General features: G+C 43.8%; 93 protein-coding genes, 1 riboswitch and 1 other annotated feature (2 of these 95 cut by a window edge). Of the genes, 74 read left to right on the plus strand and 19 right to left on the minus strand.

What is annotated here, in order from left to right; translation table 11 throughout:
• The 3 genes in view from B9A22_RS00550 to B9A22_RS24875 are tightly spaced (at most 32 nt apart) and all read left to right on the plus strand, a layout consistent with a single transcriptional unit that may run on beyond the window.
• On the plus strand, positions 1-391 hold the 3' portion of the coding sequence (locus B9A22_RS00550; RefSeq protein WP_084573644.1) for a nitroreductase family protein. The gene continues 179 nt to the left of window position 1, outside the view; 391 of the gene's 570 nt are visible here — the last part of the coding sequence; its start codon lies off the left edge, out of view; the stop codon is at positions 389-391.
• A gap of 32 nt (positions 392-423) precedes the next feature.
• Complete coding sequence (locus B9A22_RS00555; protein ID WP_084573645.1) at positions 424-837, plus strand: iron-sulfur cluster assembly scaffold protein; 414 nt, start codon at positions 424-426, stop codon at positions 835-837.
• A complete protein-coding gene (locus B9A22_RS24875; protein WP_139796111.1) occupies positions 809-2,242 on the plus strand; it encodes a ThiF family adenylyltransferase in 1,434 nt (477 codons plus the stop codon). The genes B9A22_RS00555 and B9A22_RS24875 overlap by 29 nt, the downstream gene beginning before the upstream one ends.
• A 127-nt stretch (positions 2,243-2,369) precedes the next feature.
• Here B9A22_RS24875 and B9A22_RS00565 read toward each other — a convergent pair whose 3' ends face one another.
• The gene (locus tag B9A22_RS00565) at positions 2,370-3,659 is read right to left on the minus strand and encodes an aspartate aminotransferase type Ic (protein ID WP_084573646.1); all 1,290 of its coding nucleotides are present in this window, start codon (positions 3,657-3,659) and stop codon (positions 2,370-2,372) included.
• A 360-nt stretch (positions 3,660-4,019) separates the two neighbouring features.
• Between B9A22_RS00565 and B9A22_RS00570 the strand changes: the two genes are divergently transcribed.
• From B9A22_RS00570 to B9A22_RS00585, 4 genes are all read left to right on the plus strand, one after another.
• Complete coding sequence (locus B9A22_RS00570) at positions 4,020-5,459, plus strand: ATP-binding protein (RefSeq protein ID WP_084573647.1); 1,440 nt, start codon at positions 4,020-4,022, stop codon at positions 5,457-5,459.
• A 10-nt stretch (positions 5,460-5,469) separates the two neighbouring features.
• Positions 5,470-5,889, plus strand: a complete 420-nt coding sequence (locus B9A22_RS00575) for a tripartite tricarboxylate transporter TctB family protein (RefSeq protein WP_084573648.1) — start codon at positions 5,470-5,472, stop codon at positions 5,887-5,889.
• Between the two features lie 19 nt (positions 5,890-5,908).
• Entirely contained in the window at positions 5,909-7,417 is a 1,509-nt protein-coding gene (locus tag B9A22_RS00580) for a tripartite tricarboxylate transporter permease (protein ID WP_084573649.1), read from the plus strand.
• Positions 7,418-7,518: 101 nt separating this feature from the next.
• Positions 7,519-8,463, plus strand: a complete 945-nt coding sequence (locus tag B9A22_RS00585; protein WP_084573650.1) for a Bug family tripartite tricarboxylate transporter substrate binding protein — start codon at positions 7,519-7,521, stop codon at positions 8,461-8,463.
• Positions 8,464-8,597: 134 nt separating this feature from the next.
• Here B9A22_RS00585 and B9A22_RS00590 read toward each other — a convergent pair whose 3' ends face one another.
• Both B9A22_RS00590 and B9A22_RS00595 read right to left on the minus strand, forming a co-directional pair.
• The gene (locus B9A22_RS00590) at positions 8,598-9,167 is read right to left on the minus strand and encodes a bifunctional transcriptional activator/DNA repair enzyme AdaA (protein ID WP_084573651.1); all 570 of its coding nucleotides are present in this window, start codon (positions 9,165-9,167) and stop codon (positions 8,598-8,600) included.
• Positions 9,168-9,178: 11 nt separating this feature from the next.
• Positions 9,179-9,832, minus strand: coding sequence for a heterodisulfide reductase-related iron-sulfur binding cluster (locus B9A22_RS00595; RefSeq protein WP_084573652.1), 654 nt, complete (start codon positions 9,830-9,832; stop codon positions 9,179-9,181).
• A 290-nt stretch (positions 9,833-10,122) separates the two neighbouring features.
• On the opposite strand from B9A22_RS00595, the gene B9A22_RS00600 reads away from it, so the two are divergent.
• From B9A22_RS00600 to B9A22_RS00645, 10 genes are all read left to right on the plus strand, one after another.
• Positions 10,123-11,727, plus strand: a complete 1,605-nt coding sequence (locus B9A22_RS00600; protein WP_084573653.1) for a nitrite/sulfite reductase — start codon at positions 10,123-10,125, stop codon at positions 11,725-11,727.
• Positions 11,728-12,017: 290 nt separating this feature from the next.
• Entirely contained in the window at positions 12,018-13,184 is a 1,167-nt protein-coding gene (locus tag B9A22_RS00605; RefSeq protein ID WP_084573654.1) for an ABC transporter substrate-binding protein, read from the plus strand.
• A 292-nt stretch (positions 13,185-13,476) separates the two neighbouring features.
• On the plus strand, positions 13,477-14,412 hold the full coding sequence (gene cysK / locus B9A22_RS00610; RefSeq protein ID WP_084573655.1) for a cysteine synthase A: 936 nt from the start codon (positions 13,477-13,479) through the stop codon (positions 14,410-14,412).
• Between the two features lie 278 nt (positions 14,413-14,690).
• On the plus strand, positions 14,691-15,254 hold the full coding sequence (locus B9A22_RS00615) for a TetR/AcrR family transcriptional regulator (protein ID WP_084573656.1): 564 nt from the start codon (positions 14,691-14,693) through the stop codon (positions 15,252-15,254).
• 346 nt (positions 15,255-15,600) lie between these two features.
• Positions 15,601-16,725, plus strand: coding sequence for an efflux RND transporter periplasmic adaptor subunit (locus B9A22_RS00620; protein ID WP_084573657.1), 1,125 nt, complete (start codon positions 15,601-15,603; stop codon positions 16,723-16,725).
• A complete protein-coding gene (locus B9A22_RS00625) occupies positions 16,722-19,817 on the plus strand; it encodes an efflux RND transporter permease subunit (protein ID WP_084573658.1) in 3,096 nt (1,031 codons plus the stop codon). Before B9A22_RS00620 ends, B9A22_RS00625 begins: the two co-directional genes overlap by 4 nt.
• A gap of 27 nt (positions 19,818-19,844) precedes the next feature.
• Positions 19,845-21,173 carry a TolC family protein gene (locus B9A22_RS00630; RefSeq protein ID WP_084573659.1) on the plus strand — a complete coding sequence of 443 codons (1,329 nt, stop codon included), beginning with the start codon at positions 19,845-19,847 and terminating at the stop codon, positions 21,171-21,173.
• A gap of 216 nt (positions 21,174-21,389) precedes the next feature.
• Entirely contained in the window at positions 21,390-23,084 is a 1,695-nt protein-coding gene (locus tag B9A22_RS00635; protein WP_084573660.1) for a methyl-accepting chemotaxis protein, read from the plus strand.
• Positions 23,085-23,180: 96 nt separating this feature from the next.
• A complete protein-coding gene (locus B9A22_RS00640) occupies positions 23,181-23,756 on the plus strand; it encodes a TetR/AcrR family transcriptional regulator (RefSeq protein WP_084573661.1) in 576 nt (191 codons plus the stop codon).
• A 444-nt stretch (positions 23,757-24,200) separates the two neighbouring features.
• Positions 24,201-25,538: a lipase family protein gene (locus tag B9A22_RS00645; protein ID WP_176215332.1), complete on the plus strand. Its 1,338-nt coding sequence runs from the start codon at positions 24,201-24,203 to the stop codon at positions 25,536-25,538.
• A gap of 6 nt (positions 25,539-25,544) precedes the next feature.
• Here the strand turns inward: B9A22_RS00645 and B9A22_RS25935 are convergent, their stop codons facing one another.
• Positions 25,545-25,907 carry a hypothetical protein gene (locus B9A22_RS25935; protein WP_245823734.1) on the minus strand — a complete coding sequence of 121 codons (363 nt, stop codon included), beginning with the start codon at positions 25,905-25,907 and terminating at the stop codon, positions 25,545-25,547.
• Between the two features lie 565 nt (positions 25,908-26,472).
• Between B9A22_RS25935 and B9A22_RS00660 the strand changes: the two genes are divergently transcribed.
• Positions 26,473-28,275, plus strand: a complete 1,803-nt coding sequence (locus B9A22_RS00660) for a PocR ligand-binding domain-containing protein (RefSeq protein WP_084573664.1) — start codon at positions 26,473-26,475, stop codon at positions 28,273-28,275.
• A 27-nt stretch (positions 28,276-28,302) separates the two neighbouring features.
• On the opposite strand, the gene B9A22_RS00665 is transcribed toward B9A22_RS00660, so the two are convergent.
• Complete coding sequence (locus B9A22_RS00665) at positions 28,303-28,671, minus strand: TIGR03943 family putative permease subunit (protein WP_342747804.1); 369 nt, start codon at positions 28,669-28,671, stop codon at positions 28,303-28,305.
• A gap of 78 nt (positions 28,672-28,749) precedes the next feature.
• On the opposite strand from B9A22_RS00665, the gene B9A22_RS00670 reads away from it, so the two are divergent.
• From B9A22_RS00670 to B9A22_RS00680, 3 genes are all read left to right on the plus strand, one after another.
• On the plus strand, positions 28,750-29,172 hold the full coding sequence (locus B9A22_RS00670) for a Fur family transcriptional regulator (protein WP_084573666.1): 423 nt from the start codon (positions 28,750-28,752) through the stop codon (positions 29,170-29,172).
• 27 nt (positions 29,173-29,199) lie between these two features.
• Entirely contained in the window at positions 29,200-30,186 is a 987-nt protein-coding gene (locus tag B9A22_RS00675) for a metal ABC transporter substrate-binding protein (protein WP_084573667.1), read from the plus strand.
• 584 nt (positions 30,187-30,770) lie between these two features.
• Positions 30,771-35,330, plus strand: coding sequence for a hypothetical protein (locus tag B9A22_RS00680; RefSeq protein ID WP_084573668.1), 4,560 nt, complete (start codon positions 30,771-30,773; stop codon positions 35,328-35,330).
• A 278-nt stretch (positions 35,331-35,608) separates the two neighbouring features.
• On the opposite strand, the gene B9A22_RS00685 is transcribed toward B9A22_RS00680, so the two are convergent.
• Together B9A22_RS00685 and B9A22_RS00690 are read right to left on the minus strand one after the other, a co-directional pair.
• Positions 35,609-37,351: a TIGR03768 family metallophosphoesterase gene (locus B9A22_RS00685; RefSeq protein ID WP_084573669.1), complete on the minus strand. Its 1,743-nt coding sequence runs from the start codon at positions 37,349-37,351 to the stop codon at positions 35,609-35,611.
• Between the two features lie 212 nt (positions 37,352-37,563).
• Positions 37,564-38,286 carry a LytR/AlgR family response regulator transcription factor gene (locus tag B9A22_RS00690; RefSeq protein WP_084573670.1) on the minus strand — a complete coding sequence of 241 codons (723 nt, stop codon included), beginning with the start codon at positions 38,284-38,286 and terminating at the stop codon, positions 37,564-37,566.
• Between the two features lie 115 nt (positions 38,287-38,401).
• Between B9A22_RS00690 and B9A22_RS00695 the strand changes: the two genes are divergently transcribed.
• On the plus strand, positions 38,402-39,691 hold the full coding sequence (locus B9A22_RS00695; protein ID WP_084573671.1) for an ATP-binding protein: 1,290 nt from the start codon (positions 38,402-38,404) through the stop codon (positions 39,689-39,691).
• Positions 39,692-40,127: 436 nt separating this feature from the next.
• A complete protein-coding gene (locus tag B9A22_RS00705) occupies positions 40,128-41,132 on the plus strand; it encodes a DUF3089 domain-containing protein (protein WP_084573673.1) in 1,005 nt (334 codons plus the stop codon).
• Between the two features lie 328 nt (positions 41,133-41,460).
• Here the strand turns inward: B9A22_RS00705 and B9A22_RS00710 are convergent, their stop codons facing one another.
• Together B9A22_RS00710 and B9A22_RS00715 are read right to left on the minus strand one after the other, a co-directional pair.
• Complete coding sequence (locus B9A22_RS00710; RefSeq protein ID WP_084573674.1) at positions 41,461-43,446, minus strand: methyl-accepting chemotaxis protein; 1,986 nt, start codon at positions 43,444-43,446, stop codon at positions 41,461-41,463.
• A 373-nt stretch (positions 43,447-43,819) separates the two neighbouring features.
• Positions 43,820-44,740 carry a LysR family transcriptional regulator gene (locus B9A22_RS00715; protein ID WP_084573675.1) on the minus strand — a complete coding sequence of 307 codons (921 nt, stop codon included), beginning with the start codon at positions 44,738-44,740 and terminating at the stop codon, positions 43,820-43,822.
• A gap of 213 nt (positions 44,741-44,953) precedes the next feature.
• Between B9A22_RS00715 and B9A22_RS00720 the strand changes: the two genes are divergently transcribed.
• The 3 genes from B9A22_RS00720 (at position 44,954) to B9A22_RS00730 (ending at position 48,736) form a co-directional block, all read left to right on the plus strand.
• Positions 44,954-46,066: a uroporphyrinogen decarboxylase family protein gene (locus B9A22_RS00720; protein WP_084573676.1), complete on the plus strand. Its 1,113-nt coding sequence runs from the start codon at positions 44,954-44,956 to the stop codon at positions 46,064-46,066.
• A 172-nt stretch (positions 46,067-46,238) separates the two neighbouring features.
• Entirely contained in the window at positions 46,239-47,393 is a 1,155-nt protein-coding gene (locus B9A22_RS00725; RefSeq protein WP_084573677.1) for a glycerophosphodiester phosphodiesterase, read from the plus strand.
• Positions 47,394-47,599: 206 nt separating this feature from the next.
• A complete protein-coding gene (locus B9A22_RS00730; protein WP_245823736.1) occupies positions 47,600-48,736 on the plus strand; it encodes an HD-GYP domain-containing protein in 1,137 nt (378 codons plus the stop codon).
• 126 nt (positions 48,737-48,862) lie between these two features.
• Here B9A22_RS00730 and B9A22_RS00735 read toward each other — a convergent pair whose 3' ends face one another.
• Positions 48,863-49,351, minus strand: coding sequence for a spore coat protein (locus B9A22_RS00735; RefSeq protein WP_084573678.1), 489 nt, complete (start codon positions 49,349-49,351; stop codon positions 48,863-48,865).
• Between the two features lie 238 nt (positions 49,352-49,589).
• Between B9A22_RS00735 and kdpF the strand changes: the two genes are divergently transcribed.
• The 6 genes from kdpF to B9A22_RS00765 all read left to right on the plus strand — a co-directional run bounded on the left by kdpF (position 49,590) and on the right by B9A22_RS00765 (position 57,516).
• Entirely contained in the window at positions 49,590-49,676 is an 87-nt protein-coding gene (gene kdpF / locus B9A22_RS26515) for a K(+)-transporting ATPase subunit F (RefSeq protein ID WP_084573679.1), read from the plus strand.
• 1 nt (position 49,677) lies between these two features.
• A complete protein-coding gene (gene kdpA, locus B9A22_RS00745) occupies positions 49,678-51,384 on the plus strand; it encodes a potassium-transporting ATPase subunit KdpA (protein ID WP_084573680.1) in 1,707 nt (568 codons plus the stop codon).
• Positions 51,385-51,398: 14 nt separating this feature from the next.
• Positions 51,399-53,429 (plus strand): potassium-transporting ATPase subunit KdpB, encoded by a 2,031-nt coding sequence (gene kdpB, locus B9A22_RS00750; protein ID WP_084573681.1) that lies wholly within the window; start codon positions 51,399-51,401, stop codon positions 53,427-53,429.
• A 39-nt stretch (positions 53,430-53,468) separates the two neighbouring features.
• Complete coding sequence (gene kdpC, locus B9A22_RS00755; protein WP_245823737.1) at positions 53,469-54,035, plus strand: potassium-transporting ATPase subunit KdpC; 567 nt, start codon at positions 53,469-53,471, stop codon at positions 54,033-54,035.
• A 65-nt stretch (positions 54,036-54,100) separates the two neighbouring features.
• Entirely contained in the window at positions 54,101-56,830 is a 2,730-nt protein-coding gene (locus B9A22_RS00760; protein WP_084573683.1) for a sensor histidine kinase, read from the plus strand.
• The gene (locus B9A22_RS00765; RefSeq protein WP_084573684.1) at positions 56,827-57,516 is read left to right on the plus strand and encodes a response regulator; all 690 of its coding nucleotides are present in this window, start codon (positions 56,827-56,829) and stop codon (positions 57,514-57,516) included. Before B9A22_RS00760 ends, B9A22_RS00765 begins: the two co-directional genes overlap by 4 nt.
• A 512-nt stretch (positions 57,517-58,028) precedes the next feature.
• Here B9A22_RS00765 and B9A22_RS00770 read toward each other — a convergent pair.
• Entirely contained in the window at positions 58,029-58,610 is a 582-nt protein-coding gene (locus tag B9A22_RS00770; RefSeq protein ID WP_084573685.1) for a DUF6143 family protein, read from the minus strand.
• Positions 58,611-58,781: 171 nt separating this feature from the next.
• Between B9A22_RS00770 and B9A22_RS00775 the strand changes: the two genes are divergently transcribed.
• The gene (locus B9A22_RS00775) at positions 58,782-59,720 is read left to right on the plus strand and encodes an NAD(P)-dependent oxidoreductase (protein WP_084573686.1); all 939 of its coding nucleotides are present in this window, start codon (positions 58,782-58,784) and stop codon (positions 59,718-59,720) included.
• Positions 59,721-60,275: 555 nt separating this feature from the next.
• Here B9A22_RS00775 and B9A22_RS25165 read toward each other — a convergent pair.
• A complete protein-coding gene (locus tag B9A22_RS25165; RefSeq protein WP_176215333.1) occupies positions 60,276-60,821 on the minus strand; it encodes a hypothetical protein in 546 nt (181 codons plus the stop codon).
• An 845-nt stretch (positions 60,822-61,666) separates the two neighbouring features.
• Between B9A22_RS25165 and B9A22_RS00785 the strand changes: the two genes are divergently transcribed.
• From B9A22_RS00785 to B9A22_RS00855, 15 genes are all read left to right on the plus strand, one after another.
• Complete coding sequence (locus B9A22_RS00785) at positions 61,667-63,577, plus strand: sigma 54-interacting transcriptional regulator (protein ID WP_084573687.1); 1,911 nt, start codon at positions 61,667-61,669, stop codon at positions 63,575-63,577.
• Between the two features lie 231 nt (positions 63,578-63,808).
• Entirely contained in the window at positions 63,809-65,155 is a 1,347-nt protein-coding gene (locus B9A22_RS00790; protein ID WP_084573688.1) for an MFS transporter, read from the plus strand.
• Positions 65,156-65,184: 29 nt separating this feature from the next.
• Positions 65,185-65,859 (plus strand): hypothetical protein, encoded by a 675-nt coding sequence (locus tag B9A22_RS00795; protein WP_084573689.1) that lies wholly within the window; start codon positions 65,185-65,187, stop codon positions 65,857-65,859.
• Positions 65,860-66,171: 312 nt separating this feature from the next.
• Positions 66,172-67,419, plus strand: a complete 1,248-nt coding sequence (locus B9A22_RS00800) for an SLC13 family permease (RefSeq protein ID WP_084573690.1) — start codon at positions 66,172-66,174, stop codon at positions 67,417-67,419.
• A 243-nt stretch (positions 67,420-67,662) separates the two neighbouring features.
• On the plus strand, positions 67,663-68,853 hold the full coding sequence (locus tag B9A22_RS00805; protein ID WP_084573915.1) for a CaiB/BaiF CoA transferase family protein: 1,191 nt from the start codon (positions 67,663-67,665) through the stop codon (positions 68,851-68,853).
• An 81-nt stretch (positions 68,854-68,934) separates the two neighbouring features.
• Positions 68,935-69,843 (plus strand): hydroxymethylglutaryl-CoA lyase, encoded by a 909-nt coding sequence (locus tag B9A22_RS00810; RefSeq protein ID WP_084573691.1) that lies wholly within the window; start codon positions 68,935-68,937, stop codon positions 69,841-69,843.
• A 90-nt stretch (positions 69,844-69,933) separates the two neighbouring features.
• The gene (locus B9A22_RS00815) at positions 69,934-70,599 is read left to right on the plus strand and encodes a nucleotide-binding protein (RefSeq protein ID WP_217805835.1); all 666 of its coding nucleotides are present in this window, start codon (positions 69,934-69,936) and stop codon (positions 70,597-70,599) included.
• 116 nt (positions 70,600-70,715) lie between these two features.
• Entirely contained in the window at positions 70,716-70,937 is a 222-nt protein-coding gene (locus tag B9A22_RS00820; protein ID WP_084573693.1) for a 4Fe-4S dicluster domain-containing protein, read from the plus strand.
• Complete coding sequence (gene vorB / locus B9A22_RS00825) at positions 70,930-72,000, plus strand: 3-methyl-2-oxobutanoate dehydrogenase subunit VorB (protein ID WP_084573694.1); 1,071 nt, start codon at positions 70,930-70,932, stop codon at positions 71,998-72,000. The genes B9A22_RS00820 and vorB overlap by 8 nt, the downstream gene beginning before the upstream one ends.
• A gap of 13 nt (positions 72,001-72,013) precedes the next feature.
• Positions 72,014-72,751, plus strand: a complete 738-nt coding sequence (locus B9A22_RS00830) for a thiamine pyrophosphate-dependent enzyme (RefSeq protein ID WP_084573695.1) — start codon at positions 72,014-72,016, stop codon at positions 72,749-72,751.
• A 13-nt stretch (positions 72,752-72,764) separates the two neighbouring features.
• Positions 72,765-73,325: a 2-oxoacid:ferredoxin oxidoreductase subunit gamma family protein gene (locus B9A22_RS00835; protein ID WP_084573696.1), complete on the plus strand. Its 561-nt coding sequence runs from the start codon at positions 72,765-72,767 to the stop codon at positions 73,323-73,325.
• Positions 73,326-73,541: 216 nt separating this feature from the next.
• Complete coding sequence (locus B9A22_RS00840; RefSeq protein ID WP_281252324.1) at positions 73,542-74,684, plus strand: MFS transporter; 1,143 nt, start codon at positions 73,542-73,544, stop codon at positions 74,682-74,684.
• Positions 74,685-74,777: 93 nt separating this feature from the next.
• A complete protein-coding gene (locus tag B9A22_RS00845) occupies positions 74,778-75,614 on the plus strand; it encodes a methyl-accepting chemotaxis protein (RefSeq protein ID WP_084573698.1) in 837 nt (278 codons plus the stop codon).
• Between the two features lie 308 nt (positions 75,615-75,922).
• Positions 75,923-76,624, plus strand: a complete 702-nt coding sequence (locus B9A22_RS00850) for a B3/B4 domain-containing protein (RefSeq protein ID WP_084573699.1) — start codon at positions 75,923-75,925, stop codon at positions 76,622-76,624.
• Between the two features lie 51 nt (positions 76,625-76,675).
• Entirely contained in the window at positions 76,676-76,933 is a 258-nt protein-coding gene (locus B9A22_RS00855; protein WP_084573700.1) for a methyl-accepting chemotaxis domain-containing protein, read from the plus strand.
• A 401-nt stretch (positions 76,934-77,334) separates the two neighbouring features.
• Here B9A22_RS00855 and B9A22_RS00865 read toward each other — a convergent pair whose 3' ends face one another.
• Positions 77,335-79,203: a sigma 54-interacting transcriptional regulator gene (locus tag B9A22_RS00865; protein ID WP_176215334.1), complete on the minus strand. Its 1,869-nt coding sequence runs from the start codon at positions 79,201-79,203 to the stop codon at positions 77,335-77,337.
• A 179-nt stretch (positions 79,204-79,382) separates the two neighbouring features.
• Between B9A22_RS00865 and B9A22_RS00870 the strand changes: the two genes are divergently transcribed.
• The 7 genes from B9A22_RS00870 (at position 79,383) to B9A22_RS00900 (ending at position 87,390) form a co-directional block, all read left to right on the plus strand.
• On the plus strand, positions 79,383-80,636 hold the full coding sequence (locus B9A22_RS00870; RefSeq protein ID WP_217805836.1) for a 3-isopropylmalate dehydratase large subunit: 1,254 nt from the start codon (positions 79,383-79,385) through the stop codon (positions 80,634-80,636).
• 16 nt (positions 80,637-80,652) lie between these two features.
• On the plus strand, positions 80,653-81,168 hold the full coding sequence (locus tag B9A22_RS00875) for a LeuD/DmdB family oxidoreductase small subunit (RefSeq protein ID WP_084573703.1): 516 nt from the start codon (positions 80,653-80,655) through the stop codon (positions 81,166-81,168).
• 25 nt (positions 81,169-81,193) lie between these two features.
• Complete coding sequence (gene leuB, locus B9A22_RS00880; protein ID WP_084573704.1) at positions 81,194-82,267, plus strand: 3-isopropylmalate dehydrogenase; 1,074 nt, start codon at positions 81,194-81,196, stop codon at positions 82,265-82,267.
• A 98-nt stretch (positions 82,268-82,365) separates the two neighbouring features.
• Positions 82,366-84,306, plus strand: coding sequence for an aconitate hydratase (locus tag B9A22_RS00885; RefSeq protein ID WP_084573705.1), 1,941 nt, complete (start codon positions 82,366-82,368; stop codon positions 84,304-84,306).
• Positions 84,307-85,236: 930 nt separating this feature from the next.
• A complete protein-coding gene (locus B9A22_RS00890; RefSeq protein WP_084573706.1) occupies positions 85,237-85,674 on the plus strand; it encodes a GNAT family N-acetyltransferase in 438 nt (145 codons plus the stop codon).
• A gap of 142 nt (positions 85,675-85,816) precedes the next feature.
• Positions 85,817-86,500 (plus strand): helix-turn-helix domain-containing protein, encoded by a 684-nt coding sequence (locus B9A22_RS00895; RefSeq protein WP_084573707.1) that lies wholly within the window; start codon positions 85,817-85,819, stop codon positions 86,498-86,500.
• On the plus strand, positions 86,488-87,390 hold the full coding sequence (locus tag B9A22_RS00900) for an IS3 family transposase (protein ID WP_084573708.1): 903 nt from the start codon (positions 86,488-86,490) through the stop codon (positions 87,388-87,390). The genes B9A22_RS00895 and B9A22_RS00900 overlap by 13 nt, the downstream gene beginning before the upstream one ends.
• 133 nt (positions 87,391-87,523) lie before the next feature.
• Here B9A22_RS00900 and B9A22_RS26520 read toward each other — a convergent pair whose 3' ends face one another.
• Together B9A22_RS26520 and pheA are read right to left on the minus strand one after the other, a co-directional pair.
• Complete coding sequence (locus tag B9A22_RS26520) at positions 87,524-87,673, minus strand: small acid-soluble spore protein P (protein ID WP_084573709.1); 150 nt, start codon at positions 87,671-87,673, stop codon at positions 87,524-87,526.
• 199 nt (positions 87,674-87,872) lie between these two features.
• Positions 87,873-88,745, minus strand: a complete 873-nt coding sequence (gene pheA / locus B9A22_RS00910; RefSeq protein ID WP_084573710.1) for a prephenate dehydratase — start codon at positions 88,743-88,745, stop codon at positions 87,873-87,875.
• A gap of 50 nt (positions 88,746-88,795) precedes the next feature.
• Positions 88,796-89,018: a binding site (T-box leader), on the minus strand.
• A 152-nt stretch (positions 89,019-89,170) separates the two neighbouring features.
• On the opposite strand from pheA, the gene B9A22_RS00915 reads away from it, so the two are divergent.
• Positions 89,171-90,532: a radical SAM/SPASM domain-containing protein gene (locus B9A22_RS00915; RefSeq protein ID WP_084573711.1), complete on the plus strand. Its 1,362-nt coding sequence runs from the start codon at positions 89,171-89,173 to the stop codon at positions 90,530-90,532.
• Between the two features lie 100 nt (positions 90,533-90,632).
• Here B9A22_RS00915 and B9A22_RS00920 read toward each other — a convergent pair whose 3' ends face one another.
• Positions 90,633-90,872 (minus strand): Nif11-like leader peptide family natural product precursor, encoded by a 240-nt coding sequence (locus tag B9A22_RS00920; RefSeq protein ID WP_084573712.1) that lies wholly within the window; start codon positions 90,870-90,872, stop codon positions 90,633-90,635.
• 82 nt (positions 90,873-90,954) lie between these two features.
• Entirely contained in the window at positions 90,955-91,197 is a 243-nt protein-coding gene (locus B9A22_RS00925) for a Nif11-like leader peptide family natural product precursor (protein WP_084573713.1), read from the minus strand.
• Positions 91,198-91,610: 413 nt separating this feature from the next.
• Here B9A22_RS00925 and B9A22_RS00930 point away from each other — a divergent pair, with 413 nt between their 5' ends.
• From B9A22_RS00930 to B9A22_RS00960, 7 genes are all read left to right on the plus strand, one after another.
• Positions 91,611-91,985: an OsmC family protein gene (locus B9A22_RS00930; protein WP_084573714.1), complete on the plus strand. Its 375-nt coding sequence runs from the start codon at positions 91,611-91,613 to the stop codon at positions 91,983-91,985.
• Between the two features lie 323 nt (positions 91,986-92,308).
• Positions 92,309-92,938 carry a TetR/AcrR family transcriptional regulator gene (locus B9A22_RS00935; protein WP_084573715.1) on the plus strand — a complete coding sequence of 210 codons (630 nt, stop codon included), beginning with the start codon at positions 92,309-92,311 and terminating at the stop codon, positions 92,936-92,938.
• 238 nt (positions 92,939-93,176) lie between these two features.
• Entirely contained in the window at positions 93,177-93,419 is a 243-nt protein-coding gene (locus B9A22_RS00940; RefSeq protein WP_084573716.1) for a hypothetical protein, read from the plus strand.
• A complete protein-coding gene (locus B9A22_RS00945; protein ID WP_084573717.1) occupies positions 93,407-94,537 on the plus strand; it encodes an efflux RND transporter periplasmic adaptor subunit in 1,131 nt (376 codons plus the stop codon). Before B9A22_RS00940 ends, B9A22_RS00945 begins: the two co-directional genes overlap by 13 nt.
• A complete protein-coding gene (locus B9A22_RS00950) occupies positions 94,534-97,626 on the plus strand; it encodes an efflux RND transporter permease subunit (RefSeq protein ID WP_084573718.1) in 3,093 nt (1,030 codons plus the stop codon). Before B9A22_RS00945 ends, B9A22_RS00950 begins: the two co-directional genes overlap by 4 nt.
• 297 nt (positions 97,627-97,923) lie before the next feature.
• Entirely contained in the window at positions 97,924-98,703 is a 780-nt protein-coding gene (locus B9A22_RS00955) for an acyl-CoA dehydratase activase (RefSeq protein WP_084573719.1), read from the plus strand.
• A gap of 33 nt (positions 98,704-98,736) precedes the next feature.
• Positions 98,737-99,846 (plus strand): double-cubane-cluster-containing anaerobic reductase, encoded by a 1,110-nt coding sequence (locus B9A22_RS00960; protein WP_217805837.1) that lies wholly within the window; start codon positions 98,737-98,739, stop codon positions 99,844-99,846.
• Here B9A22_RS00960 and B9A22_RS00965 read toward each other — a convergent pair whose 3' ends face one another.
• On the minus strand, positions 99,847-100,482 hold the full coding sequence (locus B9A22_RS00965; RefSeq protein WP_084573721.1) for an endonuclease III domain-containing protein: 636 nt from the start codon (positions 100,480-100,482) through the stop codon (positions 99,847-99,849).
• A gap of 191 nt (positions 100,483-100,673) precedes the next feature.
• Positions 100,674-100,783, plus strand: a riboswitch (SAM riboswitch).
• Between the two features lie 105 nt (positions 100,784-100,888).
• On the opposite strand from B9A22_RS00965, the gene metX reads away from it, so the two are divergent.
• From metX to B9A22_RS00985, 4 genes are all read left to right on the plus strand, one after another.
• Positions 100,889-102,103, plus strand: coding sequence for a homoserine O-acetyltransferase MetX (gene metX / locus B9A22_RS00970; protein WP_084573722.1), 1,215 nt, complete (start codon positions 100,889-100,891; stop codon positions 102,101-102,103).
• An 88-nt stretch (positions 102,104-102,191) separates the two neighbouring features.
• On the plus strand, positions 102,192-103,481 hold the full coding sequence (locus B9A22_RS00975) for a homocysteine synthase (protein ID WP_084573723.1): 1,290 nt from the start codon (positions 102,192-102,194) through the stop codon (positions 103,479-103,481).
• Between the two features lie 413 nt (positions 103,482-103,894).
• On the plus strand, positions 103,895-104,797 hold the full coding sequence (locus B9A22_RS00980; protein WP_084573724.1) for a LysR family transcriptional regulator: 903 nt from the start codon (positions 103,895-103,897) through the stop codon (positions 104,795-104,797).
• Positions 104,798-105,081: 284 nt separating this feature from the next.
• Complete coding sequence (locus B9A22_RS00985) at positions 105,082-105,825, plus strand: ABC transporter permease (protein ID WP_084573725.1); 744 nt, start codon at positions 105,082-105,084, stop codon at positions 105,823-105,825.
• 68 nt (positions 105,826-105,893) lie between these two features.
• Here B9A22_RS00985 and lepB read toward each other — a convergent pair whose 3' ends face one another.
• Complete coding sequence (lepB, locus tag B9A22_RS00990) at positions 105,894-106,457, minus strand: signal peptidase I (RefSeq protein ID WP_084573726.1); 564 nt, start codon at positions 106,455-106,457, stop codon at positions 105,894-105,896.
• A 149-nt stretch (positions 106,458-106,606) separates the two neighbouring features.
• On the opposite strand from lepB, the gene cooS reads away from it, so the two are divergent.
• The 7 genes from cooS to B9A22_RS01025 all read left to right on the plus strand — a co-directional run.
• Positions 106,607-108,733: an anaerobic carbon-monoxide dehydrogenase catalytic subunit gene (gene cooS / locus B9A22_RS00995; protein WP_084573727.1), complete on the plus strand. Its 2,127-nt coding sequence runs from the start codon at positions 106,607-106,609 to the stop codon at positions 108,731-108,733.
• A gap of 256 nt (positions 108,734-108,989) precedes the next feature.
• On the plus strand, positions 108,990-109,832 hold the full coding sequence (locus B9A22_RS26210; protein WP_084573728.1) for a methyl-accepting chemotaxis protein: 843 nt from the start codon (positions 108,990-108,992) through the stop codon (positions 109,830-109,832).
• Between the two features lie 82 nt (positions 109,833-109,914).
• Positions 109,915-110,766 carry a YitT family protein gene (locus B9A22_RS01005; protein ID WP_084573729.1) on the plus strand — a complete coding sequence of 284 codons (852 nt, stop codon included), beginning with the start codon at positions 109,915-109,917 and terminating at the stop codon, positions 110,764-110,766.
• Positions 110,767-111,287: 521 nt separating this feature from the next.
• On the plus strand, positions 111,288-112,802 hold the full coding sequence (pdxR, locus tag B9A22_RS01010) for a MocR-like pyridoxine biosynthesis transcription factor PdxR (RefSeq protein WP_084573730.1): 1,515 nt from the start codon (positions 111,288-111,290) through the stop codon (positions 112,800-112,802).
• 30 nt (positions 112,803-112,832) lie between these two features.
• On the plus strand, positions 112,833-113,723 hold the full coding sequence (locus tag B9A22_RS01015; protein WP_139796116.1) for a PhzF family phenazine biosynthesis protein: 891 nt from the start codon (positions 112,833-112,835) through the stop codon (positions 113,721-113,723).
• A gap of 5 nt (positions 113,724-113,728) precedes the next feature.
• Positions 113,729-114,412, plus strand: coding sequence for an aspartate/glutamate racemase family protein (locus B9A22_RS01020; RefSeq protein ID WP_342747805.1), 684 nt, complete (start codon positions 113,729-113,731; stop codon positions 114,410-114,412).
• 365 nt (positions 114,413-114,777) lie between these two features.
• Positions 114,778-115,343: the start of an MDR family MFS transporter gene (locus B9A22_RS01025; protein ID WP_217805838.1), read on the plus strand. The gene runs 1,087 nt beyond the window's last position; only the first 566 of its 1,653 coding nucleotides appear in the window; its start codon is at positions 114,778-114,780; the stop codon falls past the right edge of the window.

A 115,343-nucleotide genomic window follows, 5' to 3' on the forward strand; every position in this document is an offset into this window, starting at 1 on the left:
TGCTACTTTGGGCTGGGCAGGCTATTTAAAAGAATGGCAAGGACCTGTTGCCGGAGAACGGCCGGCAGCTTATATTGTCATTGTTCAGGAAAAAGGCTATAAGATGGGGACCAGTTTTGATGCAGGTATTGCTGCGCAGACCATCTTACTCGGGGCGACAGAAATCGGACTGGGAGGGTGTATGATTGGGAATATTCAGCATGCCAAATTGCAAGCCGTATTGAACCTAGCGGACTCCTTTGAGATATTGTTGGTGATTGCACTAGGCAAACCGAAAGAAAAGGTTACTATTGAGGAAATCGAGACAGATGGTGATATCAAATATTGGCGGGATGAAAACCAGGTTCATCATGTTCCTAAACGTCAATTGAAAGATATAGTAATAATCTAATAGGTAAGTCACTTTAATAGGAGGCGACATCTATGTACAATGACACCGTACTTGATCATTTCTCAGATCCGAGAAATATCGGTGAAATAGCCGATGCAGACGGGATTGGCACTATGGGAAACCCTTTAGACGGTGACCTGATAACTATCTACGTAAAAATCAAAGACAACGTTTTGACAGAAGTCAAAGTTAAAACTTTCGGTTGTGCGGCTGCGATAGCAGCAAGCAGTATGGTTACCGTTATGGCTAGTGGCGAGACGGTTAAAGCAGCGCTGCAGATAACAAACGAAGCAGTGGCCGAAGCCTTAGGTGGGCTGCCTCCGAAAAAAATAAAATGTTCAAATATCGCCGCCGATGCGCTTCATAATGCCATTGCAGATTATTACGCTAAAGTAGATACTCAGGGAGGCGATCACAGTGATTCTTGCCAGGGAACAGATAAATAGATATTTGCGACATATTATTATGCCGGAAATTAGCGGCCCAGGGCAGAAAAAACTTCTGGAAACAACTGTTTTTGTATGTGGGGAAAACATAAACGCTGCAGCTCCGGCAATATATTACCTGGCTGCATCTGGTATAGGCTGCATAAACTGTCATTTTGAAACCCCGGAAGGGTTTGACAGGCTTGCGGCAAGTATACGAGATTTAAATAGTGATGTGTCAATTGCGTTAGCTGGCAGCAAGGATAGTGAGATTCGGATTTTCTTAGGCCGACCGGAATTTATTATCAAGCAGAGCGATAATATAGCAGAAGGTTTTGTTCCGTCCATAATAGCCCTTCAGAATGGCTGGAAGGGGGGCATTGAGGTATTTAGAGATCTGGCGGCAGCAAGATCTTTTCTGGCAGTATTATCGGCTGGGCGGCAACCAGTTGATGTCTGCCCTAAAGATAATCTTATAAAAAATGGAGTATTTTCTAGCTGCTTTTCAGGTGCATTATGTGCTATGGAAGTCGTAAAACTAGTACTTGCTATCGGTGAAACGGCAGATGACTTGCTATACTTTAACCTGCTGTCCATGGATTTTATTAAGGCCAGCCAAGAAGATTCTGCCCGTAAAATAGTCGAATTGTGCACATTAAAACCCGAAGAGTGCCAGGAAACCAGACTGGAGCAAGGCAAGGTATTAATTGTAGGAACTGGAGGACTCGGCTCTCCGGCTGCCTACGCCCTTGCATCTGCAGGAATCGGAACAATTGGTTTGGTGGATTATGACACTGTTGAAATAAGCAACCTTAACCGCCAAATACTTCATACCGTTTCAAGAATTGGCATGCCTAAAGTAGAATCAGCTGCAATATTTCTAAAAAGCCTGAACCCAGAGCTTACTGTCAATGTCTACAATACCAGCCTGACTAAGGAAAATGTCTTTGATATCCTTGAAGGATATGATGTTGTCATCGTTGCGGTGGATAATTTTCCTGCACGTTTTCTGCTTAATGATGCCTGCTTCTTTGCAGGAAAACCGATGATTGATGCCGGTGTAATCAGATTTGACGGTACTTCCATGACCATCATTTCTAAGGAGATAGGCCCCTGCTATCGCTGCACACTGCCTGATATTCCCACATCAGGCAAGATTCCATCATGTGCTGAGACCGGCGTACTAGGGCCTTTGCCAGGAATTATGGGCTTCATTCAGTCAGCCGAAGCCGCAAAATTATTATCCAGCCAAGGGCAGCTTCTAAGTGACAGGGTTGTTTACTTTGACGGACTGTTTAGCAGCTTCCACACGCTAAGGTTAAATAAAGATGATAACTGCGCATTATGTGGCACAAATCCTACTATCCACGAACTTCAGAAATATGATTTTGTGTGCGCGGACGCTGGTGATCAAGAGACTCAATGACATTGGTATTCAAAGATAGTCATGATGAGGCAGTAGCATGAGTGAGCCCCCAGGAAGTTTAATCCAGGGGGCTCAGCATGGTCAATATGAATCAACACTCAACTGGTTATTGCGTTTTAGTTTATTGTCACAGTGCTCTTTTTTCTAATTCCTGCTCAACGCTAATCAACTGGATACAAAGCGTAAATAGTTCCATAGCTTGCTTTAACTCTGCTAGCGGCGGGAAGGTGGGAGCAAGGCGGATGTTGTTATCTTTGGGGTCTTTACCGTAAGGGAAGGTGGCTCCAGCCGGGGTAAGAACAACGCCGGCTGCCGCAGTCTTAGCCACTATTTTTTTCGCACATCCTGGCAGGGTGTTAACACTGATGAAATAGCCGCCTTGCGGCTTACTCCACGAGGCCAGATTTTGGCCACCCAATTCAGTTTCCATAATGGCTATTGCCAAATCAAATTTTGGTTTGATGATCGCTGCATGCTTGCGCATATGGGCTTCAATTCCTGCTAGATCATTAAAGAACCGGACATGCCGCAATTGATTCAATTTGTCAGGACCGATAGTTTGAATACTGAGATGCTTTTTAAACCAACTGATATTGGTTTCACTACTGGCCAGCACAGCAATACCGGAACCGGCAAAGCTGACCTTGGAAGTGGAGCCGAATACCAAAACCCTGTCAGGATTCCCGGCCTGCTTACACTCATCCAGAATGTTTAATAACCGGGGCGGGGTATCGGTCAGGTGATGCACGGTGTAAGCATTATCCCAGAAAATCCGGAAATCAGGGGCTTTGACAGGCATAGCTGCCAACCGCTTTACTACAGCATCAGAATAGGTGATGCCTGTGGGATTACTGTGTTTGGGCACACACCAAATACCTTTAATTGACGAATCAGCGGCTACCAATTGTTCCACCTGCGTCATATCTGGGCCATCATGCTGATAGTTAATAGGTATCATCTCAATACCAAGATGTTCACAAATGGCAAAATGCCGGTCATATCCGGGGCTGGGGCAGAGAAATTTTACTTGCGGCAGTTTTACCCAAGGGGTTTCACTGTCCGGCAAGCCGAGTAACATTGCCCGGGCAATTAAATCATACATCAGACTTAAACTGGAATTGCCCCCAATGATTATTTCATTAGGGCTTGCCTCTAAAACCTGAGAAAAAAGTTGCTTGGCCTCGGGGATTCCGTCTACTCCGCCATAATTTCGGCAGTCAGTTCCATCGGCGGCTTTGTAATCGGTTTGAGTGAGACAATCTAAAAGTCCGGAAGCAAGGTTTAGTTGATCCAGGCTTGGTATGCCACGCGACATATTTAGTTTTAGCTTCTGTGCCTGAAATTCTTCATAACGGTGGACTAATGCAGAATAGTGCTCTTGTAACATCTGATCATTCATTTTTTCTAGCTCAGTCATTTTGCATCGCTCCTTTGTACTCTCTATATTATACAGGATCTGTTAAATTATGGGCAATAAAATTATGAATTATTTCCCATTATCGCAATACCGTAGCCATATAACATATTTGCCATAATATAACTACTCCATCACTTAGCTTATTATTCTCTACTAATATCAATAGTTAAAAAATTTAAGTGTTCACATGTCTAACTTACAGAAAGTGTATATTTCCTGGAAATTTATAGAATATCTAGAAGGATATTGATATCTTTTGGCGAAACAATATATTAACTATTTAGGTAATTTTTGTATTATAAGAAAAAATATCATCGGATAAAGTGTGAGGTGCTACACAATTTTAAGGAGCCGGAAACGATGAAAAAAATCAATCTAACAACAAAACTGAACTTTAAAATAGTTTTTGTTGTTTTGTTGCTAATGATCACTGTTACTGCTTATAACCATTGGCTCTATGTACAAGAGGAGAACAATAAAAATGTCGCTTTGCTTATGTCTATTACCGAGTTTCTTGTTCAAAAAAAGCCTGCCGGTTCCTTTGTGGAGATTGCCGTCAGGCAGGGCAGTGCCAATCAGCCAGTTCAGGAACAGGTTTTGGCTATCAATAAAGAGCTTCAACCTATTTTGAATGATGTATTCGTACCAGGGAACATAATAAAATTTGGCTTTTACTCTCGACAGTATGAACGTATTGTTGGCATTGGGCCACACTTAGATACTTCGCTACTTATCGGCATTGACCCTGGTAAGATTAAAACAATCTATGCAACAAATTCCGATCAACTGATAAAAAATAATAACTCACTTGTCTGGCATGGTGCAAATACACTTGCCTACACCAAGCCAATTAGTGAAAATGGCGTTATCATTGGCCATGCGTTTGCTTCTATCAACCAGGATGCCGTTTACTCAGCAATTTGGAAAAGAACAATAAGTACCTTTTTAGGTGCCTTTCTCATGTTGTTAGTATGTGTCGCTATCTTTCGCGAGTTATTTGTTAAATTAAAAAAAGACCTTCAATTATTTGCTGAATCGATTCTTGATGGGCGCACTTACAATTATGAGAGTGAAATCGAGGAATTCACCCCTATTCTAAAATACATCAGTGAACAAACGGAAAAAATGACAAAACTGGACAGATTGAACATAATTGGTGAGATGGCTGCTGGTATCGCCCATGAAATACGAAATCCAATGACAACAGTGAGGGGATTTTTGCAGTTTTTAAATACTAAACAAGAATTCACAAAACAAAAAGAAAACTTCGACCTTATGATTGATGAGCTAGATCGTGCCAACAGTATTATTACAGAATTTTTATCACTTGCGAAAAATAGGACCATGGAATTTAGCGAAACTAATTTAAATACCGTCATACATGATATTTTTCCCTTACTGCAGGCAGACGCTTTACGTAATAATTGTGAGATAAAGGTTACTTTAGGCGATATTCCTAATGTATCTATAGACAAGAGCAGTATCCGTCAACTTATTTTAAATCTGGTACGAAACGGGCTGGATGCCATGCCTGGAAGCGGGATAATTAACATTCATACCGAAACAGTTGAATCCAAAGTGCTATTATCTATCAAAGATTGCGGAATAGGTATTCCACCGGAAATCCGGGACAAGCTTGGAACCCCTTTTTTTACCACCAAAGAACAAGGCACCGGCTTAGGTTTAGCCATTTGTTATCAGATTGTACAGCGTCATTCAGCAACACTGACTATTGACAGCGAGCAAGGAAAAGGGACTACCTTTACAATCGGGTTCGATGTAAAAGACGCAAATAGTTGAGGTGAGATATATGGCTGAAAGAATAATAACCATGTCCTTTTTACTTGGAAGTATTATCTATCTGTTTGGAGCACAACAACTTACATTTGGCACTGTAGCGTCACCTAAATCCGGGTTTCTTCCTCATCTGGCAGGAGTGGCTGGCATCGCATTGGCATTGGCGCTTCTTGTCATACAATTACGCACGAAAAAAACGATAGTGAAAGATACGGTCGACTGGACAAAGTTCCTTTTTGTCATTATTGGGCTGTTAGTTTATATTACCATTCTAAATACTATCGGTTATCTTGCTGCGGCATTCATATTCCTGCTCTATTTGTTTAAGGTAGCCGATACAGGGGGGTGGATAGCTCCGGTTGCAATGGCGGCCGGCAGTTCAGCAGTATTTTATCTTATATTTGGGCACTATTTGGCAGTTACGCTACCATAGGGCTACGGGGGTAAGAAAATTGGAAACATTGAGTCTGTTGCTGCAAGGATTTACTATTAGTATTATTCCGGCCAATTTATTAGCCTGTACCATTGGGGTTCTTATCGGCACGCTGGTAGGGGTACTGCCAGGAATTGGCACGGTTAGCACCATTGCCTTGTTACTACCTTTCAGCTATAGCATGGATAGTACCGCTGCCTTAATCATGTTTGCCGGAATCTATTATGGATCAAAGTTTGGCGGGTCGACAACCTCAATTCTGCTAAATGTTCCCGGGGAAGCCGCCTCGGTCGTTACTTGCCTGGATGGCTACCCTATGGCACAGTTGGGACGGGCAGGAGCAGCGCTGGCAGTATCAGCCATTGGTTCTTTTGTTGCCAGTACCATTGGCGTAATTGGGCTAACGCTTTTTGCTCCGCCCTTAGCGCAGGCGGCGCTGGCCTTTGGTCCACCAGAGTACTTTGCCCTGGCCCTGGTAGGACTAATCATTCTAACGAATCTGACTGGTACCTCTACCCTCAAGTCAGCGATGATGGTTGTCGTCGGCATTATGCTCGGCACCATTGGGCTGGATAGCTTATCTGGTATCAGCCGTTTTACTTTAGGATTTGATGAAATGGATAGAGGCTTTGAATTATCAATTTTGGCTATGGGCATGTTTGGCATTGGAGAAATTCTTACTGTAATGACAAAAACGACTACTCCCCCCAGCCTCCCCACCATACGTTTCCGGGATTTATATCCTACCAGAGAAGAGTGGCGGCGTTCAGTCCCGCCGATGTTTCGCGGGGGAATTGTCGGTTTCCTGGTCGGTTTACTGCCCGGTCCGGCGGCAACAATCGCTAGTTTTGTATCCTACTCACTGGAAAAACGCTGCAGCAAAAATCCAGCTGAATTTGGCCATGGTGCTATTGAGGGGGTAGCCGGCCCGGAGTCAGCCAACAATTCTGCCATTTCGGCCACCATGATTCCTTTATTGTCGCTGGGTCTGCCTTTCTGTGGCGCTACAGCTATCTTACTCAGTGGCTTTATGATTCATGGCATTACCCCTGGACCAGCACTAATAACACAGCAGCCTGACCTGTTTTGGGGTTTGATTACCAGTATGTATATTGGCAGTGTACTACTTCTGATTATAAATTTGCCGTTAATCGGTATTTTTGTCCAACTGCTCAAAACGCCACTTAATATTCTGATGCCGCTTATCGCCTTATTGACCCTAACCGGAGCGTATTCTATCAATAATAGTATGTCTGACTTGGTTTGGATTGTTATTTTTGGCGTAGTCGGTTTTTTTCTCCGCCGGACAGGATTTGAACCAGGACCGTTGCTAATTGGTGTAATCCTCGGGCCAGGTCTGGAACAAGGATTAGTACGCGGATTAATTATTTGCGATGGCAACATCTGGTCACTTTTTACCCGCCCTCTTGCTGGCAGCATTCTAGCAGTGGGAGTTTTAGTCATTCTCTATAACACTACGAACTGGTTTATTAAGGACAACAAGCGGCGAAAGGAGGAGCACTGCTAATAAATAAGTAGGGAGGTTAAACATCAGTGCGAAAAAAATCACTATCTTTAACGGCAATATGTATATTTCTCATCTCAATAATACTGGGAGGTTGTGCCACTATGTCCAGTACACCGGCAGCTACAACTACAAAATTCCCTGATAAACCGATTACCGTAATCGTACCTTTTAGTGTAGGTGGAGGCTTAGATCTAACAGCTAGATCATTGGAGAAATTGGCGCCTAAACACTTAGGTCAACCTTTGATTGTTATAAATAAGCCTGGCGGCGCAGGGGCAATCGGTTGGAATGAACTGGCTGGAGCCAGCCCGGATGGCTACACGATTGGCGTAACTGCTCCTGACATGTTGCTGCTATCGCTGTATGGCTCAGGCAAATATGATTATCCAACTGCATTAAGCCCTCTTGCACAGGTTGCATCAGTACCATTAGTACTGGCTGTTCAAGCTAGTCAACCATGGAAAACACTTAACGACTTAATTGAATATGCTAGAAAAAATCCAGGGAAGCTCAAGTTCGGGCATGGTGGCGTGGGATCATTTCCTCATTTAGTTGGTGTGATGGTTGGCCAAGCGGCCGGCATAACCATTGAACAGGTTCCATTTTCCGGAGCAGGTGAGGTTACTGCCGCTTTACTAGGCGGACATATTCAACTTAGCTTTGTTAACCCTATGGTAGTCAAAGAACATGTAAAGAATGGGACAGTTAGAGTCTTGGCAGCGACAAGCGAGCAACGGATAGTCGACCCAGTATTATCACAAGTACCTACTTTTAAAGAGCAAGGCCTTGATGTTGTTTTAACTAATTGGTATGGGGTTGCAGTTCCTAAAGAAACACCAATAGAAGTAAAAAACAAGTTAGCAAAAGGATTGAAAACCATTATTACAGACCCGGAATTCATAAAGAATATGAATAATGTTGGACTGCAAGTTGAATATTTGGACCCCCAAGAATCACAAGCCAAATGGTTGGCCAATAGTCAAAAACTTTCCCAAACACTCAACGAAAGCGGCATTTTAGAAAAAATCAAAGCCCAGCGGAAATAATAGCTGGCACCGCTTAAGTGGCCAAGGGTAACGTAAACAAAGGACTTGAGCCATAGTTACAATGGTTCAAGTCCCTGTTCAAGCATAAGCAATACCAATTTTACCGATGTCAGTCTGATCGAAGTATAAGGCTATTATAAATTACCTCGTTTTTCTCTAAATTTATTAGGTGTGTCCCCCATTTGTGCTTTAAAGCACTTATAAAAATTAGATAGGCTTATAAACCCTGCCGTATAAGAAACTTCAAGAATATTTAAATCTGTTTGCTCAAGTAACTTTGCTGCCGAGTCGACCCTTAGTTTTGTCAGATATTGCGCCGGGGTAAATCCCAGGTGCTGTTTAAATAATCGGGTTAAATGAGGTGCGCTCACGCCAAGTAGTTTTGAAACCTCACCTACCTCGATTGACAAGTTGTATTGTTGATCAAATATCGCTAACGCTTTTTGCACAAGCTCTACATCTGGTTCAAAAACAAGTATATCAGGGCGACATTTTTTACACGGACGATAGCCAGCTGCAATCGCCTGGTCTGAATTACTGAAGAAAACCACGTTTTCGCGCCTGGGGTTCTTTGCCCTGCAGGCTGGACGGCAAAAGATACCTGTTGTTTTTACCCCATAGAAAAATAGACCATCACAGCTCTTATCGCACTCGATTACAGCCTGCCATTTAATGCTATCGGGAATACCGCCTGTCTTTTCCATCAGCTTTCTCCCTATGAATGAACATCAATGAAACGTTGTAGCTCCTGGTGCCAGGCATCAGGCTCATATGTGCCACTGGTAGTATCCTCGCCCCATAACAAGTCAACTATATAATGTGGCTTCTTCCCCCCAATGTGCATTGCTTTAATACAGGAAACACAATAAACTACCACGTCTTCAACAGGCATTTCGTCTGCACGTTTTTTCATTTGCTCTTTGACCTGTGCCAAAGGTAAAGTACCGTAAAAACTATCGCCGCAGCAGGTCGCTTGGGTTTGTGTATTTTGGGGTTCAACGACCTTGATATTCATCTTTGTAAGAAGCTTTCTAATTGCCTTATGCACACGCTCCTCCGTGCGTGTGGGGCAAGCATCATGAACAGACATTGTCATGCCTTGATAGTCTGGGAACGGGAAAGTATTACTCTCTGCGACTATTTCCCAAAGCGATATAGTCGAGATACCCTCATAGAGTTCTCGATACCGCCTGTCGCAACCTGCGCAGGTATTGATTATTTTTGTGCCGGGTGGAAGCTTGGGATTGTGTCTGCAGCAAATCAGATGTTCAGATATATTGGTGCTCTGATTTAAAAAAATCAACATTTTTTTTGCAAGCTCCGGTTTGTATAGTATTAGGGCACAACCTGGAGCATAGACATGGTTCATGTAATCCCTCCTGCGAATTGCTCATATACGCTATTCTACATGAAATCAGGCGATAAATCTTCCTGTATTTTAACGACCAATTAAAGTGATTTTTCGAGACTGATTAGTAAACCAAAGGTCAGAATATGAAAGGTTCGGTCAGGGTGTCTTTACCGCAAGGCTGCTTTACAAATCTGCGAAATTCTGTTATGGTAAGTATATGCTGATCAGAAAACTGAAGGCCAAGGTTCATCATGTGAACTTTGGCCTTTTTTACATTTAAAGTATAACTACAATAGGGGGAATTGCCAATGGAACAAGTATGGGCAAAAGAACTAGACAAGTTGAACAAGGTTGAGTTAATCAAACTTGAGAAAGACGGCCTTGATATAGTCAATGATATTGAGCGCTTCGCCAGATTAGGGTTTGACTCTGTTACCGAAAAGGATTTTGATTTGCTTAAGTGGCTGGGGCTATACATATCCCGGCCTAAAGAAGCTGGATTTTTCTTGCTGCGGGTAAAAGTTCCAGGCGGAGTGCTTAATTCGGCACAGGCCAGGGGATTAGCTGGCATCGCCCGTGACTATGGGCGTAATCTGCTTGATGTTTCTACCAGGCATGCGATTCAGTTTCACTGGATTCGCGTAGAGTATTTGCCTGATATCTTTGCCAGACTTGAGAAAGTGGGGCTTAGCTGTCTTGAATCAGCCGGGGACTGCCCGCGTACCATTGTTGGTAATCCAGTATCAGGCTATGACCTGGATGAAGTTATAGATGCTGGTCCGGTTTTAAAGGAAGTATCTGACGTCTTCCATAATAATAGAGAATTTTCCAATCTACCCCGTAAATTTAAGATATCGATTTCAGGCAGTATCCATAATCCGGTACATGCTGAAATCAATGATTTATCTTTTACACCGGCAGAGAAAGAAATAGACGGTGTTATAGTAAAAGGCTTTAACGTATTGGTTGGCGGTGGTTTGTCAGTTAAACCTTATATGGCCCAGCCGATTGACGTATTTGTTCTTCCAGAACAAGTACTTACCGTAGCAAAAGCAACAGCCACTATCTTCCGCGATTATGGCTACAGGGAAAAGCGCAATCATGCCCGTCTCAAATTCTTGCTGCAAGACTGGGGTATCGAAAAGTTTCAACAAGAACTGGCTAAACTGACAGGGCCACTGGCTGCCCGTGGCAGTGACTTAACAACAGGCTGGAATGCCGGCTGTCAGCACGGTATTCATAAACAAAAGCAGCCAGGCTTGAATTATGTTGGACTAGCTATACCGGTGGGGCGTTTTACTGCTGAAGAGCTGGAAGAACTGGCAGCCATTGCCGATAATTATGGTGACGGCTCTATTCGTACCACCAATTCACAGAACCTGGTGCTGCCTAACGTACCTGATAGCAAGGTCGATGGTTTATTGTCAGAAAAGGTGTTAGTCCGTCTTTCGCCATTCCCTCAACCGTTCACGGCCTATGCTGTTTGCTGCACAGGTACGCAGTTCTGTCCGTTGGGCGTTGCTGAGACTAAACAGCGTGCAAGAGACATACTGGAATACCTTGATAATAACGTTGAAATCGATACACCTGTTGTGCTTCACATCAGTGGCTGCATAAATTCCTGTGCTCAGCAGCAAATTGCTGATATTGGTCTGCAGGGGGTTATGGCAAGAGTCGAGGAACAAGTTGTTGAAGCCTTCGAAGTTTCCATTGGTGGCAGGCTTGGACTGCAGGCAGCTTTTGGCGTTAAACTCAAAGGCGCTGTGCCTGCTGATAAAGCCGCAAAAGCAATTGAACATTTAGTTGCTTTTTTCAAAGGCAATAAAATGGCTGGTGAATCATTCGGTGATTATGTCCAGCGTGCCGGTATTAACGCATTCCAGGAACAGCTGGATGGCTTTAACCAAATTTAATCGCGGCTAATTGTTGCCTGTATACTAGGTCACCTTCCCTGTCCTGGGGAGGTGACCTTTAGTGTTTTGGAGACATACAAAACTTCCATTTTGTTCTCTGATAAAAAACAAATGCAATCCCGATAAAGATAACTAACAATGGGTTGACAATAAACATGTAAAGGTGTATAGTCTATTTTGAGTACAAAATACATAAAATCCTCGACACAGAAACATTCTGTACGAAAAGCCTCATTTTAATGATTGAGGTAGGAACAATTAGTACGAGGAGAACAGAAGGGGTAGGGAAAATGCGTAAAAAATTATTAGCAGCAGCTATGAGTACGTTGCTTATGGCTGGCGCACTGGCTGGTTGTGGTGGCGGTGCCAAAGAGGACGCCAATGTGATCAAAATCGGCGGAAACTTCGAGCTAACAGGCGGTGTGGCCAACTATGGCAAACAAGCGGTAAATGGTATTCAACTGGCCATTAAACAAGCCAATGATGCTGGCGGTGTAATGGGTAAGCAGATAAAGCTAGTTCTGGCTGATAATAAATCAGAGGCTGCTGAAGCAACGAATGCAATTACTAAGTTAATTACTCAGGACAAGGTTGTGGCCGTTTTCGGGCCGGCGACCAGTTCTAATACACTGGCAACAGTCCAAGTATCACAAGACAATAAAGTTCCGGTCATTACACCAACAGGCACTAATGAAAAGATTACAGTAGATAATGGTAAAACTCGTCCTTATGCTTTCCGGTCATGTTTTATTGATCCGCTGCAAGGCACAATTATGGCTAACTTTGCTAGCAATACGCTGAAGGCCAAAACCGCTGTTATCTATATTGACAGCAGTTCTGATTACTCCAAAGGTCTTTCACAATCCTTCGAAGCGCTGTTTACCCAAAATGGCGGCAAGGTGTTAGGGAAAGAAGCCTTCTTACAAAAAGACCAGGATTTTAAGTCTACGTTGACTAAGATTAAGGCTCTTAACCCTGATGTAATCTATCTACCCGCTTACTATGAAGAGGTAGGCAAGATTCTCAAGCAGGCTCGCGAAATGGGAATAACTGCCCCATTCCTTGGCGGCGACGGCTGGGATGATCCTAAGGTTGTCGAAATCGCTGGTGTTGCTCCGCTGAATAATACCTTCTTCAGCAACCACTATTCCTCTCAGGACACTGATCCTGTTGTTGTTAAGTTCATCGAAGCCTACAAGAAAGAGTACAATCAAGAGCCTAGCGCTCTGGCCGCTCTTGGCTATGATGCCGGCTTACTGTTGATTGACGCGCTTAAACGGGCCAATAGTACAGACCCTGCCAAAATTCGTGAAGCGTTAGAGCAAACCAAAAATCTTCAATTAAGTACAGGTACTGTGACTATTGATGCCAATCATAATCCGATCAAGAGTGCAGTTGTCATCGAGATGAAAGATGGCAAACAAATGTTTAAAGAAAAAGTAACGCCTAAACTATAAAGATGGATTAGAAATGGTTGACAGTTAAATAGGTGTGTGCTACCATATATTCAAGATATAAATATTTTTGCTGACCGGAAAACCGGAGGCAATCGACGGCTGAGTTAGCTTCGATTGCCTCCTTTTAGGTTTACGGTACCCTTAATACTTATTTATCCTGTTAGAAAGTATAACTTTCCGTCTGGATAAGGGCAACATCGACTTCCACCGTCGCCAAAGGCTCGGCGCAAGCCGTGTTTTCTTTACATGAAAAAGGTTAAAATATCATTAACGATATGAGAGGATGGATATTATGGCTAAAATTTACGGAAATTTGACTGAACTGGTTGGTAACACACCGCTTGTGGAGCTGAGAAACTATTCTGCGAAAAAAGATCTTGGTGGTAAGGTGATTGCCAAACTTGAATACTTCAACCCATTGGGCAGTGTAAAGGACCGCATTGGTTTAGCAATGATTCAAGATGCCGAAGAGAAGGGGCTTATCAATAAGGATACTGTAATCGTTGAACCAACTAGCGGTAATACCGGTGTTGGCTTGGCATTTGTCGCCGCCGCCCGTGGTTACAAGTTGATTTTGACTATGCCGGAAACCATGAGCATTGAACGGCGTAAACTGGTTAAGGCTTTAGGCGCACAAATTGAGCTGACTCCAGGCGCTAAGGGGATGAAAGGTGCTATTGAGCGGGCTGAAGAGCTTGTGGCTACTACCCCTAATGCCTGGATTCCGCAGCAGTTCAAGAATCCAGCTAACCCAGCAATGCACCGTAAGACGACTGCTGAGGAAATCTGGAAGGATACTGACGGCGAAGTTGACATAGTTGTAGGTGGTGTAGGTACAGGCGGCACTATTACCGGTATCGCCGAAGCCCTAAAACAGCGTAAGTCTGGTTTGAAAATTGTTGCTGTTGAACCGGCAGACTCTCCTGTACTCTCCGGCGGCAATCCTGGTCCGCACAAGATTCAAGGTATTGGTGCTGGTTTTGTACCTGCTGTATTTAATGGGAAGCTTATTGACGAGATTATTAAAGTTCAGACAGATGAAGCTTTTCAAGCAGCAAGAGACGCAGCCACTACCGAAGGCTTGCTTGTTGGCATATCCAGTGGCGCAGCCCTTCACGCAGCTAGTGAGTTGGCCAAACGTCCGGAAAACAAAGGGAAAACTATAGTAGTTATTCTGCCTGACACCGGTGAACGGTATCTCTCGACTCCTCTGTTTGGTGAAGAATAATGAACAAAGAGCGCTTTGCAGCCTGCAGAGCGCTTTATTTTTACAGGTATTTCACCTAGCTCATGCTCCGGAAAAGAGCTCATGGCGTTCTGGCAAAGATGGGTTACGGAAAGTATCTCATTGAAGATGAAAAGTTACTATGACGTATCAATTCAGTAAAAATCTTCTTTCCACAAAAAAGACTTATTGACACATGGAATAAAATAGTATAATCTAAATATAAATCTAATTGTACCGGTTTTGTCATTTCGGTACAATTAATCGAGGTGATTTATATTTTGCGAAATCGTATTCTCATGGCCGCGGCTGACGAGATGAAATCCCGCGGTGTAAAATTTACAATGAGCGATTTAGCCAGACGACTTAGTCTAAGTAAAACTTCTTTATATGAGCACTTTGCCTCCAAAAATGAACTTGTACATAATATCTTAGCTACCGCGATTCAGGATTTTCGGGAGCAGGAGCAGGAGATTTATGGTAATGACGAATTGTCTATCGCGGATAAAATTCAGGCATTGATTAAAATCGCGCCTAGAGTATTTGGCTCCATTTATAATCGTAGTCTTTATGATGACCTTCGCCATTATCATCCTAATGAATGGCAGTTGATATTGGACTTCCAACAGGAACAACTTAATCGCTTGACATTTTTCATCATTCAGAATATAGAGACCAATTCCCTTCGTTCCATCAATGTACCTGTACTCAGGCAAATAATTACCAGTACAATGAGTGATTTATTCCACTTCCGGTTTCTTGAGGAAAGCAACCTAACGCATGCCGATGCATTAGCCGCAATGGCCGATATTATCGTATACGGATTACTCCCTCAAAACAAATAAGTATTGTCCATTGTATTTTTAAATCGCACTTAGGTGCGATTTAAAAATGCCTTCTTGTACCAAGTGTACTAATTTTGTAATATTGGTACAAGAATACTTGTATGGTTTTCACCAAGTGCTCCGCAATCTTTTTAAATAAAATCAAAGGTCCTGCTGATCAGGAAGACATGGAGGAGTGATGGAAAAGAGTAAGATAAAATGAATTTTGTTGCTGCTTAGATCTGGACCTGAGTAAGTCGGCACTGGGAAAGCCGAGGCGATTCTAAAAGCACAATGGATTCATGTCTGTTTTTATAAAAAGTGTCAAACTAATTCCCGAAAAAATTACAAAAGTGAGGATGAAAATATGCAACCGTTGAATTGGCTACCTAAAACTCCAAAACAAAAACTATATTATGGTTTAACTGCGACAGTCATTGCCTTGTGCATTGCTGGCGGCGTGGTATGGAACGGACATCGTCAAACTAAAGTCGTCACAGAGGATATTACCGCTGTCCAAACCGCCGTAATTAGTACGGCAGCTGCTGCGAAAGAATACACATATTCCGGCGAAGTCCGCGGACGGTATGAAAGTCAGTTAGCGTTTCAAGTCAGCGGCAAAGTGATTAAACGCTACGTAGAACTTGGCAGTACCGTGCGGGCAGGCGACGTGCTGATGGAAATCGACTCCAAAGATTTGCAGCAGTTGGTTAACAGCAACTCCGCTCAGGTCTACTCCGCCGAAGCCAATCTTAGACTAGCGGAGACCAATTTAAAGCGTTTCCAACAGCTATATAACCAAGGGGCAGTCAGCCGCGCTGTACTTGATCAATACCAAACTGCATATGACGTAGGCGTTGCGGCTACCCGTCAATCCTCTGCCCAAATGTCACATGGAGTAAACCAGCTCAATTACAGTTCGTTATATGCAGATCATTCAGGTGTAATCGCCAATATTAACGTCGAAGCCGGGCAAGTAGTTGGCGCCGGGCAACCTGCTCTAGTACTTGTACGGGATGGGGAACGGGAAGTGGAGATTAGCGTTCCCGAAAATCGAATAGAAGAGCTGCGTAAATCCTCGCAAATCAAAGTAGCATTTTGGGCGCTGCCTAATGTTACAACTGAGGGCAAAGTGCGGGAAATCGCGCCCATGGCCGATCCGCTTACCCGTACCTATAAGGTGCGCATCAGTGTGCTCAATCCGTCCCCGGACATCAAATTAGGCATGACAGCTTCCGTTTCCTTGATGGGTAGTGAAACCCAGGTAGCGGCTACTATTCCGCTGGCGGCTATTTACCAAAATGGCGGTACTCCCTCCGTTTGGGTTGTAACCGGTGATACCGTTACTCTGCGCCCTGTAAAAACCGGTAACTTTGGCAATGGAACTATTCAAGTTGTCGCAGGGTTGCAGCAAGGCGACCGGATTGTAACGGCTGGAGTTCACAAACTCAGTGCAGGACAGAAAGTAAAACTGGGCGGTGACTCTTTATGAACCAGTTCAATATGACGGAGTGGGCACTGAAGCATAAACAGTTTGTTTACTTTTTTGTCGTCCTCTTTTTCATCGCCGGCATATTCTCCTATAAAAATATGGGACGTGCGGAAGATCCTGATTTCGTAATTAAGCAAATGGTCATTGCTGTTCCCTGGCCTGGCGCTACCGCCCGTCAAATGGAAGAGCAGATCACCGATAAAGTCGAAAAGAAATTACAGGATTTGCCGGGGCTTGACTACTTAAAAAGCTATTCCACACCAGGTCTTACTATTATTTATGTTAACTTAAGAGACAATGTGCCGAAAAAGGAGATAAGAAACCGCTGGGTGGAAGCCAGAAATATGGTTAATGATATAAAGGGCTCCTTTCCTACTGGCACCATGGACCCAATATTTAATGACCGTTTTGATGAAGTTTACGGCATCATGTACGCCCTTACTGGCGACGGCTATTCTTACGAACAAATGAGGGAAAAAGCCGAAAAAATTCGCCGTGTTTTTCTGGGTGTTCCCAACGTGAGAAAAGTTAGGCTAATCGGCGTACAGACCGAAAAAATTTACGTTGAGATTGAAAACAGTAAATTGGCGCAGCTGGGACTTCCGCCAGAGCTAATTCTTGCCACCCTCCAAGCGCAAAACGCCATGGCGCCTTCAGGCATGCTTCAGACCTCCAGCGACAATGTGTATATGCGGGTTACCGGCATGTTTGAAAATCTTACGGACATTGAAAACCTCCCCATCGGAATTAACGGCCGCAATTTCCGGTTAGGAGATATCGCTAAAGTGACCCGCGGCTATTCCGATCCCTCCGATCCCCAATTCTATTACAACGGCCAGCCGGCCATTGGCATTGCGATGGCCATGGAGGCAGGCGGTAATATTCTGAACCTGGGAAAAGATATGGAAACGGCCGTAGCGTACGTCCAAAAAGAACTTCCGGCCGGTTTGGAACTTCACCAAACGGTTAATCAGCCCAAAGTGGTTGAAACCTCCATCGATGAATTTATCAAAACGTTGACAGAAGCCGTTGTTATCGTGCTAATTGTAAGCTTTGTCAGCTTAGGCGCCCGTTCCGGAATGATTGTGGCTCTTAGTATCCCGCTGGTCATTGCGATAGTGTTCACGGTCATGAAAATTACCGGGATCGATCTGCATCGTACCTCACTGGGTGCTCTGATTATTGCCCTTGGTCTATTGGTTGACGATGCCATTATCACCATAGAAACCATGATCGTAAAGATGGAAGAAGGCTGGGATCGCATGAGCGCCGCCTGCTTCTCCTATAGCTCTACCGCTTACCCCAGGTTGACTGGTGAGTTGGTCACCTGCGCAGGCTTTATTCCCGTTGGTTTTTCAGACGGAAACGCCTCGGAATACTGCGTAACCATGTTCTACGTAATTGTCATGTCACTCCTTATATCTTGGCTAGTGGCTGGTACTGTCATTCCGGTAGTCTGCTATTCCTTTCTCAAAGTCAAACCTCATACCAGCGAAGGCGGCCATGATGGTTATAGCACTCCCTTTTATACTAAGTTTAAAGGGCTGCTTTCTTGGTGCCTGAGCCACCGCACCATAATGCTCAGCGGTACCATCATATCCTTTGTTTTAGGCGTGCTTTTACTGGGGACTATTACACAGCAGTTCTTTCCATCTTCAATTCGTCCGGAATTGATTGTGCAGCTAAGACTCCAGGAAGGCGCTTCCTTCAAGAATACGGAAGAAGTAGCCAAAGCATTTGCGCAAAGAATCAGTGATGATCCCGGCATTGATTACTATAGCTACCACGTTGGCGAGGGCGCTCCGCGCTTTGTGCTAACAATAGAACCAGAACTGTCAAAAAGCAATTTTGCTGAATTTATCATCGTTGCCAAAGATTATAAGGCGCGCGATCAACTGCGGGCTAAATACGCCAAAATGTTAAATGACGAATTCCCCGCTGTACGCTATCATACTAAAGTCATTAGCATTGGCCCGGCTGCTGATTATCCGGTGATGCTTCGCGTGAAGGGGTATGACGTAGACAAAGTTCGGGAAATTGCCGAACAAATGAAAACGGTTATGGCTACCAATCCACATGTGCAAAACGTGAATATGAAGTGGAATGAGAAAAGCAAGATTGCACATCTGACCATCGATCAGGATAAAGCCAGGAAACTGGGAGTTTCATCCGCACCGCTCGCCATGGCGTTGCAGACCCAACTTTCCGGTTTGCCTATATCGCAATTTAGAGAAGAGGACAAAACGGTGGATATGGTCTTTCGCTTTGATCCCCAAAACCGCAACAATCCTCAATTATTGAAAGATATCAACATTCACACGACGTCTGGCCGTTATGTACCGTTGGATCAAATTGCTAAAATTAACTATGAGGCTGAAGATGGCCTTATTTACCGCCGTGATTTAAAACCAATGATTTTAGTGCAAGCAGAACTCAAGTCCGAAACCGTAACGGGCGAAGACGTGACCAAACAAGTATACGAGGAGCTTAAACCGCTGCGCGACAGCCTGCCCTTCGGCTACAGCATAGAATATGACGGCTCGAATGCCGACAGTATTAAGGCCCTTGATTTCCTCCTGCAGCCGGTACCAGCCATGTGCGTTATCATTATGATCATCTTGATGTGTCAGCTCCAGAACATCCCGAAAATGGTTCTTACGCTCTTAACGGCGCCGCTGGGCATTATCGGCGTATCTGTAGGTCTGTTCGTTGCTGGCAAGCCGCTGGGCTTTGTCGTGCAGCTTGGCATTTTAGCCCTGTCTGGCATCATTATGCGTAACTCAGTCATTTTGATAGACCAAATTGACCAACAGATGGCCGCCGGTTCATCCCCTTGGAATGCCATAATTGACGCAACGGTCATCCGTCTGCGCCCCATTTTGCTGACAGCGGCGGCGGCAATCTTAGGGATGGTTCCGCTTCTATCCAGTGTTTTCTGGGGACCGCTCGCTGTGACCATCGCCGCCGGTTTATTAGGCGCTACCGTACTCACTCTGCTGGTTCTGCCGGTTATGTATGCCACCTGTTATAAGGTTGAACAGACAGAAGTATGCGACCGCAGTGTAAACTCCCAGACCAATTCCCCGGCTTAATAACCTGGATTTTTTAGGAGGTTCTCCATGAAACAATACCGTAAAGTCTGTATAAGTTTTTTGCTGTCGGCCTGCCTCCTCACCGGACAAAGCGCTCAGGCGGCCGCCCAGTTGACATTGCCGGAAAGTATTTCGCTGGCAATGAAAAATAATCCGGTAATGAAAATTGCAGAGGCAAATATAGAAAAATCCCGCTGGAACCTGAAAGAGGCAAAAGCCTATGATGGCGTTACCCTTACCTATAATTTATTATACGGAAGAACTAATCAGGCACCCTCTTGGTATAATAACACGAGCGCACCGTATCCCCTCCCAGGGGTCGATTACCCAGCCTGGGATAATACCTCTACCTTTTATCATCATAAGTTGACTTTGCAATTACCGCTTTATACTGGCAACAAATTGGAAAGTATAGCCGATATGGCCAAACGCGGCAAAACCGCCACGGACTTGGAACGTACCAACACTAAACAATCATTGACTCTGGATGTTACAAATACCTATTATAACGTTTTGCAAGCGCTGAACATGACCAATGTTGCTCAACAGGCTGTTGATGACTTCAGCGTCCATCTGACCAATGTAAAACACCAATATGACGTAGGTAATGTAGCTTTGTCCGATGTGCTGCAAACCGAGGTGCGCCTGGCTAATGCCCGCAACAACCTGATAAAAGCGCAGAGTGCGGCAAAGATGGCCCGTTACAAGTTGAACACGGTAATTGGGATCAAGCTGACAGATGATACCAAATTGGATGAAAATGTAAATCGAGATCCCTATAAAGCCATACTCGAGGACAGCCTGGCAGAAGCCTTTAAAAATCGTCCGGAAATGCAAAAAGCCAACCTAAAGATAGAAATGGCTAAAGATAAAATCAAAATCGCCCGCAGCGATTTCCGTCCTACCGTAAGTGCAGTGGCTGTGGAGAATATCCAAGATACTTCTCCTTCCACCAGCAAGGGCAAAGACGATTGGACAGTTGGCATAAACGTATCTTTTAATATTTTTGATAATCATATTACCAAGACAAAGACCGAAGCAGCGAAAGCGGAGCTTGACATTGCTACTGAGCAGAAACGGCAGCTTGAAGATTGGATTACCTTAGAGGTCAGCAATGCCTATTTGAACGTGAAAGAGGCAGCCGAACGCACCGAGAACAATCAGGTAGCCGTCGGTCAATCCACGCGTGATTATGTCATGGCTCAGGAGCGTTATTTCGCCGGCATTGGCACAAACTTAGATGTTATGGATGCCGAAGTGGCTATGACCCAGGCAAAAACCAATTATGTCATAGCACTCTATGATTACGTCAACAGCCGGGCTCAGCTCAGCAAGGCTATGGGTTTACTTTATTAGTCTACCAGAATTTATAATGCAATTCTGTTGACATAAGAACGACTAAGGCTTCTGTCGGCGTCCTGAGGGACTTGGCACAAGCCAAGTCTTTTCTTACAAAATTTACGAGGCAGCTTGATAATAATATAGGCTGCCTCTTTTTCCAATAGTAATAAGTTGGGTTATGAATTGTGTTTGACATGACGGAGAAGAAAAAATGTCTATGGGGGATTTAGTATGAAATTCGGGTTACGCGGTAAAATGATCTTTTATTTCATGGTAGTAGCACTCATCAGTGCCGTTGGGTTTGCAGCCATGTTTTACAATACGCATCAAATTATTGGCACAAGCAAAATCATTGCCCAAGAAGACTTGGTAAGACTTTCCAAGGTGAATGAAGTAAGTATGAATGTTTTAGGGCAAACCGCGAGCATGGGGGGATATTTAGCCTATGGCACGCAAAATCATTTGGAAAATCTAAAAAAACTAGCAGTGGCCAATGAGAAACTTGCAGAGGAATTAGTTGTGCTGGCAACATCAGAAGCAGGACGTAAAGAGCTTTCAGAGATTAAAGAAATAAACGCAAAGGTTATTGACATTGCGGACAAAAAAGTCATTCCACTTATCGTTTCCGGAAAAGAGCAAGAAGCCAAACTGATAGCCGTTCAGCAAATGGAGCCGCTGGGACAAGCCTTGATGAAGAAAACAAGAGATTACAGAGACATGTCCGAAGCATATACACAAGACGAACTTCAAAAAAATGTAGTGGCAGGGGAACGAGCGGAGAAAATAGCCGTTATTATCAGCATTGTGATTGTCATATTGGCTATAGGCATTGGGATCTTTGCTGCGCAACGCATAGTAATCCCGCTGAGGAAGGTTATCGCTTTCGTTGGAGAAGTAGCCGATGGCGACTTGAGAGAACGTAAACAGACCAAACTCATGAATGATGAACTTGGTCAGTTGGCGGAAGCCTCAGTTAAGATGGGGGGGCATTTAAGAGAACTCGTTCAGCATTTTAACCAAATGATTGAGAAATTAGTCACAGCTTCACAGCAACTTACAGAAGGTACTGAATATTCTGCTCAAGCTTCCGGTCAAATTGCAGCAAGCATATCTTCCATAGCAACAGGGGCAGAAAAACAAGCCAAAGCCATTGACGCAACTGCTGCTGTTGTGGAAGGGATGTCCGCCGGGCTAGAAGAGATTGCCGCAAGCGCGAATACGATGGCCGGAACAGCTGAAAAAACCGCAGAAGCTGCCAAGTTAGGAGGGACGGCGGTCAAAAAAGCGGTTGAACAAATGGAGAATATTGAGAAAGCAGTAACCCACTCTTCGTCAGTAGTTACTAAACTTGGAGTACGTTCCCAGGAAATCGGACAAATCGTTGATACCATTTCAAGCATAGCAGGTCAAACCAACCTCCTAGCTCTGAATGCCGCAATTGAGGCTGCCAGGGCGGGAGAACAAGGACGCGGGTTTGCCGTTGTGGCGGAGGAGGTACGCAAGTTAGCCGAGCAATCGCAAGAGGCATCAAAACAAATCGCCGAATTAATCAGCGAGATTCAACAAGACACTGATAACGCGGTATCCGCTATGCATGAAGGAACCATGGAAGTTAGCAAAGGTGCCCAAGTGGTGAAGGAAGCCGGAGAGGAATTTAAAGAAATCCATTCTTTGATCAACACGGTTTCTTCTGATATAAGGGAAATATCAGCCGCTATGCAGCAAATGGCGGGAGGAAGTCAGGAAATCGTTTATTCGATACGAGATATCGATGTTGTAAGTAAGGAGGCGGCGACCCATGCACAAACAGTATCTGTTGCGATTGAGGAGGGAGCGGCATCACTTGAGGAAATGGCGGCTTCTAGTGAAGCATTAACTAGTGTGGCCGAAGATTTAAAACGGGCTGTAAGCAAGTTTAAGTTATAACAGCCTTTGAACAAAGGTTAGAGTGGCCGCGGATTGCCGCTGCAATCAAATCCGGAATGAGAGCAGCATGCACTTTAAAAGGGTAGGTGCAAAAAAGTGGATGATATTAAAAATTTGATTCTTGATAAAGCCAAGGAGCGATTTGAACGTTTTGGTTATAAAAAAACGACCATGGACGAACTAAGCCGGGATTGCAGAATTTCTAAGAGAACTATTTATGTGCACTTTAATGACAAAGAGGAATTGTTTAATAATCTAATGTTAAGAGAATTTTATAAGGCACGCCAAATGTTATTTGATGGTATGCCCGAGGTTTCCGATCCTCTGGAAAAGCTTGTTCAATTAATCAAAACAGCGACTGTCTTCTTTAACGAAGATAATTTTTTAATAAAATTATTTAACGCGGATGAAACGCTTTGTTCTGCTTCTATGTGCAAAAAGTACTCTTCCATGCTTAGTACAGATATTATTGCAATGGCTTCTGATATTATTAGCGAAGGAAAAAAACAGGGGAAGTTTCGTGATGTAGATGAAAAGGTCATTGCCCATGCTGAGGTAAAATTATTTCAAGCATTTAGTTGTATGGATTTTCCCCAGGAAAAAGTAAGGCAGGACTATTATACTGATGTATTGGTTGATTTTATCGTAAATGCTATTGTAAAAAAAAAATAAAAAAGGAACCGCTGATGAATGTAAACAAGAACCCTGCTCATTCATGAAGCATTTGGAGGAGCAAGGAAAACTCATGCGAGGTGTATCGTCTTGACACACTGGCACTTTAAAGACCGCTATATTGATACGGTATCGCTACATATACTTGAGAATATCTGGAAAACAAATAATAAGTCCGTACCGTGAACCATGATAAGCTCACAGTGCGGAATAACAGGGTGGACCGGTCAGGTGTGATCTATAAGCTATAGTAGGATCTGATGTTTGATTTAACTGGAAGGTGTGTTGAGTCATGTCTGAGGAGCAAATTAACGAATAGACCATCCGTGAGACCTTACAATTTGTGTCTTTATATGCTGAAGACGGTGAAGTTAGGATAGGCGCCTATAAATAGTGCGCGGCAATAAAGATTTTCTAACTGGGAAATTGATTGGTGGGATGAACGTGAAATTACTAGTGGTTGCTTTATTTCTTTTGATCTTGCTTGTGCCGGGACTTGGCTCCGCAGAAGCTAGGGATGATTATAGCGAGGCTTACAAACTTTACATCGCAGCCGGGGTCAGCGCCGCGACCTATAATGACAGGATTGGCGAAATGGCTTCCCGTTATCTGGAACAGGACGGCTGGAAAATCGACCGCTATGTCCAAAATCAAGGCAAGGCGGGCGCCCGGTTCATATTGGCTCAAAAAGACCTTGGCGACGGCCGGCAAACCTTCTTTCTGGCGTTTGTCGGAACAGAGACCAAAGAGGACGTAAAATTTGACTTGAAGGTTGATAAAGCATATTTCGCCGGAAAAAGCATCAAGGAGTTAGAGGAGAATGCTGCCAAACAGAATGTACCAACGACTGAGCCCAAAGTTCACCGGGGCTTTCTGCAATATGTTAAATCCATGCTGGAGGCCAAGGCTGCAAATGCAGAAGGAAAGTATTTGCCTTTAAGGGATATACTGGTTGGCAATAAAGACGCCAAGTTGTACCTCGTCGGGCATAGCCTAGGCGGGGCTGCGGCGATAATCACCGGCGCCGGGCTCGTTAATACCGGCGTAAGTCCGGAACAAATCGAGGTAATTACCTTTGGCTCGCCTGCGGCAGGCAATGCCGCTTTTGCGGCTAGCTACGATAATGTTCTTAAGGTGACAAGGGTTGTAATTTCAGGGGATGTAGTGACCGGTGTCCTGCAGTCTTTGGTAGGGGGGTATAAGCAATTTGGCCGGAAGATTACCCTGGAGCTGCCGGAGCTTTCCGATCAGCCCCACCGAATTTCAGAATATGTGGATTTGGTGATGAAAAATTATTATACCCAGCGGCAGCACGAAGCAAGGAGTGATAAAGTAAACAAAGCGGATTCAAAGGGTGCAGAAATTTACATTGCCCCGTTAAAGAACAACCTTTCCCCGCGTTTGGATGCTGATTTTTGGTATATGCGCGAGGCTTGGCGGGATGAATACAAGCGGAAATTTTCAGGCTGCACGTTGGGAAATGACGGTGACGACTGGCGGCAAAAGGCAAAAGAGTACAGATGGGTCATCGTTCCTGAGGTAAGTTCTATCATTGTCAAGAAGGAACGTAATAAATATTATATTACGTTAAACCAAACCATCTATGAAAATGGCGTAATTGTCGAAATGGCCGACTTTTCTACCGGCAATTATAACTTAACGCCGCTGGAGGCCTTTATCCATGGCTTAAGGGATGTGAATGAAGACCGGATCATTAAGAGGGAAATCAAACGGGGACGGGGCAGTGTTTTGTATAAAATCAACACATTTCTATTGTTTTGAGGTAAACTAATTTTCATTTTTTTTATCGGATTCCTCATCAAGCGGTTTAACGGCTGGTTGAAATAGAACTGAAGTTTGCCAAACTTGTTGTTTTGCTTGATATTGTTCTTCAAATGATATGATGAGGGATATTACAGCTTTAGCCAAAAAACCAACAGAGGCAATAATCAAAAAGGTATTTACATAATTCCACTGAATTAGCTGAACAAGCCCCAGTGATACCATTAATGGTGAAAAAACAAATCCTAAAAATGCAGATGCCCCTATATTCCACACTGCATAACTTTTCCATGAGTAAGCCCGTTGATATATAAGCATATAATAAAGGGGCATTACGGTAATGTCTAAAAGAAAAATATTGGGAATCATAGGATAAATAGGTAAAGAATATGCCCATAGATTGGAGTTACAACCGACTATCTCAATTACAACGGAAAATACAGATATGAGGGACCCGAATAAAATAGTTTTGGTTAGTCTCGTCTTATCCAATAGCGAAAAACAAAGAATATAAGAGAAAATTACGAACCCTATTTCTCCCCACCATTTAATAGAGAATAAGTCTTGTGTGCTCCATTTCGTCACCATAAGATTATGAAGCGTGTAATTTGCTTGATTAATCATTTCAATAGTAATCAATATATGCACTTCCTTTTAAAAGTAGGTGGTCAGTAATTGCTAGGAAGTCCCGGAAAGTTATATTGTAGAATTTTGGCTTTATTGGGAACGTTTAAAAATCCATTTGACGAAGTTAGTATGCTCTTAGTAATAAAGGATTATAAGGTAACCCCTTATAATCCTTTTAGTGATTTTATATCACTCTGTGAAGCTGTCTTTTTTTTGCCTGCTGGTTACAGATAAGTCTTGTCATAATTTGCAAATATATGTTATTTTAAGTATATAGCGCTTGCTAGAAAGTGTAGGGGAGAATGTTATGGGCTTAAAATTTACTGAGCTTGTGGATATTGAAAGACTTCAGCGGCTGATGGATACTTTGTATAAGGCGACAGGAATACCTTCAGGAATATCGGATTTAGATGGCGGTATCATGACGGCTACTGGCTGGCAGCCAATCTGTACTGAGTTTCATCGCGTTAATCCTCAGACTCGGCAAATTTGTATTGAAAGCAATCAGCAGGTAAAGGAACACATTAATGACGGGCCGTTTATTGGCTACTATTGTAAAAATGGGATGATTGACTATGCTTGTCCGATTATCATAGAGGGGCAGCATCTTGCCAATCTTTTTTTGGGACAGTTCTTTTTTGAGCCGCCTGATGATAAAACTTTCCGACAGCAAGCAAAGAAGTATGGGTTTGATGAGAACGCGTATATTAAGGCTTTGCGTCAGGTGCCAATTCTCGAACGGCAGACAGTGGAAAACATTTTAATGTTTTTTTCACAGTTAGCTGATTTGCTTAGTGAGGCAGGTTTGCGCAGTAAGGAAAATAGAGAGATAGCCAACTTTTTGCAGGAAATACTGAATGCTATTCCCAGCCCTGTATTTTATAAAGACATCAAAGGGTTCTATATGGGGTGTAATAAAGCGTTTGAGGAATATGCCGGCAAACCCCGGGAAGAAATTATCGGACACACAGTACAGACAGTATTTCCAGCACAAACAGCAAATGCATATCATCAAATGGATGAAGAGCTATTTCGCCATCCTCAAACACAGGTCTATGAGCACTTTTATCAAGATAAGCAGGGGCGAGAACGGGCTGTTTTATTTAACAAAGCTCCTTTTCAAAGTATTGGGGGAGAAGTTGCTGGTTTAGTCGGTGTGATTACCGATATTACCAACCAGAAATCTATCGAAGCTGCGCTTACTCAAAGTGAGGCTAAATACCGGGCTCTGTTTGAGAACATGATGAATGCATTTGTCTATTTCGAAATTGTTAAAGACGATAGCGGCAACCCGATAGAGTATCGGTTTCTTGAAGTAAATGATGCGTTTGAAAGACACTCTGGCATTGTCAAAACTGCTGTTATTGGTAAGACTATTAACGAAACTGTATTCAAAGCAGACGATACTGGCGTTGACTGGGTTAAGCTGTTTAATGATACAGTAAGGAGTGGGAAAGCGCTTACGTTTGAGCATGAGTTAAAAGTGCTAAATCGATGGCTCTTGGTTTCTGCATATAGCCCATTGACAGGATTCTTTGCCATGGTGTTTTCCGATATAACACAGCATAAGAAAAATGAAGAAAAAAATCAGCATTACGCCTATCATGATCCGCTTACAGGTTTGCCTAACAGGCGTCTTTTAGAAGACCGATTGACGATGGCAATTGCGCAGGCAAAAAGGAATAAGGAGCAGGTGGCGGTGGTATTCTTTGACTTAGATAACTTTAAGCCGGTCAATGATACCTATGGACATGATGCCGGCGATGAGCTGTTACAAGAAATAGCTCATCGGACAGAGGCCTGCGTCCGCCAAGGTGATACAGTGGCCCGTATCGGGGGCGATGAGTTTGTTATTGTACTTCCCGCAATTAAAACCAAGGACGACGTGATAACTATTGCAACCCGTGTGTTGCAAGAATGCCGGCGCCCTATAATGCTGCGGGGTTCGACTGTAGCGGTATCTGCTAGTATTGGTATCAGCTTTTTCCCGCAAGACGGAACAGATATTACCGAGTTAACTAGGAAGGCAGATGTCGCGATGTACACGTCGAAACAGAAAGGCCGGGATCAAATCTGCCTAATTGATGAATGCATTCGATCATGTAGCTAAGAAGGGGATTTTTAATGAACGAAGCAACTACATGCTTGGATAAATATAAGGTCGTGCCGGTTTAGGCACTGATTCGGCGGTGGTGACATTCACTACCGTCGTATTTTTATTTTGCTGCATTTCCAGTTGAATTGTGCCTCGAATGGTAAGCCAGGTATCTGCAGGATAATCGGTAGTGTATTTACATACCAGGCCGTAAGGGGAAGCATCAGCAGAGCAGCAGACAATCACATATTGAGCAAGGGCAAAATGCGTGGGCGTCATAGTGGAGTCTTTTAAGACAAACCCAGTTATTTCAATTTCCTTGCCGACATAATCATTGGGGAAACTATTAACCTCAAACATAACTTCAGTAAAGTTAATATCTGTCACCTGAATGAGCTGGGTTTTGGCTATTTATACTAAACATTTACAATTATGATTAAAAGTAATATGATTGTAAATAGTAATATTACTATTTAAGAGGTAACGCATATGGAAAAGTGGATTGCTGCCCTTCGTTCACAAGGGTATAAGGTTACGCCGCAACGACGTGTCGTGATTGAGGCATTGAAACAAGGTGACAAGTTTGCTACAGCCCAGCAAGTGTTAGAAGCGGTGAGGCAAAGATTCCCGGAAATGAGTTTGGACACTGTTTATCGCAATTTGAGCCTCTTGGTTGAACTGGGATTAGTTCATGAGGTGCGTACGAAAGGGCGGGACGGCAATTTTTTTGAGATTGCTGTAACCGGTCATCACCATCACACTGTGTGTTTACAGTGCGGCAAAGCAGAATGCCTGGATTTTTGCCCCATCCATGAGCAGGATTTGGCAAGGGCAGAGGTTGGCGGTTTTAAAATTACTGCTCACTCACTGGAGTTCTATGGATATTGTGCAGATTGTCGCAAAGTCGGTTGATTTTTTAGACGTATAAGGAGGTTGTTTATGAATCGAATAGCAAAAATGGGGCTGGTTTTTCTGCTTTGCGCTGCTTTATTGGTAACACTGGCAGGCTGCGGCAACAAGACAAAATCCACCCAAGCGGCACCTGATAAGCTCAAGGTTTTCGCAACAGTATATCCTGTTTATGATTTTGCCCGGCAAGTGGGCGGCGACAAGATTGAGTTAGCTATGTTGATGCCGCCAGGCGCTGAACCACATGATTGGGAACCAACTGCCCAGGATATAGTGAAAATTAAGTCGGCCAAATTGGTACTCTATCATGGTGCAGGGCTTGAACCAGTAGATAAACTACTGAGTAAAGATGTGTTGGCAACAGTGAAAGCTGTGGAGGTTAGTAAAGGAATTCCGTTACTTGCCAACCATGAAAATGACGAGGATGAAGACGAAGATAGCCACCATCAGCATGACAAAGAAAAAAAACCAGATCAGCACAAGCATGAGTCTGAAACAGATACTCATGTCTGGCTAGATCCGGTAAATGCCCAGCAGGAAGTAAAAGCCATTGCCGAAGCATTGAGCGAGGTTGATCCGCCCAATAAAGACTATTATCAAAAGAATGCTGAACGCTTTATTCAGGAATTAGCCAAACTCGACAGTGACTATCAAACCACCTTGGCTAAAGCAGCACGGCATGATATCATCACAAGCCATATCGCCTTCGGTTACCTGGCTAAACGCTATAACCTTGAACAGATTGGCATTATGGGCCTAGCGCCAGATAGTGAACCTACTCCGGATAAGATGGCTAAGGTAGTTGATTTCTGTCGCACACATCAGGTTAAATACATATTTTTTGAGACATTGGTCAGCCCCAAACTGGCTGATACTATTGCTAAAGAAACCGGAGCAGGCCTCTTGGTGCTCAATCCGCTAGAGAATCTGACAGCAGAAGAAATCAAACAAGGAAAAAATTATGTATCAGTTATGCGTGAGAATTTGTCCAATTTGGATAAGGCGTTACAAAAATAATTACACGTCTCATCATTAGGGATCAAGGCATTTACGTCATTTTTGTCCAGAAGAAAGTACAACTTTCTTCTGGACAAGGGCAACATTGGCTTCCGCTGTCGCCAAAGCTCGGCATACGCCGTGTTTTCTTTATCAATGGGAAGCATAACTTGCCTGTAGGTAAGGCTATGGTTCTATTTTGATTGGGTAAGTTATGCGTTCTAGAGATGTGTTATGCTTTAGTCTCAAGCGAGCAGGACAGGGGTTTGGAATACTTCGCCTCCACCAATCAAATCCGGAATGACTTGGAACCCGCGAATTTCGCGGGTTTTTTTTGTATTTTTGAAAGGTTTGAAAGGTTTCGGATGCCTCCACCAAGTAAATTATTTTTACTTAAAGTAGCATAAGTGAGAGTTTTTTACAGGATTTTGTCAGATTTGGATAGAAATATTTAGTTTTGAAAACTCAAAAATGAGCCAGATAATCGTCCCTCGACTCAAAGAAACTGAACTTGAAAAAAATTCATCTGGATTGTAGATATAAACTTTAGAAGTAATGTTTTTTGTATTAAAAATAGCTGTAATGAAATTAGGGAGGTGCTTGGTATGCCCAATGAATTAGGTGGTAGAGCGGACAAACGTGGAAATAGGTTTGAATTTAGATGGGTAATATACCAAATACTGAAAGTCTTAGATGAAAAATTAGATTATATTGTTTTGGAACCCCTTGGCGACGATGAACAGGGTGTTGATATATGGATAGGTAAAAAAAATGGCAGCAGAGAAGGACAGCAATGTAAAGGGAGAAATGGAAGTAAAGAATATTGGGATTATGGAACTGCTAATGGTAAAGGAATTTTTACTAAATGGAAGTATCAATTGGATAGAGATAAGTCGAATACTGTTGCCTTAGTATCGCCTTTAGCTTTTACATTGCTAGAGGATTTAATTGAAAGAGCAAAAAATACCAGTAATAATCTTAAAGATTTTTATAATAACCAAATTCTAAGTGCGAGCAAAGAATTTATAGATTTCTTTAAACATTTTTGCAAAGTGATGGAGATAAATCCGGAACAAGATTTGGATTTAGCAAAATGCATTTCTTATTTAAATAGAATAGCTTATCGGCAATTTCCAGATGCGGAATTAAAAGAGCTGATTATATCCAAAATTAGTTATTTATTAGTAGGCAATGAGGAAGAAATCTATGAAGCATTTATTGCGTGGATAGTAGATGGAGATGTTTTAGGAAAAACAATTAGCCAGTCCGTTTTGTATGAGTTTTTAAAAGAAAAAAATATAAAGCTTAAAGAACTTGCCACTGATAAACGTATTATGCCTAGGCTAGAGGAATTGAATCAGGAATATAGAATAGCATTTATTCCGTTAAACAATGGACTGATTAATAGAAAAGAATTTTCTGTATGCAGAAAAGCAATCGATTTAGGAGATTCTTTAATAATACATGGGAAGGCTGGAAGAGGAAAAAGTGGATGTACAGAAGATATTATAAATTATTGTCAAGAACAAACCATACCGTATTTGGCAATTAAATTAGATAAACGGATTCCGACTGGGACTGCCGAGAAGTGGGGTAAAGATTTAGAATTACCTGCATCCATAGCTCATTGTATTCACAGTGTTTCTAAAAATGAAAGAGCAGTAATTATTTTGGATCAGTTGGATGCTCTACGTTGGACTCAGGCACATTCCAGAGATGCTTTATTGGTATGCGCTCAGATTATTGATCAACTAGAGAGATTGAATTTGGAAAGAAAATATAAGATATCTGTCGTTTTTGTATGTCGAACCTATGACTTGGAAAACGATAATAATATTAGGTCATTATTCAAAAAAAATGATAAGAAAGAGGAAGTTTTTCAATGGAATAAAGTTCAGGTTAATGAATTGGATGAGGGAATACTAAAAGAGATTGTTGGAAAGCGTTATGAACAATTATCAAGTAAATTAAAAGAGATACTAAGGATTCCAAGTAATTTATATATTTGGCAACAATTGGATCCAAGCAAAGAATATGCCGAATGTTCTACCGCAAGCCATTTGGTCTCAGAATGGTGGGGGCAGTTGTCCGGAAAATGTTTCGAATTTGGATTAAGTGAAGCCGATCTAAATGAGACTAAAGAAAAAATGGTAACATTGTTGGAGAAACTAGGTAGAATATTTATTCCGTTAAGAATATTAAATGTTAATAAATCAGGCTTAGACTTTTTATCTTCAAATGCTTTCTTAGTAATTCAAGATAATAAAGTGTCCTTTGCTCATCAGTCGATATTGGACTGTTTTTTGGCTGAAAAAATGCTTAAGAGATATTATGACGGTGAAGATGTTGTAGATATTATTGGAAGCAAAGAAAAACAAACCCCTGGAAAAAGATATCAAGTGCAAATGTTTATGCAAAATTTATCTGAGTTCGATAGCCAGGATTTTATTAATGCAGGCCAAAAGATGTTTGAGGCCAAGCAAATCAGATATTTTATTAAATTTGTTTTCCTTGAGGTATTAAATCAGATAGATATTCTAGATGAAAATGTAAAAAATTTCATTATTAGTAACTGTGAAAACGAAACCTATGGTAGTCATATTATAAATAACGTTATATTCTCCAGGCCTAAATATATTAGATTGTTTAGAAAATATGGTATCTTCGATAAATGGTTTATCGACTCACATAAAAAAGATATTGTTTTTAACTTACTTATAAGTATGAGTCCGGATTATGAAAGCGAAGATATTTCATTTATTGAAAAGTATGCATTTCATTCACAGGAAGATGATAATAAATTTTCAAGATGTTTTTTGCATGATATAAATCAAGATACAGATGAGTTGTTTGAATTGCGAATGAAATTTTATAGCAGTTATCCGCAAATGGCTAATGTGTATCTTGATTTCAAATCGATGCTCAAAAATTGTGAAATAAGAACAATACGGCTATTGGCATTTTTATTGGAAAATAAAATTAAATGCAAAGAAAAAAACATTTATAAGTATGAAGAGGAATTTATATTTGAAGACTCTGAAATATTAATTACAAATGGAATGGAGGTTGTTAATTTATTATTGCCATACATTCCTACGGAAAAAGATGAAAGGCTATCCTTCAGTGATTGGTCTGGAAGATATTTTCATAAAAGAGGTCTTGAAAGGGCTTGTATTCAAATTATTAAAAAAGCAAATGCAGCGATAATTGCTTTAAAACCAGAAACATTTTTCCAAGAATATAAAGAATTCATGGGGAAAGGCATTGATATATATAATGAAATTATATTAGATGGATTATATCGATTGCCAGAGATATATAGTGATGTCGTTATTAATTATTTGTGTAGTGACTTTGATAGCAACATATTCGATCAGACAAGTGGCAATGGTGATGAATTACTTCTTATAAAGCAGATATTAGAAAAGCATTCCCAATACTGTAGTGAACATATTTTTGCTATGTTAGAAAAAACAGTTTTAAATTATCTATCGCCAAAAGCTAAAGATATATACCTACGTAGGATCGATATTAATCGAGAAAAAAACGGCTATACAGTGTATTGGAGTTTTTGGGGTGATTTGCAGAAAGAAATTTTGGAGGTCCTTCCCAATAATCGATTGAGCGATTATGCAAAAGATTTGATGCGTGTTTTGAAACGTAAATTCCCTGAAGGGACAACTTTATATAAACATGCAGATGGACATTTCGGATGGGTCAGTTCATCCATTGCGGGGAAAAAACTAAATAACAAGAAGTGGTTGGAGATTTTAACTAACACAAAACTTAAGCATAAAGGTCACTCCCGTTGGCAAGAGGTTCCAGGAGGCTTTATCGAAAATTCTATTGAACAATTTTCGAGTAGTTTTAGAAATGCCGTTTCTGAAGAGCCTGAAAGAATGATAAAACTGGTTCTTATACATAAAGAAGAAATTTTAGATGTATATGTCGATTCCTTATTTGGTGGAGTCGCACATAGTAAGGTTTTAGATAATGTACCGATAGAATTGTTAGAAACAATGATTTTGAGCTATCCGTATGATTATACTTCATACCGGGCGAATTATATTTGCTCAATGATTGAGAGCAGGAAGAACGTGGAATGGTCAAAGAAGATATTGGATATTCTTAAGGATATTGCGATTAACCATAAAAATCCGGAAATAAGTAAACCAAATGTAACGAATAATGAAGATAAAGAAATGCGTAGCTTTGATATGATGCACAGCAATGCTTTAAATTGCGTAAGAGGTAAGGCGGCTCTAGCAATAGCTCGGCTATTATGGAACAATGATTCTTTGTTTAAGCAGTTTAAAGATACAATTGAAAAATTGACATTGGATGAAAACCCAGCAGTAAAATTGGCAAGTTTATTTACGTTATGGCCTTCGTATAACATTGAACGAGAATGGGCATCTGATAAAATTATAAATCTATATGAACAAGATTATAGGCTGGCAGGCTTTCATGACACGAAAAATATGCTCTTTTTTCTTTATCCGAAATATCGTGAACGTGTATTAAAAATTATCAAAAACTGCTATGAATCTGAAGATAAAGACCTAATTAAAATGGGTGCATATTGTCTATCGGAAATGTTTATTCTGAAAAACGAATTTGCCGATATAATAAATGATGTTGATACAATGAGTGAAACACAAGCAGAAGCAGTTCTCCACATGGCTATTATCTATTTCAATAAAGATGAATTTAATTCATTAGCAAAAAATATGATATGCAAATTTAAGAAAAGTATACTAGATTTAGAAATGCCGATTTCGAGATTGTTTTATGATAATCGTATTGATTTAGAGAGAGATAAGGATTTTTTAATCGAATTAATGAATTCAGGTTTAAGTCGCAGAACAGTGCATGCCTTTGTACATTATCTTGAAGAAGAATCAAAGTCTGTGGTTGATTACAAAGATATTATATTATCAATGAGTTATCATTTAGTTGAAAATGGATGCGGCAAAAACGAGGGTATTTGGGGAATAGAAGATGAAATTTCTAAGTTGATAATTGGATTGTATGACGAGACTTCTGAGTCATCACTACCTGAAATGAAAAGTATTGCTAATGAATGCCTTGATATATGGGATTTGATGTTTGAAAGGCAAATTGGGCCAATTAGATTCTTAAGTCAAAAACTGATGGAAAGGTGAAAGGTATTTTTCAGTAGAATGGCAATATATTGCTCTGGTGTTTTTATAGTAACGTTGTTCACACTATCTTCTGAGAAAACATACTGACTTATAAATAGAATAGATACAGTGGACAGTTCTTCTATATCATTAACTCTAAAAGGGGGGATTTGCAAGGTCCCGGATCGCCTCCACCATGCAAATCCGGAATGACTGAGAGCCCGCGAATCTCGCAGGCTCTTGTTGTTTGTGTAGACGGCTGGTGGAGGTAGCCTCCACCAGCTGTGATGCTTATACAATTATCCGTGAATCGGTGTTCCGTGATTCTTTATTTTGGCCTGCATTTCGGCGCTCAATTTGATAACAAGCTCGGCGTTGTATGCGCCGCTGGGAGTATAAGGCGGCATGCCATTGAATATTTCAGCAGTCGCGACAGCGTATGAGCGCGATATTGCGGCGGGCGAGCCGGGCGTCACAGCGGGATCGACATTAGCGGCCAAAATCGAAAGCGTGTCATCACTGTTGCGGACAATATCAAAAATACGAAACTGCTGGGGGAAATCTCTCAGCGAGGCTGTTTCCACTTCCCAGAAACCGAGTTCAGGACGGCCGGCATCCGGCGAAGGCAGGGCTGTCACCGTATTGTAGTGGCGATGGCCCGCCACCCACAGGATGAGATTCGGATAGGTGTGCAGCTTGGCAATCAAGTCAGCTTCGGAGGGGGATGAGGCAGTGTCCCACATCGGCCCTATCCCGATGGGAACATGGGCGGCAACGATCATTAGCTTGCCATCGGCCTGGCCTTTATCGAGTTCTTTTACCAGCCAAGCGTAACGCTCCTCATCAAGGGCACCGCTGGCGCCGTTGGCGCGAGTCCCGAAGGCGGTATCGTCGTTTTCGGTGTCGTCAAGGACGATTACCTTGATGGGAAGGTCTGCTTTCGGCTCAAAAGTATAGTTGGCCAAGCCTGTTAGGGCGTTGTCCCGCGAAAATCCATGGCCTACAGGATTTGAGGCAGTGTTGAAAAATTCAGCTATCCAGTCATTCTTGTCAATATGGCGTCGGTCAGGGTTGGCGTTTACTTTGGGGGGAGTGGCGAAATCAACCAGCGGCCCTGCCTTGATGACCTCTCCATAGGGGGTCGAACCGTCAATAACGCCCATATAGTACCCGCGGGTATCGAGGATTTTATCCGAAGTTATCTGTTCATCGATATTTAGGAGGGTTTCGCCGATCAGGGTCTGTTTCAGGTAATCATTAGGGGCGAAAACCCCCGACCAGAAATGATCGTGATTGCCGCGCACCTGGTACCAGGGAATCGACTTATCAAGCCCGGCTGCCTTGTACTGGCGCAGATAATCGGTAGTAGCGACAGATTCAGGGTCGGAATTGGGGTTGATGGTTTGGCCGTCCAAAATATCGATATACCAACGCAGCTCATTGAACTGAGAGTTATTAATGGCATCACCTAAGAAGAGACCGAAATCGATGGCCGCTTCCTTATGCAGCGCGTTGACCGTCTGAACGGCGGCATCCAGAACATGCGTTGTATAAAGAATGACCGGTGAATACGCCGACGACATGCCAGGCTGGCCTTTAAGGCCAAAGTAAATGGTCTGGGCCGGCGACTGCATATCGGTAATGTGAATATCGGTCATGGTAAAAAACCGCAGAAGGGTGGCTGCGGTTTTGGCAGATGCACCGGTATAGCCTGGCGGCATGAGATCAAGTCTTTTTTGGAAAGAAAGGCCGCTGCCTGTCTGCCAAGCGCCGTAGCCATACTTCGAATATTGGGAAACCGCGTTGGGAAGAAGTTTGGGCGAGGTCGCCGGCACCGAAACCGGAATAACGGTATGCTCCAGGGTGGTGAGAACCTTGGAAGCTATTGGATAGCTTGCTCTGGCTGATTGATTGTCTAACAAAGACTTATGCGCAAGCAACTGTTCAGCCCAGGCCGGCCGGACGGGAAGGGCGCTGAGCGCCGCCAGCGCAAGTCCGGTCTTCTGTAAAAATTTACGCCGTGAGAACTTAGAGGTTTTCATTAAATGTCCTCCTCAAAAATGTAATATTCCTGTATTTGAGACAGATTGATGTTGCAAGCTTCTGGACCTATTCTAATTAATAGACAGTAAATTTTCTTCATGATACTAGAAGCGACAGCTTTTTATCAACTGAGCAAGGACTAACCGCAGGTTTTTGAGGAGATTTGACGAAAATAAAAAACCATGCGTCTATTAACACATGGTATGTAGGGCTACTTATTATGCAAAAGATTGTAAAAAGATGCCCGGGTCGCATTTTTATAGGTTCGGCTGATGGGGATGACCGTGCCGTCACGAAGAACGAAACTATCGCTGGCGTATTCCTCGACATACAGGAAATTCACGACAAAACTTTTGTGTGGCCGTAGCCACATTTTTGACGGATGACGCTGCGTGAATTCATCCAGTCTGGTATAAACAACCAATCTTTCATTTGGCGCTGCTAAAACAACCTCCACCTGGTTTCTGCGACTCTCCAGATAAAGGATGTCATCAATCGGGATTCGCCGCTTTACGCCGCCGCTGGTGACAGCGATGGTTTCTTTGGACAGGCCCTGCACTTCATCAATCGTTTTTTGCAAACAGGCGGTCACTTTCTCTGCGCCCAGCGGTTTTACCAGATAGCCCGAGGCATTTACCTCGTACCCTTCGTAGACATACTCCGTGGAACTGGTTAAAAACACGATTTTGACCAGCTTGTCCCACTGGCGGATTAGGCGCGCGCACGTCATGCCGTCCATATCGCCCATGATGATGTCCATAAATACCATGTCAAACCGCAGTTTTTTGCTCTCGATGGCCGAGATAAATTTTTCCGCGCTGTCGTAGGCGAAAACTGTCCCGTCGATTCGCTGACTTCGTAAAAAAGTCTCTATTATAGTACATATTGCCTTTCTGTCGGTATTGCTGTCTTCACAAACCGCGATTATTAGCATAGTCCTCACCGTGCCCTTAATAATAATTCAAACTAGCCGCGACAAGCGGCAGAGCAAAAACAGCGAACGATATTAAGCGAATAACAACTGATACTTCTTAGTTTGGAGAGGTTTTATGCAAGAATTTACGACAATTTTACCGCCTGTATTCACCTTTATCTTCCTGGTGACGAATATTTTGCTTACTTATATTTTCTTAACACCAAGGGGCCGATGGGGGGGCCACGTTCTGGCCTTTGCTGTTGCCTGGGTCGCCGAACACTTGCTACGCAGTTTGCTGCAAACGGTAATTCTCGATCATTTTTTACTCAGCTATATAGTGGGCTTATTGTATATCATCCCGATTGCGCTGATTTTTAAAGAAACACTCCAGGCTAAGCTTTTTGTTTTCTTTTTGATTTTTTCCATGTCGCAGTTTTTTATCCTTATCTTCTTGTTCTTTGAACAATTGGTGTTTAACCAAATAGTATTCACTTTCATGTTGACGGGCGCTTTGCTTGAAATGGCATCGTTACCGTTAATAAGAAGATATGTCAAGCCGCTTGTCAGAGATATTATCGATATCATAAGCCAGCAAAATACCAGTTTCACTTTTTTCCCCGTTTTGGCGTTCATACTAATGTCGTTTTATGGTGTGCGCGCAAACTCATTGGTAGCTAATTTTGTACCCTTGATATTAAGCACCCTATTGCTTGTCTATGCCTATTACCTGATAGCCAGATCCATCGACCAGACCAAGCGGCACCAAGCGCTGGAAAGACATTTGGCACTGCAGCGCGATCACTATCAAAATCTATACAAAAGTATTGCCGATACCAAGGCAATTCGCCATGATTTGCGCCATCATCTGGCGACGCTCACAGAATTTCTGGGGAAAAACAATCCTTCGGCTGCCCAGGAATATATAAACCAATTAAGCCGCATCTACGACGACAGTTTCCTTCCCAGCGTGTGCAGCAACAAATCCGCCGATGCGCTCATTGCTCATTATCTAAAACTGGCTAAGCGGCTGAATATTGCCACCGCCACAGAGCTGAACCTGCCTGACGGCCTGGGTATCGATGAATTGGATCTATGCGTTATTCTTGGCAATTGTCTGGAAAACGCCATCGAAGCCTGTAGTAAAATAGGCGGCGAGGAGTCGGGCTGTATCGACATAAAGAGCGAAATAACCAAAGGGCATTTATTGATTACAATAACCAATTCTTTCAATGGCCTTGCTTTGCCCCGGAATGGGGATAGGTTGGTTTCTACAAAAAAAGGCGCGGACCATGGAATGGGCCTTTCCAGCGTGAAAGCATTAGCGGCCAAGTATGCCGGCCACTTTGACAGTTCTTTCGACCAACGGGTTTTCAAAGTGTCGGTGTCTCTGAAGTTGCCGAAAAATCTTGCGGCTTCCGGGTAACGCAGCTCATACAAAAGAAGAACCATGTATGATGATGCATAGTTCTTCTTTTTCGTCAATTATCCTCAAAAACCTGCGAGTTCTACGAGGGTTATTGATAAAAATATGTCGTAATAAGTATGCTGATATAAAGACGGGCATCAGCCAAAACATCCCGATGGAGGCGGACGAAGACGACGATTTCGATTCTGGGATCATCGGTTTTTTTCCATGAAGGGCGGTGTATAGAGCCTCTGTAGAGTGAGCTAATTTACCGAGGCCAACAGGCAATAACGAATTATGGAGGAATATCGAATGGATTTTTCCCGAACAGCAATTTTAAAGCTTTTCTTGTCACTGGTTCTGGTATTGAGCGCTTTTTAGGGGGCGATAGCGGAGGACGACGTGCCACCGGCAGGTAAAAGCAGGATTTAATAAATAGTAGAGGAGAATGTACATGCGTATTAAGAAAATTATCCTGGTAGTTATTGCTCTCGTTTTTAGTTTCACCTTTGCGGCACAGGCAAATGAAAAAGGGGCTACCGATTACTCAAAGCCTGAACGTTGGCTGGCTTTACCTGCTGCTGTTGAAAAAGAAGTGGATGTATTTTTTCTCTACCCGACCGCCTGGCAAAAGGTCGATAAAAATGAGCCGAACATCTGCGAGATTGACAACAAGTCAATGGTGCAAGGTGCAAAGGCAGCACTCGGCAGACAAGCCACCGTGTTTGAAACCGTCGGTAATATTTACGCACCTTATTACCGGCAGGCAGATGGCGCATATACCTTAGCTTTGACTGTCAAAGAGCAAGCTGCCCTCCTTGGCAGCCTGCCGAAATCAGATGTGTTTGCCGCGTTTGACTATTATATCGAACACTATAATCAGGGTCGTCCGTTTATCTTAGCTTCGCATTCCCAAGGCTCGGACCTGATGCTGATTATTTTGGCGGAATATATGAAAGAACATCCCGCTGTGTATCAAAGAATGATCGCGGCCTATGTGATCGGTTATTCGGTCACCGAGGACTACCTGGCAAACAATCCGCACCTGAAATTTGCGCAAGGCCCTGACGACACCGGAGTCATCATCTCCTATAACACTGAAGCGCCTGTGATTAAGGGGAAAAATCCGGTCACGTCGCCTGGCGGCATTGCGATAAACCCTATAACCTGGACCACAGAAGAGACCTTGGCAACAGCAGAGCAAAGTCTCGGTTCTAGGCTGTTAGATAAGGCCGGAAACTGGGTGCTGGTAAAAAATTATGCCGATGCCCGTGTCGACAAAGCCAGAGGGGTTATCATATGCAGCACCGCTGATGTCAAAACATTTTCGCCGGGAAATGCTGTATTCCCCCAAGGGGTTTACCATAGCCTGGATTATCCGTTTTATTACTATAATCTCAGGGAAAATGCCGCGAAACGGACGGCAAAATACCTGGCCCTGCAGGCGGCTATCCAATAGCTGCGAGGGTTGATACAGCGATTGATAGTACGGTTGTTAAAGTGGGATTTGCAAGGTCGCGGATCGCCTCCACCATGCAAATCCGGAAAACTTGAGAACCCGCGAAATTCGCGGGTTCTTTGCTGTGAATTTTTGGATGGTTATGGGTGGCTCCACCAAGTAAATAAATCAAGCACAGCCGACTTTATTAAGATAAAGGTAAATACCGATGTTAAAAACTTAAAGCTGGATAAAAATGGATATGTAGCATGGAAGATATAATATATAGTATTATTCGATGCGGCTTATGGATATTATCGGGAGCTGACCTTGCGGGAAATAACCCTCCTTAAAAATGGAACTTTGCTACTATACTTTGCAAATCTTGTGCCATTTGTGCAAGACTATTACTGGCTGCAGCGATTTCTTCCATAGATGCAGACTGTTCTTCCGTAACTGCCGAAACGTTCTGTGTTTGACTAGCCGTATCATTGCTGATACCTTCTATTTCTTGTATCGCATTAATAATTTCTTGACTGCCGGTGGTTATTTTTTGAATAGCTGCTGTAATACCAGCTACTTGATGAGTAACTCCATTTACCGACGCAATAATTTCCGCGAAGGCCTGCCCGGCAGTATTGACCACCTCTGCTCCTATCTTAACTTCATTAGTGCCTTCATTCATCGCCTTAACAGCTTCATCCGTATCGCCTTGAATTTCACTAATAAGCATCGCAATTTGTTTGGCTGCTGCTTCCGATTGTTCTGCTAATTTGCGGACTTCATCCGCTACTACTGCAAAACCGCGTCCTTGTTCACCCGCTCTAGCCGCTTCAATGGCTGCATTTAATGCTAAAAGATTGGTCTGTCCGGCAATTCCGGCAATAGTATCTACAATCTGCCCAATTTCTTTTGATCGTTCCCCCAATTTCACAACTACCTGCGCTGAACGAGTCACTTTTTGCTCAATATTATTCATTTGACTGACTGCGTTCTCGATCACTCTGCCGCCAGCATTAGCAGCATTGGCAGCAATATTCGCTGTCGATTCCACATTATTGACAGTAGTTGCCGTCTGCTTGATATCAACTGAAATTCGGTCAATGGCCAATACCGTTTTATTAACTGCAGCCGTCTGTTTTTCCGTGCCTGCTGCCACTTCGGTAATGGACTCGGCTACCTGACAAGCCCCCTGAGCCGACTGCTCTGCTCCGCTCTTAAGTTGTTCTGCCGAAGCCGCTACTTGCTCAGAAGAATAAGCGACCTTCCTCATTACGTCACTAAGTTTTTCTGCCATGATGTTAATGGCCCTACCCAGTTGTCCAATCTCATCAGAGGAATTATCCACTACTGTTGATTTTCTAAGATCGCCCTCAGCCAACTGTGTTATCTGCCGCAACATGACGATCAAACGATTGGCAATCTTGCGGGAAAAGTACCAGGTAAGTATTACTACAACCAAAATCACTATTCCAGTCATCCCTAGAACCTTATACCGCACGGCAATGATGGGTGCATACAATTCTTTTTCCGACACAGTAGCCGTTACTATCCAATTTGTCAGGCCAACAATGGCGCTAGCACCAAACATATCCATCCCTGCAGCATTTTTAAAGCTCATGACTTGCTTTTGTCCACCCATCGTTGCTTTTATTATGCCAACTTCGGAAACATCTTTTCGCTCGGAAACATACGTTTTGTCAGGATGCGCAACAACTGTCGCCTTGCCGCTTGAATTAGCAGTGACAGCAGCGTATCCAGTTTCGCCCAGTTTTACTTGTTCCCGCAACTTTTCCAAAGCATCCAGAGTAATTACCTGTGCTACCACACCGGACACACCTGCGCCATCTTTTATGGGCGTTGAAATAAAAACTACTGGTTTTCCTGAACTGCGTGAAACCAGTACATCACTTATAACTTGTTTTCCAGATTGCACAGCATCTTTAAAATATGGCCGATCACTTACCATAGCGCCAATCATATTGGTATTGGGGAAACTGCTGATTACCTTTCCGTACTTATCTGTGACGGAAATGGCCTCATACGAAGCGGTATCAGTTTCCAGCGCCGCCTTTACAACTGCCGATAATACTGTTGTGTCACCACGAACCGCATACTCATTTTTAGCAATGAGTTGGCCTGTCTTAGCTCTTTCCTGAAACATATATTCAATATCTTGTGCCAACCCTTGCGCCTTTTCTTGTACTTGCTGATTTACGTCTGCTTTCAGATTTGTTTCCATCGTGTTTAGTAAGATTAATCCTGTCATCCCCATTGTACCTAAAGTTAGTAATAAAATAATAATTACCAATTTCGCAAAAAAATTTAACTGCATACTATCGCCTCCCCAATAGTTTCCAAACTGAAACCAGATTACCTATTATATTACATACCAAATAAAAACCATTACTCACTTGTAAATTACAATAATAAATGAGTAAATAGTCTTTCTTGATATCAATTATATTGTTAATATTTGTCGTGCGAAGTTATTTCTCCTGCTAAAATTCTTAATATACTGACATTTTTATATTCACCCAAAGTACCGAAGGCAAGTAATATACGGAAAAATAAAATCAGATATAAAAAAGAGCCCCTTTAGGGGCTGACTGAAGAAGTTATGCGGTTGGTGGACTTTTTCAGCGAGTCTTGAGACTCGGCGAGTATCATGCCCTTGTAGGGCGTAATCAAGCACCTGTTGGTCCTGACTATGTGGGTTCGGTTTTGATGATACCTTGCCTATAATGTTCGGGGAAGGCTTCCAACTCATTTAAAAAAAGAGAGATGCTTGGGTTGGTATTAGTATGATTCCATGCGATTGATACATAAATGGATGCGTCCTCTTCGTCAACATCAAGAGTTTTTAATGAGGAACTGGCGTATCCCAACGGGATATGGCGAGGCAGTAGGGAGATGCCAAAACCGGCTTCTACCATCATTAATACGGTCAGAATACCGGAAACCGGATCCACACTGGGGCGAAACCCACGGTTTGAACAAACACGCATTAGGTTGTTATAAGCCCTGGGTGCATCTTTAGGATGAAATATAAAAGTTTCTTTGGATAGTTCAGCACGAGTTGTGTTGGTCCTACGGGCCCAGGGATGACTGGATGGAACTACAAGACAAAGCTTGTAATCGTATATCTTTTTCCATGAAATACCGGGAATCTTAGTTGTCTCCCATAATTGTATAAATCCAATGTCAATAGTGGCACGTTCTAATGCTTCATCAATGGCGCCGTTGCTAAGCTGTTGGCAGGATAACTCGATAGAGGGGTATTTTTGTCGAAATTGGTATATCAATTTTGGTAGAAAATTCTTTTCGGCAAAGCCTAAATAACCGATTTTCAGTCTTCCTGATATTCCGGAAGCTGCCTGACGGGTTATTTGGATCGCTTCCTCAGTCTTGGCAATAATGGCCTTGGCTTCACGTAATAAGGCTTCTCCTGCCGCAGTCAGAGATGTGGAATATCTATTGCGGTTAAACAGAATTACCCCTAAATCACTTTCTAACTCGGAAATCTGCTGGCTGAGCGCCTGCGGACTTATATAGACGTGTCTTGCTGCTGCGGTAAAATTAAGATGTTCCGCGGCAGCGACGAAATATCGAAGTTGCCGTATGTCCATAGGTACCTCCCCAGATCAGATTCTTATGATAGTATTATACATCCAGACTTTTCAGAAAACAATTAAACCTAATACAAGTATTACTTGGGTAGCCTAAACCAAAAACTGTTTCCCACTAACGCTATAACGGGCTACAATAAAAATAAATTGCAGGAAAATTACCGCAATTAAATCGGAGAAGGTATTTTAATAATCAATAATGGAGGTTTTTTTATGGACAGCAGTAATGAGTTATATTTAAAACATTTTAATCGCATCACAAATGCTATTGAATTGGGTACGCCCGACCGTGTACCAGTGATACTGGCTGCAGATTCTTTTCACGCCCGCCATATGGGGGTTTCGTTGGCTGATTATATTAATGATTTAGAAGCTGCCAGCCGTACCAACATAGCATCTATGGCCCAGCTCGGAGAGGTTGATGGGGTTGAATATCTAGCTCCCATTATCTGGGGTCTGGGTATGGCGTCCATGTCAAAATTGAAACTGCCCGGAAGAGAACTGCCTATTGATGCACAGTGGCAAATTGACGAAATTACACCGATGAAGATCGAAGACTATGATGTAATTATTGACAAGGGTTTTAACGCCTGGGCACAGCCGATTTTTCAAAGTGAGTTGAAACAGTCTTGGGATGATTTCCTCTGGTATCGGTCTGCCGACTGGCCAAAAATAAAAGAGAACTATAAAAATGCCGGTATTGTTCCGGTCAGTCCGGCAACTACCGCACCGCCGTTTGACCGTCTTTCCAATGCACGTGGTATGGCAAATTTAGTCAAGGATATGTACCGCATTCCCGATAAAGTAGAAGCTGTAATCAAGATAATGACCGAAGAGATGAAAGAAACAATCAAGACCACAATAGCTCAGACAAAACCGTTTGCCTATTTTATTGGTGCCACCCGCTCTGCACCGGAATATATGTCGAAGAAGATGTGGGAGCGCTTTTGCTTCCCAAACATTAAAGAAATCGTCGAAACAGTTGTAAATGCGGGTTCCTACCCTCTATTACACTGGGATAACAACTGGGATCGTTCGTTAGAGTATCTAAAAGAACTACCTAAGGGTAAATGTATTTTGGCTACTGATAGCAATACTGATTTGTTCGAAGCAAAGGAAGTTCTCGGCGACCATATGTGTCTTATGGGTGATTTACCTGCAGCCATACTCACATTAGGAACTCCCGAGGAAGTGTATGACTATAGCTGTAAGTTGGTCAATAACCTTGGTCCTAAAGGCTTTATTCTTGCTGTTGGTTGCTGTGTTCCCCTCAACGCGAAAGTCGAGAATATGAAGGCAATGATTTCAGCAGCTACAGGGCGTTAATATCAATTACTATGGCCGGAACTCCTGGGGACAAAACGAGTAGGAATTTTTCTTACTCGTTTTTTATGTTTTTTCTTATGGTAAAATCAGTAATTTACTGATGGCGGAATATTGTGTTAAATACGATAATTGAGACAGGTGATTTTATTGTTAGAGAGGAGATTATTATTAAATGAAAAAACAAAAGAATTATTGGAAAGGATTCTTGGTAGCAGGTGCAGTGACAGTAATGTTAACGTCAGGCATTACTTTTGCTGATATTCAGGTAGCGCAGGCCAAGGCTAATCCTCAGATTTTTGATTTTGAAGCCCATCGCGGTGGACGCGATGCTCGTCCGGAGAATACCCTGGCTTCATTTGCTTATGCTATGGAGTTGGGTGTAACAACCTTGGAAATGGATTTACAAATGACTAAAGACGGCCGTATTGTAGTGAGCCATAATCCGGTAATGAATCCGAGCCTTGCCAAAGGGCCGAACGGTACATATGTGCAAGGCGGCAAGTATGATATTCGAACCATGACGTTAGAGGAAGTTAAGAAATTTGATGTTGGAAGCATGAATCCGGCAGCTGGGGATTATTATGAAGGTCATGGCAAAACCCAGGTGTCTGTTCCTGGTACAACAATGCCTACACTAGAAGAGGTATTTGAGTTAGCAAATTCCTATGGCAATGACAAAATATTTTTTAACATCGAGACCAAATCATACGCTGATCCGGCCGATCCAAACTCCAAGGATAATCCCGATCCGGAAAAGTTTGTAAAGGCAGTCTATGAAATTGTGAAGAAGTATCATATGGAGAACAGGGTATTCTTGCAGTCCTTTGACTGGAGAACACTTAAAGTTATGCATAAACTTGATCCGGATATTACACTGGTGGCTTTGAGCTGCGAGCAGCCCTCTTGGGGATGGGTGGACGGCTGCTACCTTAAAATTGGTGACAAAAAGCCGTCCCCTTGGCTGGCAGGTCTAAATATTAATAATTATCATGGTAATTATGTTAAAGCCGCTAAAGATGTAGGCGCAGACATTGTGTCCCCTTACTGGGAGGAGCTATCTCCCCAACTGGTTAGCGAAGCTCACGACCTGAAGATGAAGGTTGTTCCCTGGACTGTTAATAATCCCAAAGCAATGAACATGCTCATTGACATGGGTGTTGACGGCCTTATTACGGATAAACCTTGGATTTTGCGCGATGTTCTTACAAAAAAAGGTATTTCAGTAGCTGATCCAACCGTGAATGTTAATAGTCCTTATCACACCGGTATCAATATAATGAATACCGAAGGTAAGCAGCTTTCAAAAGGTGGAGACGCAGCAGAATAGGAAATACACGAATACTTACTACCAGGAGCAGTCAGGGAGGGGCTGCTTCTGGTAGTATTTTGCTTAAGATAGTATGACCAATATGAAATGCTCCTTTCAGTATGATTCCATTTGTTACTTTAAGGATTTGTGCTCTATCTTCGATATATATAGTAGAGTATGCAATAGCTGGTAGGCAACATGGTTTCAAAGGGAGGCGAGTTCCAATGCACAGTATAACTTTAGATGAAATACAGCCAGGTATGTATCTATCAAAGCCACTCATTTCAGCCGATGGTGCAATTTTACTCCATGAAGGCACAGAAGTGAAAGAAAGATACATTCAGTATCTTCGTAATAAAGGTATTACAGCCTTGTTTGTTGGAGAAACAGAAACCGGAGATACAATTGCAATTGATGAAGATTTTTATGATCCAATACATAAGAAAGAAGCCATGGAGGCTGCACAGGAGGTAATTAATCATTTTCGTGTCGGTAAAGGCATACCGCTCGATAGAGTGAAAAGCATTGTCAGTGCTTTAATTGACCAGCTTGGCCAAAAACCGGAGAATATGATTCATCTTCTGGATTTACGCCGTAAAGAGGAGTATATGTTCTCTCATGCGGTTAATACGTGTATTTTGTCAGTTATGACTGGGCTTGCTATGGGATATGATGCCAAGCGGTTAGGCGAGCTGGGTTTAGCAGCCATGCTTCACGATATCGGCAAAATTAAATTTCCCAGGCAATTAGCGTTGCAGTTTCCCGACTATTTAACAAAGAGTGAAAGAGAAGAGTATAGACGCCATTCTTTTTATTCTTTGGAGGTCCTGCGGGAAAATCGTACCTTACCAGTTGAAGTTGTTAATGCCTGTTTTCAACATCACGAACGTTGGAACGGCAGCGGCTACCCCATGGGTCTTAAAGGGGATGCTATTTCTGAGTATGCTCAAATTATCAGCATCGCCGATGTGTATGACCGTTTGATCGTAGGGATGCCTCATCGCCGGCCTACACCTGTATATTATGCAGTTGCTATTTTGAACAAAGCCGCAGGAGAGTATTTTAATCCGGCTATCGTAGAACGGTTTAATCAGAATGTGGCCATCTACCCTACAGGTAAAACGGTACGGCTTAGTAACCAGCAAAGCGGATTAATCCTTGGCGTTGGTATAAAAAGCAAAACGACTCCCGTAGTTCGGATTACATCTGACCATGATGGCGAACACAATCGGATTGTGGAACTTGATCTGATAAAAAATCCTGAACTCTTCATCGTAGATGTTGAAGAATTATATTCTAGTTATGCACAGGCCTATGCTGATCGTGCGCAAATGTATCATGCGAAAACCCAGCAGATATGACAGGACCCAGTCAAGTGATTGGATTATTCTGAGTTATGTCAATGGCGATATGCTATTTTGAAGGATATTTCAATAAATAATAAAGACTGCCTTATGGCAGTCTTTATTATTTAACACTTATATTTTTTATTGTGCGTTGTACATACCTTTGCTGCTTAGATAGTTGAATATTCCTTCACCATGTTTTTGCTCTTCTTTTTGGATATGGTTTAAAGCCTGGCGCACATTGGTGTCTTTAAATTCAAAAATGGCTGTATCATATGCACTAGAGACATACTTCTCGGTCATCAGCATATCGCTGCAGAGCATAGCGTCCGCATTGCTAGCGGTAGCGGAAGACGGTGAAGCCTGTGAAGTTAGACTAGTTGCTTGGCTGGATTGAGATGATTGTTGTGCCTGTTGACCTTGATTCATACTGGGAACTTGTCCGTTCATGATGGAGGTGATCGTATTTAGGTGCTGCTGTTCCTGCTGCGCATAAGATTGAAATAACTGCTTGAGTTGTGGGTCACTAGCTTGAGCTGCATATTTTTGATACTTTTCGACACACACTTTCTCATGGGACTCTTGGTCTTTCAGTAGCTGTGTTTCTTTTTGTGTAAGTTGTGATGCCATAATTTAGCCTCCTTTGGTTTTTTTTAGTTTTCCCAAGATATTTATTGTCATTCGGCCTAAGCAAAGTTTCGGCAAAATCTTCGATGGGTGGGCTTTATTATTTATCCTGAATAGAGGTCTTTTTTATTATGATCTTTACACTTTCTTTACACCCCTGACGTGTTTCTTGACAGCGCCTTTACCTCAATCAGTATTACAATAAAGCTGCAGTAAGTTCATAGTCATAGGAGGAGTACAAATGGCCGATTTGTGGCTGGCCGGCCTATTGGCGGCATTGCTTTTGGGTTACCTAATTTATGCGCTTTTGAAACCGGAGGAGTTTTAAGATGACGACAGATATCGTTTTATTTATTGTGTTTTTGGCTGTACTGATTATCCTGGCATGGCCGCTGGGAAACTATATGGCCAACGTATTTTCATTGAAACAGACAATGTTTGACAGACTGTTTGCCCCTATTGAAAAAATCATCTACCGCATGGCCGGCCTGAATGATATGGCTGAGATGAATTGGAAAGAGTATGCAATTAACTTAGTTTTCTTCAATTTGTTTGGTATGACAGCAGTTTACTTAATCCAGCTTTTACAAGGCTACTTGCCCTTTAACCCGGAAAACATGGCTTCGGTGGCGCCCTGGCATGTGGCCTTTAATACGGCTGTCAGCTTTATGACCAACACCAACTGGCAGGCCTACGGCGGCGAGTCTACCATGAGTTATTTTACACAGATGGCTGCGCTGACTGTGCAGAATTTTGTGTCGGCAGCGACTGGCCTGGCGGTGGCCGTGGCGCTCATTCGGGGCTTGACGCGCAAAACTACTGATGAAATCGGTAATTTCTGGGTTGACCTGGTACGCGGTATAGTCAGGGTGCTGATGCCACTATCGATTATTGTCGCGCTTATGCTAGTGCAGCAGGGCGTACTGCAGAACTTGTCACCCTATATCACCGTGCAGACGCTGGAAGGAGCCGGGCAAAAACTGGCAATGGGACCAGTGGCTTCCCAAGAGGCCATCAAAATGCTGGGTACCAATGGCGGCGGCTTTTTTAACGCTAACTCGGCACATCCTTTTGAAAATCCTACACCGTTAACTAACTTTATGGAAATAGTAAGCATTTTCCTTATCCCGACGGCGTTGTTGTTTACCTATGGGCAGCTGGCCCGCGATAAGCGGCAGGGCTATGCTGTATTGGGAGCCATGATGCTCTTGTTTATCTGTATGTTAGGTGGTACTTATGCCAGTGAACTATATGGCAACCCCATTATGGGAGGTTTGGGCATAAGCAGTCCCGCGTCACTGGAAGGCAAAGAAGTGCGCTTCGGCATTGGTGGATCGGCGTTATTTGCTACTGTGACCACTGCCGCTTCCTGCGGCGCCGTTAACGCCATGCATGACAGTCTGACACCGCTCGGCGGCCTTATCCCTATGCTGCAGATCATGTTGGGTGAAGTAGTGGTAGGCGGGGTAGGCGCCGGTTTTTACGGAATGATGGTGTATGTTGTCATGACTGTGTTTATCGTCGGTTTGATGGTAGGCCGCACTCCTGAATATCTTGGGAAGAAGATTGAAGCCTGGGAAATGAAGATGGCTACGCTGGCTATCCTTATTCCGTCAGTAGTCATCCTTGTTGGCAGCGCCATTGCTGCGGCGACCGAGGTGGGTACGTCTTCAATCGCTAATCCCGGACCGCATGGCTTGAGTGAAATTCTGTATGCATTTGCCTCAGGCGCCGGTAACAACGGCAGTGCTTTTGGCGGCCTGACGGCTAACACGCTGTTTTATGACCTCATGCTTGCACTCGCCATGCTGTTAGGTCGGTTTGGGGTTATCCTTCCGGTCTTGGCCATTGCCGGCAGTATGGCTGGAAAAAAAGTCTCGCCTGCGGGCCCAGGGACTTTCTGCACCACCAGCTCGCTGTTTGTTATATTGCTGGCCGGAGTAGTGCTTGTTGTTGGTGCACTCACCTTTTTGCCGGCTTTGGCCTTAGGGCCAATTGTTGAGCACCTAATTATGCTGCAAGGCGCAACCTTTTAAAGGAGCATAGGATTATGAATAATAAAAGTAGTTTTGATAGACACATTATTGCGGGGGCGGTGCGCGATGCTTTTCGCAAGCTCAATCCGCGTGTGCAGATGAAAAATCCGGTGATGTTTATTGTCTTTGTTGGGGCGCTTTTAACGACCGGACTGATGTTGCGCGATATGGTGCAAGGCAGTGCCAACAACTTGTTTGCCTTGCAAATTAATCTGTGGCTGTGGTTCACTGTTTTGTTCGCTAACTTCGCAGAAGCCATTGCCGAAGGACGGGGGAAAGCCCAGGCGCAGGCACTCAAAAATACCCGCAGTCAGACCAAAGCAAAAAAAATCACCAGTAATAATGGTGTGAAGGTTGTCGAAGCTACCGAACTTAAGAAAGGCGACCTACTGTTAATTGAGGCAGGCGATGTGATTCCAAGCGACGGCGAAGTGGTGGAAGGTATGGCGACAGTGGATGAGAGCGCTGTCACCGGCGAATCGGCGCCTGTTATCCGGGAGTCGGGCGGTGATAAATCCTCGGTTACCGGTGGTACAAGGGTCTTATCAGATTGGCTTAAGGTACGGGTGACCGCCAATCCCGGCGAAACCTTCCTTGACCGGATGATTTCATTGGTGGAAGGCGCTAAACGTCAAAAGACACCCAATGAAATTGCGCTTACTATCTTGCTAGTGGGGCTTACCATAATTTTTCTTATTGCTGTTGCCACTCTCGAAGCCTTTGCTCTATACTCTGGCGCGACTTTATCGATAACCGTACTAAATGCGCTGTTAGTGTGTCTGATACCCACTACGATCGGCGGACTGCTATCCTCCATCGGTATAGCCGGAATGGATAGGTTACTAAAACGCAATGTGCTGGCTATGTCCGGCAGGGCGGTAGAAGCCGCTGGTGACGTCAATGTGCTCTTGCTGGACAAAACAGGAACAATTACCCTGGGTAACCGTATGGCTACCGAATTTATTCCTGCCCCTGGCGTGAGTGAGGCCGATATGGCTGACGCCGCCCAGTTATCGTCTTTGGCTGACGAAACGCCCGAAGGACGGAGCATTGTTGTCTTGGCCAAAGAAAAGTATAACTTGCGGGAACGGGATTTAACGGCGCTTGGCGCAGAATTTGTGCCCTTTACCGCCCAGACGCGTATGAGCGGGGTGAATATGAAAGATCAAGAGGTGCGCAAAGGTTCGATTGATGCTATCCAAAAATATATTGCCGCCCAAGACGGGGTGCTCCCTGACGCAGTGCGCGCTGTCTGTGAAACCATTGCCAAAAGCGGTGGAACACCGTTGGTTGTGACGCAAAACGCGCAGGTGCTTGGGGCTATTCACCTCAAGGATATTGTCAAAGGCGGTATTAAAGAGAGGTTCCGGGAGTTGCGGCAAATGGGGATAAAGACAGTTATGATTACTGGTGATAACCCTTTAACTGCCGCCGCTATTGCCGCCGAAGCCGGAGTGGATGACTTCTTGGCTGAAGCTACGCCGGAAGCCAAGCTCAAAATGATTCGCGACTATCAGGACAAAGGCATGCTTGTCGCTATGACCGGTGACGGTACCAATGACGCGCCGGCACTGGCGCAAGCTGACGTAGGTGTGGCCATGAACAGTGGCACCCAGGCTGCCAAAGAGGCTGGCAACATGGTGGACTTAGATTCCAACCCCACCAAACTGATCGAGGTCGTGGAAATCGGCAAGCAGCTCTTAATGACGCGCGGATCGCTCACTACCTTCAGCATTGCCAATGATGTGGCCAAATACTTTGCCATTATTCCGGCCCTGTTTGCCGGAGCCTATCCGGCTCTGGGCGTGTTTAACATCATGCGGCTGGCTACGCCGGAAAGCGCTATTTTGAGTGCCGTCATCTTTAACGCCCTGATTATCATTGCGCTTATCCCGCTCGCTTTGAAGGGCGTAAAATACCAACCGGTAGGAGCCGATATCATTTTGCGCAAGAATCTTATCATCTATGGCCTTGGCGGTCTGATTGTGCCTTTTGCAGGTATTAAAGTCATTGATTTGCTGTTAGTTGCCTTAGGTTTAGTATAAAAATATTTAAAGGAAGATGATGCCACAATGTGGAAATCAATGATAAATTCATTACTGATGGTTATAGTATTAACTATTCTGACCGGTATAGCCTATCCCCTAGCCATGACAGCTCTGGCACAAACGCTGTTGCCGCAGCAGGCAAATGGCTCGCTTATTACCAAAGATAATCAAGTCATAGGTTCCAGATTAATCGGTCAGAACTTTACCAGCCCAGGCTATTTCCATGGCCGCCCGTCAGCTGCCGGTGCTGACGGCTATGATGCAGCCGCGTCTTCCGGTTCTAATCTCGGGCCGACTAACCAAAAGCTAAAAGCTGCTGTAGCTGAGCGTATAACGAATATCAAAAGTGAAAACAACTTGCCACAGGATAGTAGTATCCCCGGAGATTTAGTGTTGGCGTCAGCCAGCGGTCTTGATCCTCACATTAGCCTGGCAGCAGCCTATCTGCAGGTGGAACGGGTAGCAACCGAACGGGGAATACCGTCTGCTCAAGTACGATCCTTGGTAGACAGTCATACCGTAGGCCGCCAGCTTGGTTTTTTAGGTGAACCTCGTGTCAATGTGCTGGAATTGAATTTAGCGCTGGATGCTGTGAAACGTTGAGTCTTTAGGGCTGCTCTTTGCAAAATGGGGGCAGCCCCTATGCTATAGTTGGAGGGAGAGGCAGCATGCCTAAAGATAAAGCCGACAATCGTCCCAATCCGGATGCGTTACTGGAAAAAATTCATAAAGAGACTAAAGGAAAGCTTACCGTTTTTTTAGGAGCTGCGGCAGGTGTCGGTAAGACCTTCACCATGTTGGAAGCCGCGCATGACCGGCTGGCCGAAGGTGTCAATGTCATTATTGGCTGGATTGAAACCCACGGGCGGGTCGAGACTGAGAAGTTGGTGGCCGGTTTGCCGTGTATAGCCCCGAAAATCATAGAATATCGGGGTAAAGAACTGAAAGAAATGGACACTGATGCCCTGCTACGCGAAAAGCCGGAGTTGGTGCTGGTAGATGAACTAGCCCATACAAATATTCCTGGGTCCCGCCATGTCCGGCGGTTTCAGGATGTCGAGGAACTCTTAGCCGCCGGTATTAATGTCTATACCACCCTCAATATTCAGCACATTGAAAGTCTTAATGATGTGGTGGCGCAAATTACCGGTGTTATCGTAAGAGAGACAGTGCCTGATTCTGCTCTCGAGCAGGCCGATAATATCCAATTGATTGATATTCCGCCTGAAGACTTGATTAAACGGCTTAAAGAAGGTAAGGTCTATGTTCCCGGACAAGTTGAACAAGCGCTAAAAAAGTTTTTCCGTCCTGGCAACATTAATGCCTTGCGGGAATTAGCTCTCAGGTTTACAGCCAGCCGTGTTGATCAGGATATGGCTGAATATATGCGGTCCCATCAAATCGCCGGTCCCTGGCCTGCTGCCGGGCGGGTTATGGTGTGTGTCAGTGCCAGTCCGTTTTCGGCTCAACTTATCCGGGCGGCCCGACGATTGTCGGGCGGACTGCATGCTGACCTGCTGGCTGTGCATATTGAGACCATGGGGCGCCGGTTTCCGATGGGCGACAAGGAGCGCGACCGGGTGGCTCGCAACCTTCGTTTGGCTGAGGAGCTTGGTGGAAAAACCCTTACGGTTGTGGGAAAAGACCTGGTACAGGAGATTTTGGATGTAGCGCGGAGCCATAATGTAACGGCTATTGTTATCGGCAAGCCACGTCATAGCCGCCTGTGGGAGCTGCTGCACGGCTCGTTGGTTGATAAGCTCATCAGGAAAAGCAGTGGTATCAACGTCTATGTGATTCAAGGCGTTGCCGAAGAAGATCAAGCGGCCAGCATCAAGACGGCCCTGCCTGCTCCGCCGGCCGTACCTTGGCTCTACACCTGCGGCGGTTTGGTCATGACGGCAGCCGTTACTGCTGTCAACTGGCACTTTCAACTGCAGCTGGAATTGGTGAATATCGCTCTTTTGTATCTGCTGCCTGTCCTCTTAACAGCCGAGTGGTGGGGGCGTTGGCCGTCATATGTTACTGCGGTAGTAAGCGTCCTGACTTTTGACTTTCTGTTTGTACCGCCCATTCTCACCTTCACTGTCTATGACATTCGCTATCTTTGGAGCTTTCTTATATTTTTAGTTGTGTCTTTTCTCATTGGCGGGCGTACAGACCTTCTCAGACGGGAAGCCCAGGCTGCCCGTCTGCGCGAAAAAAGTATTCGTGCGCTCTATGAATTTAGCCGCCAAATTGCTGCAGTTTCAGATATGACCCGGATTGCACAGGAATTGGCTAACCATGCCGGAGAAACCATTGGCCGCACAACAGTCGTGCTGATACCTGATGACAATGGTAAGCTTAATGTTCAAGGCGCTTATAACACAACTCCAGCTGTTGACCGAAACAAGTCTCAGGTCTTACCTGAAGCTGAATATGCTGTAGCTGTCTGGGCGTATGAGCAAGGGCAGGTGGCAGGGCGGTCCACCGAAACACTGCCTGGCGCACAGTATCTTTTTGTGCCGCTCGTTACCGGTGATAAGACAGGCGGGGTATTTGGCGTGCACATTGCCAATCAAAAAGTCACTCCTGAGGAACGGCGGTTGATTGATTCTTGGGCCGGTCTGGCAGCCATTGCCGCAGAGCGGGTAAAGCTAGCAGAAACAGCTCGGCAGGCAGCGCTGCTTGCAGAATCTGACAAACTTCGAACAGCCCTGTTTAACTCAATCTCCCATGAACTGCGCACCCCGCTGTCAACCATTACCGGCGCTGTGTCCACTCTATTAGATACTGGTGTTGAATATAGCAAGGATATACGGTGCGAACTATTGGAAACCGTCCAGGAAGGTGCCAGCCGGATGGAAAGGGTAGTGAGCAATCTCTTAGATACTGCCCGCCTGGAGAGCGGCATGCTGCGTCTTAAGACCGACTGGTGCGATGTGGAAGATATTGTGGGTACTGCCTTACGGCGGATGGGGGATTTAGCCGGCAAATATCTTATAAAAACGACCCTGCCTGACGACTTACCGCTTATTCGCGCTGATTGTGTGCTGTTGGAACAAGTATTGGTAAACTTTATTGATAATGCTGTCAAATATTCCGCGGTGGGCAGTGCCATAACCATTGCTGCTTGGCAACAGGGCAACATGGTTAAAGTGTCAGTAGCAGATAATGGTCCCGGTATACCTGAAGCCGACATACCACATGTTTTTGAAAAATTTTATCGTGCCAGCCAGCCTAGCCGGGTATCTGGCACAGGCTTGGGTTTATCGATATGCAAAAGTATTATTGAAGCCCATGGCGGACAAATTTGGGCAGAAAACAGTCCAGAAGGGGGAGCCACTGTCAGCTTTTCCCTCCCTATCCGGGGCGATGGTGCGGTCATTCCAGCCGAGGCAGGTGAATTATTATGACAGGTCAGGGTCTTAGAGTCCTTATCATTGATGATGAACCTCAAATCCGCAAGCTGCTTAAAGTGTCTTTGAGCGCTTATGGTTATGCTCTTGATGAAGCCGCTACAGGACATGATGGTGTTTCACGTGCAGCGGTTTTTAAACCGGACATCCTAATTGTTGATCTGGGTCTGCCTGATATGGATGGTAAGGCTGTCATTAGAGAAATCAGGGAGTGGTCACAGGCTCCGGTTATTATTCTGACCGCCCGCGACCAAGAGCAGGAAAAGATTGAAGCCTTGGATGCCGGGGCTGATGACTATGTAACTAAACCGTTTGGTATGGGCGAACTCATGGCGCGTATGCGCGTATGCCTGCGGCGAATGGCGGCTTCCGAAAGCGAGCCGGTTTTGACGTGCGGCGGCCTTGCTGTCGATTTGGTGCAGCGCCGCGTGACGGTAGACGGACGCGAAATCAAACTTACGCCCACCGAGTATGAGATAATAAAAATTATGGCTCAGCAGGCTGGCCGGGTATTGACGCACAAGCAGCTGTTGAAAGCGGTCTGGGGTAATGCTTATAATGAAGATACCCATTATATTCGGGTATATATTGGTCAGCTGCGAAGAAAGATTGAGGATGACCCTGCACAGCCGCGCTATATTATTACCGAATCAGGGGTAGGTTACCGCCTTATGGGCCGATAATAGAGAAAGACATTCCGGTATTTACCCATTTGACCATTGATAAGAAAGTGCAAAGATTTACTCGTGTCCCGAAGGAGCTAATGAAGGGTTCATACTCTTTGAATTTAAAGCAAAGGGCTTTTCGCATTTAGCAAGTCAAGTGAAGGTTTCTCCGACTCATTAAATAGGTGGATTTATAAGAGGCATGGATAAGTCTATAGTCAAGAGCTAGTTGATTCAAATTTTTAACAATATAGTAGTATGTAGGCCATTTAAGATTTATGGAGGGTAAGGGCATCACCTGTAACACACCTAACAGAGAAAAAACTCCTGCCAAATTTTGTATAGATCTGGCGGGAGTTTTTGTTTATAATAGTAAATTCATTATGAAGATGTATTATGGTTTATTTTTAAGTCAACTTGAAAGAATAGTGCACATTGAGTGCTTATCTTATAGGCATAAACACAAGGCTGGAAGCAAATAACCGCCTTCTTGATTCCGATGCTTACATGAGGCGCTAGATTGTACAGGATCACTCATCACTACAAATCGGCTCTTCCCACCAACCGAAGGCTATTCTGCCAGCAGCTGCTAGCTCTGGCGACTCAGGGTTAGATAAGAAAATAAGAAAAGAGCCGCCAGGTGAGAAGATGAATTTTCCCTGCTCATCATCGACTATCGTAGTTTCTGGCTGACCACGCCGAACAAAGGCTTTAATCCCGCCCTCTGGATCGCCAGTAACACGTGATGCATACTGAAGATTTACTTTGGGACAAGGAAGGGGACAAAGAGCCAAATTGGAGGGAGTTACCAGTGGGGATTTTTGGGGTCTTCCTGGGGGATCGGTATTAAACCAGATTTGGGCTCGAAATGTGGATTCAGATACATCGCTTACAGTCCAGACAGTCACGTGCAAATTTACCCCGGAGTTGCATGGATTGTATAGCCTGGCCCACGCGCTAGTACCGCGCCCGAAGGTTAGGTTATCAGCGTAGCCTACAAAATATTTTCCTTCCAGAGATTTGGCTAGGTTAATCGGTATAGCAACCGTATATTCCAATGATGGTATATAAGTGGACGGGGAAGAACTATCCAGATCAAGATATTTAGGCATAGAATAATTTCCTCCTTAATAAACTCTATTTTATTCTATGTAAAGTAAAATAGAAGGTGAAAAAGAAGAAGAAAGTGAGAAACTAATTCAAACACATTGTCAGATGACGCTTGTTTTGTATATAATGTCGTTGTAACATTGTATTACTTTATACGCGACAGGAGAGTAGCTATGAATTGTATTTTTCTTGATAAAATTACTCCAGAAATGAAAATATTATTACGATCAGAGGTTCCAGGCGATATTGATTTACTTTTCTTTGATGAAATGGAAGAGGCAGTGCAGGATGAAAAACTAGCTCATGCTGAGTCTCTTCTTACAGCAACTTATGTAGTGGACGACGCATTAATGCAGCGCGCTCCTAAACTTAAAATTGTTCAGAAACTGGGTGTAGGTACCGATAATATTGACTCAGCAGCTGCTGCTAAGCGTGGGATTATCGTCAGTAATGTACCGGGAGGAAATGCTAACGGTGTTGCCGAATTGACACTTGGCCTTATTCTTAATGTCTATCGTAAAATAAACCAATTGGATAAAGCCACCAAAAGTGGTGTCTGGGCTATGTGGAAATACCGTAATTGTTCATATGAAATCAAGGGCAAAAAACATGGGATTATTGGCTTTGGGGATATCGGAAAACGGGTAGCAGAATTATCGAAGGCTTTTGGCGCAACGCTTTATTATTACAGCAGAAAGCGGGCTTCTGCCGAGGTAGAGGCACTTTACGATGTGACGTATCTGGGATTGGAAGAATTGCTCAAAGTATCAGATATAGTTAGCATACATGTACCTCTTAGTCAAGAAACTCGAAATTGGATTACGGCCGAAAAGTTGAATCTTATGAAACCAAATTCGATTTTTATTAATGTCAGCAGGGGCAATGTTGTTAATGAGTCCGATCTATATGAAGTATTGGCATCAGGAAAAATCCTTGGTGCAGGGATCGACGTATGGGCCACAGAACCAATTAGCGGTGATAATCCGCTATTGACTCTTGAGAATGTGGTTGCAACTCCGCACGTTGGCGCTGGTACTGTAGATGCAGCGATTACTATTTTTAGAGTTTCATTTCAAAAAATCCGTAATGCGTTAATTGAGGAAGAAAAATAAAAAATGATTAATTATTATACCTCGTCTCCACCATCTAAATCCGGAATACCTAGGAACCAGCGAATTTCGCGGGTTCTTTTTGTTTGGTGCGCCCAGCATGGGCGTTTACTTGTTGGTGAAAGTCCAATACGGGGGTTGATAGTGCCAACCGTTAGCCTAAGACAAGGGTGTCCACCGTGAGGTGGAATCTGAAGGAAGTCGGCGGCAAAGCTCTGGTCTGAGGAATACGAACTACATATGAGGCATGCGTAATGCTGGGTGAACTGGCCGAACAAAGTAAAGCCCAAAACTATCCGAAGCATACGGTGTAAATGTAGCAGATGTATGGAGTGAAAGTAAACGCTCTTACCTGGGGAGGTCTGACAGGAAAGCCGAGAACATGAATTTGTGAACCGGCAACCCACACAGTGATGTGTGACTGAACTGTCAGAAGTCAGCAGAGGCCATAGTACTGCAGTGGATGCATACACTGCAGGAAGGGCTGAACAATAGGAGGTTTCTAAATTTGAAAGGTACGAAGACATGCAAAGAAAGCAGACAACTTCAAAACGAAGACTACCTGCAGGAGATAAGGAAGGAATCCGGATGCACTGCAGGAGTGCAGACCCTGTCCTCTCCATGCCCCAAGAACAGATCCAGCGAGGATTCCCATCTTCTAAGAGCAATGACCTCGCTGCAGCTACATAACCTCTCACTATTTCTTTCTGTGGATCGTCTATTTTGCTCTAGTTTTCGTTCCAAGTCTCGAATACCACGCAGCTTTTTTTGATTTCTGTTTTGAGTTTCCACCAAATCGACTACTGGCTTTGCAATATCCTTTAAATAGTGATACTGGCAATATTGATAGGGTACATCTGGTAATAGCGACTCCATCGCCATACGAATTGACTGCTGTCCATCACTGATGATACCGATGATAGGAAAACCCAATTTCACAATTGGCGAATTTAGTGCCTTTAGTTCCTCTGTAGCACTACTTTTTACGTTTTCCGCTGCAAAAATGGTTCCACTAAACACCTCACGCACCACATATAGAGTTTCATTACCTTTTTCAGGTTGAACTCCATCCATCGATAGCATGATTCCGCCGTTGGTTTTCACGACTTCCTGTAATACTTCTTTTGTATAATCCGTTATACTAGACCGAAGCAGCGCCAAGTATCTTTCATAGAGTCGTTGGCGTTGCGTTCTGATGTTGCAATCCCTCGTCGCTGGAGTTCTAATGTTATTTCCGCACATGTCATGTGCTGCTTGAATCTAAGTTCCCCAACTAGTGCTAGAACATCGAATCCATAGGACGTATGCTTCATGCATAACGTTTCTGCCTCAGCAGATTTATATTTTGCATCTTTATGCGTACAATTCAGGTTTGGGTAACCAGAGGCAGCACTCCAGACTTGAATAACCCCGGATAACGTAGAGATATTTTTCTTCCAGCAGTATGGCTCCGGGTCAACTTAGTACTGCAATGAGGACAATGCTGCAGTTCGGACCGAAAACTCGGAAGATGACATCTTCAAGTTTAAAAATACGAGCGAATTATGCAACATTTTCCCCATGAGCAGAAAGGGTTTGTATAATGTAATTAATAAGCTTATAAAGAAGGGTTTTATAAGAAAAGAAAAAAATTCAATTATTTTCACCGATAAAAAGCAATTGCTTGAGCTTTCCGTGCATGTTAGAGAGTTTAATGTGACAAACGGAAGCAACATTAAGTTTGATATCTAGGTTCTTGGCCAACCGAAGGAAAAAAGTTCATTTTTCGCCGTCATATCCGATATGGAGAACCGTATTTTATTTGTAACGGATAAAACAGGCCTGACCCTTTTAGCTGTAAGGTTCAGGCCTATTACAATTTGACCAATTAGTAAAATGCCGTAGTATAGGGTAGATATTTAAAGAAAAATAATATATTATGTTAGTGACATAATTGTCGGAGGTGTGTGATGAGTCAGATAACTTTTGTATCACCATACCGGGATTTATCTTTATTGGCCCAGTCTGTTGCCGATGAGATGGGTATAAATATTGAAGTGTTCGAAGGGATTATGGGGGAAAACGGCTGGGCAGGCTGGAAAGGGGATTCAAGCCAGGCAAAAAGCAAACTTGGTGCTTCGTTAGGTGATGTGCTTGTCAGTCGTGGGGGCACGGCGTTTCATTTAGCGCGTAATCTCAATCTCCCGGTTGTTACAGTCAACACAGGGCCATTTGATATTATTGAATGCTGTAAACAGGCAAAACAGTTTAGCTTGAATATAGTCATTACTACTTTTTCACCATTGGTAGGACTGGGACTGATAGAAGAAATTTTGGGAGTGACAATTACAGAAATTGTTATAACAAGTCTGCCGGAATTAGAAATGCAGATCGCTAAACTTGCAGAAGAAGGAAATTATTGCGTAGTTGGTGGCGGGGCATCTATTCCTTATGCAAAAAAATATGGTGTACCTAGTGTTTTTTTACATACCAGCCGTGATACCATTCGGGAAGCATTGCTGCGTGCTGAAGAACTTGCCAAGCTTCATTACGAAGAGAAACGCCGAACCAGCAGGCTTAAGGCTATTGTCGACTGTGCCTACGAAGGAATTATAGCTGTTGATGAGAATGGGAAAATTGACTTGTTCAATCATGCGGCGGAAAAAATTCTTGGTATCAAGGTTGAAGAGGTAATCGGGCGTAAGGTTGTAGAGGTTATTCCGAACACTTGCATGCATGAAGTGCTTAGCGATGGGCAGCTGCATATCAATGAATTCCAAGACGTTGGCGATGTGCGGATTGTTACCAACAGAGTCCCGATTAATGACGGACAACGAATTGTGGGGGCGGTAGCCACTTTCCAGGAAGCATCACGTATTGTTCAGATAGAACATCAAATGCGCAAAGCAATAACAGAACAAAAATTTCGGGCAAAGCTTACTTTTGCAAATATCTTAGGCCAGTCCCCTATAATCAAGCAAAAAAAAGACTTGGCAAGAAAATTTGCCGCTTCTGATTTGACGATATTTATTAATGGTCCTTCCGGTACAGGAAAAGAACTTTTCGCACAAGGAATTCATCATGCCAGCCAGAGAGCGTCCGGCCCATTCGTGGCTGTTAACTGTGGTGCTTTACCCCAGTCGCTTTTAGAAAGTGAACTGTTCGGATATGCGGAAGGGGCATTTACGGGTGCCAAGCGTAAGGGAAAAGCCGGGCTGTTTGAAATGGCTCATGGCGGCACTATTTTTCTGGACGAGATTGATGCCATGCCCATTGATATGCAGGGACGCCTTTTGCGGGTGCTGCAGGAACGGGAAGTTTTGCGTATTGGGGCGGAAGGAATTATTCCGGTGGATATCAGAGTGGTTGCCGCTTCGAATAAGACTCCGCAAAAATTGCTGGAAACCGGTTTGATCAGGGAGGATCTATTTTACCGGTTAAATGTTTTATATCTTGAGATACCACCGTTAAATATGCGGAAGGAAGATATTCCGTTATTATGCAGGGAATTTCTCCTAGCAGATAAGAGGGAATTAGCGGCACCTCTTATTGCGGATATGATGCCTTATTTAATGAAATATTCCTGGCCGGGAAATGTGCGGGAACTTTTGAATTTTACACAGCGCCTCTCGTTCTTTTTGGATGATTGTAAGGCTGGCGATAGTGGGGTTGATCTGTTAAAAATCATAGCGCCTGATCTTATTCAAGACCGTAACAAAACAGCAACTGACAGCAGTCTGCGTGCACAAATTGCAGCACAGGAAGAGGTTATGATTTCCCGGGTTCTGGAGAAAAGTACCACCATAGCTGAGGCTGCGGCGCAATTAGGGATTCCCAAAACCACCTTATGGCGAAAAATTCAAAAGCTAAAAGAGCGTTAGTGAAACAAGGGTGGCTGATGTTTAATTCATGAGAAATCCGCAAACGGAACAAATTTTCCGTTTGCGGATTTTTTTTATCGATATGCTGGGGATGTCATGGCAGAAAACATCAGTAGATATCAGTAATTTTAGAAAAAATAGAATTGGCATGAAATTTGCATATATATTAAATATCTGCAGATGAACACTAATTTGCGGGGGACAATAATAATATTGAACGGAGGAGAAAAAATGTCTCAAACTACAGTAAACACTCAGTCGAATGTTGCTTCAGGAAAGGTGACGAAATTTCGTTGGGTTGTGTTGGCACTTATTTTTGTAATTTATACTATCGCCACCGCAGACCGCGCTAACATCGGCATTGCGATGCCCTTTATCCGGAAAGAGTTTCCGATGAGTAACACCGAAGCCGGAATGATGATGAGTCTGTTTTTTGCAGGGTATGTTTTGTCGATGATTCCCGGCGGATTTTTGGTTCGCAAGCTTGGTGTAAGTAAGATATTTTCAATTTTCATGTTTTTTACATCTCTATTTACAGGGCTGATAGGAATGGCTGGCTCAATTTTTCAGATGAAACTCTTTCGTTTAGGTGTTGGTCTCTCCGAAGGACCACTGGCTGTTGGTATGCCTACCACGATTAATAATTGGTTTCCAGCCAAAGAGAAAGGTTTTGCCACCGGTATTTTTATTGCTGCGTCCAAGTTTGGTCCCCTTGTCGTGCCGCCTCTGTGTGGGCTTATTATTCAAATGTGGGGTTGGCGCGAGATATTCTTCTTTTTCGCTATTCCCGGCGTATTGCTAGGTATTGCATGGTATTTTATAGTAGCGGATAAGCCGTCCCAAAGCCGTTTTTGTTCACCTGCCGAAGCTGAGTATATCGAAACGGACGCAGTAGTTATTGAGGGAAAGAAAAAGGAAGCCAAACCATATAAACTTGCCTGGCTGGATAAAATAGTCAGAGCAAAAAAGATTGAGCGTCTCGATACTCCTAAGAAGATATTCACTTCTTGGAATATGATTGGCAGCTCACTGGGTTATTTCTTTATGATTGCTATTACCACTACGATGATGTCATGGATTCCGACCTATTTGGTTACAGTGAAAAAACTTGCCATTATGAAAATGGCCTTTGCCGCTGCAGCGCCCTTTGCAGGTACTGTGATTGGCAATATGGTGGGGGGCTGGCTGTCGGATAATGTTTTCGGCAAGCGGCGTAAACCGTTGATGCTGTTTACTGCTCTTACAACATCTTTCATGATGTATTCGCTGATCACTTCACCTGCAGATCCATGGTTACTGGGTGGACTTCTATTTGTTACCGGTTTTTTCCTTTCTTTAGGCTTCTCGGCTTTTGTGGTTTACCCCATGGGACTGGTAACAAAAGAGCAATTCTCAATAGCTACTGCTATCACCAATACCGGCGGACAGCTTGGCGGATTCTGTACCCCGATAGCCATAGGCTGGCTTTTGGATAAGTATAATTGGGATATAGTGTTTACCGCTTTGGCTGCCGGATGTCTCATCTGTTTCTTGCTTGTTTCGACAATAGAGGAACCGGTGGATGATCCTTTGGTGTAAGCGGTAGCCGATAAGCAGGAGGAATTATATTGAACCGAGGCGATTTATTATGGCTGACTGCCCTTTGTGCGGTATCGTCGATATTGCTGGTACCGGCTAGCCATCAAATATTTGTAGAGGTTACCAAAACTCACCCTTATTTCATGGGTTTTATCAAATTTGCTATTTTAGCCACTATGGGCGAATTGTTGGCTATCAGAATCAGCGGAGGAAGATGGGAAAATCCACCTGGCGTGATATACCGCTCTATTGTATGGGGCGTCATTGGTATGCTTATCGTTTTGATGTTTGAAATGTTTTCAGGCGGTGTAGCAAGTGCGGTATCCAAGGGACTTTTGTGGGCTGGTACCGGGGAAGCGCATAAAGTTTGGATGGCGTTCTGGATTGCTGCCATCATGAATCTGGTGTTCGCACCTACTTTTATGACTGCTCACCGGATAACTGATACCTATATTGACTTGATTTGTGGCGAGGGTATACCTTTTAGCGACGTAAAGTTGTCTGCAGTACTTGCCAAAATTGACTGGCAAGGTTTGATTTCCTTCGTTGTTATGAAAACTATACCGCTTTTCTGGATACCGGCGCACACGATCGTCTTTTTACTGCCTCCTGAATACAGAATTTTAACGGCAGCGTATTTATCCATTGCATTAGGAGCTATTCTTGCTTATGGTAAAAGGGAAAAAAATCAAAGTCCGCACTAACATTGGTTAATACTGGAATGATGCGATGCGGCTTTTTAAGCAAAGTTTAATTTAATGCTAATTTAAAGTCCACAATCGGAATGATAATTCCGGTTGTGGACTTTTTTAAATTATATTAGGGACTGATAAAATGCCGAAAGGTAACAATAGTCGACTTATTTTTTCATAAAGAATAAATGGCATGAAACTTGCGTGTATAACTAGTAGTGTTGTTATGTAAATAAAACATAATGAAGGGGGGGTGACAACGGAAAAAACTTTAGAAAAAGTCAAAATAATGATTAGAAAAAATATTAACAAGGAGTATAAAAAATGAACTTTGCTTTACTATCGGTTATTGCACTCATCTTGGCAATTGTAATTGGGGTAAAGAAAAAAATTAACATCGGAATAATTGCCATGTTTTTTGCGTTTTCTTTAGGACACTTTGTTTTTGGGTTAAAAGACAAAGATATGATTCTGAAAGGCTGGCCGCTAGGGATTTTCTTCATAATGATGTCGGCAATGTTCATGTTTTCTTTTGCCACAGTAAATGGAGCTACCCGACTGCTGGCGGAAAAACTGGCCTATGCAATCAGAAATTATGCCAAACTTCTTCCGTGGGCGTTTATGTTGGCTACCGATTTGCTGACAGGTATCGGGGCTGACCCGTCGGTTATTATATTTATGCTGCCAATTGCCTTGATAGCAGGTGAAAAAAGCGGCGTTAACCCGTTGATGCTGTGTATTATGATACTCGGTGGCGCGCTGGCCGGCGGTGCTTCACCGGTGAGTGTTATCGGTATTGTTACAGCCGGCCTGACTGCTAAAGCAGGGGTAGAGCATTATTTGCCAATATGGTTTGCCACGATAACAACCATATTATCGTTATCGTTCATGGCGTACTTTGGCCTTGGCGGATTAAAAATCAAAAAAGGTGAAGATGTCGAGTATCAAAAGCCTGGTGATTTTAATGCCAAGCAAATAAAAACACTGTGTGTTATCGCAGGTGCGCTTTCTTTGATACTGCTCTTTAAGGTGGATATCGGCGTCGCTGCATTTATTGGTTCAGGGGTATTGTTGATGTTAGGCGTGGCGGATGAAAAAGAAGCGGTGAAATCGGTTAACTGGGGTGTATTATTGCTGGTTGGCGGGACTGGAATTTTAGTGGAGGTAATGACGGCAGTCGGCGGTATAAAAATGATGGCCAAATTCTTGTCGTCAATTATGACGGAAAGCACCGCGGCTCCGATCATGGCTTTGATTGCCGGTCTTATGACGTATGTTTCCAGTGCTACCGGAGTGGTAATGCCTACTCTCTTTCCTACGTTAGGCGGCATAGTACAAGAATTACATGGAACTGTGAGTCCGATACAATTAATGCAGGGTATACAAGCTGCGGCGATTGGTGCAGTACCATATAGTCCGCTTTCGGCACTGGGGGCAATGGCGATGGCATCTTTGCCGGCAAGTGTGGATAAAGAGAAGTTGTTTACTCAATTGATTATCACGGCTGCTTTAGCGTTGATATGGACAATGTTCTTGACTTATATCGGGGTGTTTAATATTTTTATTCGATAGGAGTACGTGCTTTTTATCAGCTCTCGCGGGATGAATAGAAAAAAGCTAATGTGTTCAAGTATTCCGTAAACGGAATGAAATTTCCGGTCATGGAATTTTATTCATTAATGCAAATATCAGTAAAGTATGAAAAACAAAGAAGAAATAGTGGTTTAGCTGTTAGAAAAAAAGTTGGCACGAAAATTGCGATAGTTGTTGTTGAAGTGTTTTATGTAGAAATTATAAAGGGGAGAAATAATGACAATGGCAAAGCAAGCTTTAGCGGGAATCAAAGTATTAGATATGACACAATTTTTAGCAGGGCCTTATTGCGGATTGGTACTTGCCGATATGGGTGCTGAGGTTATTAAAATCGAGAATCCGACAGGCGACTTTGTTAGAAAGGCCCGCCCACAGATTAAAGATACCAGCATTTACTATGAAAATATGAACAGAGGCAAAAAAAGCGTAACTATTAACTTAAAAACCAAAGAAGGCAAAGATATATTTGCCAAGCTGATTGCTAAAGCAGATATTTTGATTGAAAACAACCGTCCCGGGGTTATGGAAAGACTGGGATTCTCATATGAACAAACCAAAGCGATGAATCCTGGCCTTATCTATTGTTCTATTTCAGGCTTTGGGCAAACCGGCCCCTATAGTCAGCGCCCTGGTTACGATCTGATCGGCCAGGCGATGGCCGGCGCCATGAGCCTGACCGGCATGGAGGGACAGATTCCGCTGAAGTCTGGCATTCCTTTGGCTGATGTCATGGGGGGGATGAACGGCGCCATCGGCGTATTGGCAGCGCTCCAGTACCGCAATATGACCGGTAAAGGTCAGCATATCGATGTTGCATTAGTTGATAGTATTGTTTCCAGTTTGCTTACGAATACTTTCCAATATCAAATTACTGGAGAAATCCCAGGCCCCAGCGGTAATCGGTACTTCAATGCGTACCCATATGATTCCTTTAGTGCTAAAGACGGCGAATATGTCGTCGCCTGCGGCACCGATCCACATTTCTATACCATGGCCGATGCTATGGGCATGCCGGAATTGAAGGAAGATCCGCGTTTTAAATACCTTGATGACCGCAAAACTACAGGCGCCGATGCTCTCAAGAAAATTATCGACAAATGGAGCAGTGATAAGACCGTCGAACAATGTGTCGATATTTTAATGGCTGTTGAAATTCCCGTAGCGCCTATCCTTAACGTCAAGCAAGTGGTGGAAGATAAACATATCCGGGAAGCGAGAGAGATGTTTGTAGATGTTGAGCATCCGGTAGCCGGCAAGTTCTACATCACCGGTAATCCGGTAAAGATGTCGGAAACTCCGACCACTCCTACTAAATGCGCTTCCATGCTTGGTGCTGACAACGAAGAAGTCTTCGCTACAATCGGTTTGGACAAGAAAACCGTACAAGAATATAAAGAAAAGAAAATTATTTAAGCAGGTAGCATGAAACTGGCCAGGCCTGAGGAAGTGCTACAGGCCTGGCTTTGATATGAAAAATGTAGAGGGGGAAAGAGCATGCATCTGCCCAAACAGGTAGAAATAACTGAAGTTGGCCCACGCGACGGGTTTCAGAATATCAAAGAATGGATTCCCACAGAAACAAAATTAGAAATTATTGACCATCTGGCGGCTTGCGGCTTTAAAAAAATGGAGGTAACTGCCTTCGTGCATCCGAAAGCAGTGCCGCAAATGGCGGATGCCAAGGAAATCATCACTGCTGTCAAGGCTAAACATAAAGATGTGGTCTGGATGGCGCTGACGCCAAACCTAAAAGGCGTGACCAATGCTATTGAAGCGGGCGCCGATCAGGTAGGCTATATTATTTCAGCCAGTGATCGGCATAATTTTGCCAATACCAAACAAACCATTGACCAGTCGCTGGAAGGTTTGGGTGAGGTTTGTAAAATAAAAGGCGATACCAAAATCCAATTGTCGATTCCTACCGTGTTCAATTGTCCTTGGGGCGGGAGAGTTCCGGCGGAAAACGTAATAAAGATTATTGAATATGGGTTGTCGGTAGGCGTTGATGATATTGGCCTGGCAGATACCGTGGGGTCGGCTCATCCCCTGCAGGTAAAAGAACTGCTGGATATTGTAAAAGCTAAATTTCCTGAATTGAATTTGGTGCTGCATCTTCATGATACCAACGGCATGGCTATGGCCAGTATCTTTGCGGCACTGCAGGCAGGTACCACCAGATTTGAAACGGCCGTCGGCGGCCTGGGCGGTTGCCCCTTTGCGCCGGGCGCAGCCGGCAATGTGGCTACGGAAGACCTTGTAAACATGCTGGAAGGCATGGGCATAAGCACCGGCATTGACTTTGACAAGCTGATGAAGGCGGCTTATAAGGTGCAGGAGTTATTGCCCGTACCTATTAGCAGCCGTATGTCCAGTGCGATAGCCTGTAAAACCCATATGGAGTAAAAGTGTTGCATCTTGAGTGGCCATTGGTTGGTTTGTATTAGGGTTTATCTATGGAGGAGGCTTATGAACAGTACGTACAAAAAGTTCACAATGAATAAAACAAATTTTATCTTTGTTGGTGAAGCCGGAAGCGGCAAAAGCGAAATTGCCATAAATTTTGCAAAATATCTTGTTGATCTGGGTGAAAAACCAGTACACTTTTTTGATATGGATATGACAAAGCCATTGTTCCGTTCTAGAGATGTGCAGAGAGATATTGAGAACCTGGGAATTGTTTTTCATCATCAGGAACAGTTTTTTGATGCACCAACAATTGTAGGTGGCGTTAACGTTCTTTTGAAGGATGACAGCTGTTATGTGGTTATGGATATCGGTGGCAATGATATAGGTGCACGTGCTATAGGCGGATTTGCTCCTAAAATAAACAAAGATAATACAATCGTTTATTATGTTCTTAATGCTTACCGCCCTTGGTCAGATGACTTGAATCATATTGATGGGACATTGTCGTCCATATTGAAAATATCTCATATTAAGTTAGATAAAGTGCGCATGATAAGTAATCCGAATAATGGAATTACAACAACGGCGGAAGAAGTAATAGAAGGCAATAGAAAAATGGCTGAGATGATCGGGCCGCTGCTGGATATTGAATTTATCTGCGTCAGTGATAATTTATATGATGAAGTAAAGGATAAGACCGATATTCCAGTTCTTCCTATTCGTTTATATTTGACATATGAATGGCTTAAATAATCAAGCCGTGATGCCACTTAGAAAATGAATGGATTTAATTAGCTCTAAACATTGCTTTACAATGTTTAGATATAAAATGAACAGCATTTATTTTGAGAAGGAGGATTTGATTAAAAATGGCAAAAGTAGAGATTAGATCAGAAAGCTGTAAAAGCTGTCAATATTGTATTAAGTTTTGCCCTAAGGGTGTGCTCGCTGTAGGAGACAAAGTTAATGCAAAAGGCTATGAGTATGTGGTGCCGGTTAAGATGGATGCTTGTACCGGATGCGCTATCTGTGCAAGAATGTGTCCGGATGCTGCGATTGAAGTATATAAGGAGGAGCAGAAAAATGTCTAGAGTATTTATGAAAGGCTGTGAAGCTATCGCTGAAGCAGCTGTTAGAGCCGGCTGTAGATTTTTCGCCGGATATCCTATTACACCTCAGAATGAAATTCCAGAATACTTCGCAAGAAGAATGCCTGAAGTTGGCGGAGTTTTTGTCCAAGGAGAAAGCGAAGTTGCTTCTATAAACATGGTTTATGGTGCTGGTTCAACAGGAACAAGATCAATGACATCATCATCAAGCTGTGGTATCTCACTAAAAAGTGAAGGTATTTCATACTGCGCATCAGCACGTATACCAATGGTTTTTGCTAATATTTCACGTGGAGGTCCTGGTGTAGGTTCCATTCATCCAGCTCAGCAGGATTATTTCCAGGCTACTAAAGCTTCTGGTAATGGTGGATTTGAAATGTTAGTATTTGCTCCAGCTACAGTTCAGGAAGCAATTGATATGACATATAAAGCATTTGATTATGCACAAAGAGACAGAAACCCTGTTTTAATTCTTTGTGACGGTGTTATCGGCACAATGATGGAGCCAGTTGTGTTACCTGAAATGAAAACAGAGGAAGAAGTTGCTGCATTAAAAGAAGCCAACAAAGAGTGGGCTTGTATCGGACATGGAAAAGATGTTAAACGTGGATGGATTGAACCAGGTCACTGGAGAGGTCAGGAAGATGCTAATATCGAAGCGGCAGCTATGTATGCAACATGGGATAAAGACGTACAGGTAGAAGAATATATGGTAGAAGATGCAGAAATCGTTATCGCTGCTTATGGTATTTCAGCTCGTGTAGCAAAATCAGCCATTGATATTCTTCGTAAAGAAGGAAGTAAAGTTGGTTTAATCAGACCGATAACAGTACATCCTTTCCCTTATAATTCCTTCGAAAAACTGGATTACAGCAGAGTTAAAGCAATACTTGACGTTGAAATGTCTATTCCTGCACAGCTAATCTATGACGTCAAACAAGCTGTTAAAGATCGTTGTCCAATAGAAACATGCTTGCGTTCAGGCGGACAAATCATGAGTCGTGACGCAGTGATAGCCGCTGTAAGAAAGCTTAACGAGAAATAGGAGGGTAGTAAACATGGAAAAAGTTTATGCTAGAACAACCGGAATCTGTAAAGATATGGTCAGCGGCTTTTGCCCCGGCTGTATGCACGGTACCATTATCAAACTAATCGGTGAAGTTCTTGATGAGATGGGCATTATGGATAAAACAGCATGCGTACTTGGAATCGGGTGCTGTGGACTTCATATGGAATATATGACCTATGATAACACTACGGCGCCTCATGGACGCGCCTGTGCTGTGGCCACAGGTATTAAAAGAGCAAATCCGGATTCCTTGGTGTATACGTATCAAGGAGATGGAGATTTTGCCTCTATCGGACTTGGTGAATCAATTTCAGCAGCAAACCGTGGTGAAAACATTTCTGTTATCTTTGTAAACAATGGTATTTATGGTATGACGGGAGGCCAGATGGCTCCTACGACATTAATGGGTATGAAAGCAAGTACAGCCCCTAAAGGACGTATCGCTGAGGAACATGGATATCCAATGCATATGTGTGAAATATTAAACCAGCTTACGGCTCCAGCCTATTTAGAGCGTACAAGCTGCAATACTCCGGCAAATGTAATGAAAACGAAAAAGGCAATCAGAAAAGCATTTGAAAACCAGTTGAATGGTAAAGGCTTCTCAATGGTTGAAATCGTAACAAATTGTCCAACAAACTGGGGACTTGAACCATTGGATTCTCTTACCTTCATTGAAGAAAAAATGCTTCCAGAATACCCGCTGGGTGTAATAAGAGATAAATAAGGAGGAAGAAGATATGGAAACAAACTTGTGTGTTGCCGGATTCGGCGGACAGGGTGTTATGACACTTGGAAAATTCTTAGCTGAAGCAACCTGTGATTCTACCGATAAAAACGTTACTTTCTTCCCTTCATATGGAGCTGAGCAGCGTGGCGGTACAGCAAATTGCTTCGTTGTTATCTCCGACGAAATGGTGGGAGCACCTCTAGGTGACGTTATGGATGATCTGATTGTTATGAACGAACCATCGTTAGATAGATTTATTGGTACCATAAAAGCAGGCGGTACACTGTTCATTAACAACTCAATCGTTAAAAAAGAGGTTACCAGAAAAGATGTTAAAGTCGTTTCTGCTCCAGTAACAGAACTGGCTCTTGAGCTGGGAAACGCAAAAGTTCTTAATGTTATCATGCTGGGTGTATATATAGGGTTTACTGAAGTTGTTTCTCCTGAAGTTGTTTGGGGAACAATCGAACACAAACTTGGCAAAAAACCAAAGTTACTTCCGTTAAACAAAGCAGCTTTTGAAAAAGGTCTTGAAATCGGAAGAGCTCAGAGGAACAATTTGTGGAGCTAAACCTAAAGGCCATTGAAGTGGGCATGAGCTTAGTATAGTTACATTCTCCGATCTTTGAAAGAAGATGAAGCAAACCCTTCCATAATCATGGAAGGGTTGCTTCATCTTCAGACTGTGAGCTGTGCTGGTATAAGGAGTACAAAAAATGTTAGGGATGAAAATGAAATGTTTATTCGAACAAAATGAAATGTTGCGCAGTGGCAAGCTGTAATAGCATTGTTTTTCGGCGGATTTACCACTTATTCTCTCATGTATTGTACACAACCGTTATTACCAATATTCTCTGAGTATTTTAATGTATCGCCGACTTTAGCAAGCTTATCATTGTCATTAGCAACTACCGGGTTGATTTTGGGAATGCAAGTTGTCCCGCTAATATCTGTCCGGTATGGACGTAAGGTGATTATGGCCGGAGCATTATTAAGCGCGGCAATGTTGGAGTTAGCGGCAGCCTTCAGTCCTAGTTATGAATTCCTAATGGTAATACGAGCTATTCAGGGGGTTGCCTTATCAGGTTTTCCGGCAAATGCTATGGCTTATGTAGGTGAAGAGTTTCTTCCTCACCAAGCAGGCACATTTATGGGTATATATATAAGTGGCACTGCCATTGGTGGAATGATGGGAAGGCTAATGGCAGGGTGGTTAACCGCCTGGTATTCCTGGCAGATTGCTATGATTGTTTTATCCATAATTGCTGCATTTACTGCATTTTGGTTTATTTTAGTATTGCCCCGTTCCCAATATCGGGGCCGGGAAGCGGGCAAGACATTAGGACTCTTTGAATCCTTGCGGTGTGCCGTCAAGGGACGTCGGCTGCTTTATTTATACATCTGCGGCTTCTTGATTATGGGTAGTTTCGTAGCATTTTTCAATTATATTAGTTACCATTTAATGGCTGAGCCCTATCAATTATCGCCAGCAGCAATAGGCAGCTTGTTCCTTCTGAATATCCCAGGGATTATGTTCGCCCCCATTGTTGGTCGCCTCATGGTTCGGTATACTCCTGCAACAATTTTAACGCTGGGAATTATCGTCATGGTTATAGGGTGTGTAATGACATTGGCAACATCATTTATAAGTATATTGATAGGTATGATTGTTTTAGGAACGGCGTTTGCGGCTAATCATGCAACAATCAGCAGTTGGGTAGGCCGATGCGCCAACTTTGACCAAGCTCAAGCAGCTGCCTGGTATCTCACTTTTTATTATGCGGGGTCTGTTGTAGTAGGAACAGCAGGCGGCCCATTCTGGAGTAGTTATGCTTGGCCCGGTGTAGTGGGAATGATTACTGTTATGCTGCTCGTGGCATTGGGGATTATTGTATGCCAGCATAAATTTATGGTAACTGATAATGGATAGTCTTTACTAGAGACGAACATTTAAATTATACTTTCGATATATCGAGAAAGCCTCCCTTGTTTAAGTTTTATTATGAAAGGAACGTGACCAAGTATGGCTCAGGCGTATAGTGAAGGATTTCAACAGTATCTAAATGTATTGCCGCTGATAAAAAAGGCTATGTTTTACGATATTGGCATTACCTTGGCTGACCGGGAAAAATATTTAATGTCTCTACCTTTCGGCGATGCGTCTATCACTGTAGAAGTCGGATCACCTATTAGGGAAAGCAGTGCCATATTTAAAGCTATGCACGAACGCCGCCAAGTGTTTATCAGAGGGGATAGAAACGGTAAACCTTATATTGCTTGCGCCACGCCGATATCTGATGATAGAGGAGGAATAATCGGCGCAATATCGATTGCCGAGTCTACCGAAAGGTACGACACTCTTACGGAAATCGCAAGTGGTCTATCAAAGGGTATTAGCGATTTGGCGAGTACAACTGAAGAGCTTTCCGCTCAAAGTCAAGAAATAGCCGCCGTAAGCCATCAAGTATGTAATTCAATGAGAGAATCGGGACAAAGAATGAATGAAACTGATCGGATAATGGGGATGATCAGAGATATTGCCAGTCAAACAAACCTGCTGGGACTTAATGCGGCAATAGAAGCGGCAAGAGTAGGTGAAACGGGTCGCGGGTTCGGCGTAGTCGCCGGTGAAATCCGGAAGTTGTCTGCAAGCAGTGCGGAATCTATAAAAGAGATAGTTAGAATCATCGGCATGATAAAGGCGGACAGCAGCCAGGCATTCCAAGACATTTCCCATATCGAAGTTGCAATTGGGCAGATTGCCGACGCGATTAATTATTTGGCAACTTCGATCCAAGAATTTAGCATAATGGCTCAACGTTTGAATGTAATGGCGGAAAAATTAGATGCGCAAAGTTAATTATCTCTGGAATTTTAGGTGATTTCTAACTATGGGGGAAGGGTTTGATCCGGTCGCGGATGAAACTACAACCAATCCTGAAAGCATTCGCCGCTAGCCTAGCGCATAAGTGAACAGGCGGCGCTTGAAGTGTCGAATAAAAAAATCACTGTCCATTACGGAGAGCGGAGTATGTCCTGCCAGGCTCTAGAGGCGTCCATCGCCTCGCCGCGTGCGCGAGCTTGCCGAAGGCAAGAAGAAGGGGGTGGTAACGAGGGATTATATCCGACCGATGCCATTTAATACACTAATTAATTGGAGGTTTCTATATGCGATATTCTGTAGATACGTCGGTTTTTGAACTTAATTCAAACATTAAATTTGGCATATTAATAGGTAAGAACATAAAAAATTCGGAAACAATGCTTGATGATGAAGGACGGTTAAGAAAAGCTGAAAAAAGGATGGGTGAAAACTACAGGGTTGACCAGGTGAGAGAGCTACCCAACGTTTATTTATATAGAGAAGTTATGACCAACGCGGGTATTAACCCAAACAAGTTTCCGCCTTCTGTAGAAGCAATGTATAAAAGGATTCTTAAGGGCGGTGCGCTGCCTGTGATTAATGCTCTGGTTGATTTATGCAATGCAGTGTCAATAGAGCAGATTATTTCATTAGGGGCACATGATTTAAACGATATCCATGAGGATTTAGAAATTCGCTTTAGCAAAGAGGGTGATATATTTCTTCCTTTTGGCGCTACAGAATATGAAAATGTAGATAAAGGTGAGCTTGTATTTACGAGCGGGAATATAGTTCAAACCCGGAAGTGGATTTGGCGGCAAAGTGAATTGGGAAAAACTACAATTGATAGTAAAGATATTTTCTTTCAACTTGTTGGCTTTGACAACGATAGTAAAGCTGCGCTTAACAAGGCGATGGAGGATATAGAAAATATAGTTATTGACAGATTTCAGGGAACTTGCGACAAATATATCGTTGATATAAATAATACATGCATTGAGTTTTAACGATACTACAGACGGTATAGGCAATACAAAACATCGAATTCTGCCGGAGAAATGTTTAAAAAGATTGTCGATTCGGTAGTGCAGCTTTCCGAACAGATTGGGGAAATATCTGAATCAATCAATCAGATGGCTGCCGGCAACAGGTTGCTGCTGTCTTCAATTCGAAAAATTGACATAGTTAGTAAAGAGAATGCCGCAGAGGCTGAGAGTGTTTCAACGGCAACCGAAGAACAGTCGGCAGCAATGCAGGAAATTGCGTCAGCTAGTCAGAATTTGCTAATTTGGCTGGTGACTTGCAAGAAGCCATAGCAAAATTTCATGTTCAGGTGATTTTATTTAAACAAGGATATATATGGTGAGGTGTATTAAATGGAAGAAATATTATATGTGCTCTATTATGATGGTAAACCTCTCAAGGTTCCTCATTGCCGAATACGATGTGCGTATGACTCGGAAATAAGAGCAAGACAAGTAATAAATGGTGTTTTGAAACAACGGGGCGAAATTGATATATCCAAAATTACAATAGTAAAATATGGGCGTGCAGAAGACGGTAGAAATCCAAATCACTGATGTTCCAATTCAGATTTTCTCAAGCTAACAGCAATAATAAAAAACCAAGGAATCGAATCCTTGGTTTTTTGTGTATTTACATAACGATATGTGGCTTGTAAAGTTTCCCTGGAATTTTGCAACCGATTCCTGGTTCTTTATAGTTGAATGCCAAGTTTACGCATCTTGCGCCATAAGGTTGTCCGGTCAATGCCGAGTAATTTGGCAGCTACGGTTTGAACTCCTTTGGCTTTGATCAAAGCATCGGTGATCTCCTGTATCTCCTCATCGTAAAATGCATTCTTGACCGGATGAACATCCCATTTTTCCAATACTGCTGTGATATCGGAGGCGCGGACTGCTTCTGTTTGACAGAATGCCATAAGCCGCTCAATGGTATTCTGCAATTCCCGGACATTGCCTGGCCAGCCGTAGCTTTCCAATGCTTTCATCGCCTGCGTATCAAGCTTCAGCGTTCGGCCTGACAATGCATATTTATTTATGAAGTTTTCGGCAATGATCCGTATGTCCTGCTGGCGTTCGCGCAGTGGGGGCAGTTCCAGTTTTAGCACATTGAGACGAAAGAAGAGGTCTTCCCGAAACCTATTGGTCCGGATCAGTTCTTTAAGATCTTTGTTGGTAGCAGCGATAACCCGGGTATTAACTGCAATGACCCGGTCGCTGCCAAGGCGCATAACCGACCTTTCTTGCAATACGCGCAGGAGGCGGCTTTGGTTTGTATAGTCCATTTCGGCAATCTCGTCGAGAAAGATTGTGCCGCCATGGGCCAACTCGAATAGGCCGGGTTTACCCTCTTTATTGGCACCGGTAAAAGCTCCGCCGACATAGCCGAAAAGTTCGCTTTCGAGTATCTGGGCCGGTAGTGCCGCGCAGTTTACCGCGACAAAGGGCCCGGCAGAGCGGGGGCTATGATTATGGATGCTCTGGGCAAAAACTTCTTTTCCTGTACCTGTTTCGCCAACGATTAGGATATTGGAATTGGTGGCGGCAAACTCTTTTGCCAGCGTGATCGCCCGCGCGATACTGCTGCTTGTTCCCCACACATCCGCGAAACTCTTTCTTGCGATATGGCCTTTGTTATAAAGTTCCTTACGAATATGCGCTTCGGTCTGCTGGATTTTGCTTATCTCCTGGAAGGTCACCAGTGCTCCGGTTAGGTTGCTGTTTACTATGATCGGAACCTTGTTGCATATCACCTTGAGGCCTTTCACCTGCAGAAGCTTGCTAATGTCCTCTTGTTCGGTTCTAATTAACTCGGATAAGTTAAGTCCGGGCCAGACGGCGCCAATGTTTTGACCTAAGGCTTTGGTGGGCGATAGGTTGAAGACTTGCTGCGCCCGCATATTTATGCTTGTAATTTTTTGCTGGCAATCCACAGTGATGATGCCGTCGTGGACATAATCCAGCACCGCTGCGAACAAACTTCGTTTGATTTTTTCCGTCTCAATGGCGGCTTCAATTCGTAATGCCTCTTCAGCTGCTTGTAAGATTGCCTCTTTGCCGTTCTCGATAAATACGGCAGGCAGTTCGTGCTTCTGTGCAGCCTGACAAAAAAGTCCGCCGCCGACCACCACGTCCGCGCCATCCTGGATGGCCTCAAGAACCATAGTTTCGGCATCGGCATCATCGCGTTCGGTTAAATATTGCTTGAGAGAAGAACCGAAGATGGGTATGAGACAATCAATTCCTTTCACCATCGCTGCGAACGCAACAATGGCAATGTTAGGACCATAGGTTTTGGCTGCTGTCACTGCGCGGATGATGTCGAAGCCGGTGACAGGCAGTTCAACAACTGTGACGTTTAGATCGGAATTTTTGATCCGGGAAGCTGTCCCGGCCCGGGCGATAATGATTTCATACCCCTGTTCGATTAATTTTGCGGCAAAATCAATCATTTGGTCGTAACTGGGGCAGTATTCCACATGAATTCGCTCATACGGGGCAATAACTTCCTTGATAAAAGCCCCCATTGGGGCATGTGGCGCCAAAAAAGCAATCTTACCCACCGGCAACACCTCCACAACATATCGCAACATTGATGCTATAATTATGCCGCGTATTTGCAACAATTGCAATATTGTATTCTGAAAATACGACGAATTTGTTGGATTGCTGACTTGGCATGAATTTTGCATTTACAATACTTTGCGTACAGCTATCAAGCAATGCAGAGGAGAGATGAAAAATGGCTATGCACGCCGTACACAAAATGCTGGCTGCGGCAGCTGGAAAAGACACAGTTTGTCCCGGTGAAATCATTACCGCGAAAATTGACTTAGTTGGAGTAAATGATGTTTACCAAATTGTTGTGGATTCGTTTCAAGAAATGCTGGGTACTAAAGTATGGGATCCTAATAAGGTTTATATATTCCTGGATCATAATGCGCCTGCTTCTGATTTGAAAGTTGCCGGGGCTCATAAGACGTTCCGCGAGTTTGCCAAGGAGCAGGGGTGTCGCCTCGTCGATATCAACGAAGGAATTGGTCATAATCTTTTACCAGAGTGGGGGCTGGCAAAGCCGGGGAACATTATTGTTATCACGGATTCGCACACTCCGATTCATGGCGCGTACGGTGCTTTTGCCACCGGTCTTGGCGCCACGGATATAGCTGCTGTTTTAATGGATGGCGCTACCTGGCTCAAGGTACCGGAAGTCATCAATGTGCGCCTAAATGGCAAGCTGCAGGATGGTGTTATGGCTAAAGATGTTGCTTTATATGTATTGGGGCAGCTGGGTACGGAGTTTGGTACTTACAAGGTAATTGAATTTTCCGGGGCAGTCGTTGAAGCTCTTTCGATGGAAGAGCGTACGGTGCTCACTGTTATGGCCACCGAGATGGGAGCCAAAGCCACTTATATTAAACCGGATAAAACCACTATTGATGATGTGAAAAGCCGGACAGACGATCCATTTACCATCCACCAATCCGACGCTGGCTTTCAATATGAGAAGGAATATGAGTTTGATTTGACTGGTCTGAAACCGCAGGTTGCAGTTCCGCACAGCGTTGATAACTCACGGAATGTAGAGGATGTGGAAGGTATTCCTATCAATCAGGTATTCATTGGTTCCTGTACCGGCGGTAAACTTTTTGATATCGAAATTGCTGCTAAGGTTCTTAACGGCAAGAAAGTTCCCCCGTCTACCCGCCTGGTTGTAACGATGGCGACTAAGGAAATTCTTAAAAAATCAATTGAAAAAGGTTATTACCAGATACTGATTGATGCCGGGGCCACCATAACCTCGCCGGGTTGCGGGGCTTGTTCGGGGCTGCTGGGCGGCATTATCGCGGCGCATGAACGGTGTGTGTCCACAGCCAATCGTAATTTCCCCGGGCGCATGGGGGGCAGTCTCGAAGCAGAGGTCTATTTGACTTCGCCTCTGACTGCAGCGGCCACAGCAGTGGCTGGAAAATTAACCTGTCCTAACAGGGTATAATTTGGAGGGATACAATATGAAAATTTCAGGAAAAGTAGTTGTTTATAACCACGATAATATCAGCACTGACCAAATTATCCCCGGGCCATACGGGTATATCAAAGATATGAAAGAAATGGCCGAACACTGTCTGGAAGGTGCCGACAGGACACTGCGGGAACGGTTTCGAACAGTTGGAAATATTTTTGTGGCAGGTAGCAATTTTGGCTGCGGCTCAAGCCGGGAGTATGCAGTTATCGTTCTAAAAGAATCAGGAGTTCAAGCGATAGTTCTTAAATCCGCAGCACGCATCTGGTACCGCAATTCGGTTAACTTGGGTTTGCCGGTAATATTTTGCCAAACCTTGCCGGACTCCATCAAAGAAGGTGAAGAAATCGAAATTGACCTGGCGGCAGGTACCATTCGCGAATTTGCAACCGGTGTGATCCATCAGGGGGAAGGTCCCAGTGATTTTGTAATGAGCATGTATAAGGAAGGCGGGATCAAACCGCTGATGCGTAAGAGGGTGTTAGGGGAATTGCCGGAAAGATAGCAAAAAATTTGGAGGAGATATAAAAATGGATTTTAAAATTGCAATTATACCTGGAGACGGAATTGGCGTAGATGTAGTACAAGAAGGAGTGAAGGTGTTAAACCGTATAGGAGAGGTGTATGGACATACTTTTAAGTATGAACATATTTTAGCCGGAGGTTCTTGTATCGATGCGCATGGCACGCCTCTACTCGACGAATCAATTGAGATTTGTAAAAGTTGTAATGCCATATTGTTTGGCGCAGTGGGCGGACCTAAATGGGACGCGCTTCCCAGAGAACAAAGACCGGAAAGAGGTTTGGCTAGATTACGGCGTGAATTTGGGCTGTTTGCCAATTTAAGGCCGGCAAAAATATACGAAGACCTTAAAGAAAACTCACCGTTAAAGAATCGGGTGATTGAAAAAGGGCTCGATTTAATGCTGATTCGAGACTTAACCGGCGGTATCTATTTTAATGAAAAGGGCCGTCGTGAAGGGAAGTACGGATTAGAAGCGTATGACATGGAATGTTACAGCGTAATGGAAATAACAAGAGTGGCTAAAAAAGCTTTTGAAATTGCTATGCAAAGAAAGAAACGAGTTATCAGTGTAGACAAAGCCAATGCGTTAGAGACTTCTAAGCTTTGGCGGGATACTGTTATTGAGGTCGCGAAAGAGTACCCAGAAGTAGAACTCAAGCATATGTTGGTCGATAAAGCGGCAATGGAGTTAGCATGCAATCCCAGTGTTTTTGATGTTATTCTGACAACCAGTATATTCGGCGATATTTTGTCTGATGAAGCAGGAGTAGCTACTGGTTCTGTAGGTATGCTGGCATCTGCCAGTTTGAATGAAAGCGGTTTTGGACTCTATGAGCCGATTCATGGTACAGCTCCCGACATTGCAGGGAAGGGTATTGCCAATCCGTTAGCAACGATAGCGTCAGTAGCAATGATGTTGGAGATTGCTCTAGGCCTTCCCCAAGAAGCGGCAGCTATTGACAGGGCGATCAATCAAGTTTTGCGTGACGGATATCGAACGCCTGACATCTATACAGACGGAACAACAAAAGTAACAACTGTGGAAATGGGCACTCTGACGGCTGAAAGAATTGCATAAGTTCGAACAAAAGTTAGGAATTGTTTATAAGCAGTTCGGAGGATAGTTATCTGGGGAAATACGTTCTGAGATAAATTGATAGCAAGGGAGAAGCATCTATGGGCTTAAGCATTACGAAAAAAATCCTCAGCAGTCATTTGCTAGAGGGAAATTTGTCGGCCAAGGAACAGATTACCATTAAAGTAGATCAAACCTTATGGTCTGATTTAACGGGAATTATGGGGACGCAAATCTTAGAAAGCGTTCAAGCGGACAAGGTTAGCACCAACCCGTCGATTATTTATTGCGATCATAATACCATTGCAACTTCGACGGAAAACTCTGATGACCATTTGTATATGAGAACAGCTGCCCAAAGATTCGGGATATATTATTCAAAACCAGGTAATGGTATTTGTCACTTTCTGCATTGTCAAAGATTTGCTAGACCAGGTCAGATAATGCTGGGTGCAGACAGCCACACACCAACCTCAGGGGCCTTAGGGATGATTGCTATTGGCAGCGGGGGGCTAAGTGTCGCCAAGAGTATGCTGGGTGAAGGCTTCCGGCTGACAACCCCCAAAGTATTAAACATTAAATTAACCGGAAAACTTCAGCCAGGAGTTTCAGCAAAAGATGTTACCTTAGAAGCCTTACGAATTCTTTCGGTAAAAGGCGGAATTGGCTATATTATCGAATTCACCGGCGACGGCATAAAAAATCTTTCGGTGCCGCAACGAGCGACCATCGCCAATATGAGTATTGAGATGGGGGCAACTACCGGAATTTTCCCCAGTGACGAAGTTACCCGCGCTTTTTTAAAGGCTCAAGGCCGGGAAGAAGATTGGATTGAATTATTACCTGATGTTGATGCGGAATATGATAAAGTGCTGGAAATCAATCTTAGCCAGCTTGAACCTTTGGTGGCAAAACCCCATATGCCCGATTTAGTGGTAAGAGCAAGAGAGGTCAATGATATTAAAGCCGGTTCGGTGTTCATCGGCAGCTGTACCAACGCTTCCTACTCAGATATTGTGAAAGCGGCAAAAATATTAAAAGGCAGAAAAGTTCACAAAGAGATTGATTTGACAGTGGGGCCAGGATCCAAACAGGTCTTGGAACAGCTTATTGAGGATGGTGTATTGAAAGACTTGGTAGAAGCAGGTGCAAGAATCCTTGAATGTGCTTGCGGACCCTGTATCGGTATCGGTCAGGCACCTCCCGGGAAAGGCGTTGCTGTCAGAACTTCAAACCGTAACTTCCCGGGCAGGAGCAGCACCACCGATGCCTCTGTGTATCTGGTTAGCCCGGAGACGGCGGCAGCTACGGCTATTACAGGAAAAATTACCGACCCTCGCGATATTTTTGCTGTGGAAATATTACAAGGCTGTGAAGAACCGGCAGTTTATAAAATTGATGACAGTATGATCATTACTCCAAATGATGTAGAAGATTATAAAAATGTTGAAATCATCAGAGGGGAAAATATCGTACCTCTGCCGGAAAGAGGCGCGTTAAACGAGGCTATCAATGCTACAGTCGTGCTAAAATTAGGCGATAACATTACTACTGATGATATTATTCCAGGGGGCTCAAACATCTTAAAATATATTGCCAACATCCCTAAATTTGCTGAATTTACTTTTTGCTATACAGATCCAACTTTTGTGGAAAGAGCTAAGGAATTGAAGCATTCCGTAATCATTGGCGGAGATAACTATGGACAAGGCTCCAGCCGGGAACATGCCGCATTATTGCCAATGTTCCTTGGTGTTGAAGCGGTATTGGCCAAATCCTATGCCAGAATTCACAAAGAGAACTTAATTAATTACGGAATCCTGCCGCTGGTATTTAAGAATAAAGAGGATTATGAAAAGATTGACATGGATGATGTATTTGCCATTCATGACGTATATGCACAAGTCGATAAAGGTGAAGTAACGGTAAAAGTAGTGAATAAAGACATAGAGTTTGTAACAAGTTTAGAACTTTCCGATTATGACAAACGGGTGTTAAAAGAGGGTGGAGCTGTAAACTACTTAAAAAATAAACTAAAATAAGCGCGGTGTAGCTTATCGGCCATTAAAGTAAACCGCAATACGAAATACAGTCTATTCCATTCGATCGCAGATTTCGTTGAGTCTCATCGGACGGATAGGCTGTTTTTTCATAAAGAAATCCTGCAGCATATTTCATGCGATACAGGATTTTTAGTAGCAGCGCTTAAGCTGATTTGCAGAGAAACTATCACTTATACAGGCACTTTCAGAAAAGCAAGTCAGCTTAAAATATCCTATGTTTCGCAGGATATCTCTCATCTCAGGGGCAACTTAACCCACTATGCGATGCGTTGCAATTTGTTCGGTACACGCCTATGGTGGCAGCGCTTGCAGCGCACACCTCTCTTTGGGTTCAGGAACCATTACAACGTTTAATAGCGGTTCAATATCCTCAGTTGATCCTAGGCAGTGAAAAGGAAGCTTGGTCGAAACCGCATGATTATTTCTGTTCCTTACAAGCTTTACCCTGCTTATTGCTTGATGTTAACTCCGATTGGCGCTGGTTTTTGGATCGTGAAGACAGTCCTTGGTATCCTTCCATGCGCTTGTTTCGTCAACGTGAAGCCGGTAATTGGTCCGAGTTGCTAGCGAGAGTTGCCATGAGTCTGCAGAAGGCGTTATCATAAGATATTCTTGCGCCTATCAGTAGGGAAAAAATAGAAAAACAAGGAATATATGTTGATCTAAGTTTTTAACAGTATAGTAGTTTGTAGACCGCTTAAGATTTATAGAGGGGAAGAGTACCATTGGTAACGTCAAAAACTCCTACCAAATTATGTATTGAGCTGGTAGGAGTTTTTATTTTATATAGTTAATATATATAAAAATGCTTATTTTTACTCAAATCAAAAGAACCGTCACTTTAAGTCGTATTTCTAGAGAGAAGTAGTATTAATATAGCGTTTATCAGATTTGAGGAGGAAGAGATATATGGATATACAAATAAGAGAAGTAAACAGGGAAGATTTTGATGGGGTATTTTCATTATTTAAACAACTTTGGCCTGATAAGCAGTTATATAAAGAAGATATGTTCACGGTGTATTCCCGAGGATTGGAGGGGAATAATGACAAGTATATATGTGCAGTATACGATGGCAAAGTTATCGGGTTTTGTGCAATAGCTTTTATGAATAGCTTTTGGCAAGAGGGACGTATTGCATATATTTATGCAATGGTGGTTGATGAGGTTCTAAAAGGTCAGGGAATTGGAACTCGGCTGTTGAATGAAGCTTATAGTATTGCCGGTGTACAAGGCTGCAAAAAAATTGAACTGGATTCAGGTTTTCACAGGGAAGCAGCCCATAAGTTTTATGAAAAGAACAGTTATGTCAAAAGGGCATACTTGTTTTCAAAAGATATTACTTGAGGGTCGTGGGAGGGGGCTCAGGCTTACCTATATATAACTACGTCAATAATGTAATTATGCCCTACAGTTCTGAAATGATATGCTCCCCTTGTGGTAGACAGTTTAAATAATAAAACTGTTTACCATAAGGAGGAGCTCTTTTATGTCCCATAAAGCGAAAATATCAGGGTTAGAAAAGGCAGCAGCTATCGAGACATATCTCCGAGGGGAAGATTCACTTAATCATCTAGCCACTCTGTTAGGAGTTGCCTATCCATCTGTTTACCAATGGCTTCAAACTTATCAATCTTTAGGAGCAAATGGCCTGCTTAATACAGGTAAGAATACCGCTTATACAGAAGAATTAAAGACTTATGCTGTCGAGGATTACCTGTCTGGTGCTGGTTCTCACATGGAAATATGTAAAAAATACGGAATAAAGTCAACCCGTCAACTACGAAACTGGATTTCCAAGTATAATGGTCACGAGAAGCTGAAATCTTCCGGAACGGGAGGCGTACCAATCATGACTAAAGGTCGCAAGACGACTTATGAGGAACGAGTTGAAATCGTTAAATATTGTATTGAACACCAAAACAACTATGCTGAAACTGCACAAAAGTATCAGATGTCTTATCAGCAGGTCTACAGTTGGACAACCAAATATGAAAATGATGGAGTAGATGCATTACAAGACAACCGTGGTAAAAGAAAGTCCGTGGACAAAATGTCCGAGATCGAGAAACTAAGATCTGAGAATAAACTTCTTGAAGCAAAAAACAAGAGACAGCAAATGGAAATAGACTTTTTAAAAAAGCTCGAGGAAATAGAAAGGTGGCGGTTCTAAGCCAGGTAAAATATGAAACTATCTATCTTGCAATCCGAGAGCTTCATGATACAGGCGCCTACCCAATACAGAAGCTCTGTGAAATTGCAGGTATACAGAGGTCATCTTATTACAAGTGGCTGAACCGAAAAGAGAATGCTAACGAGCAGATAAATAAAGAACTGCTCAAACTAGTCAAAGACGCCTATCAGGAACGCAATGGTATTCTTGGATACCGTCAAATGGCTATTAAACTGAACCGTGAACACAACCTTAAGGTTAATCATAAGAGGATTTATAGACTTATGAGAATCTTAAACCTTAGGTCTGTATGCCGAAGAAAAAGAAAAAGCTACGTCCAGTCCACGCCTGAAATTACCGCCGAAAATATCTTGAATAGAGATTTTTCAGCAAATCAATTTGGAGAAAAGTGGCTTACTGATGTTACAGAAATGAAGTATGGTCTTGATAGAAAAGCATATTTAAGCGCAATATTGGATCTAGGAGATAACAGTATTGTCGCTTTTGTGCTTGGACATTCGAATAATAATGAACTTGTTTTTAAGACCTTTGACATGGCACGTGAAGAACATCCTGATGTAATTCCTCTCTTCCACAGTGACCGTGGATTCCAGTATACAAGTAGGAGCTTTCAGAAAAAGCTCCTAGATGCAGAAATGACACAAAGCATGTCCAGGGTCGCGCGATGTATAGACAACGGACCTATGGAAGCATTCTGGGGAATGCTGAAGTCAGAGATGTACTATCTCAAAAAATTTAGTTCATACGATGAACTGGAAGCTGCGGTCATTGAGTACATAGATTACTACAACAGCCATCGATATCAAAAGAGACTTAACTGTATGACACCATTAGAATACAGACAGCATCTTTTCAACATAGCTGCATAAAAAATGATGCCAACCTTTATTCAAAGATTGACATCATAAACTTTTATTTTTTTCCACTGTCTACTTGACGGGGGGCACTTCAAAATGATGAACTGTAGGGCATTTGTTGTAATGGCTATTATTGGTCAAAAATTTAGGATCCTTCTCCGTGGCGCTGGCCAGTGTGACCTTGATTTTTTACTTTTTTAGATCCTGAAAGTGGTTCAGGTATATTGTTGTCATTGTTCTTTGTACGCCTAGGTGCATTTGGCGGATCTACAGGGTAAGCTTCGGGCTTAGTCATGTTATCTCCTCCGATTTATAGGTTTGCTATGAATTTTTTAGAGCTTGCGATTGTCCATCGCTTGCGTCTTATTACATAGCGTACGGCGCCTTAATTGTTTTTATCCGTGGAAGATTCGAGGTTAATTGTACTTTTTCTCCAACGCAAGAATACATGACAAGTTTCATGGATGCTGAGTTTTGCCTGCACCTTTTAGAGATTATTTGGTATCAAATGCTCCGAGTATTCTGATCTTAAGATTTTTTTCGTGATTTTTGCTTATTTTAAGCAATTCGTCAGTCTTGCCCCCCGTTAGCTCAATCACATATAAGTACTTTCCGAGGATGGTTTTAGCAGGCCTGTCATGTACGCTGACAATTTTAAATCCTTTGCGGTGGATATCGGAAAGAAGGGAAGGCAGGCTTTGGGCTGGACCCAGGGCGACTAAGGCTGAGCGCTGGTTTCCTTGAACCTGATTTTGTTTTAAAGTAACTACCCAGAAACGGGTGACATTATCATGGGTATACTGAAGATCGTTTGCAAGGATGGCCAAATTATATACCTGCGCCGTACGGGAAGCAGCGATTGCTGCCATGGTAGTATCCCCCAGCTCAGATACGCGTTTTGCCGCTTCCGCAGTACTTGAAGCCTCAATAAGTTTAGCCGCAGGCAGGTTGGCTTTTAACCAGTCTTGGCTTTGGGCAATACCCTGAGGGTGGGACATAATTGTTTTTATTTCTTTGAGATTAGTGCCTGGCAGGGCAAGCAATGTCTGGCGAATTGGTAGGTTTATTTCACCAATGACAACTAAATCGGCGTCATTAACGACAGCGTCCAGATAGTTGTAGACTGGTCCCCCAATTGTGTTCTCTACTGGCACTACCGCATACTGGCACTGCCCGCTTTTAACAAGGTTTAACGCTTCGGGTACAGTTTTCACCGGAGTGATGGATTCTTTCTCACCGAAAAAGAGAATGGTCGCCTCTTCAGTGTACGTTCCCGCAGGACCCAGGTAGCTTACACTGGCGAACGTAGTGCTGGTTACCAGCAGTAATAAAACCAGCACTGAAAGGGTTAACAGCTTTCTTCTCACTACAAATCAACTCCTTATATAGATAAATGGAAATAAAAAATCGCCCCTAAGTTAGGGACGACATAACCGCGGTACCACCCATATTGCATGTATCAAGATTATTTCTTCAAAATCATGCACTCAGCAGCTGTAACGTAGCATTACGGCGCAGCCTACTGATGTTTCAGCCTGCAGTTCAGAAAGGAACTTCATTGCCGTAGCCAACTAGTTCGCACCAGCCACTAGCTCTCTGTATGACAATCGACAAGTACTTTCTTTCATCATTACTATTTTTAGTATGGTAATTATTTGATATTATAAAGCAAATAGAAACAAACGTCAACTGTCTATGGAAGACTGTTTGCAATTTTAAGTAATCTTTAAAAAATTCCTGGGTGATAAGTGCTATACTGACAATAGCGCTTCGAGAAGGAGAAGATGAACGTATGCGATACGCAAAACTGAAAAAACAATGGTTGCTCAGGGGGTGGACGGATGAGCCCTGGACATTGCTTAATTGGATGAACGGTGATTGCCGCGAATTATCGGAGCAGTTGTTCCTCACTGCTAGAGCCTGTGACGGTCAGACGGATTTCCATAATATCGCCGGCGTTTGGCAACAGAATCTACTCCTAGATAAACTGATTAGGGAGGGAATAGCCGAAGAGTGCAGCCTAGGAGAAGGACTACAACCGTACCAACAGTTCCGCAAAGCGGACAATCCCTATGTGCGCTCTGTTCATTGGTCCATCACCGGACGGTGCAACCTGAAATGCCGCCACTGCTATATGGAATCTCCCGACGCACGTTATGAGGAACTTCCCCTGCCGGACATTCTGCGAATCATCGATCAATTGGCCGCGGCCAATGTCCATCTAGTAGAGCTATCCGGCGGTGAACCCTTTATGCGCCGGGATTTGCCGGATATCATGGCAGCGTTGGCAGAAAAGCAGATAGCCGTGTCGCGCATATATTCTAACGGCATCCTGATTTCGGACGAAGTGCTGCAGGGTATAAAAAAGCTGGGTTTCTCACCCAGTATTCAGATTAGCTTTGACGGCTGCGGCACTCATGATGATATGCGCGGGGTTACGGGGATAGAACGGGCTACCATAGAGGCCATCCGGCGCTTACGAGAGCAAGGTTTCCTTGTCACCGTAGCCACCAGCATTGACCGGATCAATGTTAGCTCGCTGGCCGAAACATATGCTCTGATGAAAGAGCTTAATATTCAGTCCTGGCGAGTTGCACCTCCCCAAGAGATGGGTAATTGGCGGCAAAACGTCACCGGGTTGACTTTGGAAGAAGTGCTGTTAGCCTGTGCGCCGATTTCGGCCTGCTGGTCGGCGGATGGCAGACCCTTTCAGCTGCGAATGCCTGGGTTCAATAGCTTGGGAGACAATGAAGTCCAAGACAGATATAGTCCGGATAGCTACGATTGTACGTCCTGTAGGAGTAGTTGTTCGCTCCTGCCCGACGGTACGGTCATGCCCTGTCCGGGCTATACGGATACGATTGTATACGAACAGATGCCGAACCTGCTGAGAGAAACTTTCGCCAAGATATGGTTAGAATCCACATTACGCACGATTATTGATATTAAAAAAAGCGAGATATTGGCTCACAACAGCGAGTGCGCCGACTGCTCCGAATTCAAACACTGCGGTGGCGGCTGCCGGGCTATGGCCGTTTCGGCTACGGGCAACTTACTATCCAAAGATCCGCAATTTTGTGAGATATATAAAAGCAAGTACCGTGATCGTTTTGCGGAATTGCACAGAGAAAACTATCGTAAAAATTGCAAATAAACCCAATGCCTCTTAAAGGCTTTAACCCGGCTGTTCTCTGAGCAGCCGGGTTAAAGTAATTACCTAATAGATAGTTTGTGCTGTTTACCCTATGGTACCATCACCAGCCGCTATACCACTCCTCGCACACATTATTATATCGCCCACCGGCCACATTATCCAACTCCTGTTCTGTAAGCTCTCCTCTTATCTCATTAAGCTCTTCACGTGTAAAATCAAAACCGGCTTTTTTAATGAACTCCTTAACATCTTCTAAATTGTTAAACTCCCTGATTTTAGTAGCCAAATCCTGATCAGTCTTCATTCGCTCCATAAAGGCTCTGGCAGATTCAATACTCATTTTGCTTGTCCTCCCATTTTTTTATTTCAATATCTTCTACCGAAAAAGGATAGCTTGTTTCGTGTGCCCTAACATTTTTCACTTAATGATGATACATCGGGTTCCATCCACAATTATCACCATGCGCCCCTCCGGTCACACTTTCTAACTCATTATCCATAAGCTCTTTGCTTAGCTCATTGAATTCTTCCAGTGTAAAATCAAAACCGGCCTCTTTAATAAATTCCTTAGCCTCTTCCAAGTTTTTAAACTTATTGATTTTATTGGCAAACTCCTGATCAGTCTTCATTGTTTCCGCAAAAGCTTTTGCAGATTCAATACTCATTTTTCTTCTCCTCCAATCATTATTGATGAAATCTTGTAGTAAGTATAGCATGAATTATTTGAAAATTGGTTAAAGTTTACTTAAAGATTATGCTAGTGCGACGAGAGACGGTTCTTGCTGTCGCGCTTTGCCACGCCCTAAAACGGGATTTGCAGGGTCACGGATCGTCTCTATCATGTAAATCCCACTTAAAATGACCAAACACATGGTAAGCCTCGTTCGCTGGACTAAAACGGCTGACGAGGTTTGTTTTTGCGTAATGCAGATTACGTAAGTGCCAAGAAAGGCAATAAATCGCAGTTTTAATGCTTTACTCGAATTTGCATAATTTTACAGGTATTTTTGACCTAGCGTCGAAGTGAAAAGAATATTTCAAACTATGGATCCCGGAAACTGGGAGGAGGAAGAAAATCATGATGAGGCTTAGGAGCATGGATGTGAATTTTCAATGCACGGATGCTGACAAAAAGATAATCGTGGATACATCCGAGAGAAATGGAGGAACAGGCCAACACGTTCAACCATTTGAGTTGATGGAAGCGGCAGTAGCGGCATGTATGAATATTACTGCGAGGGCACGAGCGGGGATTAAACTAAGCGATGTTCAGACTACCGTACGGATGAATTGGAGCGAAGAAGGTAAGCTCATTTTTGAGTATGATTATTCCTTTCAGGGGAACTTGGACGACAAGACCCAGGACATGATTGGCGATGCAATAAATGGCTGCATGATGCGGAAGCTTCTGACGCACCGCGAAATTGAGTTTAAAAAAATTGAAATGAAATAAAAAAAAGGAAACGAAGGGATGGTTCTCGTCCCTTTGTTTCTGAGATGTATTATATAAGAATAATGACTAGAAATAACTACGTCAAGGTATGTAATTATGCCCTACAGTTCAGAAATAATGAACTGTAGGGCATTTGTCGTAATGGCTATTAGCGGTCATAAATTTAGGTATTCGCCATTGTGCAATAAAAATTTAGGATCCTTCTCCGTGGCGCTGGCCAGTGTGACTTTGATTTTGTTTCTATATATTTGAAAAATATATATTGACGATTTTCGCTTCAATATCATATAATTTGAATTGAGTCAATTAATGAGGTGATAACAATGGCTAGACCGTCACAAGATCCCCAAATACGCATCACTGAAATTTTAAATGCTGCTGAACCATTGTTTTATTCAAAGGGTTATCACGAAACGGCAATTAGTGACATCGCCCAAAAGATGGGAGTTGCCCAGGGGACAATTTATTACTATTTTAAATCCAAAGAAGAATTATTAGAAGCTTTAATTAACCGGGTTCTGTCTGACATTATGTCGCAAATCAAGATACTGATTCATTCCAGTAATATCTCTTCGCACAATAAGATGCAAGTGGCAATACAGACTTTATTTCAATCATTGTATCGAGATGATGGTTTGGTATTTGAATTCCTTTATAATGATCGAACAATACATATCTTAGATAAGCTAGCCCGGCAAGGAGACCAGTTATTTTCACCATTATTGCTGGAAATTATCGAGGAAGGAAACCGGGAACACTATTTTAATGCGGCCCATCCACAAGCCGTAGTAAATATAGTTCTATCCATACTTGATTCTTTGATTGAGGCAATTTACAAAAAAGTGCCTGCAGAACTACTTCGGTATCAATTTGAATTGGCAGAAGATCTTATTGAAACTGCATTAGGAGTGGAGAAGGATACTATACATATTGTTATAAACAACGAATTGTAATAGCGAACGAAAATCACCTTCAGAGAATCTGAAGGAGTCTTTTTTGTTAATTAATTGAACAGAGTCAATTAATTAACAAAACTATTCATTAGACCCATTAACATTGAATTAAATGCCTTTCAGAAAATCCAATTAAGCGCTTTTTATTACTCATTAATTGAATTAAGTCAATTAATGAGTAAGCTATTGTATAGTTCCATCAAACTATCACTACAATTTACTATTTAGGAGGCAAAAAATGTGTATCACGATTATTCAAGGAATCCCTGTCGCGGCAGATCCTTCGCTGTCACAGGAACAAATTAGTCAACTTGTATCAGAATTGAAGCAGACCTGGACTTGGGAAGGCAGACAGGTCGGAAGAGTGGAGATCATTTGTGCCGGACAGATGATTCATCTCTTGGCATACGAGAAACCGGCTTTTCAGTGCATACCTTTGAACCCTAACGAAACAAAAGGAGGAAACCAATGCTACAGTTAAAATTTTTGACCAGAATCCAAATACCCAGAAAGAAACTATATTACGGCTTGATTGCAGTAGGAGTTGGTGCATGCGTTATCGGAGGTAGCCTTGCCTGGGCAAAAAATACCAGTAATAAACCGATAGCTGAAGAGATTGCAATGGTACGCACTATTGTCGTCGGTGCTACAGGAACCGCACAAGACTATACATATTCAGGAGAAGTCCGCGGACGGTTTGAAAGTCAATTAGCCTTTCAGGTGAGTGGGAAAATTATAAAGCGTAATGTGCAACTCGGTACAACTGTCAATGCTGGCGACGTGTTGATGCAAATTGATCCTAGAGATCTTCAACAAAACGTAAGCAGCAGTTCAGCACAAGTATCTTCAGCTGAGTCACAACTTAAGCTTGCTGAAAGTAATCTGCAGCGCTATCGCCAACTCTTAGAAACCGGTGCTATCAGCCGTGCACAATTTGACCAATACACCAACTCCTATGAAGTAGCCCTCGCTGCTGTACGGCAGGCTTCTGCCCAATATGCGCAGGGGAGTAATCAATTAGATTATAGTCTCTTACGAGCCGATAAACCAGGTGTTGTTACCAGTATAACTGCTGAAATGGGACAGGTGGTGACTGCTGGGCAAACCGTTATTACTGTAGTGCAAGATGGTGAACGTGAGGTGGAGATTAGTGTCCCGGAAAACCGTCTAGAAGAATTGCGTAAAGCCGGTCAAGTTAAGGTTACCTTTTGGGCTCTGCCCAATGTAACTGTAAATGGCGCTATAAGAGAGATTGCTCCCATGGCAGATCAAGCCACCCGTACTTTTAAAGTCCGAGTAAGCTTAGTTAACCCTCCGGCGGAAATAAAGCTAGGAATGACTGCTGCCGTTACCGTAGCTAACAGTACGCAGCCCCAAATTACGGTTCCACTTACGGCTGTTTATCAAGATGGCGATACGCCCAAAGTGTGGGTGATAAAAGAGGATACCCTGACGCTTTGCCCAATTCAAACCGGCGGCTTAGGCAACGGAACTATTCAAGTATTAAGCGGCCTCCAGCAAGGGGAACGGATCGTAATTGCAGGAGTGCATAAGCTCAAAGAAGGGCAAAAGGTAAAATTCGGTGGTGCTTCGTTATGAATGGTTTTAATTTAACCAAATGGTCACTTGAACATAAGCAATTCATTTATTTCTTCATCATGCTTTTCTTTCTTGCCGGCATCATTTCTTATAATAAGTTAGGCCGTATGGAAGATCCTGACTTTACGATCAAACAAATGGTAGTAACGGTTGCCTGGCCGGGAGCTACCGCTCGCCAAATGGAAGAGCAAGTGACCGATAAAATTGAAAAAAAGCTTCAAGATTTGCCTGGCCTTGATTTCCTGAAAAGCTATTCTACTCCTGGGGGCAGTGTCATTTACGTCAATCTTAAAGATATGGTACCGAAGGCGGAAGTTCGCGGCAGGTGGGTAGAAGCTCGCAACATGGTTAATGATATGACCAGTTCATTATCGGATGGAGTCGTGGCTCCTCAGTTTAATGACCGGTTTGATGAAGTCTACGGTGTTGTGTATGCCTTAACTGGTGACGGCTATTCTTATGAAGAGATGCGGGAAAAAGCCGAAAGAATTCGTCGCATCCTACTCGGTGTTTCCAGCGTGAAAAAAGTGCAATTATTAGGGGTTCAAACTGAGAAAATCTATATTGAAATAGAAAATAGTAAGCTCGCTCAATTAGGAATCGATCCCAGCTTAATAACTGCCACCCTGCAGACCCAAAATTCCCTGTCTGCCGCTGGTATGCTTGAAACTGCCACTGATAATGTGTACTTGCGGGTTACTGGTATATTTGAAAATCTTGACCAGCTTCGCGAGACACCAATTCAAGCAGGCGGCCGTACCTTCCGTTTAGGTGATATAGCCAAAGTCACTCGAGCCTACGCGGAACCAAGCGACCCTAAGTTTTATTATAATGGCGTTCCAGCCCTGGGAATTTCGCTAGCTATGGAATCAGGCGGTAATATTCTTACCCTTGGGGAAAACCTAGAGAAAACAATCGCGCAGATCAAGCAAGAACTGCCTGCCGGACTAGAACTTCATCAGACGGTCAATCAACCGAAGGTAGTAGAAACTTCAATTAATGAGTTTGTAAAATCGTTGGCTGAAGCGATCATTATTGTCCTTATTGTAAGTTTTGCCAGTCTTGGTGTTCGCTCCGGCATCATCGTAGCGCTGAGCATTCCTTTGGTTATTGCGATCGTATTTACCTTTATGAACCTTATGGGGATTGACCTGCAGAGAATATCTTTAGGAGCCCTTATTATTGCATTAGGGCTGTTAGTCGACGATGCAATTATCACCATTGAAACCATGGTTGTTAAGCTGGAAGAGGGCTGGAGCAGATTTGATGCTGCTTGTTTTGCCTATACCTCTACCGCATATCCACGCTTAACTGGTGAGCTTGTCACAGTCGCAGGGTTTATTCCTGTTGGTTTTGCACCAGGCAGCGCTTCTGAGTATTGTGCTACCATCTTTTCTGTTGTAGCTATTTCGTTACTTACCTCATGGATTGTCGCCGGTACGGCCACACCATTATTAGGTTACTTATTCATAAAAATTAAACCTAAGACCCATGACGAAGATGGGGCTAACTTACATAACTCTAAATTTTATCTATTGTTTACAAAAGTTTTAACTTGGTGTTTGAACCACCGCAAATTCGTGTTAACCGCTACCGCGGGATGCTTTTTTGCATCGATTAGTTTACTGGGATTAGTTAGACAAGAATTTTTTCCTGCATCTACCCGCCCGGAGCTTATTATTCAGTTGAATCTACCAGAAGGTGCTAATGTCAAAAGCAGTGATGAAATCGCGCGGCAGTTTGCAGAGAAATTAGATGGAGATCCGTTGATCGATTTCTATACTTATCACGTAGGTGAAGGCGCTCCCCGTTTCGTCTTAAGCTTTGAGCCTACATTCAACAAAACTAACTTCTCTGAGTTTGTAATCGTAGCTAAAGATGCTGTGGCTCGTGACCAATTGCAGATCAAACTAAGAAAAGCTCTAAATGATGAATTTCCCGATGTTCTGGCCCATAGTAAGGTCATTGCTAATGGCCCGAGCGCTGACTATCCGGTTATGCTGCGTGTCAAAGGTGTCGACCACGATAAAGTCCGGGAAATTGCCAAACAGGTTGAAAAAATTATGGCGGCTAATCCTAGCGTAACAAGTACAAATTTAAACTGGTATGAAAAAAGTAAAGTGATCCATCTGGAAATTGATCAGGATAAAGCTAGAAAGTTAGGTATCGCTTCGCAAACTTTGTCTACTTCTCTTCAAACACAGTTATCTGGTGCGCCGCTTTCCGAATTTCGGGACCGTGATAAAACAATTAGTATGGTCTTTCGCTTTGATGCCGAGAATCGTAATGATCCATCCCGTCTGAAAGACCTCAACATACATATTGGCAACGGTAAGTATGTTCCTCTCGATCAAATTGCAAAAATCAAATTTGATGCAGAAGAGGGGTTGGTTTACTGGTATAATCTAAAGCCCATGATTATCGTTCAGGCAGAAATTAAACCCGGCTTAACCGGTGACGATGTTACGGAACAAGTATACAAGGGTCTTGACGAATTGCAGGCTTCGCTGCCACTTGGCTATAGTATCGAATACGATGGCTCGAAGGAATCCAGCATCAAAGCTTCCGAGTTTATCTCCAAACCTGTACCGGTAATGATTATAGCGATTATGATCCTCTTAATGATTCAACTGCAGAATATCCCTAAAATGGTATTAACTCTGCTGACTGCTCCGCTTGGTATCATCGGTGTTACCATTGGACTGTTGCTAACAGGAAAGCCTATGGGCTTTGTCGTTCAGTTGGGAATTTTGGCCTTGGCCGGAATTATTATGCGAAACTCAGTCATCTTGATGGATCAGATTGACCAGCAGCAAGCTGCCGGAGAAACATTATGGGATGCCATTATTAATGCTACTCTCATTCGTTTCCGCCCAATATTATTAACAGCAGCAGCGGCTATCCTGGGGATGATCCCCCTGGTTTCCAGTATCTTTTGGGGGCCTATGGCTATCGCTATCGCTAGCGGGTTATTTGGTGCAACTATATTGACACTCTTGGTATTACCCACAATGTATGCGGCGTGGTATAAAGCTAAATCTAATCAGAGTCAACATAGTACTTCCGAATCACATCTAAATCTGAACTGATCTATCCTAAAATAGCGGAAGCTAAAATTATAAGTTAGGGTACGTCTTTTGCTCAATAATAGGTGGATTTGCAAGGCCAACGGATTGCCTCCACCAATCATATGTACAAAAAGGAGAGGAACACCTCGACGTGCTCCTCGTAGATAACCATCGGCTTTCGCCATAGACTCGGCGAAAGTCGTGTTTTTCTTTGCAACAGGGCATGCAGGAATAAGATGAGTGATAGCGAATATGACAATAGAATATTTTTATAATATAACAATAGTTAATCTATTGCAAATCTATGATAGGTGGTCTATGAAGGATAAAATAGTTGTTGGTATTGATGCTGGTTCCTCAGCCATTAAACTTAGCTTGTATGATGGCGAAACCATGGAAAGCTTTCTAAGCCCTGCTGGCTGGAACCCCAAGGAACAAGCAGCTGGTCTGCTGCAGGAAACGCTTGCCGCAAGGGGCATCAATTGTGCTGCCTACATCGTGGGAACAGGCTACGGGCGGCTCAATCTGCCGTTTGTAACCAAGGCCATGACCGAGATAACCTGCCATGCCAGGGGCGCGGTCTACCTGATGCCTGAGGCCAGGACTGTCATTGATATCGGTGGACAGGATGCCAAAGCCATTAGAGTAGATGCGCAAGGTAAGGTGCAGGATTTTGTTATGAATGATAAATGCGCCGCGGGAACAGGCCGGTTTTTGCAGGTTATGGCTAATGCGCTAGGTCTTGATGTTGCTGAGATTGGCAGTATTGAGGTCGGGGTTGGCAGCCAAGTGTGCACGATAAATTCCATGTGCACCGTATTTGCTGAATCTGAGGTTATCGGTCTTGTCAACAGGGGTGTTTCCCGTGAGGCTATCATTGCTGCCCTATATGTATCAATTGCTAACCGCGTGGCTGCTATGGCGGCAGGGATTCAGCCAGCGCCGCCGGTAGCCTTTACTGGTGGTGTGGCGAAGAATCAGGCGCTCAAGTGTCAGCTTGAGATCAGGCTGGGGCTACCGGTCATTACTGTAGAGCAGGCGGTATTTGCTGGTTCTATCGGGGCTGCGCTGTACGCCTGGGATGCTCTTAATAAATAGTTTTAAAAGAATATATAGATGGGGGAGAAGTATATGTCAGATCCGTTTACTATGCTCAAAAATATTAAAGAGACAGGTAAGAAAGTGGTGGGTTTTTACTGTGTCTATGCGCCGCAAGAGGTCGTACTGGCTGCTGATGCACTGGGGTTTGCCCTGTGCGCTACCAAAGAAGAGCCAATTGCCGACGGTGAGAAAACACTACCGCGTAATTTTTGCCCACTCATTAAATCCTCTTATGGTTTTGCCGTGACTGATAAGTGTCCATATTTTGTGCACTCAGACATCATTATTGGTGAAACAACTTGTGACGGCAAGAAAAAAATGTTTGAGCTCATGAAAACCTTTAAACCTGTGCATGTAATGAAACTGCCGCAGAGTTATCTTGATGAAAGCGATAAGGCGTATTGGTTGAATGAGGTAAAAATACTGAAAGAACTCTTGGAAGTAGAGCTCGGAACTACGATTACTGATGAAAAACTACGGGAAGCCATTAAGATACTGAATGAAGAACGCCTCCTTATGCAGCAACTGGCTGAATATATGAAAAATGACCCAGTACCCATGACCGGACAAGACTTCCTAAAACTTATGTGGGGCCGGAATTTTGTCACCGATCGAGCTGACTTTGCTGAGCAAATTAAGGCGATTATCAGTGATATGGAAGATAGTGTGGCCAAGGGCGAAGCCGCTATGCCTAAAGGTGCAAAGCGGATTCTGGTTACTGGTGTGCCGACAGGTGTAGGCGCTGAAAAGGTGATAAAAATTATCGAGGACTGTGGCGCAGCTGTTGTGTATATCGAAAATTGTTCAGGTATGAAACAGTTTGTTACCCTTGTAGATGAGACCAAGCCGCCGCTGGAGGCTATTGCCGAGAAATATTTGGCAACCCCCTGTTCCTGTATGAGTCCTAATCCGATCCGCCAGCAGCATCTTGTCCAGTTGGTGAAGGACTATCGTGCTGACGGGGTTGTTGATATTACTTGGCAAGGCTGCCATACTTATAATGTGGAAAGCCGGGTAGTTAAAGAGTTCTTGAAACAGAACGGTGATATCCCATTCCTGCAAGTGGAGACTGACTACTCCCAAGGCGATGTCGAACAAATAAAAACAAGGATTCAGGCTTTCTTGGAGATGATGGCGTAATTAAATACGCTTCTGGCAAACAGTCTCAACTGGACATCCTGCGCAGGACGGTTTCTTTTTGCAGTGCCGTTTCGCGTGTTCAACAATCAGAGCGTGAAACTCGTTATATAGGTACACATCTCTGGGCAGGCTTGCCTCAATCTTCAGGCGCAAGTCGTCATAGGCAGTTGGTATGTCATAACCAAGCCTGGACAATATGCGTTTCGTATAGGTATCTATTACAAAAAACGGCTTATGCAAGGCGTATAGCAAAATAGAATCGGCGGTTTCTCTGCCGATGCCTTTGACTGAGAGCAGTTCAGTTCGGAGCAATTCACCATCAATGTGGGCTGCCTTTTCAATGGTATACTCATACTTTCCATACCACTCGGTAAGTGCCTTGAGTTTGATCGCCTTTTGATTATAATACCCGCTTGAACGAATGATCTGGGCTAGTTCATCGCAATTTACATGGGCAATAAAGGCTGGGGATAGGCGGTCACCAAAGTTGGCTATGGCCTTTCCAACGTTGGTCCAGGTGGTGTTTTGTGTCAGGATGGCACCAACCATCATTTCAAAAGGGGTTTTTGCAGGCCACCAATGCCGTTTGTTATAAGCGTGTAGAAGGGTACAAAATAATTCATGCAATCCGTTCATTGATCAAGCTCCTTTGGTAGCTAAGTAGTCATGTATTGTATCAATGTGCAGGTAGTCCATTCAGAGAAGAACGATATGTGTCTTTTATTATAATATGCAGGCCTATTTATAGCAAAACGTTAAAACGATACTTGACAAATAAATTCTGCTTAGGTATCATGTATACATCTACTTGAAAAGTTAATATTTTACTCTTATCCAGAGAGGTCGAGGGACTGGCCCGATGACACCCAGCAACCGGCGTAATTACGCAGTGGTGCTAATTCCAGCAGGAATCAGTAGAATTCCTGGGAGATGAGAGGGGATTGGCCGCAAATAATGAGCCCCCTCTTAGCGAGGGGGCTTTTAAATTTTTAAAACTAGTCAATAGTTAAGGTAAGTACATTGAAAAGGAGGGTTTGCATCCATGGTTGTTACCTTTTTTCCTGGCTTTAAGTGGCGGCCGCAGCTCAAGCTAGCGCAGGTAGCCTGTCCGGAAAATCCGCTCGAACTAACGCAGGGTGGCTATTTAACCGACGTTACGGTAGCCTATGAGACTTACGGCAAACTGTCAGACGCTCGAGATAATGTGATTCTGGTGGCTCATGCGTTAACTGGCGACAGTCATCCTGCGGCCCATGACCAGTATGACGGGCAGGGCTGGTGGGAACCGTTAATCGGCCAAGGGCGACCTCTTGATACTGATCGGTTTTTTGTTATTTGCGCCAATGTATTGGGCGGCTGCCAAGGGACAACAGGTCCGGCTTCACCTGACCCCGCTAGCGGTAAACCGTACGGAATGAGTTTTCCAGAGGTTACGATTAAAGATATGGTGCAGGTACAGAAGCGCCTGCTGGATGTGCTCGGAATTCAGCATTTGGCGATGGTTGTTGGCGGTTCGATGGGGGGGATGCAGGCGCTTCAGTGGGTGGTAAGTTATCCTGGATTTATAGATGCAGCCATTATTATTGCCGCTCCAGGCTATTCAGCACCACAGGCCATTGCTTATAATCGCGTAGGTCGTCAGGCCATAATCCTTGATCCTGCCTGGCAAAACGGTGAATACTACGGCGAGCTGGGGCCGAAAAAAGGTCTTGCTGCCGCCAGAGCGCTGGGGCTGATTACCTATCAGAGTGAAGTGTCCATGGCTAATAAATTTGGCCGCCGGACGCGCGGCGGGCAGTTTGAGGTTGAAAACTACCTTGACTACCAAGGGGAAAGCATTGTCAAAAGGTTTGATGCCAATTCCTATTTGTATCTGCTGCGAGCAATGGATCTCTTTGATGTAAGCACTGGATACGCCTCCTACGAGGCGGCATTGGCTCAGATTGACGCCCGGGTATTGGTGGTAGGGATAAGTTCAGATATTTTATATCCACCTTACCAGCAGGAAGAATTGGCAGAAACTATGCGCAGGGTGGGTGTTCGCACCGACTTTGCCGTTATTGACAGTCCGCACGGGCATGACGGATTTTTGATTGACTTTCAGTTGCTTAGACCCGTATTGTCCAGATTTATCAACAAGGCATTGCCAGTCGCTGCACCTATATCACTCAGGCAATGGGGCATGTTCAGGGCATCAAATCTGGCCTATTTAGGCGCTCGGCTAGTCCCGGAAATGCAGGTCAAAGAGGCGCAGTAGGAATAATACCTTCGAAATCCTGCAGTTATCCTGAGTCGCGGGTGATAGTTTTGACACATAATAAATAGAAAAAATGGAGGAAGAAAAAATGACCTTACCAGAAAAGTTGCGTTTTGACACGTTAGCAGTACATGCCGGCCAGCAGCCTGACCCAACAACCGGTTCCCGGGCTGTACCCTTGTATATGACGACAGCCTATAACTTCCGGGATGCCGACCATGCCGCCGATTTGTTCAGTTTGAAAGAATCGGGTAATATCTATACCCGGATTATGAACCCAACTACTGATGTATTTGAGCAGCGTATTGCCGCTTTGGAAGGTGGCGTTGGGGCGCTGGCTTTTGCCTCAGGTCACGCGGCCATTATTGCGGCTATTTTCAACATTGCCCAAGCGGGTGACGAAATTGTTAGCTCTTCCACCCTCTATGGTGGTACATACAACCTGTTTGCGCATACATTGCCCAGATTGGGGATTAAGGTCAAGTTTGTCGACCCCAGCAATCCGGAAAACTTTGCTGCGGCTATCACCCCGAATACCAAGGCTGTATATGCCGAAATTATCGGCAACCCCAAGATTGACGTGCTAGATCTTGAGAGTGTAGCTGATGTAGCCCATAAGCATGGTTTGCCGTTAATTATTGACAGTACCTTTGCTACGCCGTACCTATGCCGCCCAATTGAATTTGGGGCTGACATTGTTGTGCATTCGGCAACCAAATTTATTGGCGGCCATGGCACTTCGATGGGTGGGGTGGTGATTGATGGCGGCAAGTTTGATTGGGGAAATGGTAAATTCCCGCTCTTATCTGAGCCTGATCCCAGCTACCATGATATCAAATACACCGAGGCGCTTGGCAACCTTGCGTATATTATCCGGCTTAGAGTCCAGGTCCTTAGAGATGTGGGGGCTTGCCTGAGTCCGTTTAATAGTTTCATGTTTCTGCAAGGACTGGAAACCCTTCACCTTCGGATGGAACGCCATAGTCAAAACGCCCTGGCAGTGGCCAAATATCTTGAAAATCATGAATTGGTGTCCTGGGTCAGCTATCCGGGGCTTGCAAGCCATCCGGATAATCACCTCTCACGAAAATACTTCCCTAAAGGTGTTGGCGCTATGCTTACTTTTGGTATCAAGGGTGGGCTGGATGCTGGACGTACATTTATCAATTCGCTCCGGTTATTCTCATTATTAGCCAATGTGGGTGATGCCAAATCGCTGGTTATTCATCCGGCGAGCACTACTCATTCACAGCTGACCTCTGAGCAGCGCACAAGTGCCGGTGTATCTGATGATATGGTGCGCCTCTCGATTGGCATTGAAGATGCTGCTGATTTGGTTGAGGATTTGGCACAGGCGTTAGCGGCTGCCAGAAAATAAGTACTTCTCTCCCTCTTCCTATAGCCTCAAGTAATTATAACTATGCGTAATATGTATTTTACTTAGTAGGGCAACGTGCTTACAATAAATGTAAGCATTGAGGCGTTAGGCGAAGGGGAGAAAGTAGATGCAGGCATTACTAACATGGATATTAGGATACAAATTGCCTTATAGTAACATTGAGACAACGAAACCAGGGGTGCTTGTTGATAAGAGGGCAAAGGTTGTGCCTCTTCCTATCACGCGGGATATAACACAGACAAAAGAATTCTGGGATAAGGCAGTGATGTCATAGGGGGACTGCAGAGGAAACATTCTTGACATTAAGTGGTAAGGCCAGTCATAGTATAAGGTATATAGTTCCTTTCTTTGGAACTATATACCTTATTTTGGTAATTAGAGGTACAAGTATTTTGGATATTCTGCATTTGACATATTTTATTGAAGTCGCTAAGCAGGTAAGCTTTACCAAGGCGGCTCAAGCGCTCCATGTTTCTCAGCCGTCAATCAGCAAGATGGTGCGGAATCTGGAGGACGAACTTGGGGTTACATTAATTAACCGGTCTGCGCGCCAGATCAAGTTAACTGATGCCGGGCAGGCTCTGTATGAACGCGGCCTTAAGATTATTGACTCGTTCAACAATGTAGCCGCCGATCTTGATGACTTGATGGGCGGACGCAAGGGGCAGATTCGCATTGGTATTCCACCGATGGTTGAGACAAGCTTTTTTGCCATCGCCATCGGCGAATTTAAGAAAAAGTACCCTAACATCATTATCGATTTGGTGGAAGTCGGCTCCAAAGCTGTAGAAGGCATGGTTGAGGAGGGTAAGCTTGATATTGGCGTAGTCGTATTACCAGTAAAGAACAAAGCGGATTTTTCGATGTTCGCTTTTGTCAAAGATCCGATTTTGCTTATCGTCCACCCTGAGCACCGGCTAGCTGCACAGGATATCGCCCATATTGCCGACTTAGAGAATGAATCTGTTGTTATGTTCCGCAAGGACTTTGCCCTGCATGATCATATTGTGGAAAAATGCCGCGAGCATGGGTTTATGCCTAAGGTATTATGCGAAAGCTCCCAGTGGGATTTTATGGTGGAAATCGTGGCTGCCAAACTGGGTGTAGCCTTACTGCCTAAAGTGGTATGCGACAAGCTTGGCCGTGATGTTGTTAAGTCCCTGCCAATTGCCGAGGAAATTAGGCCCTGGCATTTGGCTGTAATCTGGAAAAAGGATACATACCTGTCATTCGCTGCCCGCGAATGGCTAAAATATGCCGCCTGTTTATTTGGTGTTGAAGTAACCTTAGACTAAAGCCGGACTCAAGCAGAGTCCGGCTTTTTTACACAAAAAAAAAGCCTTAGACACCTGGTCTTTTGGCTCATGACGTGGGCATAATTAATGCCTATAGTCAGTTTACACTTTGCGTTGATAAAGGTAAAATACATAATAAGCATAACTGCTATTACCGAAAGTTATAGGGATTTTAGATATTCTCTTTTTGCACTGTAATGGGTTATACAGGATATTTGCTTGTGTAGCGCGAAGTACAGGAAATATAATCTAAGGAAATCGAGACGTGAAGGGTTGGAGACATTTTGCGATTTGAAGATATTTGTACTGTATTTTGGCGGGACTGGGTAGTATTAAACCGGCGGCTGGTCAAGTTTGTTTTATCCCGGATGATTAGCCCTGTATTATATCTGGTAGCATTTGGCTGGGGGTTGGGGCGCAGCCTATCGGTTAATGGCGGAAGCTATCTGGACTTTATCCTGCCAGGAATTATGGCGCTTAATGCTATGAATATCAGTTTCAGCGCTGTTGGTTCGCCGCTCAACATGAGTCGGTTATATCATAAAACTTTGGAAGAGTACCTTATTGCACCGATTAGTCCAGGGTCGTTTGTGGTGGGAAAGGTAATGGCCGGAGCGCTTCGGGGCCTAATTTCCTGTACGATAATATTTGTATTGGCATTTTTATTTGGGGCCAAGATTGCAATCAGTGCTGGTTTTCTTCTGACACTGGCGCTCACGTGTCTGCTGTTTGCTGCTATGGGGTTAGTGGCGGCCATGCTGATCAATTCGCATGAAGATATGGCCAGTTTTACTACATATGTGCTTCTTCCAATGTCTTTTTTGTGTGCAACATTTTTTTCACCTGACCGTCTGCCGCTTGCGCTGCGCTGGTTCATTGACGTGTTGCCGTTAACCCATGCTACCTATGCGTTACGGGCCATCGGCGGAGGACTGGAAACGCCTTGGCTATCTGTCGGTGTTTTAGCGTTATATACCGTGCTGCTGCTCGCTATTGGTGTGTGGACTATGATTCGGGTAAGGGACTAAGGAAAGTATAAGGCTATAGAAAAAACAACAGGTAGAATGCTCGAATTGCATTCTACCTGTTGTTTTTTCTATAACGTCATTACTACTTTTCCCAGTACATGGCTGACTGGAACAGGACCGATATAGCGGCTATCGCTGGAGTTGTTTCTGTTGTCACCTAACACATATACTTGACTTGGCGGCACTATGACCTTTTTGGGAGTAGCGGCGCGCATGACTTCTTTGATATAAGGCTCATCAAGTTGTGTGCTGTTGCGGTATACTTTGCCGTCTTTAATCTCAATGGTGTCGCCAGGTTTGCCGATAACCCGCTTAATCCAAATATGATTATCAACCTCAGCCAGTTTGGCAACACTCAGGTAGGTGGAGACTGGGTCAGCAAGGTCGTCTTTCACGCTTCGGTCACGGAATACGCGGCTGTCAATAATCACAATATCGCCATAGTCAGGCGCATTGGCAAAAGTATGAGACAGCTTTGAAACAAATACGTAATCATTATTGTGAAGGTTGGGTTCCATCGAGCTGCCTACTACCCGGGTAGGTTGAAATACAAAGGCGTTAATCACAATGGCTAGCGCTAAGGCCACGGCCAGGCTGTATGTCCAGTCGGCAATTTCTTTAATTAATTTCATTATTGAATTCCCCCTAACATTAAAATTTTAACAGATAGCTTTGACGGGGGCAAGGATTATTAATGAGTTGGGTAAAACTTGCTCAGTAATAAATTGCCTTCTTTGGTAACAAACTAAGCGAAGAAAACCAAAGGAGGGAATAACAGTCCATGGCTAACGATACCTTAATCAAAAGTGAAGATACCACCAGTCGCGGCGATGTTGAGTCAGTGCCCAATAAAGGTGATGCCAGCGGCACAAATAATCCTGATGAGCATTTTGATGTTCATAAGAATGCTAAGAAGTATTATGATATTGAAAAAGTTCCAGCTTCTATGCCTGAAGTACACAAATGGCAGCGTGAACACATCAAAGTTCACGACCAAGGCAAAGATGGTTTTCCACTAAACGTCATTGTTGATCCGGCCATGCGTGAAATGTATCAGCATGTACATGCCCAAGGCCTAACCAACGTGTTTGACCGTTTTGAACAGCAGGAAAAAATCCGCTGCACCTTCTGTACCTCTGGCCTATCCTGTCAGCTCTGTGCCAATGGTCCCTGTCGCATCAATGCCAAATCACCACGCGGCAATTGTGGCGTTGATGCCGACGTCATGGTGGCTAGAAACTTTGTTTACCGCCATGTCACCATTGGTACGTCGGCAAACATATTCCATGCTCAGCAAGCAGCCCGCACATTGAAGGCGGCTGCCGAAAAGCCGGAGAGCGGCCTTAAAATACGGGATACGCAAAAGCTGCTGAAATATGCTGAAATGGCTGGCCTAAACAGTCATGAAGATGTTAATAAAGTAGCGATTAACTTTGCAAATTGGGTTCTTGAGGATATGGGCAAACCCTACTGGGAAGAAGCGGCTATGGTGAAAGCTTTTGCCCCTCCCAAACGGCAGGAGTTGTGGCGTAAGCTTAACATATTCCCGGGCGGTGGCTTCAGTGAGGTCGGTTTTGCTCAAACCAAGTGCATGACCAACCTTAATGCTGATCCTGTCGACTTTCTGTTAACTTCTGTCCGGCTGGGTATCATCAACGAATATCAAGGCCTGTTCGCGCTTGATATTCTTCAGGAAATTCTGATGGGCACCCAAAAAATCCGCACTGCCAAGCAGAATATGGGCCTCCTGAAACAAGACATGGTCAATGTTATTACCAATGGGCATATGCCTCTTACCGCGCATATTGTCATTGAATTGGCTTCTACGCCTGAGTGGCAGGAGAAAGCCAAGAAGGCCGGTGCCAGCGGTCTTCAAATCCTCGGTCATGTATGCGAAGGACAGCAACTCCTGAACTATAAAGACACTGGGGAAATGAGCGCATATGCCGGGCAGGAAGGCGAGTGGCTGAGCGAGGAATATCTCTTGGCAACAGGCGCTGTTGACCTCTTTATGTTTGACTATAACTGCACTATTCCTACTCTGCCACTCTATGCGAAACGTTTTGGCACAACAATGGTGAGCACGCACGAAGTTATTCGTATGCCCGGCACTGAGGTTGTCGAGTTTAAGCCTGAAGAAATGAAGAAACAGGCTGAAAAGATTCTCGATATGGCCATTGCCGCATTTGCTAAGCGCAAAACAGAAAACCGTGAAGTATATATTCCACCCCATGTATCTGAAGGCTGTGTGATTGGTTTTAGTACAGAATCGGTGAAAGAAGCTCTTGGCGGCACCTGGAAACCACTTATCGATGCTATTGCCGCCGGTAAAATCCGCGGTATTGCCACTATCGTCGGCTGCACCACAGCCCGCTACGGTCAAGGAGGCAGCAACATCTTCCGCATTACCAAAGGTCTGATCGAGAAGGATATCCTGATACTCTCAGGCGGCTGTACCTCGTCAGTTATGCAGTATACCGGCTTAACCAATCCACAGGCTGCTGAAGAATGCGGCCCTGGCCTAAAAGAAGTCTGCAAGGCCCTTGGCATTCCGCCTGTTCTCTCATATGGCGCTTGTGTTGATATTGGCAAAATGACCCAAACGGCAAAGGAAATTGCTGACGCTCTAGATGTTGACACCAATAAACTGCCAATTGTTATCGGTGCACCAGAATATCTTGAGCAAAAAGCTGTTGCTGATGCCTGCACCGCCATTGCATTAGGCTGGCTGGTGCATGTTGCTCCTGTACCGTCGGTCACTGGCAGCGATCTTGTTGTCAAGACGCTGACCGAAACCACCGAAACGCTCGGGTTGGGAAAACTCACAGTAGAAACCAGCGCAGATAAAACGGTGCAAATCTATGTTGATCATATTGAGAAAAAACGCAAGGAACTAGGCCTACAGTAAAAAAACAGCTTGGTCGTCGGTTAAAAGGCGAGATTGCTTTACATGCGTTCGCAATGACGCGGGTATTATCCCTAATGTCATTTGCGGGTGGCAGCGTAGCAATCCCGCCTTTTATAATATGAGCTAGGCCACAAATAATAGTTTAATTATGGGAAATAGTCGATTAGCCGTCGAAGATAAGCTATAATAGTAAATGATAAAAAATTTACCAATTGGCATCGTGCGTTTTGGGAAGATTATCGAGGAGGATTCGTAAATGCAGCAAGACCAAAAAAAAGATATAAATACGGTATTAGAAGCATTTAACCAATTGGCGCCATATCTCAAACAATTATTTGAGGATGATGTCACCTTATCAGTGACTGATAAAGACAAATACTTAAAAATACTCCATAGCCCAAGCATCAAGGTCAGTGTCAAAGACGGGGACAAGCTGCCGGCAGGTTCTGCTTCAACGCAGGCGATTGTACAGGGGAAAACAATGTCGATGGTAATTGATAAAGAGATAGTCGGCATAGATTTAAGATCAATAGACGTTCCTGTTAAGGATGAGATCGGCAACGTGATTGGTACGATCGGAATCGCTAAAAATCTCAACAGGCAGCGTGAAGTATATAATTTAGCCAACAGTCTCTCGGCTTCACTTCGGCAAATTACCGACGGCATCAGCCATGTGGCTGCCGGTGTTCAAGATTTGGTGAGCTCTAACAAAGAATTACTACAGTATACTGATGATGCTAAAAACGATACTAAAAATACCGATGAAGTCATCACTTTTATCAAAAATGTGGCTGGGCAAACCAATCTCTTAGGCTTAAACGCTGCCATCGAGGCTGCTCGTGCGGGTGAGCTTGGACGGGGGTTTAGCGTCGTTGCCGAGGAAATCAGAAAGCTGTCAAGCTCCAGCAATGAGAGCATAAGCCAGATTAATGCTATCCTGCAGCGGGTCCAAACCCAGGTAACGTTGATTGGACAAGGAATTCATAAAGCTAATTCGGTTGTTGAGGAACAGGCCGCGGCTATCGAGGAGATTACCGCATCCATTCAAGAGCTTAATGCTACTGCTAATATTCTTGAGAACATGGCAGAGAAGTTGTAATAAGTGAGACTGTCTAGAAATTTTCAAAGTAAATGAGGCCGCCTGAAGCCTGGTGGTGACTGTATTTGTAATTGGAGGAACTATGAAAAATAAAATTGAGCAATATTTCTGGGTTGCCATTGGCTGCGTGGTTTGCAGTATTTCGATTAATGCTTTTTTGGTGCCACATCACCTGTTAAGTGGAGGGGTTTCAGGCCTAGCTATCATTTTCTACTTTCTGTTTGGATTGCCGATTGGCGCTCAAGTCTTTGTGATGAATCTCCCCTTGCTTTATGCTGCCTATCGGCTGCTGGGTAGGGACTATACGATTGGTACTATATATGGAACAATTCTCTTTTCGCTAACTATCGACGCCACCCGTTTCGTTTCAGAGTACAATCTTATTGATGATCCGCTTATTTCCGCTATCACCGGCGGTGTGATAGCTGGAATTGGCAGCGGCCTTATTTTTCGTGTGAATGGCAGTGCGGGCGGATTAGATATTGTTGCCGCCATTGTCAAGAAATACTGGGCACTGAATTTTGGCGTAGTTGGTTTTGCTATCAACTGCGTGATTATGGTTGTTGCCGCTATGTTGTTTGGTCTTAAACTGGCGATGCTGACACTGATTGCAATGTTTCTGAGCGCTAGCCTGACAGACAAAGTAGTGGAAGGTTTTAACCGCAAGAAAACTATTTTTATCGTGTCCTACAACACTGACGATATTGTTGAAGCTATTTTAAAAGAGGTCGGTCGGGGTGTTACCATTCTGCATGGACAAGGGGCTTTTACCCGTCAAAGCAAGCAGGTGATATTTGTTGTTGTCAGCCTTACGCAGATTGCCAAAATAAAACAGCTTGTACATGAATGTGATCCGCAGGCATTTATGATTGTACAGGATGCGGCTGAGGTAATGGGGCGGGGCTTTACCCTACCGAACTCCAGGCAAATATAATGTGTGAATTTACATAATATTATAGCGATGTTTTTATTGATTTAATTAAATTCTTTTGGTACAATGTATACATACGGCCAACCAATCAGAATAACTTCCTGGAGGGACTAGGAGGACGGGATTTTTCGACTAAAGAAAGATTCCAGAATTTTAGCCACAGCTAATGTACCCCGGGAAGCTCCTTCTAACCGGATGTCCGCCTTCAAATTAAACGGAGGTGCATTCGTATGAACGGACAGGAATTTATGTTGTTATCACTGGTGGGAATTGGTTGGGTATTGGCACTTTACCACCAGTCATGCAAGCTTCTGGGTCTTCATTCCCAAAAAGAATAGGGCGCGACGCCATGGTAAAAAATCACCAGTTGAGTGTAAAGCTCAACTGGTGATTTTGTTTTTATAGTCATAAGTCATATTGGTTGGTTGGAGAATATTCCAATTGGTAGTTGGCTATAGTAGAAAATTTGCTAAAATGATAGTTGGATGGTACCAATCCGAATACTTCAAAAGAAGAGTGGTTAGATGCGCATCTCAATTAATCGCAATGCCGATACTCCTATTTATTTGCAAATCAAAAATCAGCTGCGGGATATGATCTTTTCCGGGGTATTGCCCGAAGATTTTTTGCTGCCGCCAGAACGAAGTCTGGCAAAAACACTGGAAGTTAACCGCAGCACGGTGATTAAGGCATACCAGGAACTCAAGGCTGACGGCCTGGTGGATTCACATGTCGGTAGAGGCACAGTCATTCTTTCGCAAGCGGCTAAAAAATTATCACTAATGGAGGGATATATAAATCCTCTTCCATGGTATCAGCTTTTCACTGAGAGTATAACCTCGAGCAATGATACCATTATTGGAGACATTATGGCTATGACTGGTGGGGACGTAATTTCTTTTGCCGGCGGTATCCCGGCTCCAAATTTGTATCCTGTAAAAATAATGGAAGAAATTCAAAAAGAACTCTTTCAAAAAAATGGTCAGGAGCTGTTTTTGCACAGTCCGGTAGAGGGATATTATCCGCTCAGGGAGAGTATTAGCTATCTGCTGCGTCAACGTCAGCAGATTACTGCATCGCCTAAAGACGTTGTTGTACTCTCCGGTTCGCAGCAAGGCCTGGACTTTGCTGCAAGAATATTTATTAGGCCAGGCGACACGGTTATTGTGGAAGAGCCTACTTTCTTCGGGGCTATCCAGATATTTCGGTCAGCTGGGGCGCGGGTTATTGGCGTACCTATTGACAATGACGGCATGCGCATCGACGTGTTGGAATCTTTGTTGGTACGCCATAAACCGAAATTTATTTATACATTACCTACCTTTCAAAATCCGTCCGGGGTTACCCTGAGTCTGGAGCGGCGGTATCAGCTGCTGAATTTAGCCTATCAGCACCAACTGCCTATTGTGGAAGATGACCCGTATGGTGAACTCTATTATGGCAATACGCCGGTTCCGCCACTTAAAGCGCTTGACCGCCATGGCTATGTTATCTACCTCAGTACATTTTCCAAGGCGCTATTCTTAGGGTTGCGGGTGGGCTGGGTAGCGGCTCCGCCACAGGTGCTTGCTAAATTTGCACACCTCAAGCAAATGACTGACCTCCATGTCAACACGCCTGCCCAACTCCTGCTGGATGCGTTTATTCGCAGGGGAGATTATGAAAGGCATATAGCACTACTCAGGCAGGAATATGCCGAGCGCAGGAATATCATGCTGAAGGCGTTGGAAAAATATAAGATTCCAGGTATTAGCTGGAATAAGCCTGAAGGCGGCTTCTATATCTGGTGCCGGCTGCCAGACAACATTGTCCGGCATAAGCTGGTGGCCAATGCTGGCAAACGGGGTGTTGTATTTTTGCCAGGGGAAGCCTTTTATCCAGATGGGACTCAGGGTGATACCCATATCAGGCTGAACTACACCTTTGCTAAGCCACAGCAAATTGAAGAGGGAATAAAATATCTGATGCAAGCTGTCAGGGAGACAGTAGCCGCAAGCTCTGAGCAAGAAAACAAGCGTAACATAAAACCCTTAGTATAATTAAAAAGTAAATAGAGGGAGGCAATGTTTGTGGGTACGGTAAAAATTAAACAGGTAGATGCCTTTACTATAGAGCCGTTTGGTGGCAACCCTGCTGGAGTTGTGACTGATGCCAATGGTTTGTCTGATGAGCTTAAACAAAAAATAGCCAAAGAAATGAATCTTTCGGAGACAGCTTTTGTATCACGCTCTGAGGTGGCAGACTTCAAAGTACAGTTTTTTACGCCTAATGCGGAGGTTGACTTATGCGGCCACGCCACGATAGCTACCTTTGCTACCCTGTATGAAGAAGGGAAATTAGATCAGTCTAAGGCTGTATTTTATCAGGAAACCAAGGCTGGAGTATTAGCGGTAGAAGTCGAAAAGGCTGCTGATCAGATTGTATTTATGATGACGCAGGCGGCTCCGCAATTGTCAGGGGTAGAGTTCAGTAGAGCAGATATTGCCACTGCTCTGGGGCTTGAAGCAGGAGATTTGCTGGAAACACCACCGATGAAGGTATCAACAGGGTTATGGTGGCTGGTGGTTGGTGTAAAGAGTCTTGCTAAACTCAGTCACGCCCACCCGGATTTTGCCGCGATTGAGGCTCTGAGCAAAGAGTGTGGAGTTGTGGGGTTTATCCCGTTTTGTCTTGACACGGTTGAACCGGATCGCAGTTTTCATATGAGGGCCTTCTGTCCGCTGGTAGGGATAAACGAAGACCCGGTGTGCGGCACGGGTAATGGCTGTGCCGCGGCCTATATTGCCGCTCATGATCTAATCGCCATTGACGGTGAAGCTAATCTGATCGGCGAAGCCGGTATTGAGGTAAGCAGGCCGGGCTATGTCAATATTAGTGTCAGTAAAAACGAAGGTAAGGTCAGTAAGGTTAAGGTGGGCGGTGCGGCTTTGACCATCTTGGAGGGGGAAATGCGGTTTTGAAAACAATGGGGCTGATTGGCGGTTTGAGCTGGGAGTCATCGCTGGAATACTACCGGATAGTCAACCAAGTAGTGAAACAGAGGTTAGGTGGGCTGCATTCTGCCCAATGCCTGATGTATTCGGTTGATTTTGGGCCTGCTGAAGAGTTGATGCGTCAGGGTAAGTGGCAGCAACTGAACGGTGTGCTTGTAGAGGCGGCCTTTCGTTTAAAGCGGGGCGGGGCTGACTTTATCATTATCTGCTCCAATACCATGCATAAATCTGCTGAGAGTATTGAAGAACAGACAGCTATCCCTGTGCTGCATATCGCTGATGCCGCAGCGCAAAAGATTACAGACAAAGGGATAAAGAAAGTTGGACTGCTTGGTACTAAGTTTGCCATGGAAGGTGACTTCTACCGGAAACGTCTGCAAGATAAACATGGTATCGAAGCCATCATACCTGGAGAAGACAAACGGGAAATCATCAATACAATTATTTTTCAGGAACTATGCCTTGGCATTCTCAAGCAGGAGTCAAAAGAGGAATTTCAAAGGATCATTAATAATCTGCTGCTGCAGGGAGCCGAAGGAATTGTTTTAGGCTGTACTGAGATTCCCTTGCTAATAAAACAGGCTGATGTAGCTGCACCGGTATTTGATACCATGACCATTCACGCCGCAGCGGCTGTTGAGTATGCATTACAATAATTAAAAAGTTACATAAAGTAGACTTAGCTTCAGGTGGGGTTTTAACCCCATCTGAAGGTTAGTCGCCCAACTTCCAGGGAAGCCTCCTAAACTCCCACTTGTAGAAGATGGGAGTCTTAGAGCGGGTTAGTCATCGGATAACTAAAACAGGGCCGTGCGGTCCTGTTTTAGTTTTCCTGTAAGAAAGTATAACTTTCCGTCTGGATAAGGCAACATCGGCTTCCGCTGTCGCTAAGGCTCGGCGCAAGCCCTGTTTTCTTTAACCCGATAAAGTACGGATTTTTGGAGATGATATTAAGAGTATGCTGAAATGATGTTTGAGGAAAGGGGCGCTATATCTGGAGGCAGAGGCTCAGCGCAAGATTTTGCTACTAGGACTATTTTTGGGGCTTTTCTTTTCTTCGCTTGATCAGACTATTGTTGGCACAGCTATGCCCCGCATTATCGGGGAACTTGGTGGTCTTAGCATTATGACCTGGGTTACTACTTCATATATGTTGACCTCCACGACTGTTGTGCCTATCGCTGGCAAGTTGGCTGATTTATATGGACGCCGAATCATCTATGTGACAGGGATTATTGTCTTTATGCTAGGATCAGCCTTGTGCGGGCTTAGTGCCAATATGACACAATTAATTGTGTTTCGCGGCCTGCAGGGGATTGGCGGCGGCATTATGATGCCGTTAGCCATGACTATTGTCGGTGATATCTTTCCACCTGAGCAGCGCGGTAAATGGCAAGGCGCTATGGGTGCTATGTTTGGATTAGCGTCTGTTGTTGGTCCGACTATTGGCGGGTGGATTGTTGATTATTCATCCTGGCAGTGGGTTTTTTATATTAACCTGCCGATCGGACTATTGGCTGCAATTACTATCTATGTTGGGCTGCAAGGGGAGAAACAGCTGATAGATAAAGCGATCATTGATTATGC

The organism is Sporomusa malonica, from assembly GCF_900176355.1.
Taxonomy (GTDB): Bacteria; Bacillota; Negativicutes; order Sporomusales; family Sporomusaceae; genus Sporomusa; species Sporomusa malonica.

Bases quoted from the DNA above. Each gene is read 5' to 3' on its own strand.
- B9A22_RS00630 (WP_084573659.1), top strand. From the start codon at position 19,845: ATGAAACAATACCGTAAAGTCTGTATAAGTTTTTTGCTGTCGGCCTGC.
- B9A22_RS00760 (WP_084573683.1), top strand. From the start codon at position 54,101: ATGCCTAAAGATAAAGCCGACAATCGTCCCAATCCGGATGCGTTACTG.
- B9A22_RS01020 (WP_342747805.1), top strand. From the start codon at position 113,729: ATGGGGCTGATTGGCGGTTTGAGCTGGGAGTCATCGCTGGAATACTAC.
- B9A22_RS00960 (WP_217805837.1), top strand. From the start codon at position 98,737: ATGTCAGATCCGTTTACTATGCTCAAAAATATTAAAGAGACAGGTAAG.
- cysK (WP_084573655.1), top strand. From the start codon at position 13,477: ATGGCTAAAATTTACGGAAATTTGACTGAACTGGTTGGTAACACACCG.
- B9A22_RS00835 (WP_084573696.1), top strand. From the start codon at position 72,765: ATGGAAACAAACTTGTGTGTTGCCGGATTCGGCGGACAGGGTGTTATG.
- B9A22_RS00845 (WP_084573698.1), top strand. From the start codon at position 74,778: ATGGCTCAGGCGTATAGTGAAGGATTTCAACAGTATCTAAATGTATTG.
- B9A22_RS26210 (WP_084573728.1), top strand. From the start codon at position 108,990: ATGCAGCAAGACCAAAAAAAAGATATAAATACGGTATTAGAAGCATTT.
- B9A22_RS00600 (WP_084573653.1), top strand. From the start codon at position 10,123: ATGGAACAAGTATGGGCAAAAGAACTAGACAAGTTGAACAAGGTTGAG.
- B9A22_RS00605 (WP_084573654.1), top strand. From the start codon at position 12,018: ATGCGTAAAAAATTATTAGCAGCAGCTATGAGTACGTTGCTTATGGCT.
- cooS (WP_084573727.1), top strand. From the start codon at position 106,607: ATGGCTAACGATACCTTAATCAAAAGTGAAGATACCACCAGTCGCGGC.
- B9A22_RS00625 (WP_084573658.1), top strand. From the start codon at position 16,722: ATGAACCAGTTCAATATGACGGAGTGGGCACTGAAGCATAAACAGTTT.
- B9A22_RS00800 (WP_084573690.1), top strand. From the start codon at position 66,172: ATGAACTTTGCTTTACTATCGGTTATTGCACTCATCTTGGCAATTGTA.
- B9A22_RS00920 (WP_084573712.1), bottom strand. From the start codon at position 90,872: ATGAGTATTGAATCTGCCAGAGCCTTTATGGAGCGAATGAAGACTGAT.
- B9A22_RS00670 (WP_084573666.1), top strand. From the start codon at position 28,750: ATGGAAAAGTGGATTGCTGCCCTTCGTTCACAAGGGTATAAGGTTACG.
- B9A22_RS26520 (WP_084573709.1), bottom strand. From the start codon at position 87,673: ATGACTAAGCCCGAAGCTTACCCTGTAGATCCGCCAAATGCACCTAGG.
- B9A22_RS00820 (WP_084573693.1), top strand. From the start codon at position 70,716: ATGGCAAAAGTAGAGATTAGATCAGAAAGCTGTAAAAGCTGTCAATAT.
- B9A22_RS00720 (WP_084573676.1), top strand. From the start codon at position 44,954: ATGGACAGCAGTAATGAGTTATATTTAAAACATTTTAATCGCATCACA.
- B9A22_RS00730 (WP_245823736.1), top strand. From the start codon at position 47,600: ATGCACAGTATAACTTTAGATGAAATACAGCCAGGTATGTATCTATCA.
- kdpF (WP_084573679.1), top strand. From the start codon at position 49,590: ATGGCCGATTTGTGGCTGGCCGGCCTATTGGCGGCATTGCTTTTGGGT.
- kdpB (WP_084573681.1), top strand. From the start codon at position 51,399: ATGAATAATAAAAGTAGTTTTGATAGACACATTATTGCGGGGGCGGTG.
- B9A22_RS00620 (WP_084573657.1), top strand. From the start codon at position 15,601: ATGCAACCGTTGAATTGGCTACCTAAAACTCCAAAACAAAAACTATAT.
- B9A22_RS00890 (WP_084573706.1), top strand. From the start codon at position 85,237: ATGGATATACAAATAAGAGAAGTAAACAGGGAAGATTTTGATGGGGTA.
- B9A22_RS00555 (WP_084573645.1), top strand. From the start codon at position 424: ATGTACAATGACACCGTACTTGATCATTTCTCAGATCCGAGAAATATC.
- B9A22_RS01005 (WP_084573729.1), top strand. From the start codon at position 109,915: ATGAAAAATAAAATTGAGCAATATTTCTGGGTTGCCATTGGCTGCGTG.
- B9A22_RS00565 (WP_084573646.1), bottom strand. From the start codon at position 3,659: ATGACTGAGCTAGAAAAAATGAATGATCAGATGTTACAAGAGCACTAT.
- B9A22_RS00965 (WP_084573721.1), bottom strand. From the start codon at position 100,482: ATGAACGGATTGCATGAATTATTTTGTACCCTTCTACACGCTTATAAC.
- B9A22_RS00715 (WP_084573675.1), bottom strand. From the start codon at position 44,740: ATGGACATACGGCAACTTCGATATTTCGTCGCTGCCGCGGAACATCTT.
- B9A22_RS00785 (WP_084573687.1), top strand. From the start codon at position 61,667: ATGAGTCAGATAACTTTTGTATCACCATACCGGGATTTATCTTTATTG.
- B9A22_RS00875 (WP_084573703.1), top strand. From the start codon at position 80,653: ATGAAAATTTCAGGAAAAGTAGTTGTTTATAACCACGATAATATCAGC.
- B9A22_RS00830 (WP_084573695.1), top strand. From the start codon at position 72,014: ATGGAAAAAGTTTATGCTAGAACAACCGGAATCTGTAAAGATATGGTC.
- kdpC (WP_245823737.1), top strand. From the start codon at position 53,469: ATGATAAATTCATTACTGATGGTTATAGTATTAACTATTCTGACCGGT.
- B9A22_RS00950 (WP_084573718.1), top strand. From the start codon at position 94,534: ATGAATGGTTTTAATTTAACCAAATGGTCACTTGAACATAAGCAATTC.
- kdpA (WP_084573680.1), top strand. From the start codon at position 49,678: ATGACGACAGATATCGTTTTATTTATTGTGTTTTTGGCTGTACTGATT.
- B9A22_RS00660 (WP_084573664.1), top strand. From the start codon at position 26,473: ATGGGCTTAAAATTTACTGAGCTTGTGGATATTGAAAGACTTCAGCGG.
- B9A22_RS00855 (WP_084573700.1), top strand. From the start codon at position 76,676: ATGTTTAAAAAGATTGTCGATTCGGTAGTGCAGCTTTCCGAACAGATT.
- B9A22_RS00930 (WP_084573714.1), top strand. From the start codon at position 91,611: ATGATGAGGCTTAGGAGCATGGATGTGAATTTTCAATGCACGGATGCT.
- B9A22_RS00870 (WP_217805836.1), top strand. From the start codon at position 79,383: ATGGCTATGCACGCCGTACACAAAATGCTGGCTGCGGCAGCTGGAAAA.
- metX (WP_084573722.1), top strand. From the start codon at position 100,889: ATGGTTGTTACCTTTTTTCCTGGCTTTAAGTGGCGGCCGCAGCTCAAG.
- lepB (WP_084573726.1), bottom strand. From the start codon at position 106,457: ATGAAATTAATTAAAGAAATTGCCGACTGGACATACAGCCTGGCCGTG.
- B9A22_RS00595 (WP_084573652.1), bottom strand. From the start codon at position 9,832: ATGAACCATGTCTATGCTCCAGGTTGTGCCCTAATACTATACAAACCG.
- B9A22_RS00975 (WP_084573723.1), top strand. From the start codon at position 102,192: ATGACCTTACCAGAAAAGTTGCGTTTTGACACGTTAGCAGTACATGCC.
- B9A22_RS00810 (WP_084573691.1), top strand. From the start codon at position 68,935: ATGCATCTGCCCAAACAGGTAGAAATAACTGAAGTTGGCCCACGCGAC.
- B9A22_RS00705 (WP_084573673.1), top strand. From the start codon at position 40,128: ATGCGTATTAAGAAAATTATCCTGGTAGTTATTGCTCTCGTTTTTAGT.
- leuB (WP_084573704.1), top strand. From the start codon at position 81,194: ATGGATTTTAAAATTGCAATTATACCTGGAGACGGAATTGGCGTAGAT.
- vorB (WP_084573694.1), top strand. From the start codon at position 70,930: ATGTCTAGAGTATTTATGAAAGGCTGTGAAGCTATCGCTGAAGCAGCT.
- B9A22_RS00690 (WP_084573670.1), bottom strand. From the start codon at position 38,286: ATGCTAATAATCGCGGTTTGTGAAGACAGCAATACCGACAGAAAGGCA.
- B9A22_RS00575 (WP_084573648.1), top strand. From the start codon at position 5,470: ATGGCTGAAAGAATAATAACCATGTCCTTTTTACTTGGAAGTATTATC.
- B9A22_RS00590 (WP_084573651.1), bottom strand. From the start codon at position 9,167: ATGGAAAAGACAGGCGGTATTCCCGATAGCATTAAATGGCAGGCTGTA.
- B9A22_RS25935 (WP_245823734.1), bottom strand. From the start codon at position 25,907: ATGATTCCCAATATTTTTCTTTTAGACATTACCGTAATGCCCCTTTAT.
- B9A22_RS00935 (WP_084573715.1), top strand. From the start codon at position 92,309: ATGGCTAGACCGTCACAAGATCCCCAAATACGCATCACTGAAATTTTA.
- B9A22_RS00570 (WP_084573647.1), top strand. From the start codon at position 4,020: ATGAAAAAAATCAATCTAACAACAAAACTGAACTTTAAAATAGTTTTT.
- B9A22_RS00680 (WP_084573668.1), top strand. From the start codon at position 30,771: ATGCCCAATGAATTAGGTGGTAGAGCGGACAAACGTGGAAATAGGTTT.
- B9A22_RS00695 (WP_084573671.1), top strand. From the start codon at position 38,402: ATGCAAGAATTTACGACAATTTTACCGCCTGTATTCACCTTTATCTTC.
- B9A22_RS00915 (WP_084573711.1), top strand. From the start codon at position 89,171: ATGCGATACGCAAAACTGAAAAAACAATGGTTGCTCAGGGGGTGGACG.
- B9A22_RS00850 (WP_084573699.1), top strand. From the start codon at position 75,923: ATGCGATATTCTGTAGATACGTCGGTTTTTGAACTTAATTCAAACATT.
- B9A22_RS00940 (WP_084573716.1), top strand. From the start codon at position 93,177: ATGTGTATCACGATTATTCAAGGAATCCCTGTCGCGGCAGATCCTTCG.
- B9A22_RS00675 (WP_084573667.1), top strand. From the start codon at position 29,200: ATGAATCGAATAGCAAAAATGGGGCTGGTTTTTCTGCTTTGCGCTGCT.
- B9A22_RS00815 (WP_217805835.1), top strand. From the start codon at position 69,934: ATGAATAAAACAAATTTTATCTTTGTTGGTGAAGCCGGAAGCGGCAAA.
- B9A22_RS00885 (WP_084573705.1), top strand. From the start codon at position 82,366: ATGGGCTTAAGCATTACGAAAAAAATCCTCAGCAGTCATTTGCTAGAG.
- B9A22_RS00805 (WP_084573915.1), top strand. From the start codon at position 67,663: ATGGCAAAGCAAGCTTTAGCGGGAATCAAAGTATTAGATATGACACAA.
- B9A22_RS00685 (WP_084573669.1), bottom strand. From the start codon at position 37,351: ATGAAAACCTCTAAGTTCTCACGGCGTAAATTTTTACAGAAGACCGGA.
- B9A22_RS00770 (WP_084573685.1), bottom strand. From the start codon at position 58,610: ATGCCTAAATATCTTGATCTGGATAGTTCTTCCCCGTCCACTTATATA.
- B9A22_RS00925 (WP_084573713.1), bottom strand. From the start codon at position 91,197: ATGAGTATTGAATCTGCAAAAGCTTTTGCGGAAACAATGAAGACTGAT.
- B9A22_RS00895 (WP_084573707.1), top strand. From the start codon at position 85,817: ATGTCCCATAAAGCGAAAATATCAGGGTTAGAAAAGGCAGCAGCTATC.
- B9A22_RS00635 (WP_084573660.1), top strand. From the start codon at position 21,390: ATGAAATTCGGGTTACGCGGTAAAATGATCTTTTATTTCATGGTAGTA.
- B9A22_RS00955 (WP_084573719.1), top strand. From the start codon at position 97,924: ATGAAGGATAAAATAGTTGTTGGTATTGATGCTGGTTCCTCAGCCATT.
- pdxR (WP_084573730.1), top strand. From the start codon at position 111,288: ATGCGCATCTCAATTAATCGCAATGCCGATACTCCTATTTATTTGCAA.
- B9A22_RS00585 (WP_084573650.1), top strand. From the start codon at position 7,519: ATGTCCAGTACACCGGCAGCTACAACTACAAAATTCCCTGATAAACCG.
- B9A22_RS00775 (WP_084573686.1), top strand. From the start codon at position 58,782: ATGAATTGTATTTTTCTTGATAAAATTACTCCAGAAATGAAAATATTA.
- B9A22_RS00725 (WP_084573677.1), top strand. From the start codon at position 46,239: ATGAAAAAACAAAAGAATTATTGGAAAGGATTCTTGGTAGCAGGTGCA.
- B9A22_RS00765 (WP_084573684.1), top strand. From the start codon at position 56,827: ATGACAGGTCAGGGTCTTAGAGTCCTTATCATTGATGATGAACCTCAA.
- B9A22_RS00945 (WP_084573717.1), top strand. From the start codon at position 93,407: ATGCTACAGTTAAAATTTTTGACCAGAATCCAAATACCCAGAAAGAAA.
- B9A22_RS00710 (WP_084573674.1), bottom strand. From the start codon at position 43,446: ATGCAGTTAAATTTTTTTGCGAAATTGGTAATTATTATTTTATTACTA.
- B9A22_RS00790 (WP_084573688.1), top strand. From the start codon at position 63,809: ATGTCTCAAACTACAGTAAACACTCAGTCGAATGTTGCTTCAGGAAAG.
- B9A22_RS00735 (WP_084573678.1), bottom strand. From the start codon at position 49,351: ATGGCATCACAACTTACACAAAAAGAAACACAGCTACTGAAAGACCAA.